The organism is Methanococcus vannielii SB, from assembly GCF_000017165.1.
Taxonomy (GTDB): domain Archaea; phylum AGJL01; class Methanococci; order Methanococcales; family Methanococcaceae; genus Methanococcus; species Methanococcus vannielii.
Window position 1 is genome coordinate 1,498,071 of sequence record NC_009634.1, and the last position, 115,343, is coordinate 1,613,413.

The window sequence follows — 115,343 nt, forward strand, 5'->3', positions numbered from 1 at the left end:
TAAATTCTTTGCCATATCTGCCATATCATTTGCTACGTTTTTTAAATATTCAGTAGCTCCCGGATGCGACATTTCAGTTACAACTATTACTTTTTTATTTTTTTTCCTTGCAATGTTTAAAATTGCAGAAACGCTATCTTTACCAACAAAACCCTGACATATTATCCCGTCAGCGTAATTTAGAGTCAATTCTGCTATTTTTTCATTTGTTGAAGGAATATCCGCAACTTTAAAATCGCAGATTACTTCTTTACCTGTAAGATTTTTTATTTTTTCAATAATTTTTAAATCAGTACCTAAAACTAATGGATACCCTATTTTTATTGAATCGATATATTCACAAGTTTCTTCTGCAATTTTTAATGCGTTTTTTTCATCTAATACATCGAGTGCGAGCATTAACTTTATCAAATTACCACCGCCATAATTAAGTATATAAATGATTAATACGTCATTACTATAAAAAGATTTAAATTCAAAAACGAATTTTCGTTTTACGTTTTTCTTTTGATTTATTAATATTTTATCAACTAGTTTTTCAAAATTATCAAAAATAGGTGAGAGCTATGCAAGAACAAGAAGTAACTCAAACAAGAGTAAGAGTGCCAAGAGAGTCAGATAATGAAATTTTAGGCGTAATTGAACAAATGCTTGGTGCAAGTAGGGTTAGAGTAAGATGTATGGATGGGCATCTTAGAATGGGAAGAATTCCTGGAAAATTAAAGAGAAAAATCTGGGTAAGGGAAGACGATGTTGTAATTGTAACCCCTTGGGAAGTTCAAAGTGACGAAAAATGTGACATTATATGGAGATATACAAAAGGACAGGTTGATTGGTTAGCTAAGAAAGGGTACCTTGACTTCATGCGTTAGGGATAAAATATGAAAGACGTCCTTAAAATGGATTTAGCTAAACGAGAAAAACAGCTCGACCAAGAATTTCAAAAAAAGATTGTAGAACGGAAAAAAAAGTTTTTAGAATCTTTGAAAACTGAAAATGAAGTTTTTGATCAGAGAACTCTCCTAAATATGTATAATTTACTGGTTGGAAAACACGTGGATGAAATTTCAGGGGTAGTTAATTCTGGAAAGGAAGCAGTAGTATTTTCTGCCCATAAAGACGATGAATATTTCGCTTTAAAAGTATATAGGGTTTCTACATGTGATTTTAAAACTATGTGGAAATATATTCAGGGGGACCCAAGATTTCACTTAAGGAGAAGCAGTACTCGGCAGATTGTTACCGCATGGGTTGAAAAGGAATACCGAAACCTTTTAAGGGCGGGAGACTATATAACAACGCCTGAAGCAATTTTAAAGCGAGAAAATATACTTTTAATGGAATTAGTACATGAAGATGGAATTCCTTCTCCAAGATTAAAGGATGTTGAAGTAGATTTTAAAGAATTTTATGAAATGATTCGGGAAGATATGAAAATACTTTACCAAGAAGCAAATCTTGTACATGGCGACCTTTCAGAGTATAACATACTGGTAAATGACGATGAACCAGTATATATCGACTTTTCGCAAGGCGTTGTATCACAGCATCCTTTATCTAAAACACTTCTTATTAGGGACGTTAAAAATGTATGCGGTTTCTTTAAACGCAAAGGAATTAAAACCGACTATAAAGAATTTTATAAATTCGTTTCAGGAGAAGAATTAGACTTAATTGATGAAGAAATGGCCAAGTCATATTAAGGGACTAATTAATGGAATATATAAATTACATTTAACCATATATTTTTAATAGCAGTTTAATATTTTTTTAATAACTACAAAATCCTAATTTACAAGTTTGGTGAGACTTTATGTATGAGAACGTGGAAGTAGTGAAGATTCCAAAAGAGAGAACAGGGGCACTTATCGGAACTCACGGCGAAGTACGGAAAAAAATCGAGGCCGACCTTGGAGTTGAACTTGAAATTGACTCTGAAGGAGAAGTTACGATATATTCAACAGAAGAACAAAAAGATGCACTTGCACTCTGGAAAGCAAGGGATATTGTAAAGGCAGTTGGTAGGGGTTTTAGTCCCGAAAAAGCTTTAAAACTGCTTTCTGATGAACATTCCTTTGAAACTATTGACATTACAGAATATGCAAGTTCTGATAAAGCTCTACAAAGGTTAAAGGGTAGAATTATAGGGAGTTCTGGAAAATCAAGACGTTACATTGAGGAACTTACTGGAACACACGTTTCAGTTTACGGGAAAACAGTTTCAATTCTTGGGGAAATAGAACCAGTTCAAATTGCAAAAGATGCAATAGAAATGCTTTTAAGGGGAACATCACACTCAAAAATGTACAAATTCCTTGAAAGGCATAGGCAAGATGTTAAAAGAAGTGAATTACGACTTTGGAAATAATTAATTTTATTTTTTTATTCTTTTTTATTTTGAAATTTATTTATTTGAATTTTTAACAACTTTGTTTTCTTTAAATTTTAAAAATATTGGTTTTAAAAATATTAGATTTTAAGGGCAATTAATCTTTTTTAGCCCTCAATTGTTTTATTTTTTTAATAATCATACCTGTATCTTCATCTGAAATATTTTTACGAAGACTTAAGGCGGATTCTTCTCGTTTCAATTCGTCTTGCGGCTTTAAAAGTTTTACAATGTCTGACTTTGATTTCATGTTAAATTTTTTACCATTATAGTGCTTTGCAATTACGTAAACTTCCGCACTTTCTTCCCTTGAAGCCCTCGGTTTTGTTGTAAATGCTTTATCAAAGTATTCTGAAACTAATTCTACATATTTATAGAATAAATCACCTTGAAAAACCTTAACTACAAAATTTCCCCCTTTTTTAAGCATTTTTGTAGCCGTCATCAGTGCCATTGTTGTAAGTTCAAGAGACCTTGTATGGTCAACATCCCATACTCCACTAATATTTGGTGATGCATCGCATATAATGACATCAGGCTTTTCAGGAAGTATGTCTTGAATCTTTTTTAAAGTTTCTTCATCAGTCATATCGCCTTTAACTGCAATAACATTTTCATAAGGAAGGGGTTTGATCTGCTGTAAATCAATTCCAACAATAAATCCTTCTTCACCCGTCATGTCTCTTGCTGCTTGGAGCCAACCTCCGGGCGCACAGCCTAAATCTACCACGACATTTTTTTCTTTAATTATATTAAATTTTTCATTTAACTGGAATAACTTATATGTTGCTCTTGAACGGTAATTTTTCCGCTTAGCTAAATTATAATAAGGGTCTTTTTTTCTTTGAAGAACCCATCTTTTATCCTTTTTTCCCATTTTATCTCCTTAAACTAAATATCTAATTAATTTAAATTTCTTCATAATTTGTAAGATTTGAGTAATCCATTGATTTGTGCAGCGTTTTTACTTCAATGGGTATACCAAGGCTGTTCACGTTTGAAAAAGGATTAACTCCTCCAATTGTTGTAATTCCAAACATGCATTTTTCAACCCTTACGCCACAAATGTCATTATTTGGCCTCCCAATTTCAATAACTGAGTTCCAATTAAGTTTTTCAGTAATTGCTCTAAACTGTTCATTTGCAGAAAGTGGAACTTTACTTATGCCTGCTAAAATGTATTTTTTACCGTCACCTTTATTAAAAAATACTTCATGAGGATTAAGTGATGTACCTTCATATGCGATTGCTTCAATAAATCGATTTTTATCCGGTTTTATCTCTAAAACTCCACCATAATATGGAATTACAGGAATTTTGTTTTTCAAAAATACTCCATTAACTGTAAGGGAGCATATTGTATAAATATTCATGAATTCACTATCATATTCTATTTTTAAAACGTTGGAAATTGCAAGCTTTTTTTCATAACTTTCTTTCAATGCATTAATTGTTTCTTCCCGATACCTTATTGGAACCTTTGCACCGTTTACTATAACGTTTCCACTATGACTTTCCATATCGTAATTTACAACTTGCATTAAAGATAGCATTTTTGATAATACGGGAGTTACGCTGTAATTTCCCTTCTTATTTTTTGGAGTTAAGTATCCTTTTGCCCGAGTATCAAGAGTAGACATATCTTTAATAGTAGTTGCTTCGGCAATATGCATCGGATACCCTAATTCATAAGGTATGCAAAGCGGAGTTAGTCCTCCAACCAATACGACCCCTATTTCATCCTGATTTAAGCCCATACCAAGAACATTTTCAGTATCATATGCTAAAACTGAATTTAACATGTTATTTTTTACAATTCTTTCAAATTTTTCCTCGCATGATTTGGGAATTGCCCTAAAATTTGCAGGAACAAATCCTTCTCCGTTTTCAATTACTCCTAAAACATTGGTTTTTTTCTGGGTGATAAACGCAACTAAAGGGTCAATTGATGAACTTCTAAAGTCTATTATTCCTTCAAAGTTTACTGGCTCATAATCTTCAAATTTTACAATTCCCCCATATTTTGGAAGTGATATTATACCGTTTTTAAGAAGAAAATTGTCAAAGTTAACACTGCATAGGGTTTCTACAGATGTGGAATCTCCTTTTTTCTTAATTGTAAGGTAGTCCCCAACACAGTAGCCTGCTTCAAAAGATTTATAAATTAATTCTTTTATTTTTTTATATTCTCCTTGGTACGTTGCAGTGTTTATTATAACTTTTGATGGAAAATCTGAAATGTAAATCATATCAAGAACGTGAGAAAATGTTGAACCGATTCTATACGAAATATTCGCTTTTTCAAGCTCCTCAATTCCTTTTTCAGTAATTTCTCTTCCAGAATAGCCTAATCTAATAGTAAGGTTATTTTCATCGAGTGTTTGCAGGTGGTAACGGACTGCACGTTCGCCTATATCGTAACCTCTCTGTTTGAGCATGTTTGCAATTATTTTTGCCCCAACAGGTTCAGATGATTCTGAAAGAATAGTTAATATTTCAATATCAATATCTTTGTCCATAACGCCACCTTTAACTTAAAAATCGCCATAAAGACTGCAAAAATTTATTTTTAGCTATATTAAATCGTTAAAATTATTGGATTTACTCGTTAAATTTTATTTTTAAGGTTTCTATATCCTGAAGAAATTAAAGCAGCCCCAACAGCACCAATGTATTGCGAATACTTTGGAACTATTATTGTTTTTCCTAAAATTTCTTCTAGTGCCATTACCATTCCTTTTAAAAGACTACTTCCACCAACTAGTATTAAAGGGTCTCTTACATCGACTTCTTGAAGTTGTTGTTCGTAAATTTGTTCGGCAACAGAGTGTGCAGCAGCTGCTGCAACGTCGTTTGGAGTCGCCCCTCCAGCAAGGCCTGTTACTAAATCCTGAATACCGAATACGATACAGTAACTATTCATCATCACGTTTCTCCAGTTCCCTTCAGCTGCAATATCTCCTAATTCCTGTATTGTTACACCAAGCCTTTTTGCAGTTATTTCGAAAAATCTACCGCTAGCTCCAGCACAAATTCCGCCCATTGTAAAGCCGTCAGGTATTGCATTATTTAATGAAATTGCCTTGTTATCCATTCCGCCAATATCAATTACGGTTGCTTCCCCATTTTGAGTGCCGGCTAAAAATGCAGCTCCTTTTGAGTTTACCGTTAATTCTTCCTGAATTAAATCCGCATTAAAGTGATTTCCAAGGGTTCTTCTACCGTAACCAGTAGTACCTATTGTTTCAATATCTTCCATTTTTAGTCCAGATTCTTTTAAAGCATTGTCAAGAGCTTCCTGGGCTGATGAAATAACGTCTTTAGTATATACCCAACCAGTTCCAACTATTTCGTTATCTCTCATTATAATGGCTTTTGTAGTGGTTGAACCACTATCAAGTCCAAGGCTTATTCCCTCCTGTTTTTTTCTTGCAAGAAGTGCTTTTTTGTCAACAATAGTAACAAGAGCTTCCATTCTTGTAAGAAGTTCGGATGCCTTTGTTCTTTCAGTAAATGAGTACATTACAACAGGTAAATCTGTATTTTGCTGTAGCAATCTTCTTACTTCATTTCTTACAAGGGCCCCTTCTGCACACCTAAAACATGTTGCAATAAAAACCGCTTCAGCATCAGTATTTCCTTCTATAATCGACATGGCTCGTGCAAACATTAATTTTAAATTAGCAGATGCAACTTCAAAACCTAAATAGTCGTTTACTTTGTCAATATATTCTAAATCGACTTCTGGAAATACTATTTCTCCACCGACCTGCTTTGCAGCTTTTTCAATTTCGGCCTGCACACCACTATACTCTGCCCCACATGTAAGCTCTGCAATTTTAACAGCCATGCGTATCACCAAGGTAAATCAAAATCCTAAATTATAATTTATCAAAAAAATACCGTTATTACTCTATTTATACGATTTTCCAGTATTTATTAATAGTGATTGATATTTAAAAAACAGGCAATCTAAAAATTTTTATAACTATGTTTTTCTTATATTTTCTTATAATTACGTTTTTTAAATATTTTAAAGTTTAAGGATTTTAAAGTAATTTTAGATTTTTCGTTACTTTTGAAATCTTATCTTCTTTTTCAGGGCCAATTCCAACAGCAGTCAGGCTTCCCGGTTCAATCTGGGTCTTTCCAGCATCCCTTATCAAACTGCAGGGTAATCCATCTATATTTACATCCCTAAATATTTCTAGGAGTTCTTTTTCAGAATTTACTTTTAGCACTACTTTTTTTTGCCCTTCATTCATCCAATACATAACTGCACTCGGGCTTATTTTTTGAGCATGTAAATATGCTTGAATAGATGCATGACAGGCCTGTGCCGCCATTTTTCCCTTTCCCATCTTCAAGTCATTTCTTATAACAATAGCCTGTTCATACATAATTCTGCCATCCAAAAATATTTTAATCAGAATCTCTTTTTATATTTGTAATACTAGTAAATGCTTATTGCTATTTTAATATTATTGTCACTTCAAATTATCGATTTAAATACGGGTTTTATTGACTCTAATTTTAAGTAAATTAATGAAAAAATCATTGAAGTTATTAATCCGGGTGAGAAAATGTTTGAGATAAAGGCTAGAGATGCAATGGGGCGACTTGGACTCATAAAAATTAACGGGAAAAAAATTGAAACTCCTACAATAATGCCAGTAGTCCACCCAAATCCTAAAAAACAAACAGTATCAATTGATTTGATAAATAAACTTTCAGATGTAATTATAACGAACTCTTATATTACTTATACAACGCCCGAACTAAGAGAAATTGCTGAAAATAAGGGAATTCATCATTTAACTGGTTTTAAAAACGTTGTTGTAACAGATAGCGGTTCATTTCAGCTAAGTGTTTATGGAAATGTTAACGTTGAACCAATGGAAATAATCGATTTTCAGGAAAAAATTGGCGTAGATGTTGGAACAATTTTAGACATTCCAACTGCACCTGATGTATCAAGAGAAAAAGCTGAAAAGGAACTTTTAGAAACATTTAAACGTGCAGAAGATTCAATTCAAAGAAGAAACGATAGAAATTACAAATTAGCTTTAAATGGGACTGTTCAAGGGTCAACGCACCTTGATTTAAGACGTAAAAGTGCAGAAGTAATGGGAAAAATGGACTTTGAAATTTACCCAATAGGTGCGGTAGTCCCTTTAATGGAGGATTATCGATATAGGGAAGTTTCCGAAATTATAATAAACTCAAAAATGCACCTTCCAACAAATAAGCCAGTACATTTATTTGGTTGCGGACACCCGATGTTATTTGCGCTTTCAGTTGCACTTGGCTGTGATTTATTTGATAGTGCTGCATACGCACTTTATGCCAAAAATGGTAGGTATTTAACGGAAAATGGAACTCTCCACCTTGATGAACTAAAGGATTTGAAAAATTTCCCATGTTCCTGTAAGGTTTGTAGTGAATACACTCCAAAACAGCTTCAAAATATGAAAGAAAAAGAAAGAGAACGTTTACTTGCAGAACACAATCTTTACGTTACATTTGAAGAAATTGATAGGATTAAAAATGCTATAAAAGATGGAAATCTTTGGGAACTTGTTGAAGAGCGATGTAGGAGCCATCCTAAACTTTTAAACGGTTTAAGGGTAATTTCAAAATATATGGACTTTATTGAAAAATATGATCCAGTATCTAAAAAGTCAGGATTTTTTTATACAGGATACGAAAGTATGGCAAGACCTGAAATTTATCGGCATAAACAGAGATTAAATCGGTTAAAATTTGATAAAATATACGTTACAAGTATTTCTGAAAAAATAAACACTCCATATAGTGAAAATTTAAATAATATCCCTTGCGATGTTGATGTACTTATAAAAGATAGTGTATTTGGGTTAGTTCCGTTAAATATTGATACTATGTATCCATTATCCCAAAATGAAATCCCTGATCTTTATGACTTTGAAAAAAATTACAATAATGACTTTATTTCGGAATTTTTAGAAAATAATGCGGAAAAAGTTCTCGATATTTCAACATATAATTACTATATAAGTCATTATAATTCAAAAAAAGAATGCGAAAAAATAAATCCTGATCTTTTAAGGATTTCAAGAATGCTTGAATACCAGTATGGTGCAAAAATAATTGATAATGATTTTGAAAAACTTTCAGTTCGGAGGAGCAAAACAAGTGGTAGGATTAGAAACGTTCTTTTAGATAAGGAAGTTGTTTTCACGGTTCGTGCAAGCGATAACTTTTTAATCCCTGCAAAACTTGGTGCAGAAATGCTCCATAAAAAGCTTGAATTTCCAAAATATAGAGTAATTGTGGATAAAAGTGTTGAAGAATTTGCAAGAGCTGGAAAATCAGTATACTCTAAATTCGTAATAAACTGCGATAAAGAATTAAGGCCCTTTGAAGAAGTTCTGGTTGTAAATGAAAACGATGATTTGTTAGCATACGGAACAAACTTATTAAATAGTCAAGAATTAATGGAATTTGACTATGGGGTTGCAGTAAATATAAGGGGCGGCTTAAAGCTTGAATAATTAGAAAAGTAAATAATAAATAAGCTCTAAATAATTTACTTAACTTTAACTTGGATTTTCTAATCTGTTCGTTTAAACTTACTGGGTGATGATTTTTTGCTTAGAATGCTTTATAATGGCAGTATAATTTATATTGATGAAAAAAATGAAATATGGGCATCCCCCTGTTCATCGTCTACATACGTGGAAACAAAAAAGCATAAAATCGTCATTGATACCTCGAAAAAGGAAAAAATGAAGGTTATAATCTCTAATTTAAATAAGTTAGATGTAAGGTTAAAAGATATTGATTACGTAATAAATACCCACAATCACATAAGCCATACTGAAAATAACGACATCTTTAAAAATGCAGATATTTTAAAGTATTCTGACGGTTCACTAGATAATTTTAACGATTCAGAAATAGAAGTCTTATTAACGCCCGGACACACTTTTGACAGCATTTCTTTGATATATGACGATTATGTAATAGCCCCTGCTGCTGTAAACTCTAAAAGAAACATAATTGATGAAAAAATTGTAATTTCTGCAATAGACGATGAACTTGCAAGAAAATCAATTTTAAAAATAAAAAGCTTAAAAAAGCATATAGTAACTGCACACGAGGGTATACTTTATAATTATGAATACATTAAGCCCTAAATTTTCAGCTACCATTTTTTTATAACTTCATATTTTGGCCCATTAGGCGTTAAAATGCTTTTCATTAATGAAATAGAGTTTATTTCAATTTTTCCAAAATCAACGTAACTATTTTTATTAATTATTTCTCTTAAATTTTCTTTTAAATCATTTTCAAGATATTTAACTCTTCCAATAGTGATATGCGGTTCATAAGTTTTCTCCTTTTTAAAACCTAAATTAAAAAGCTTGTTATCAATATTACTCATGGTTTTTTGAAGATTTGTTGAACCAACCCATATAACTTTTACATATTCACTATTTGGAAAAGTCCCAATTCCTTTTATTTCTGAAAAAACTTTATTAATGCTTAAATCTGAATTAATTACCTTTTCAAGGGTTTTATCGTCAATATCTCCTAAAAATTTAACAGTTATATGTAAATTTTCAGTTTCAACGAGTTTTATACCTTTAAAATTGAAATTACTTTTTAAACCGTTTAACTTTTCTTTTAACTCATTTGGAAGTTCAAATGCTAAAAAACACCGCATAATTTTCCCTATTCTTCTAAAAATACCAAAATGTTATTTTCAACTTTATAATTTTTTTTACATACCTTACAGGTAATTTTTTTAATCCCTATTTCAAAATTACCTCCGCAAATCGGACATTTTAATATATCTTTTAATTTTTCAATCCATTCCATAACTTACACCTAAATCGTTTATTATTTATAATATTTTAATTATACGTATTTTCGTTTAATACAGGTGATTACTATGAACATATTTGTAAAATTTTTAATGGTAATAATGGTGTTATTTTCAGGATGTATTGATACGAACGATAATTCTGTTTTGGAAGTTAATTCAGAACAATTTTCAGATGTTTTATATCAGGTATCTACGATAAATGCGTTGATGGAAGGCCTTTATGATGGATTTATTCCTGTAAGTGATCTTTTAACCCATGGAGATTTTGGAATAGGGACTTTTGATAAACTCGACGGAGAAATGGTTGTTTTAGATGGAATATGTTACCAAATTAAGGCAGATGGTGTAGCGTACACTGTTGAAAATGTAACAACTCCTTTTGCGGTAGTTACCTGGTTTGAAAACGATGAAACGTATTATTTAAATGATATGAATATTTCAGAGTTTGAATCATACTTTGAATCTAAATTCCCTTCAAAAAACATGATTTATGCAGTGAAATTAACAGGAAATTTCTCAAAAATAAAAACAAGAAGTGTTTCACCCCAAGAAAAAACTTACGAAAAACTTGCAGATGTTGTAAAAAATCAGTCAATATTTGAATTTGAAAATGTTTCTGGAACTTGTGTTGGGTTTTGGATTCCCGATTTCATGTCTGGTTTAAATGTTCCTTTGTACCACTTACATTTCATAACTGATGATAGGACTGCAGGAGGTCACATTCTTGATTTTGAAATAAATTCTGTTGAAGCTTCATTTGATATAACACCAGAATTTTATGTGATATTGCCAACTTCTGAAGAATATTATGGCATGGAATTTTCAGATAATCTTGAAAATGATATAAAAATCGTAGAAAAACAATAAATCTTTTTTAAACCTTTTTTAGTAAATTCAGGTAAACATGCAAAAATATATCATTTCTCAAAATCATAAAATTAAACATGGATATTTTTGAGGGTGAGATATTGAAAGTAGTTGCATTTAATGGCAGTCCAAGATTGGACGGAAATACTTCAATTTTAATTGAAAAAGTTCTAAAGGAACTTAAAAATGAGGGAATTAAAACAGAGCACGTACACGTTGCAAGAGAAAAAATGCGAGGATGTACGGCATGTTATAAATGTTTTGAAACAAAAGATAACAAATGTGTCATACTTGGAGATATTTTAAACAGTTTTATTGAAAAAATGGTTGAATCAGATGGAATAATCCTTGGCTCCCCAACTTATTTTACGGATGTCACTACTGAAATGAAGGCATTAATTGATAGGGCAGGATTTGTTGCAAAAGCAAATGGAGATATATTAAAAAGAAAAATTGGTGCCGCAGTTGTTTCTTTTAGGCGAGCAGGTTCTATTCATACATTTGATACTTTAAACCACTTTTTTTCAATAAATCAAATGATAACGGTTAATTCAAGCTATTGGAATGTTGGAATGGGCCTTAAAAAGGGCGAAGTAAATAACGATTCTGAAGGACTTCACACGATGGAAGTATTGGGACAAAATATGGCGTGGGTTTTGAATAAACTTAAATAACGTTTAAAATAACATTGAATTTGAAAATCTAAAAATTTATATTTACTGAACTACTTTTATTTTTAAATTCATTTAAAATTTAAACATTTTTAGAAAAGCAGGAAAATATATCTACCTTTGGAAAACCCAGTTTTCATAGATTCCGAACGGATACTCAAAAAGGCCGCCTTGTAGGTAGAACTGCTAAATACAGTATCATTAAAATCAACTGCAAAATAAATTAGTCTTGTTATTATATATAGTTATTTTAACCTAAATTTCCAGTAAATTCCCTAGTTACAATCGTTGCATAATTTCCCCGCTCTAATTTAAAGCTTAAAGTAAGCACTTTTTCCTTAAATTCGCTTTTAAAGTCGTAAACTGGGGTAATTAATTTTCGTCTTGTCCCATAGAAATTTCCAAAATCTTCTATTTTAAATTTTTTTAAGTCAATGTTTTCACGATTAAATATTTCTTTTTCAATTTCGCCCTGAATTCCTTTACCAAATTCTGTATTGTAACCAATTAATGCCCCAGTTGGTATATTATCTTCTAAAATATCTCCCGTAAGTGGTTCAAATCCAAAGTTATACCTTTCATTTACCATTTCATTAAAAAGATATGCTTGGTAAGCATTTACAAACATACTATTTAATTGCGGAGGAAGTGCGGTAAACGCCATTTTAAAGTCCTTATATTTAAAATACTGTTGAATTAATCTTTTTTCATATTCATTTCCTTTGGAAAATAGTTTTAATGCGCCCTTAAAATTTCCTGAATCAACAAGTTCCCGTGCCTCCTTTTCATCACCCGTTTCACTTATTGGGGTTCCGCAGTATGTGTAAAATGCACTTTCAAAATCTCTCTCATATATAAATTTTCCAACTATATGGGTAATAGGCCTTTTAAGCCCAAAACGCTGTATTCCAAAATAATTTAAAACATGGTCAAGTTTAAGATCTGAAAGGTTTTCTAATTCCATATATTTTTTTTCAATATCTCTTATGTTTATCGTAAACCGGTTTCCAAAGAGGTCCCCCATTCTAAGCTTTTTATTAGACTTTTGAATATCTTTTATTATTATTTCAGGAATTTTAACGCTTTCAAGCTGTTCTTTTTTAAGCCCAAAACATCCCATTCTCTGAGTAGTTACTGCAAATTTGTCTTTTGTTCCAGCAAATCCAAAATTTTTCCGTTTAGTTTTAGTCGCCCTTACAATTGCACTTAATGCATCCATAGTGTTCCAATTTCGTTTTTCAAGGGTAAAATGGATAAATGAACCGTTCCAAGGAGTTTCATCTAAAAAATCAATTTCTTTTCCAACTTCTAAAACTGTTCCATCAGGCATTATTTCTTCTACAATAAAGTCTTCAGGATATTTTTTTAAAGTTCCCCCAAATCTATTCGTTTTAAGTATATATTTTTCAATATTTAACGGCATTTCTTTTAGTTTACCATCTATTTTATTTTTTCTAAATTTTAAGGATATATTTTTTCTAAAATCCGACATAATATCATTAGTTTCTTTTTTTCTTGCTTCCTGAATAAATTTAAAGTTCATGCTACTTCCCCGTTTAAAATTAGTTTTATATAACTTGATTACTATGTTTACATAAAAAAGTATTTAGTAATGCCTCTATTTTACTATGTCCTACCGATTTTAAGTGATAATTATGTACATTGGAATTGATGATACAGATAGCCTAGAAAACTACTGCACAACATATATTGGAACAATATTGATGGAAGAACTTCAAAAAAACTATGTATTGGATATCCCTAAATTAATACGAATGAACCCGATGGTAAAATATAAAACAAGGGGAAATGGAGGGATTTCCTTACACATAGTTGAAAAAAATAATGAACTTTCAGATTCTGATATTAATATAATAAAAAAAACAGTTGTAAAAACAGTTGAAAAATTTAGTGATTTTAAATGCGACAATACAAATCCTGGAATCGTATTTTTAAGTGAAGAAAGTTATAGTAAAAATGAAAAAAAACTTGAAAACTATTATAAATCTGTTTTATACGATATTTTATCAGTAGATTATACCGAAAAGCTTTTAAATGAAATAAATGCGGAATTTATTAAATATAAGAACGGATATGGAATTATTGGGGCCCTTGGTGCAATTTCTTCAAAACCGCCGTTTACATATGAACTTCTAACTTATCGTGAAGAATCCGTTTGGGGAACAAAGCGAGAAATAGACGATTTTTCAGTAGTCAATATGAATGAAAAAACTTTTCCATATACTTTTAACAATTTAGATGGAAAAAAACCAATTATTACCCCCCATACGCCATGTCCGGTATTATATGGAATTAGGGGAATTTCTAAAACTGTATTAAATAACGCTAAAAATATAATAAAATCCGAAAGAATTTTAAAATCTCAAATATTTGTCACAAATCAGGGAACTGATGCCCATTTGCGTTTTATGAAAATAAAAGATATGTACCCAGATACGGGCGTGATTTCTTACGGCCAAGTAGTCCAAAAACCAATTGAAATTACTGGTGGCCATGTTTTATTTAAAATAAAGGACGATACTGGGGAAATTAACTGTATTTCTTATGAGCCTACGAAAGAATTTAGGAATATTATTCGAAAACTTGATATTGGGGATTTAGTTGGTGTTTACGGAACTGTTCGAAAAAATCCCTTTGAAATAAATATCGAAAAATTAAAAATAGTTTCACTTAAAAAACAATACGATAAAAATAAAAAGTGCGAATGCGGCGGAACATTAAAATCAAAAGGTTTAAAAAGCGGTTACAAGTGTAATTTATGTAGTAGAAAAATTGATTATGATAAAATATCTACTTTTGAGATAAAAAGGGATATTTTTGAAGGGTTTTACGAAGTAATTCCTTCTGCAAGAAGACACCTTAGTAAACCAGTTCAACTGTACGATTTTGACTTGCAAGTAATTGATAAGTACGATTAAAAACAAATGTTTGGAAGAAATAGGTACTCCATAAACAGTTAAAAATAATTAGTAATAGCAATATTAATTGCTAACTAAAAATAATTAATAAATACATTAAAATTTTATTTTAAGTTTAAGTTTAAGTGATTTTATGCTTGAAGAAATTTTAAATGGTAACATCGAAAAAAAGACCATAACTCAAATTTACGGGCCCCCGGGCGTTGGAAAAACTAATATATGTATAATTTCAATGATAAAAACAATAGAGCAGGGTAAAAAGGTAGTTTATATTGATACTGAAGGAGGTTTATCTATTGAACGGGTAAAACAAATATTTAAAGAAGATTTTAACACACTACTTAAAAATATCCTACTCTATGAGCCTTCAACATTTGAAGAACAGACAAAAGTGCTTGAAAAGATACTGCTTCTTGAAAATATCGGACTTATAATTATTGACGGCATTGTTTCACTTTACAGGCTAGAACTTTGTGACGATATAGTCGAAAACACGAAATTAAATCGTATTCTTGGAAAACAGATATCCACGCTTTTAAAAATTTCAAGAAAAAAAGATTCAGGAATATTAATTACAAATCAAGTAAAAGATTCATTATCTGGATTTGAACCTGCGGGAGGAAGACTTTTAGAATATTGGAGTAAATCAATTATTCGTGCTGAAAAAAAGGACACGTATAGAAAACTCACGCTTGAAAAACACCGATGTTTTAAAGAAGGAGAAATTTTGAAATTCATAATTATTGAAAATGGAATTGAAATATTAAAAAATTAGTACTAGTATTATTTTAAAGGATTTTTAAAGGATTTTATATTTTATATCGTTTTTTAACCCATTTTAAAAAAATTATATATACCATGTTTTACACATATGTGTAAGTAGATTATTAACGGGGGATTTTATGAAAATATTGTTAAAGCTGTTTGTAGAAAGCCAAAACCTTGGAAAAGCGATAAATGCATTATCTGAGGGGGGAATATCTGGATTTTATTTAAAAGAGTATCAGGGAATGTCTCCAAAAGATTGGAGGGGTTTTTTGCTTGCAGAAGAACCTGAAATGGCAATAAAGATTGTAAACGAATTGTCCCAAGATACTGTAGTTATAAATTCGATAGTGGGTATTGAGGGCCTTGTTAAAATAAAAGAAATGATTCGAAAGAAGCTTGAAAATGAGAAATACACATTAATAGAACTTCCCGTCTTAGGTATGGAAGTAAATTCACCTGAATAAGTGATTTTATGCAATTTAGAAAAGGAAGGCCCAAAATACTTCGACTAATATCTGAAGAGCCAAAATTTAATATTTTTAAACCTGTAGGAATTCCAAAAAACGAGCTTGAATCAGTTGTTTTAACTTTAGAGGAGTTAGAGTCATTAAGGCTTGTTGATTATGTTGGACAGTCTCATGAAGATGCTGCAGACTCCATGGGAATTTCAAGAAGGGTATTTTGGAATATATTAAAATCTGCTCGAAAAAAAGTATCAGATGCCCTGATAAATGGAAAAATGATAGATATTGGTGGCGGATACTACCAGATAAGAAAATGCAATGAACAAGAGTGTCAAGGAATGCCGTGTAGATTTGGATTATCAAACTGTTTTAAAAATAAAAATAAAGATAACGAATTGTAATTATGTATCCCTTAGGTGATAGCAATGCTGCTTTTAGAAGTTAAAAATGTTTCAAAAAAGTTTGGAGATACAACTGTATTAAAAAATATAAACTTTAATTTAAATGAGGGGGAAGTTTTAGGAGTTCTTGGAAGAAGCGGTGCTGGTAAATCCGTATTACTCCATATGTTAAGAGGCATGGAAGGATATGAACCTACAACTGGCCAGATAATTTACCACGTTTCGGTATGCCCTAGATGTGACCATGTTGATGTCCCATCAATGGTTGGAAAAAAATGTAACTGCGGAAAAGAATATATCTTAAAATCAGTAGACTTTTGGAATCAAAATGAATTTATATACCCTTTAAAGAAAAAAATTGCAATAATGCTTCAGAGAACCTTTGCACTATACGGTGAAAGGACTGTTGGGGAAAATATAATGGAATCACTTACTTCTGCAGGGTATGATGGAAAAGAAGCAACGGAATCTGCGTTAAGTCTTATAAAAATGGTAAAATTGGAGCATAGGGTTGCACATATTTCAAGAGATTTAAGTGGCGGGGAAAAACAAAGGGTAGTATTGGCAAGACAAATTGCAAAAAATCCTGTTATATTTCTTGCTGATGAACCCACTGGAACGCTTGACCCAAAAACTGCAAAATTTGTACATTCAGCACTTACTGAAACAGTAATTAAGCATAAAATAGCAATGATAATAACTTCACACTGGCATGAAGTTATAGAAGAACTTTCTCAAAAAGCATTATGGCTTGAAAGTGGCGAAGTAAAAATGTTTGGTGAAAGTAAAGAAGTAGTTTCTGAGTTTGTAAAAACTATTGATTCTATGAGAAAATTTGAAGATGTGGAATTAAAAGATGAAATTTTAAAAATAGAAAATGTTGAAAAAAGATATGTTTCAGTAGACCGTGGAATTGTTAAAGCAGTTGATGGAATCGATATTTCTGTAAAAGAAAAGGAAATTTTTGGACTTGTTGGAATTAGTGGTGCGGGAAAAACAACGCTTTCAAAAATTATTGCAGCCGTATTGCCTTCATCAAAAGGAACTTATGAATTTAGGCTAGGTGATGAATGGATAGATATGACTAAAGTTGGCCCAGCATTTAGGGGTCGTGCAAAAAGGTATGTTGGAATGTTATTTCAAGAGTACAGTCTTTACCCCCATCGTACAATACTTTACAATCTTACAGAATCAATCGGTCTTGAAATGCCTGGCGAATTTGCTAAAATGAAGGCAGAGCACACTCTCGTTTCCGTAGGTTTTGGTGAAAAAGAAGCCGAAAATATGCTCGAAAAGTATCCTAATGAGCTTAGTGTTGGTGAAAAGCATAGGGTTGCACTTGCACAAGTTTTGATACGTGAACCTCACCTTGTACTTTTGGACGAGCCTACTGGAACAATGGATCCCATAACAAGAAATCAAGTTGCAGAATCTATTCAAAAATCAAGAAGCGAATTGGAGCAGACTTATATTATTGTTTCACATGACATGGACTTTGTTTTAAATGTTTGTGACAGAGCCGCACTTATGAGGGGCGGAAAAATCGTAAAAATGGGAAAACCTGATGAAATCATAAAAATTCTTTCACAAGAAGAAAAAGAGGAAATGCTTTCAAACTAAATTTTTTTAGTTTCAAATAAATCTTCTTAAGGAATTATTCTAACATTTTTTCAATATACGATACTTCATTAACTAAAATTTCAATTTTTTCAAATTTAGATAAAGTTTTTTTATAAATTAAATCGTTTAATTCAAGATTTAACACTCCATTATATTTATATTTGTATAAAAGATCGTTTAATGGCTTTGAAAAATCTATTTTTGAACTGGATATAGGGTAGTGGTCTTTTCCATTAACTCCTGAAATATGTACATTTTTTATGTACTTATAAAGCACTTTAACAAAATCCGTTGAATCTCCCCTTGCATGTGCAAAATCAAGGGTTAAGTTTAGATTTTTAAAATTTTCAAGTGTTTTTTCCATCTCACATACTAAATAGCAGATATGGTTTACTTTTTTTGTAGAATTTTCAAGGCATAGCGATATATCGTTTATTAAAGCATATTCTTCACACTTTTTTAAATATTCATAAAAATTTACGTATTCTTCAAGGGTTGGCACTCTTTTTGTTGGCCGTTTGCCTGCATGAATTGTAACGAACTTTGAATTTAGGAGTTTTGAAAGCTCAATTGCCCAAAGTGTTTCTTTAAGCGTTATTTCTCTTATATTTTCATTATTTGATGAAGGATTTAATTCAATATATGGGGAATGAACCGTAATATTTAACTTTGAAAGAATCTTTTTTACGTTTAAAACATAATCTAAATCATTTCGTTTTTTCCAAAATGCCGGATTTTCTGGAACAAATTCCATGTACTTTAGCCCGATATCATTATAAATATCAACTATTTCATCAAACTCATATTCCCAAAAAAACAATGAAGAGCAACCTATCTTTACCATGCTTTTTAATATTTTTATTTACATATAAAAAATTGAGGGATAAAATGGACAAAATGTTAGAAAAATTTCAAGGAAGTATTTTTGGACTTGCAATTGGCGATGCACTTGGAATGCCTTCAGAATGGCTCACAAGTGAAGAAATTAAGGAAAAATATGGCGTTATTGACGACTTTTTAGAACCAAGGAATAAATTTGAGGGTATTTTAAAAGCAGGCACCTATACTGACGATACTGACCAAATGATAGCAATTTTAAAATCATTTGATGATTCAGGATTTAACAATGAGATATTTATTCAGGAATTGATTAAGTGGTATAAACGAAATCCAATTGGCATTGGTTCAACAAGTAAAAAAGCAATTCAAAAGTTAATTGAGGGCGATAAAACTGGCTGTAATTCTAGTTCTTCAGGTTCTGCAATGCGAGTTGGCCCTCTTGGTCTTTACTATTATGATAACTATGGTAAATTAAAAGAAACAACGATTGAAGCAACAAAACTTACCCATAATAGCCCCGAAGCAATAGCTGCTGCACTTTCAGTTGCATTTTTTGTTGCAGAATCGATTAACGGTGAAAAATCTGAAAAATCAGTTGAAAAATGTTCAAAATTTATTGAAGATATTTCATTGACATTTTCTGAAAAAATAATGTCGATAGCAAATTTAAGTTCGCCAAAAGAAGCATATGACTTTTTTAAAACAGGACTTGATGCAACAGAATGTGTTCCGTCAGCAATTTCAGGCTTTGTTCTTACAAATAGTTTTAAAGAAGGGATGATTAGTGTAGTAAACGCAGGAGGGGATACAGATAGCATGGGTAGTATGTATGGCGCAATTTCTGGAGCTTATTATGGAATTAAAGATATTCCAAATAATTGGACTTTTAGAATAAAGGATAAAGAGCTTTTTTATGAGCTTTCAAAAAAATTGCACCATTTAAAGTTTGAAAAATAATATAATGTTGAATCAAATAAGAAAATATATAATCAAAGCGTTAAATAATATATATAAAAATCATGGTGAAAAAATGTCAGAATATGATTTTGAAATAATATGTAAACCTTCATATTCCCTTTTAAAATTTAAATTAAATAACCAAGAAATAATGACTGAAACAGGGTCAATGGTTTATATGGATCCTAAAATAAGCATCGAAACATCTGCAAAAGGCGGCGTTTTAGGCGTTTTAAAAAGAGCAGTTGTTGGCGAAAGTGTATTTATGAATAAGTTAAAAGGAAATGGGGTGTTAGCACTTGCTCCAGCATGTTCTGGGGATATAGCGCATCATGAACTTAATGGTACATTATATGCAAGTAGCGGAGCTTACTTAGCATCATCACCTCATCTTTCAATAGACACAAAATTTGGTGGCACTAAAACATTTTTTGGCGGTCAAGGCTTATTTTTAATGAAAATTGAAGGAAAAGGAGATGTTTTTTTATCCGCATATGGGGCACTTGAAGAAATCGAGTTAAATAATGAATCAATAATTGTTGATAATGGCCACTTAGTTGCATTTACCAGTGGGCTTGAATACTCCTTAGGAAAACTTGGCGGCCTTAAATCAGCATTACTCGGTGGAGAAGGTTTAGTATATACGTTTAAAGGTACTGGTAAAGTTTATATTCAAACAAGAAACATTCAAAGTTTTGTTGGATTTATAAGTCCGTATTTGCCAAAAACTAGTCAATAATCGTTATTTTTAAATATCAGTAATTTTTAATTTTTATTATATCTATAGGGGTAAAATTATGGTAAAACTAACAGAAGAAATGAAAAGTGCATTAACAGGCCTCTTATTTTTAGCAACCTCTTCAAAAGATGGCATTCCAAACGTTGCTCCAATGGGGGCAAACCAGTTTGTCGGCGATAAATTGGTAATTTCGGATAATTTCATGAAAAAAACACTTGAAAATGTAAAAGAAAATCCCGTTGTTGCAATTAACCTTTTAAATTGTAGGGAACATCCTTATCAATATAAGGGAAAAGCAGAAATTGTAACGAGTGGAGAATACTTTGAAAAAGCAAAAGAATTAAATGCAGTAAAAATTCCAGGTATAAATGCAAAAGGGGCCCTCGTAATAACAATTACAAGTATATACAGTATAAAACCCGGAGCTGAAGCTGGAAACTTAATTGAAACAGATGATTAATTGAAATTTTGAGCTTTAATTCTTTTAATCATTTAATCTTTTAAAATTTAATACTTAGATGTTATTTTTTAAATTAAATTTAAAATTATAACTTAAACAACTTAAAAAAGAATAAAAAGAGCAGATGCTAAATTCAGCACCTGAATTTTTGGAGTTATAATAAGCCTGCCGCATCTAAGGATAACTTAACCTCTTCTGTTGAAGCTCCTTTTTCTAATTCGACTTTTTTGTCAGTTGGTTCAACGTGTTTTACGTTGCATCTTCTTCTTTTAACGTTACCGTCTACAACTATGTAGTTTTTGTCTAATACTTCAACTATAACGCAGACGTTTCCTGCTTCTCTACCTAAGGTTTTGATGCAAACTCTTCCTACTTCAATTGCTGCCATAATTACTACCTCGTCTTATTTTTTGTTAATGTGATTGTCGCCAATCGCACGTCATTCTTCAAACAGAGAGATTTACTATCATCAGTAATCTATTTTATTGCCTTTTCGATGATATTAAATACCCCAGTTGCGCCCCATTTTGAGGACTCGATTACTAAATCGTATATTGATAAATCATCAATTTCAATATTATATATTTCTTTGTATCTTTTCTTTTCACTGGCTTCTCGTAAAAGCATTTTTTCAAGTGCTAAATCAACGTTTTCGTGTTCACGTTCGCTGATTCTTTTACATCTTACCATTGGATCTGCTTTAAGCCAAATGCTTAAGTCGGGCACCATGTCATTCTTTTTCAGTATCCATCCGGCAAGTCTACCTTCAAGAATTAAATTTCCAGATTTTGCAGCCTCAACCTGACGCCGGTCGATTTCATTATCTACTCCTGAATTTTTTTCAGCATAATTGCTAAATTCCTGAAGAGTCATGTTATTTTCTTTAGCCATATCTCTAAAGATGAATCCGGCGCAAACATGGCTTAGACCGTATTTTTCTGAAAGCAATTTTGAAATTGTTGTAGTTCCGGTTCCAGGTAAACCACCAATGGTAATTATCATTTTAGCACCTTAGTAGTTTCTAGCTTTTACAACCATCATTTTTTTAACACATTTTGGGCACAATGCGCCACCAAATGCTCTTTCCGGTCTTCTCTGTGTTTTAGACAATTTTGAAACCTGAACTGTCCTTAAACTTGGCACTCCATTTAATAAAGCACCGCAAGCACCGCATTTTGCACTTGACTGTTTTTTTCTTCTAATGTGTAAAACTCTTCTGTTTCCAGGAGCTCTCTTATACACTTTTTTAGCTGAACCTGACTTGTATCTTGGGGCAGGCATATTATTACCTCCACATGGTTTTCCATGATGTATTCTATTTAAAACTATATAAATCTTAGGTACATTAGGGTATTTTTTGACATGGCTTCAACCGATATTTTTGAACCAGTTAATTTAAAAATAACTTTTCTCTGCATGTTTAATTTTTTAAAAAAGTTGCAAAGAATAGTAAAATTTAGGTAATGTCCAAATTATCTCTGTACCATATCTCTCTTAATTGTCCTGACGGTATATATATTTTTTCCAAAAAAAGTATCTAAAAAAATAGGAAAGGATATATTGCCCTTAAAAATATATAATATGGGGTGAAAATATGAAACTTAGTGTACGAAATCAATTTAAAGGAAAAATTGTTGATATTTCAGAAGGAGATGTAGTTGTAAAGGTTACCGTCGATATTGGGGGCGGAAATAAAATAGTTTCAGTAATTACAAAAGATGCTGAAAATGACCTAGGATTAAAAGTAGGGGATAGCGTCACAGCATTAGTTAAATCAACATCCGTAATGATTGAAAAATAACCAACATTATATATCATTACTTTTTTTAATAGGGGATATTAGTGATTAATAGTACTTTACTATATATAGTGTGAGTGATAACATGGTTTCAAGGTCACTGTTTTTATATAACTATTTACCTAAAATCAAAATTCTAATTTAAAATTAAATAATTCATACGGTGTAAATATGAAAACTATTGAAGATATAGATAAAAAACTTATTGGAAATATTTCTTCGCTTCTTTCAAGCGAAGTTAGGGCTAAAATTTACATGTTTTTGAGAAAATATCCAAACAGTACCGTTGACGAAATTGCTGATGGAACAGGAATATATCCTTCAACAATCCGTGAGTCAATTTTTGAAATGTACAACGAAAATTACGTGCTAAGGAAAAAAATGGAAAGAGAAGGTCTTGGTAAAAAACCATACCTTTATTCAGCAATAGCGCCTTCTGAAATGGTAAAAATTATTTCAGACGCCATACTTGTAAAATTAAATGATTTAGCGTTATTAGATGAGAAAATTAACGGTGAAGATGTCACCGAAGTTTCAAAAGTATCTATCGAGCTAAAATCAAACTAATTTTTTTCTTTTTTTAAACTATATTTATTTTAACTGGGTATCTGTAATATGCTTTTCTTTAAATGGGAAATTTTTTTCAAAAATAGTTAATTCTTCTTCTAAAATTTTAAATGAAGAACTTTCATGGAATTTTCCAGAAATTTTTTCTAAAGAATCTTGATTCAAACATAAAACCATGAATTCTTCAAAATTCATTCCATTAGATGTAGTTATGCCGTATTTTTGGGCATTTTCAAAGCCAAAATTATGATAGTATTTTGGATTACCAAATGTGACTATACAAGAATAGTTTAACATTTTAGCAGCATTTATTGAATGATTTAAAAGCAATGAACCGATTCCTTTACATTGGTAATTCGGAACTACTGAAATTGGCCCCATGCAAAGAACTTCATGTTCAATATTGTTATTGATTACTTTTGCTTTTGAATATATTATATGTCCCAATATATTGTTTCCATCTACTGCAACAAAGCTTAATTCTTTTATAAATTCGCTACTCTGCCTTAGTTTATGAAGAATTAAATGTTCATCGCAACCGGGCTTATAAACGTCCCAAAATGCTTCTCTAGTAATATTTTCAACTTCATTATAATCGTTTTGATTTTCTACCCTAACTGATATATTCATTGATTATCCCCTTATGACTATAATAATTGATTTAATAAGTCATTTAATTATTAATCAATGATTTAAAAGTTATTATTTAATTTTTTAAATTTTATTAAACGTTAGAAGAATTACTTGGTAATTTTAAAATTTTTAAAGTTTAAAATTCTTGAAAAAAAGTTCAACAGTCATTTTAAATTATAGGCAACTATGCACTTTCCATTGTTATTTTATATGCCTTATCTGCCCAAAAGTCCATAACTAATTTTACTTTTCTTTTTCCAGACTTTTTAGCAGCCATTTTTTTTAACTGAATAATAGTTTCATGCATTTCGCTTTTATCCATTAACGGTGCGTTTATTAAAAGTTCAATTGCCATTTTATCCAAGTTTGAATTAATCTTCATAAAAATCACCTTTGAAATTAGTTTTACGAATTAATATCTAAATAGCGCTTCAATAATGTATATAACATTTTATCTACGGTTAACATTTTATTTCCTATACTGCATATCATTTCCACAACAGCCATTTTTATTAGGGCAGTTTGAACACGATGATTTTATTATTGACTTTGAAAGTTTTTCAAGTAATTTTCCAACTAATGAGTTATTTTTTTTGATAGTACCACCTTCAAATTTAATACTACTTATTTAACAGATTTTTTTCTAAAATGTACATCAAATTATTTTGCCATACTGACTCTAAATTTTTATTTAACAAGGTTAAAATATTTAATCTAAATTAAACTACTCTATTTGGTAAATTTTTTTAAAAATTAATTTTAAAACTTTATATCTAATGCAATTTTTTAATGTTTAAATAATGGAAATTTGGTATTTGATTTTTAATATTTGCATTTAATTTTAGAAATTTTATTTAAATAAATCTCATTCTAAATCCAAATTTTGATATAACTAAGTTATTCATCAAAACACCCTTCTAAGTACATTTTGTAGAATGAATAGCCCTTTTTTTTATTTCCACTAATTCCGTTTTTTGATCCCATAACACTCACCTTTTTGTTTTAACATTTACCTAATAACATATTTACTTAAGCATTCTTAAAATATTTAAGTATGCTTAAATATTATAAATACATTTAAAATATATAAATCTTTCTGTATGGTTCATTCATACTTTACCAAAACTATCTTAAAAAAATAAAATAAAATAAAATAAAATAAAATAAAAATTAAATTTTAGTAATTAATTCTCTGATTGCGTCTTCCACGTTTTTAGCCCTTACAATTCCCGATGCAAGTAAAACACCGTTTGTTCCAAGTTCGATTGCAGCTTTTAAATCTTCACCTTTAGATATTCCTGCACCACAAAGAATTTCAACGCTTTTATTTATGCTCCGAACTTCTAAAACAGTACCTGATACTATTTCGGGGTTTGCTTTTGAAACAGGAATTCCGCTCCCAATTAATTCTGGAGGTTCAACTGCAATTGAAGTTGGATTTAATGCAGAAACAGCTTTTGAAACAGGGATATTATTTGTACATACAACCGTTTTTAAATCAAGTTTATTTGAAATTTCTATACACTTTTCAATGTCAAAAAGTTGCATTCTTTTTTCAGAATGGTTTAAAAGGGTTCCAAAAACACCGGCATCTTTTAATGATTCTGAGGATATATGTCCAGTACTACTTCCAGAAACTACTGGATCCATGTGTTGAGCATATACTGGAATACTTACTTCGTTTAAAATCGTTTTTAAATCTAAAAACTGAGGTGCTACAGCAATAGTGATTCCAGATTCATCTGATACTTTTTCTGCAGCTTTTGCAATTTTTAAGCCGTTTTTTCCAGTGCTTTCAGAATATGTTTTATAATTTATTATAATATTTGGATTGATAGTACCACCGCCCTTTTAATTATTATCAATATGTAACTTTTAAAAAAATAATATTTATAAATAACCTTAAAAAAGAAACGGGAAAGTTATTAAATTTTTATTTCATTTAAAGCTTCTTTTACTTCTACATCTTCATGAACTATTTTACAAATTGCACTAGTTATTCCCCTAACATCCTTATGTTGGAATACGTTTCTTCCTGATGCCACACCTGCACTACCTGCATGCATTGCATCTTTTACCATCTGTAAAAACTCTTCATCAGTGTTTGTTTTTGGGCCTCCTGCAATAACGATTGGTGCAGGGCATCCTTTTACAACGTCTTTAAACGAATCAATATCTCCCGTATAGTTTGTTTTGATAATATCCGCACCAAGTTCTGCACCAAGCCTTGCTGCATGAGCTACAACTTCAGGATCTCTTTCATCTTTAATTTTCGGGCCTCTTGGGTACATCATGGCAATTAATGGCATTCCCCAGTATTCACAAGTTTCTGAAATTAGCCCTAAATCTCGGTACATCTCAAAATCAGTTTCTGCACCTACATTAACATGCAGAGAAACTGCATCAGCACCCATTCTTAGGGCATCTTCAACCGTCGTTACAATTACCTTTTTATTCGGATCTGGCGAAATCGAAGTTCCAGCTGACATGTGAACAATTAAACCGATATCTCTTCCGTAACCCCTGTGTCCGTGTCTTACAAGGCCTTTATGCCCCAAAACTGCATTTGCACCCCCATCTGCAACAGCATTTGTGGCAATTCGCATGTCTTTTATTCCCTCCAACGGTCCAGATGAAACACCGTGATCCATTGGTATAATAACCGTTTTTTCACTTTTTTTATCGAATATTCGTTCAAGTCTTATTAATTTTCCCACATTTTTAATATTATCAAACATTTTCATAAAACTCACCTAAATGGATAATAGAATTATATTTATTATATTAGAGTATTTGTTTATACTCCATAATATTGACAAATAACTTATAAAATACTATAAAATACCGCTTCGTAAACTTATATTACGAATAAACAGTAACAGGTTAAACTCTAAACTAATCTCAGCAGTTAATAATACCACTGGTATGAAAAAAACAAACTAAACCCTAATACGCCACATAATTTATTTACATTGCATAAACTTTCCGAAATAGACATGGACTCTATCATACGAGTATCCCTCTTTTTTCAATTTTTTTATATTACAAATTTTCATCTGGATATCGCAGTATATATATTTTTCGAAATATGATTCAAATTAGTGGTTAAAAAAGTTGGTTAAAAATAGTATATTGTGGTAAAATCTATTATTCTATCCGATAAATATCTACTGGGATATTTAATGCGTTTTTTTTGTGGAATTCATAAATTGCAGGTATCCTAAAATTTGCTTGAAAAATATTTGTAATTTTACGGTTTTTTCGTTGTATATAATTGGTTAAGAAGTCCCTAGTTGCAGTATTGTGAATCGTGTATACCACATCCCCAACTTCAAGAGCTTTATCTAAAAATATTCTATCAGCATACTTTTTTTGAGCTCCAAACGGCGGATTTTGAATAATTACTTTCTTGGAATTTTTAAAGTATTCATACCTTTCTTCAAAAAAGTTTGAATTAACGTCTTTTATGTCTAATTTAAAAAAATCAACACTTGTATTAAGACTTTCTGCATTTTTTTTCGCAGTTTCAACAGTTTCAAAGTCAATGTCAATCCCTACTGCAAATTTTGCACCCAATAATTTGGCCCCAATTGAAAATCGGCCTGTACCACACCCGAAATCTATTAAAAAACTATTTTTGATATCTGGTTCTGCAAATAATAAAAGTTCACTTGCAAGATTTCCTTCAGTAGAATACTGTTCAAGATGGGCTTTTGGATTTGGATGAGGTTTTAATTCGTCTAGGAGTATTTCAAGATGCCTTTTTTTCATAAAAAATCACTAAAAAAATTGTAAACTTTAAGTTTAATAACCCTTAATTTTAAAATTTTAGATAGGTAATTTTATGATTTATTATAATTTTTTATAGACTTTATAACGTTACTATTTAAAAAAGAATGTTCCAATATAAAAAAATAAAAATAAAAATAAAAAAGACTTTTAACAAATTTAAAATTATAAATTACTTAGATTTAATTTTAAGCATTTTAAAATACTTAATTTAAAATTAGTTTTAATTATTCAATATCAATTCCAGTTCTAAGGGACTTTTCAGTCTTTGGAAGAGCTATAGTTAGTATTCCATTTTCAAATTTTGCAGAGGACTTACCTTCCTTAACGTGTGCAGGTAATTTTATTGTTTTATATATTTCTTCATCTTCCGCAACTTCTGAATATATAATTTTTTCAGACTCCATTATTGCAAGAGGGGCTTTTTTAGCCCTTAATTCAAGAGTGTCGCCAACGGCATTTATCACAATGTCTGATTTATTTACTCCTGGAATTAATGCAATTATTTTTATTGATTCGTCTCCTTCAATTATTGTTAGTGGCATGTATCCTTTTCCACTTATCTCCAAACCTGCGGTACCCATTTGAAACATGGTTCTCGTCATTGGGCCTCCAAATCCTTCCATTGGAAAACTCATTCCAAACATTTTAAATATTTCTGAAAAAGGATCTTTTGGATCTCTACCTATCATATGTATCACCCCGTTTCTAATTAAAATTACTTTGAAATTCTATATATACTTTTCTACCGTGTTTTTATATGAATAGATAATTAAATATGATGAACGTTATAAATTTATTAAATTTGGCAACAATATTTTTGAGGTTTTAATAAAAATTTGGATCTATCAGTAATATTAAATATGCTATCTGAATATGATTTTGATAATTTAGACGATTAAATAGTTACTCATGGACCTGTTAATTGCAATTTAGGTGTAAAATAATGTTTGGAAGCTTAAAAGATAAGTTAAATAAGACCATTTCAAAATTAACGGAAAAAATATATTCAAAAGGTGATTCAATTGAATCAACCCAACTAAATAGTGAAATAAACAATGAAAACATTCTATCTGAAAAAATATCTGAAAAAAAAGAAGAAAAAACTAACGAAACTGAAAAACATGATTCATTGATACATGAAAGCATGAAAGAAAGCGGTTCTGAAGAACTAATGATTGAAAATTTCGAAAAAAAAGAAAAATTAGGATTTTTCGATAAATTATCTATTGCAAAAAGTATTAAAAAAGTACTTGGAAAAGATGTGATTTTAACAGATGACGATATAGAAGAAGTTCTTTTAGAAATGGAGGTTGAACTTTTAGAAGCTGATGTGGCCTATGAAGTTGTTGAAAAAATTATTGAATCTTTAAAAAACCAGCTTGTAGGGATTAAAATTTCTTCAAAAGACAATCCTGAAGAAATTACGTTTAAAGCACTTAAAAAATCAATTAAAGAAATACTTTCTCAAGATAAAATTGATGTATTTAAAATTATTGACGAAAAAAAGGCAAAAAAAGAACCTGCTGTACTTCTCTTTGTAGGGATAAATGGTACTGGAAAAACAACGTCAATATCAAAACTTGGATATATATTGAAAGAAAAGGGTTATTCCGCAGTAATGGCTGCAGGAGATACATTTAGGGCAGGTGCAATTGAACAACTAGATGAACACGGTAAAAATACCGGAATACGGGTTATAAAGCACCAAAAAGGAGCAGATAGTGCTGCAGTAATTTATGATGCAATAGAACACGCTAAAGCAAGGGGTATAAATGTAGTTTTAGCAGATACTGCTGGAAGGCAGACTACAAATATAAACTTAATGGACGAGATAAAAAAAGTTGTAAGGGTTACAAAGCCGGATTTAGTAATTTTCGTTGGTGATTCGCTCGCTGGAAACGATGCAATTTCTCAAGCTATGGAATTTAACGATGCAGTAAATATTAATGGGGCAATACTTACAAAAACAGATGCAGATGCAAAAGGTGGGGCTGCTCTTTCGATTGCATATTCAATTAAAAAACCAATATTATTCATGGGGGTTGGCCAAAAATATTCGGATTTACAGAAATTTGATGTCGAATGGATGATTAAAAAGTTATTTTCAGAAGACGAACCTGAAAAATCCTTTGGCCGTCAATTTTAAGGTATATTTATTATTATTTTTATTTTTTAACGGATTTAATTCAAAAATTATATATCGTTAGAATACGTAATTTTTTTGGATTAATTAACTGGTGATATTAATTGTCTAAAAAATTAACTTACTTTGTAGCTGTTTTTGGAATATTATTAAATATTTTAGGGGGCATTGTTTCTAAATTTTATAATTTACCCGTATTTTTAGATAATTTTGGCACAATTCTAAGTGCTTTTTTATTGGGCCCTGCTGGAGGGGTAATTACTGGTCTTTTCACCAATTTAATTTTAGGTGTTACTATTGACCCAATATATATTCCATTTACAATAGTAAATGTTGTAATCGGGTTTGTTTTTGGATATGTTGCAATAAAACACGGTAGAAACTTTACTTCAATGATAATTCACTCATTTTTAATAACAATAATTGCACTTTCATTAATCGTCCCAATTAAGATTTATTTTTTCGGAGGCCCTATAGATCCAGTAATAAGTCTCATAGCTTTAACTTATGTTGATAATCGGGGAATTGATTTATTTTTAGCGACATATATTGCTGAATTTCCATTAATTCTTGCAGAAATAATGCTTTCAGCACTATGGGGGTATTTAATTTTGATGATACTTCCAAAAAAGATGCTTAAAGCTTTAAAGGTAGACACTGATGAAATTTAACTGATTTAGCAGTTTCAAAAAACTTATTTTTATTTTTAACGTTTTATTTTTATTTTTATTTTTAAATGTGGTAATCATAAAGTATGAAAAACTAAGTATGTACTTTAGATAACCTTAACTGACTTAAATAACACCCCATACAAAGTAGGGCAACTAAAAATATGATTATAGCAGTAATTCGTACGTAAATACCTCCATTTATTAAATATTTAATCAAAACAGAATATCCAAGTAAAGTTACTAATTTGCATAGTTTAAGATGCAATTTAGGACAGTGTATCATTTTTACCGCCAAGGTTTATTGTGTTAATTATCTAAATCCTTAATTGTGTTAATTATCTAAATCCTTAAAGTCATTAAATTGAGACCTTATTAATATAATTTAAGTTTCAGTATTATAAATATTTATAATAGTATTATATTTATTTTTGAATAATTCCTTTTAAATCGCATTTATATAATATCCTTAAAATAACTAATAACGAATATACTGTTAAACTTTTGTTTTTAGATTTTTCAAATATCGGAGGACTGACACTATGAAAAGAATAGTATTGGGTTTTCAACATGTTTTGGCCATGTTTGGTGCTACTGTAACAGTTCCACTGGTTGTTGGGTATGCAATAGGGCTTCAATTTTCAGAAATTGCGTTTTTGATTCAGGCAGTATTACTTGCAATGGGTATTGCTACATTATTACAGACATTTATCGGTTCAAAACTACCGATTGTTCAAGGTTCGAGTTTTGCATTTATTCCTGGATTAATTGCAATAGGTTCGAGTTTGGGCCTTGCAGCAGTTCAGGGTGCTTTAATTATTGGAGGACTTTTAGAGGCATTTATGGGGTCTTTTGGGCTTATTGGGCGACTAAAAAAGCTATTTTCACCGATAGTTACTGGCGTTACAATAATGCTTATTGGTTTTAGCCTTGCAAACGTTGCAGTAAAATATTCTTTCAACTTCTTCAACGACCCGACAGGTTCTTCAATTTTAACATCTGCAATTGTAGCATTTTTAACGTTTCTTACAACAATTTTAATTGCGTTAAATGCAAAGGGAACATTAAAAGCAATGCCTGTTGTAATTGGTGCGGTTGTCGGTTACGTTTTAAGTATTTTTTTAGGGCTTGTTGATTTTTCAATGATTACTAGCCTTCCAATGTTTAGTATTCCAAAATTAATGCCCTGGGGCACACCGATATTTGATACGAATGCAATAGCAATATTATTATTTGCATTTATGGTAAGTATTATTGAAAGTGTTGGTGACTACCATGCAATTTCAACTATTGCCGATTTACCTATTGATAACAATAAGATAAATAGGGGTATTGCTTCAGAAGGATTTTCATGCACATTAGCAGGTCTTTTAGGTGCATGCGGTACTACAAGTTACTCTGAAAACATCGGTTTAGTTGCACTTACAAAAGTTTCAAGTGTTCAGGTTGTTCAAATTGGGGCAGTAATTTTAATACTTCTTTCCTTAATCCCGAAATTTGCGGGAGTTTTAGCATCAATCCCAGCTCCAGTTTTGGGCGGCCTTACAACAGCACTTTATGGTATGATAAGTATTACCGGACTTAAGTTGGTAAAAGATAAGGTTGAATTAAATGATAGAAACACACTGATACTTGCAAGTTCATTAATATTGGGGCTTGGTGCACCGCAACTTCCAGCTGAATTTTTGCAAATTTTCCCAAAAATCATTGCAAGTATTTTAGAATCTGGAATGGCAGTTGGTGCAATTACTGCAATATTGATGGATCAGATATTAAAAAAATAACTAAAAAAACATATTTATTAAACTATTAAGTCATTATTTAAATATTATAATTTATTTTTATGGAGGCTATTTTTATGATCAGAGATGAACGCTGGTTTGGAGTTTATTCTTTTGAAGATACTCCGTTTTTAATGGAAACTTTAACCGATTTACGTAATATTAATACAGACAATATCTCATTTAGGAAAGGCCTAGTACGACTTGGCCGCTACATGGGGTACGAGTTAACAAAAACCATGGAATTTGAAAAAATCAACATAACTACGCCTTTAGAAAAAACTGAAGGAATTATTTCAAAAGACCGGAAAAATGTTGTAATTATTACAATATTAAGAGCAGCATTTCCTTTAATGGAAGGATTAATTAAAACGCTAGAATCTGCAAAAGTAGGAATAATTTCTGCATCAAGGGGACACGCACCAAAATTTAATATCGAAATGAATTATGTAAAAGTACCAAGAGTTACTGAAAACGACACAATAATAATAGCTGATCCAATGATAGCAACCGGTTCAACCCTTATAAATGTGCTTACCGAACTTAAAAAGTCTGAAAAATCTAAAAGAATAGTTATTCTTGGTGTTTTAGCAGCTCCAGAGGGAATTGATTCCATAAAAAAAGCTTTTCCAGACGTTGAAATATTCGTAACCAAAATTGATAGGGAACTAAATAAAGATGGGTATATTGTACCAGGTTTAGGGGATGCAGGAGATCGGGCATTTGGGGAGCCTTTTAAAGTATCATTACTACCACAGATGCATAATTTGGAATAATCCTTATATAATTTTCTATTTCTTCTTTTAAGTAATTTATATATAGGATTTGCAAGTAATATATTAAAATAGGCGTTTTGGAGGTATTATTATGGATTTTGGGGCGTTATCATTACTACCACCGATTGTAGCAATTGGACTTGCACTTCTTACAAAAAGGGTGTATACGTCTCTTTTTTTAGGCATTTTAACAGGTTCTCTGATATATAATAATGGAAGTATTGTTTCAACTGTTTTTCACATAATCAATACAGTACTAGACAGCATCGAGCTAACTGCAATTACTGGAATTTCTTCATTTACTGAAGCTGGAAACCTATGGAATTTATTAATTTTACTGTTCTTGGTAATTTTAGGCATTTTAATTGCAATGATTACTAGGGCCGGCGGCGCTTTAGCGTATGGTAACTTGGCAACTAACAAAATTAAGTCAAAAGAAGGAGCATGTCTTTCAACGTCTTTACTTGGCTTACTGTTATTCGTTGATGATTATTTTAACTGTTTAACTGTTGGAACAGTAATGCGTCCAATTACTGATAAATTTAAAGTTTCAAGGGCAAAACTTGCTTACATTATTGATTCTACTGCAGCTCCTGTATGTATATTAATGCCGGTTTCAAGCTGGTTTGCAGCGGTCGTTGGAAATTTAAGTGAATCAGGAATTGGAAGCGATTCTTTATCATCAATGAGCCCGTCAGATGTATTTATTTCTTCAATTTTATACAATTCCTATGCTTTAATTGCTTTATTCATGGTTTTAGTGATAATATCATTTAAAAAATGGGATTTTGGCCCGATGAAAGTCCATGAAAAAGTTGCAGAAGAAACAGGAGACCTTTTTAATGGAAATATGGGTTCTTCATCATTAGAATCAGAAATTAAGCCGTTAAATACGGGAAAAATATCGTATCTAGTACTTCCACTTGTACTTTTAATAACTGCAATAATATCTGCATTTTTGATTTCGGGAGGATTATTAGGTGGCGTAGGAATTATCGAAGCATTTCAGGCAATGGATGCATCATGGGGGCTTTTCTGGGGTGGGCTAATAACACTAGTCATTACAACATTATATTTTATAATTTCAAAAGCTATTTTGGTAAGCGATATTCCTAAAATGATTACAAAGGGAACTAAACTTATGATTCCTGCAATTTCAATATTAATACTTGCATGGTCTCTTGGCTCAATTATTAAAGGAGACCTTGGAACTGGTTCATACCTTGCAGGCCTTATCCAAAATAATTTACCAGTTCAACTGCTGCCCGCAATATTATTTGCACTTTCAGGATTCATGGCGTTTGCAACGGGAACTTCATGGGGTACTTTTGGAATAATGCTTCCAATTGCAATTCCACTCGCAGTTGCGTTAGGAATGCCTGAATTTGTAGTTCCATTTGTTGCAGCAGTTTTAGGTGGTGCAATATATGGGGATCACTCATCCCCAATATCTGATACAACAATTATGAGTTCAACTGGAGCGGGAGTAAAACATATAGACCACGTACAGACACAGCTTCCATATACCACCTTAATCGGAGTTATGGCATTTATCGGGTATATTTTGGTAGGTTACACGATAAACTTTGGCTACTGGGTAAGTGGAATACTAAATTTATTATTTGTTGGCTTATCAGTATTTTTTATATCAAGTTTTATTTCTAAAAAAATGTGTTTAAAATGCGCTTCAAATTAATTAATTAATTAATTAATTAAGTATTAATAAAAAAACTTTTTTATTTATTTTAAGTAAATTTGAAGTTTAAAAAATATTTTATTTAAAAATTTTTAAATTTAATTAAATATCCTTTGATTTCTTTCTTTTTTCTATAAAATCAATTAAATCTACAGTATCGCCCATTTTTTCAAGTTCCCTTATACTCATACTCATTATCTTCTTATCTTCATTTTTCCTAGTTTCAAGAATTAATAACGAGTGACTGTTAAATATCTTTGAAATTTCGTCAACAATTATTGCTTTTTTTCTTATTTCTTCATTTTCAGTCTCCTGAATATTGGTAAAAAGCACGTTATGTACTTCATCGCCTTTATTCTTAGACTCCTCTGCAACGGCATCAAAAGGAGCTTTTGTAGTTTCAAGTAGGTTAAATCCCATGTCACCAAGTATCTCTATAACTTTTACTTTGAAGTCTTCTCCTTCCTTTAATATTTTTTCAAAAGCTTCTTCACGGCTTTTAGGTAAGTTTACTCCTTCAAAATAATCAGTTATATTTATTCCCTTAATTAATGGAACATCAAGATACTCTTCAATTTTAATTGCAACTTCTGCTGAAGGATTGGCTTCATTTTGTTCATATTTATATATTGTTTTTCTTGAAACCCTCGAAAACTCTGCAAGTTCACCAACAGAGATATTTAATTTTTCACGAGTTTCTTTTAAGGCTTTTCCATCGATATTTACAAAAAAACCGCCACGGTTTGCGTAAACAACTGGGGGTATTCCACGTACTTGTTCTTGAAATGTCAAAAAAGTAACTGCTTTTATTCCAAATCTTTCGTAAACGGCTCCTTCTTCCATTACTGAATTTCTAGTTCGTGATCCAATAATTAAGGGTACGGCTTGAAGAATCCTTGCAATATTTAAAAGTTCTTCGGACTGTTCAGTACTTAAACTATCGATATTTTTTAAAATCTTAATTAATAATTTTAAATCTGCTTTTTTTGCAATTAAATCAAAACATGACCTTCCGAAAGGCTTTGATATTACAAAATTTGATTCATAAAGCAGATTCATGCATTCAGAAAGCATTACTTCTCTCATATTTTACCAGATTTTACAATTTATATATTCTAAGTCTAATCCGCCAAATATATATTTCTTACGGAAAAGTATTAATATGTACAAAAATAGTTTAAGGTAAGGGTGATTTAATGAAAAAAATAGCGGAAGATAAAGGAATTTCTTTTCAATTAAGGCAATTTAAAAGTCTAGTTTTAGAATTTAAATCTGATAACATACTTTATACTGGTTCAAAAGGAGTATGTATGCCTTTTGCACTTTTAAATGCATATGCTGTTAGAAACGTTTCAAACCAGTATTTTTGTGCAGATGCAAAACTTGAAGAAATATCGAAATTAGAACAGGGTTCTTTAGGTTACACGTATAATTTAGTGAAATATGACTTTATATTAAACCCGGACTTACTTGTTTTATTTGGCGGAATTGCAATGCATCATTCTAAGGTAACAACAAAAGATGTTAATACTCTTATAGGTGAGTTAAACCCTAAAAAAATAGTAGGAGTATGTTTTTCAAGCATATTTCAAAAAATGAATTGGGATAAAGAAATAAGTTTTGATATGATAATTGATAGCCAGTTAGAGCCTGTAGAAATATATGAAAAGATATAATATGAAAAGATATAATATGAAAAGATATAATTTGGATTAGTTTAGGCAGATATTATAAGAACCTACGTTTTGTATTGATACAAAAGAAATACTAAAAAGCGAAATTAAGCAGGTTTTAAATGAATTAAACAGGCTTAATATTTACGGGGGCATTTTATATAGAATTATTTTAAAATTAAGAACAGTGTTTTTTTTACTTTTAAATGATGAATCAAATAATTTAGAATTGAAAAATATATTTTGAAATGGTTAATGAACTTACAATAAATGCGCTAAAATTGGTAATAAATCAAAATGGAATTTTAGGCAGAACTACACGGTAATTTGTAAACTATTCTGTCGGGAAATTAATTATTATCTCATTTAAAAATTTTTATTATTTTAAATTCCCTACAGTATTTTTCTCTTATTTTACAGTTGTAAATATTTATATATGTAAAGTTTTAGTAACATTATATATAATTATAATTACATAATGTAAAATTTTATGAACAAGGTGTGTTAAATATGGATTTAAAAACATACAAGAAATATATTAAAATGTTAGTTATAATAATCGCAATTTTAGTAAGCATTGCGGTATCCACGGGAAATGGCTATTTTGCAGTTTTAGTAGTTACATTTGGAATTTTAGCCAAAATAAACCTTAGAAAAAAAATTGATGACGTTTTTGAGGACGAACTTGTTTTAAAAGTCGCTGAAAAAGCATCATACATGACAATACAAGTTGTATGCTTACTTTTTGCACTTTTAAGCGTGTTTTTAACAACTTTTGGAGAATACATGTTAGTTGGAAACTTACTTGCTTATTCAACGTTATTTATACTATTGGTAAATATCTTATTTAGGTACATGTACAGCAGAAAATACGGATTAATGTAAGTTAGGGGAGTATTATGAAAAATAGGATAAAAATACTTCGTGCAGTGCATAATCTAACACAAGAGATGCTTGCAAAAAAATTAAACGTAACAAGACAAACTATAATTGCAATAGAGCGGGAAAAATACGACCCTTCATTGGAACTGGCATTTAAAATAGCAGAGGTTTTTAACGTAAAAATTGAGGATATTTTTATATATGAAAACACGAATTTTACAAGTTTTAAGGAAAAATAATTTTAAATCAATATGTATAACTTATATTATCTTAAAACTTTACATTAAACGCCAATCTTAAACCTTTATTTTACGCTTTTTTAATTTTTTAAATCACTTTTTAATTGTTATTTTTTAAAAATAAGATAAAATGCCTTTAAAACCATATAATTTTGAGTTTTAGATAATATTTACTTAAAATTGAGGATATTTATTTGATAAAGTTAATATCAGGTTATAATTATAGAATAATTTAGAAAATGAGGATTAAAATCATTATTTACTTAAGGGGGCGTAAATGATGAAATTGTTTATAATATACTTAGTTGTATCTTCCTTTTTACTAACGGTGCCTTTAATGGAAGATTCAACAAACTATGTTGAAATTGCAGATAGATACTATATGCAAAAAGACTATGAAAATGCAGTTTTATATTATAATGCAGCAATAAATCAGAATCCTAACAATGCAAATGCTTATGATGGTATTGCAATAATTTTTTTAGAACAGGGATTTTACGAAAATGCAACAGAATTCTTTGAAAAAAGCTTATTACTAGATGATTCAGTTGGTAGCACGTGGTTTTATAATGGTAAGTGTTTAAAAGAAATTGGTGATTATGATGGCGCATTTAAATGTTTTGATCATGCTACTGGGGATTATTACGAAATAGTTTCATCTTGGAATGAATTAGGTTATTTATATTTCGATGAAGGCGATTATGAGAAAGCACTTAAGTGTTTTGAAAAAGCATTGACGTTAAACAAAAATTTTGAGTACGCGTGGAATGGTAAGGGGCTTTGTTATGAAAAAAAAGGTAAAAACGATTTAGCATTTAAGTGTTTTGAAAAAGCAACTTTTATAAATCCAGAATATTTTGATGCATGGTATAATATGGGGATATTGTCATATATTGATCAAAATTACGTGTTTTCACTACACTGTTTTGAAAAAGCAATAACTATAGACGATAATAATTCTAAAAACTATTTTTACGCAGCAGAATCATTAACTAGTTTGGGTAAATATCGAGAAGCAGTTTTTTACTTTGAAAAAGCAGTTGAATTAGAACCTAATAATAGTACTTTTTGGAATAGTAAGGGTTATACTCATGCATCTTTGAAAGAATATTCTACTGCAAAATTATGTTATGAAAAATCAGTGGGGATATCTCCAAAAGATGATATTTCATGGAGTAATTTAGGGTATATGAATAATAATCTTGAACAATGTGAAGAAGCTGTCGAATGTTTTAAAAAATCTTTGGAATTAAATGTAAATAATAAAAATGCATGGAATGGTCTTGGAAATTCTTATGCCCTACTAAATAATTCCGAAAAAGCTTTAAAATGTTATGATAATGCCATAAAACTTGATTCATTATATGAAGAACCTAAAAAAAGCAAAATGATACTTTTAGATTAAATATTAATGAAGTGTCATTCACTCGACTTTGTTTCAGACTTTAAAAACTCAAGGAATTTCACTTGCTCTGTAATAAATTCATTATAAGGGGTTTTTACCCCCAATTTTTTCCCATTTGAAACTACTGCACCGTTTAAAAAATCTATCTCAGTCATTTTTCCTTTTAAAATATCTTGTAACATTGAAGAATGATGTGCAGCAGTATTTGGCAATTGAAATTCCGTTAAATATTTTAAATATTCTTTTGGAGTCTTCCAAGGAAGAATTACTCCTTTTTTAGACGTTATTTCAAAAATTTCAGATACTATATTTTCAATAATATTTAAAGAATGATTATTTGAAAGTTTTCCATAATTAACATTCATAATCGCACCAAGTGGATTTAATGCACAATTATAAATTGTTTTTGACCAGATTGCACCCTGAATATTTTTTGATTCAGTAATTGGTATTCCTGAACTTTTTATTAACTTTACAAAGTCAATTACTTCTTCATCTGTTCCATCAGGGTATCTTCCAACGGTCATTGGGCCACCTTCTACTGAAACATGGACTTCTGCATTACCTTTCCATTCAAAACCAGTAATTATTGTTCCACCAATTACCTTATCAGTATACTTTGAAATTATTTCCTCGTTTCCAACACCGTTTTGAATGCTTACAACGTTTTTATTCTTTATATCATCTTTAAATTGTTTACAGATTGATTCGGTTGAAATCCCTTTTGAAGCAATAATGATATAATCAAAATCTATTTTTGGAACCTCTTCAGAAGCTCCAAATTTAAAAATTCCGTTTCCCCAAATTCCTGTCATTTTAAAGCCGGATTCACGAATTATTTTGGCATTTTTTTCCCTAGTTACTGCAAAAACGTTACAAACACGTGATAATTTGGCTGCTAAACATAATCCAACAGCTCCTGCGCCTATAATTAATACATTCATTTAAAAACCCCTTTTTAAGATAATATTCAAATTAGCTATAAATATTTAGTTAATTCACTTTAAAATTTCTTGAACTCTTCCAACGCTTCCATCTTCAAGTCGTACTTTAATCCCGTGTGGGTGATAGCTTGAATTTGTAAGAATATCTTTTACAATACCGTAAGTTAGTTTACCTGTTTTTTGGTCTTTTTTTAGAATTATGTTAACCTTTAAGCCTGCCAAAATATTGATTCTACTTTTACCATTCATTTTACCACTTTAAGCTTTTAATTTTAGTTTGTTGCCCTTTTCAGCTATATATATGCCCATTAATACCATAATGGCACCAAATATTGAATAAATATTTGGAATATTCTTTAAAATTAAAGAATCAGCAATAATTGAAACAATAGGGATATAATAAATTCCATTTGTTACAGTTTTTGGGCCTGAAAGCCTTATTGCTTTATTCCAAAATAAATATGCGATTGCTGAAGAAAATACCGCAAGATAAAGTATTGATGTAATTGCAAAAACATTTAACAATGTTTCATTATATACTTTACCGAAATTTAAAATTATTTCAAGCAATACAAACGGGATAAACATTAAAGTTCCAAATAATATGATATCTCGTGATACAACCATGTTATCGTACTTTTCAAGTCTTTGTATCGTAAATGTATAAAAAACCCACGAAATAACAGCGCCAAACATTAAAATATCTCCAAGCGGGTTTAATTTTAGAATAAATTTACCGTTTAATATCAATATTGAAACACCGGTAAGTCCTAAAATCGACCCAAAATAGTTTAACTTATTTGATACTTTTTTTGAAGTGAAATCAAAAAATATTAAATAGAATATTGGAACAGTTGCTGCAATTAATGATGCATTCGTTGCTGTAGTATATATTAAAGCCACATTTTCAAATATAAAATATGAAGTAATTCCTAAAAATGCAGTAAGCAGTATATATAGAATATCTTTTTTCTCATATTTTATAAATTTTCTTATAAAAAGCGACATTACTAATGAAGCAATTAAAAACCGGATAAATCCAAGGGCAATTGGTGGCACATATTCTAAAGCAATTTTTATTGCTACAAAAGAAATACCTCATATTATAACCGTAATATACATAAGAATAAGTCCTTTGGATTTATCCTCCATGTTAAGCCACCCGATTAAACAATAAAAGAAAAGCAATTGGTACGTTTAATATTTCAAAAATAAATTAGAAATAAAAGAAAAATTATTGTTTTTCTTCCCCTTCAACAGCTTCTTGAGCTTCAGGAGTTACTTCAAGAACAGCTTTTCCAAATTCTAAAACTTCAGATTTGAAAATTTCTACTCTTTTTAATGGGAACATTTTCTTACATTCGCTGTAAATTTTTGAGCCTACTCCGCCCATTACCATAGCATGTACGAATTCTGCAAATGCTGTTTCGTTTGCCATTTCTTTAATGATTTGTTCCATTTTAACTCTTATTTCTGTTTTATGGTAGTCTCTTGCCCTTACAGCAGTTAAAACTAAAGCTTTAACTCTTACTTTGAAACCATCTTTTGTTCTTACATCGATGATAACGTTGATTTTACTTCTTCTTCTTCTTATTTGGGATTTTAAGTATTCTCTTGTAGTATCGTGACCTACAAACTGGGTTATTGCATTGTTACCGCTTACGCCATCAACTTTAAAGTACATTCTGGTCATGTGCTTTGAATGTTCGTTTGTTAAGTCCCTTAAACTAATTTCTGAAATTCTGCCCATTAACGCAGAAGGGTCATTTGCAGGAGTTTGCCCAATTACATCGCCACCAAATGATTGTGGTGTGTAGATATTGTACCATACTTTTGATTTCCAGGTATCTTTGGCTACTCTTTTTCCTTTAGCAGATCTTGCTTTCATTCTTGCCATTTTTACACCTCATTATAACATATATTCAGTTAAATCTTCATAGTCCCTAAGTGGTTTTACAGGTTCTGCATATATTCTTTTAACTTTACGGGCGAGTTCCCTCGTAAAATTGCCTTTTTCTGTTTTAATATGCTTTATCCTAAAGAAGTTTGGGCCAGCCCGATATACCTTCTTTTCTTCAAACACGTAATTTTGTGGAACAAGTATATGGAAAGAATATGTACTTTCTCTCGAATTTATAGATATGCCTACTTTTTTAGGTACATCAACTGATTTTGCCCATACCATTTTTACGTTTTCTATTAGAGACTCTGAAACTCTTCTTGAGTCTTCTGTTTCGATACTGGTGACTTCAACGGATTCATCATTTGCCAAAATTATGTCTTCAAGTTTTATGGACTCCCCAACTGCAAGTGGAATGACAATCTGCTCTGATTCATCGTATCTACTAATAACTATTTTTACATTCTTTAATTTGAAACTTTTTTCAATTGTTTGAATGTTTCCGCACTCTAAACACTTTACTGTAAGTTTCAAATGTTTTTTGGATTCCACTTCCTTTACAACTTCGTGCAAAGTTACGTCATCGCAAACCAGACATTCGAGATATAAGTCGTCCATTTAAATCACGTATTTTGTTTTAAGAAATGTAATTATCTTCTTTGGAACCTTCTTTGAGGCCTTCCTCTCTGATTTTGCTGAGGCATTTTTACTTTTGCACCCATTGCCTTTTCAAGGAAATCGTCATAGCTGAAAGGAACTTCTTCCCCAATTATGCCTCTGTTCTTTAAATATTCCCTTGCAATAAGGAAGTACATCAGTGATACTGATTTTCTACCTTTGTTATTTGTTGGAATAATAAAGTCAAGGTGTGCAGTTAAGTGTTCAGTATCGCACATACTTACAATAGGTATTCCAATTTCGATAGCTTCCTTTAAAGCCTGTTTGTCAACTCTAGGGTCACTTAAAAACATTACTTCAGGTTCAGCGAATTTTTTAGCAGCAGGGTTTGTTAAAGTCCCAGGCACAAATCTTCCAGCAACCGTGTTTATTCCTGTAGTTTCACCGAATTTTTTCAAAGGGCCTACTGAGTAAACTCTTCTTGTAACTGCCATAATGTCTTGTGGCTCGTAGTTTGATAGGAATTTTGCTGCGAGTCTTAATCTTTCGTCAGTTTTTCTAACGTCTAAAACGTATAAACCATCAGATCTTACTCTGTAGATGAATCTTTTCATGTCTTCGGTTTTTTGCTGTGTACCTATGTGGATACCTGATGCGAGATATGTGTCCAAACTGGTCAATAGGTTCTCGTCTGACATTTTTCTTCTCCTCCAAAAAAGTGGTTTCTTGGCTTTTTCCAAAAATAAAGCCCTTTCGTAGTATTTTATTCGTATTCGTTTTTCGATATTTTTAAAATTTTATTGATATTCTTTTTGCAAAAAGTTTTTGCGTTTATAAATCATGAAAAATTCAGTGATTTACGATTTATATTAAAAATTTAAACAGTATATTGATGGGTAATTTAATATATATACTTTTCTTAAAGCTAAATTCCTTAAAAAAAGATATATTTATCTAAAGAATTATTTATCTAACGGATTTAAATTTTTAGAATGTAAAAAATAGTAACTAAATTATTATTTTTAACAGGTCTTATTTTAACGGACCTATTTATTTAAAATTAATGCAAGAACATTTAAATAAAATATGGTATCAATTAAAATAACTTAAAATTCCAATGAAAGTTCTCAATCTATGAACTATAATTTACTAATATGAAAAAACTCTCCCATTCTAGAATTTTTTAAAACTGGTGGAATAGATGGAATTCAAGATAATAGCCGGAGTTCTTGGTGGACTCGCATTATTTATATACGGTATGAACTTAATGGGTAATGGCCTTCAAAAAGTAGCTGGAGATGGGTTAAAACGATTAATAGAAGTTTTAACGAAAAATAAATATCTTGGAGTCCTTGTTGGAACAATCGTTACAATGTTAATCCAGAGCAGTAGTGCTACAACGGTAATGGTGGTTGGATTCGTTAATGCATCACTAATGAACCTTAATCAAGCAATAGGGGTTATAATGGGTGCAAATATCGGTACCACAATTACTGCACAATTGGTTGCATTTAAATTAACGGATATTGCACCATTGATAGTTGCATTAGGGGTATTTTTACACTTAATTTCTAAAAAAAGAAAACATTCCGACGTTGCAGAGGTTTTAATTGGTTTTGGTATACTATTTATTGGAATGCAGACAATGTCAAGTGTTATGCGTCCACTTGCAAGCGAGCCTTTTTTTGCGGAAATGTTAATGGGGCTTGAAAATCCCGTAATTGGAATTATTGCAGGAATTTTAATAACGCTTGTTGTTCAAAGTAGTAGTGCTACAATAGGCCTTTTAATTGCAGTTGCATCAACTGGAGCACTTAGTCTTACACTTGCGTTTCCAATATTATTTGGGGACAATATTGGAACATGTGTTACAGCACTTTTATCTAGTATTGGTGCAAATAGGACTGCAAAAAGGGCGGCACTCATGCACCTTCTTTTTAACATTTTTGGAACAATAATTTTCATGGTATTATTGTATACAACGCCACTAATATCCTTAATTCAAAATTTAAGTTCTGGAGACATTGCAAGGCAGATTGCAAATGCACACACGATTTTTAACGTGACAAATACGCTTATAATGCTTCCGTTTGCAGGTTTCTTCGTATACGCTGTTGAAAAACTAATACCCATAAAAGACTATGAAAAAGAGTTTAAACCGGTAAAACATTTGGATTCAAGGATTATCGAGGAAATGCCTTCAATTGCAATTGGATTAGGTATAAATGAAGTTGTTGACATGGGTAAAATTGTAAGGGAAAATTTAAGGATTTCAAAAGAAGCATTTATAAATAAAAATATCAATTTAATGAAAGAAGTGCATGAAAAAGAGACAATTATAGATAGACTTGCACATGAAATCACTGCACACTTAATTGAACTTTCAAATCAAGAACTTTCAGATAGCCAAAAGTTAAAAATTACAAGTTTAATAAGTAATGTTACAAGTCTTGAAAGAATTGGCGATCTTGCAGAAGATATTGTTGAACATGCAGAAAATGTTGTTGAAGAAGGAATAGAGTTTACCGAAAATGCAATAGAAGAACTTAACTTCATGTTTGACGCAGTTTCAAAATCACTTGAAATGGCTTTAGAAGCTTTTGAAAAAGAAGATGAAGTATTAATTGAACGTGTGACGTTTCTTGAAGATGAAGTAGACAACATGGAAAAAACATTTAGGAAACAACACATTCAAAGATTAAATGCAAGAGAATGTACTCCAAAAGCAAGTATCGTATTTTTAGACGTTATTGGATATTTAGAAAGAATATCTGACCACGCTGTAAAAATTGCGACAGGCCTTGAAGAAGAAGAGTTTGATGCATAAATTATTTTAGTAGTTTACTACTTTTAAAATTTTAATCTTCTAAGTTTGGCTATTTAAATCGATTTTATGTCTTCACAGATACAAAATTCACACAAAGAGAGCCCATTAGATTGTGAGTCTTTTATTGGACAATAATATTTGCCGTCTTTTAAAATTATTTTTTTTCCGCCTGGAAATCTCGTTGTTACTGCATGAAGAGGTTTTTTATCTATGAAAATAAGATAGCTTAAAACAGTTTTTACAAGTTTTTTAAAGTAAATTTCCCCAGATTTTTTAGAACCTACTTTAAATATCCTTGAATTAACAGTTTCAATACTTTCATTAGGTATTTCAAAATTTTCAATTTCAAGTTCGTTTTTTTTCTTAATTTCCAATAGTATTTTTGGAAAATATGTAAAAAAGTCTTCAATATATTTATCTTTATAATCCAACGGTACATAAAGCATATCTTTTTCTAAATAGATTTTTGCATTCATAATGTCAAAAATGCTTATTTCAAAACATTCTTCCTTTAATTTTCTAAAAAACTTACGACTGTTCATATTTTAACCTTTAAGATAGGTAAACTCCACGTGTTAACTTTAATATTTCGATTTAGTTAAAAATATTTATGCAAAAAACCTTTCAATTCCAAAACATATTATTGTAACAATAATTCCTCCTAAAACCATTTTTAATCCTGAAATAGCCAGATTTTCTCTTGAAAGTTTACCAATAAATATGCCCAAGCCAAGAAGTATCATAAGAGTAGAAGCAACTGCAAAAATAAGCGCAATTTTTTGTTCAAAAATGAAAAAGGGCAGTACTGGAATCACTGCCCCAATAGTTGTTGAAATTCCATCATAAGTTCCACTATAAAGGGTTTTATTTATTTTATATTTGTATTCATGACTTGACTTTAAATTGCCGTTCATTATCAAAAGACTTTTTTCTTTTCTTTCACGGTCTTCTTCAATCATTGCTCTTTCAGCAGTTAATGCACCTAAAACATTTGAAATTCCATTCGCAATTCCACCGCCAATCCCCGCTGCAACAATAGTTGATGTTTCACCGCCGCTTGCTCCAATTACAACACCAAGAGTTGACAGTGAACCATCTATCAGTCCCCTTATAACATAACGGGTATCGAACTCCTGCTTAAAATTCCCTAATGTACCTTTAATATTATTTAATGTTTCCTTAATATTCACTAAAAATCCCCTTCTATTTTTAAGACTTACTTATTCTAAAATCATTTTATTTTTAATATTATTTATTTTTAAGTTAGTTATCATAATACGTAATTAATTAGAAGTAGATTACTTTTTAAGATTAAAAACTTGCTCTACAAGTTCATAATTTACAAAAAAGTCGTCAAGTATATTTTTTAAAGAGCCGGTGCTATTTGTAATTATATTTAAATTAATACAGTCGTCCCGATACTCTGTTTTAATAATGAGCCCATCATTTACATCATCAACATTTAAACTTTTGATTACTTCCTTTTCCGATTTAAATTTCATTGAGTAGTTTACTTTCATAAGTTGCACTTCCAAGTTATTCTAATTCTTTTAAATTAAGACCTCTTTTTTTTAATTCCTCATAAACGTCATCTGAAAATTCAGGACATTTTAATGCACTTTTGGCTTTTTCTTTATCCATTAACCCATAACGAATCATTGCACATATTCTGTCAAATTCAAAACTAAATCCGTGTTTTTTTCTAAATTCCCTTAAAGCAGGTGCTAAAACAAGACAATTTGTAGTGTAACCTCCAAGTTCAGGGTTTTTCCAAGGAAGTTCTTTTAATATTTCGTAGCGGTCTTCTTCGGTTAACTGGTATACTGAAAGTAATCTCAACATTTTAATGTTTTTTTTCATTTCACGAATTGCAGTTGTCCCAAAAGGTAATTCATGTCCAGTTACTATGGTATTTATATTAGTCTGTCTTGCAAACTGCCAGATTTCATGCATATTCATACTAGAACATATCCTGCATGGGGATTCTCCTTTAGAAATTGTTTCTTTAAAAAATTTAGTGAAATCTTTATTAATGACGAGCCAATCAACTCCGAAATGTTTTGTAATGTTTTTACAGTTTAAAATGGCTTCTTCTGCTAAATATCCATTATCTATAGTTACGCATAACGGTCTTATTCTAAGTTTATTTACCAATAGATATAATGCTACAACACTATCTTTTCCACCAGAAAATCCCAAAATACAGTTATATTTATTATTTTTAATCCTTAGTTCGTCTAAATATTCAGTTACTTCTTTTTCCATTTCTTCAAAGTTTCTTGGAAATTTTAAAGCATTCATACATTCAATGCAGATGATTTTTTTTCCTGCATGTTTGAACATCGGGCGTGTTTTGCTGTTGTGGAGACATATTTCGCATTCTACAATTTCTTTTCCATTAGGTATTTTTTTTATACTTTGCATAATTTCTCTACCTGAATTACATATTAATTATTTAAATATTTAGCCCAATAAAAATGAACCCTACAAAAATTATTTTCAAAATTATAGATTGATTTTCTTTTTAAAGTATATTTCCGATTACACCGCAAATGAAATATATTGTCTTTTACAAAAGAATATTCATTTAATGTTAAATACATATTCGAGGGTTTTTAATGGAAAATAAGTACTATCCTCCAGAATTTGAAAAAAAGAACTTAACTGTCCATTCTGTGGCGTTTATGTTCATCAAGGATGGCATAATGTTAATTAAAATCCATTCGACAAACTCAAAAATGTTAGGATATTTAACTGTAATTGATGTAGAAACATCCTATATTGGTTAGTGGGAACTTAATTTATCCTGATAAATCTGGAATTCCGGATCCAAATCCAGATTTACCTTAAAATATTAAAAAAGATTATATGAAAGCTGCTTCGATAATAAATAAATCCCAAGAGCTTCCGCAGCTTTATTAAGATTAGCAGTCCAAAAACTATGTAAAGAACTGGGTGAATCGGGAAATAATTAATAATGATATTGCAAACTTAGTTAAAAAGGCCTTCCTGTTGAAATACAACAATCTTTAGATATATTGAGGGTTATTGGAAATGAATCTGTTCATCCTGGTCAGATTGACTTAAATGGAAAGGATGAGTGTGTTGCAAAATCATATTTAATCTAATAAATATAATTGCAGAAAGAATGATCACCAACCCTAAAAAAATTAATGAATTTTACGGATCATTGCCCGAAGATAAATTGGATGCAATAAAAAAAGGGATAAAAAATAATTTTAACAGGTACATACATTTTTAAATTTTTAAAAAATCCAATTATTTTTAAATAAAAAGAATATTTTTAATTTTCACGTCCATTTTATAACTTTAACCATTTAAAGAAAATACCTTAATATATAAATAAAAAACATGCAAATAGTATATACGTTTAAATAGGATATTTTAAAAATCCTAAATTTGTGCCGTAACAAAATTACAAGAATTTTATCTTCTGTTTATACGAGTATGACCCGGTGAATACAATGGATTTAAGAAAAAAGATAAGAATCATAGACGATTTCCCGAAAAAAGGAATAAGTTTTAAAGATGTAACTCCAATTTTAAAAGACCCTAAATCAATGAAGCACACTACAAAAGAGATTACAAAATACCTCGAAGATAAAAATATCGACGTTATAGTTGGACCTGAAGCACGTGGTTTTTTATTTGGAATTTTGGTTGCACAAGAATTAGATTTGGGATTTGTTCCAGTTAGAAAACCTGGAAAACTCCCATTTAAAACATTTTCTGTGGATTATGCTCTTGAATATGGACTTGATAGGCTTGAAATCCATAGTGATAGTATAGAAAAAGGTCAAAATGTTGCAGTAGTTGATGACCTCCTTGCAACCGGAGGAACTGTTTTAGGAGTTACAAAACTTGTTGAAAAAATAGGTGGGAATGTTTCAGCACTTAGTTTCGTAATTGAGCTTACGAATTTGAATGGAAGAGATAAATTAAAAGGATATAATGTACAATCGCTTGTAAAATATGATGATTTGTAATATTTATATTAGTATATATATGGCTACTTGGTGGATACTTTATGGTAGAATTATTATCTCCTGCAAGAGATTTAACTGGACTAATTACTGCATTTAATAATGGTGCGGATTCAGTTTATTGCGGGTTAAAAGAAATGAGCATGCGTAAAACTGCAAAAAATTTTGATAGGAATGAACTAATTGAAGGAATTAAATTTGCACATTCTAAAAACAAACGAGTATATCTTTGTACTAATACTGTAGTCTACGAAAATGATGTTTCAAAATTAACGGAAATACTTGAATTTGCAAAATCATCAGAAGTTGATGCAGTAATTGTAAATGATATTGGGGCAATGATTTTGGCAGGTGAAATGGGTATTGAAGTTCATGCAAGCGTTCAAAATAATATTACAAATTCTAATACTGCTAAATTTTATTCAAAATTTGCTAAAAGGGCCGTTTTATCTAGGGAACTTACATTAACGCAGATAAAAGAGATTAAAAAAAATTTAAAGTCAAAAAATATCGATTTAGAGTTAGAAGGTTTTATTCACGGGGCATTATGTACCGCAATAAGCGGAAGGTGCTTTTTAAGCTCTTATTTATTTAATAAAAATGCAAACTGTGGAGACTGTTTACAACCTTGTAGGAGAAATTGGAAGTTAATAAATGAGCATTCCGATGGAACTCATGAATTATTATGTAATGGGAAATATCTCTTATCTCCAAAAGATCTTTCAATGATTGAATACGTTCCGGAACTGATTGAAGTTTTTGACTGCTTTAAAATTGAAGGACGGGCAAAAAACCTCGATTATGTTATGAGGGCGACTAAAATTTACCGTGAAGCAATTGATTCTATCTTTGATGGATCATATTTTGAAAAAATCCCCAAATTTAAGGCAGAATTAGAAAAAGTATATAATCGAGGTTACGATACAGGTTTTTATTTTAGGGGAACTTCATGTAATTCTGATATTCAGTATGAATTTGAAGGGAATATTTCAAGGTACAAAAAAGTCGAAGTTGGAATCGCTTTAAATTACTATAAAAAAGCAGGAGTTTTAGAAGTATTTCTTACTAATGATTTGAAAATAGGCGATGAAATTTTAATAATTGGAAACACTACAGGATGTATCGAAGAAAAAGTAACCTCAATTCAGATTGACGGGAAAAACATAGAATGCGCAAAAAAGGGGCAAAATGTGGGAATTAAAATTAGTAGTTTAGCAAGAGAAAACGACAAAGTTTATTATCTAAAAAATAAATAATTCATTTCTAAAATTAATTCCGGTCAAATATAATATATAAATACTTAAATATATGTATAGATTGATATATAATATAATAATTATTTAAAGTGTGGTGATTATAATGAAAGAGGACAAAATGTCAAAATTTGCACACATTACAAGCGTACATCCTTGTTACAATGAAAAACTACATCATAAAGTAGGAAGGGTGCATTTACCAGTAGCCCCAAAATGTAACATTGCGTGCAGGTTTTGTAAACGAAGCATTGGTGCTGAATCAGTATGTGAAGACAGACCTGGTGTTTCAAATCACATAATGAAGCCATCAGAAGTTGAAAACTACCTTACTGATCTTTTAGAACGGATGCCAAATATTCAAGTTGCAGGAATTGCAGGGCCGGGAGATAGCCTTTTTAATGAAGAAACTTTTGAAACATTAGAAATATTAAAAGAAAAATTTCCAAAAATGGTTCGATGTCTCTCTACAAATGGATTACTGCTTCCAAAATATGCAGAAAGACTTGCGGAACTTGGTATAAAAACAGTAACAGTAACTGTTAATGCGGTTGACCCTAAAATTCAGGCAAAAATTGTTGATTGGGTTTATTTTGAAGGAAAAATTTATCGAGGGGAAGAGGGTGCTAAATTACTAATCAAAAACCAAATTGAAGGAGTTAAAATGCTTTCTGAACGCGATGTTGCAGTAAAAATAAATACGGTACTGATTCCCGAAATAAATGGGGAACACGTAATAGATATTGCAAAAACATTTGAAAAAGATGCGTTCGTCCAAAACATAATTCCACTAATTCCGATGTACAAAATGGATAATTTAAGAAGGCCAACCTGCGAAGAAATAAGCAATATTCGTGACACGGCTGAAGAATACGTTCACCAGTTTAGAGCATGTCAACAATGTAGGGCTGATGCTGCAGGACTTTTGTCAGAGCAAAAACACCTTTCAGAAAAAGGCAAAAAACTTGATATTTATGATTTAAAACACTTTTCGCACTAATTCTTTTTTTAATTTTATATTTAACCACAAGGTATAAATGATACTTTAAAAGATAGACTTAAAAATAAACATTAATTGTTACAGGTGTTATTGAATGGAAAACGTTGTAATTACTGTTGTTGGTGTAGATAAGCCCGGAATTGTTGCAGGGGTTACGAAAGTTCTTGCGGAACATGAAGCAAACATTGTAGATATCCGGCAAACTATTATGGAAGAATTATTTACCATGATAATGATGGCAGATATTTCGAATTTAAAAGGCGATATTTCGAATTTAAAACAGGATCTTGAACGATTAGGGGCTGAAATAGGAGTTAAAATAAACGTACAACACGAAAATATTTTTAAATACATGCACAGAATTTAATTGTTAAATTACATTGGCTATTTAAACCTGCATAATACAATTTAAGACTGTTCAATTTAAATAGTTTAAAATAAATATTTTTCTTTGTGGGGAATTAACCTTACGGAGTGGGAATATTAAATCCATTTTAGAAAGCTGTATTGATAAGTTATCTAACTTTGAATGTAGTGGAAACCTTGAAAATGTGTATATTAGGTGGTCTAAACTCGACATTGAAATATATAAATATATTGGGGACCCTTATTATATAACCACAAGTTCAAAATGGATAAGTAAAGTACTAAACTCCGAAAAATTAGATAATACTAAAATTGAAGAAATTATAGGGATTAAAAAACTTATAAATAAAATTAATGAATAATACTTTAAAAATAACAATTTTACATAACTTAATGCTTTTTTGAATTTGAAAGTACTTTTAAATTGGGATTTAAATGCTAAAAATTTTCAGAGCTAAATTGAGCTAAAAACTATAAAACACGTAAAAAAGATACTTTTAAGTTACTGACTACATATAAAGATTTTTTAGTTAGGATATTATTATAAATTTAATTTGTACATCTTACTACTAAACTGTATTTTACACTAGCTAGTATTTACTTAATTATTTATTTCTTTTTTTACCGCTAATTCCACTTCTCGAGTTCATTTAACTCACCTCTTGCTTATACTATTCGATAAATTTACGTAATTTTTAAGCACTCTTAATATTTTTAATAATGCTTAAATATATTAATTATAATTAAACTATATAAATATTTCTACTACTTAAATAGCATTTAAAATCGTATTAAACTTATTAAAACGACTTTAAACCCTTTAAAGGAAAAAATAAACTAAATACTATGGTTTTTAAATATTAAAAATTCTCAATTTTAATTGTAAAACTATAAATTAAACTTTATAGGTGGTAGCGATTTAAAATAATTTTTAAATCTAATTTGGGGATTATGCAGTTAAAAAAGATTTTACTAATATATATGGTTTAATACTATTAATATCAATTACTACAAGCACTTAGTAGTCTTAAAAAAGATTTATGGCCAAAAATGGTGGAAATCCTGTTGAACATTTTACTAGATATATTGAAGAATACCTTACATGGTATTCTAACCAGTATGATGGGCATTCCCTTAATGGCTCTGCACACCTGGTTTGAATTACTTTTTATAGCAATTATCCTAATTAACGGGGCCAATAAATCATTTAAATTGTTCAAGCTCCTTTTGGAGGTTTAAAGCTTCTTTTTCCCAATGTTCTTCAATTGGTTTTTCAGATGCAACCATCACTATTGAAGTTCCACGAAATGTTTTTCTAACTCTCATTCCTTCTGGAAAAACCCGGTTCATGAAGTCTAAAACCCTTTCAACAAAGTCTTCCTTTGCATCATGAATTATCATATCCGAATCTATTTTTGAATCCGTTATGATTTCAAATCTTGAAGGCTGATCTATCACGTTTATTTTCTCTAAAAGTTCTGTAGCATACGTTTCATCATCTATTTTTAACTTGTAGACTACTTTCCCATTTTCTTCAACTGTCTCCTCAACGGTTACAACATCTCTTAACCTTATTAATTTCGAGGTTGATTTTGGCAGTATTCCAATTATAAAGTATGGAATATCCTGCCTACAAATCATCTTTGATTTTACAATCGCTTTTCCTAAAACTAAATCTTCTAACGATGTCTGTATAACTTTTTCGTAGATTTCTTTGCCTTTAATATCGTTACAGTCAATATCAATATAAGCCATTAAAACACCTTTATACAGAGTTAAATAATGTAAATTGGATAATATAGATTATACAAATAGTAACTATATTTCTGGAAAAAAATGTTATATTAAATATTTCACTTTGAAACTTATCCTCCCGAAACTATAGGGACGAGTCTTAAAGTTTCATTTTCATATATTAAATCATCGTCTGACAAAATTTCGCCGTTTCTTACGACCAAAACATCTTTTATTTTCAAAAGATTCAAAATATCGTTTATAGTTATATCTTTTGAAAATTCAAGTTCAAAAGAGTTTTCACCAATTTTTGCGAAAATTTTCAAAAAAATCCCCCTAAAAAAGTAAATAAATAGATAAAAAATAAAAATTATTCGTCTTTTTCAAGACCACACATTTTTCTTAACTTTGAACCGACTTCTTCAATTTGCAATTCGCCTTCAAGTCTCCTCATTGCTTTTAAATGTGCCATTTTAGCTTGATTTTCAAGAACAAATTCTTTTGTAAATCTTCCATCTTGAATCTCTTTTAAAATTTCTTTCATCGCAGCTTTTGAGTCAGCAGTAACGATTCTGCTTCTTCTTGTAAGTCCACCATATTCTGCAGTATTACTTACATCATGCCACATGTTTTTGAATCCTTTTTGGTAAATTAAGTCAACAATTAATTTTAACTCGTGGCATGTTTCAAAATACGCCATTTCAGGTGAATATCCTGCTTCAACGAGTGTTTCAAATCCTGCTTTAATTAATTCAGTAACTCCGCCGCACAATACTGCCTGTTCACCAAAAAGATCGGTTTCAGTTTCCTCCCTAAATGTTGTCTGGATAACGCCTGCTCTTGAGAGGCCGATCCCCTTTGCCATTGCTGAAACAGTCTCAAATGCAGTATTTGTAGCATCTACTTCTATACAGATTAATCCCGGAACACCAAATCCTTCTTCGTATGTTTTTCTAACCATTTTACCGGGTGACTTTGGTGCAACTAAAACCACGTTAACTCCTTTTGGCGGAATAATAAACCCATAATGGATATTAAAGCCGTGTGAGAAGCTTAATGTTTTTCCTTCTGTAAGGTATGGTTTTATCTGGCTTTCGTAAACTTCAGCCTGTAATTCATCAGGGATTAATATATGAATTATGTCTGCTTTTTTTGAAGCTTCTTCAATCGTTAATACTTCATGACCATCGTTTTTAGCGTTTTCCCATGAAGCACCGTTTTTCCTTAAACCAACTACAACGTTTAAACCGCTGTCTTTCATGTTTAAAGACTGGGCTCTACCCTGACTTCCGTAACCAATAACTGCAATTGTTTTACTTTTTAAAGCGTCTAATTTTATGTCTGCATCGTAGAATACCTTCATAGTCTTCACCTCTAATCTCACAATCCATTATCACATAATCATATATAATGTTAACATATATGCCACATATATTCTTATTTAGATCTATAAATTTATCGATTAATTAAAATAAAATCATTATATTTATAGCTTTTTTATAGAATAATTACAAATATTATTGACTAAATATACTTTAATGTTTAAATATTTCTGGATTAAAAATATAATCTATAAAATATGAAAATAAATAAAATAATCCTTTTTATATTTATATCTTTTTATCGGGCTCAATTAAAAAAATAGATATCCTTTAATTAAAAAATTTTATTTATTAGATAAAATTTTGTTTATTCGTTAGTTGAGGGATACCTTTGAAGAATGAAATAAATACCAACCCTAAAATAAAAATATTACAAAAAATGGAAGAAATTTTAAAATTGATAAACGAAAATAAAAGTTCACTTGATGGTTTACATGATTTAAAAGGTATTTTGGAAGCTAGATTAGATTTAATTTCTGAAAAAAAGGACGAATTCCATATTTTAAACTCTGAAAATGCATTTTTCCAAATTAAAAAAAATTTAAATGATATTGAAAAAGAACTGTTTGAAAAAGAAATTGAAAAAGATAACGAAAACATTAAAAATGAGATTATTCAAATTTACCAAGTTTACATTCAACTAATAGAGTATTCTGTTAATTTAGAACAGGAAGGGTATTTTAACGATTTTAAAGTTATAAGGCCAGTTTTAGAATCAGTTATATCGTTTAATAAACTTAATGAACGAGTTATTACTGTACTTTTCGATAAATTATCAAATAATGACAAAAATAGCATTTTTAAAGTAATTAAAAATGGGTACCTCAAAATATGGGATATCCGCCCAATACGTCTTAAAAAATTTACTGACGTACAATCTGAACTTATAACTGGTATTAAACATTTTTTAAATTCTATAACTAAAGACAGCGAGTTTTTTAAAGGAACTAAGCGGTTATTGATTGAAATTTTAAAAAAATATAATTATTATTCTAAAAAGGGATATTAATAGTTTATTTCCTTTTAAATGGTTTTTCAAACATTTTAAAGATATTTTGGATAATTTATGTTAATTTTTAAATTATGATTAAAAAACATTTATATTTGATTTATATGCTGAAAATAATAAATTAATAATAACCAAAAAATAATTTGGAAAATTTAATAAAACTAAAACTTAAACTTTTCCATTGGTGGTAACTATGACTAACGAACCTATCGGACTATGGCGAATAATTTGGAAATTTACAAAATTTTCAGAGAATTATTTTGCAGTATTGGTAGTTTTAGGTTCGATTGCTGGTTTTTTGCATCCTCCAATATTCTCTTGGGCAATGCCCTACATAAGTCTTTTTTTAGGGATTATCATGTTTGGAATGGGAATGACACTTAAAGTTAGTGATTTTGAAGCTATTTTAGAAAGGCCAATTGACGTAGTGTTTGGTACGCTACTCCAATTTACATTAATGCCCATTTTAGCGTTAGTAGTCTCTTATCTATTAAGTTTACCTCCTGAAATTGCAATAGGAGTAATTCTCCTTGGTGCATGTCCCGGTGGAACTGCTTCAAACGTTATAACTTATTTGGCAAAAGGGGACGTTGCACTTTCAGTTGCAATAACTAGTTTTTCAACCCTTATTGCCCCACTTTTAACACCACTAATTGTACTATGGTCGGCGGGACATTGGATAAACGTATCTACAATATCCATTTTCGTTTCAATCGTTCAAATAGTTGCTATTCCGGTATTCATGGGAATTTTTATAAATAACCTCCTTGGAAAAAAAATCGACCATATTAGGCAGATTTTACCTTTAATTTCCGTTTTTGCAATTGTAATAATAGTGGGGGCCATAATTGGTGCAAATGCTGAAAAAATAGTTTTTTCAGGAATAGTTGTGATTTTGGCAGTTATTATTCACAATATACTTGGCCTTTTACTAGGGTATACAATATCAAAAATGGCTAAAATTGACGAAAAAAAGGTTAGAGCAATTTCAATAGAAGTGGGAGTTCAAAATTCGGGATTAGCCGTAGCTCTTGCAACAATTCATTTTTCACCACTTGCAGCGGTTCCGGGTGCATTATTTAGCGTCTGGCACAATATTACTGGGCCAATTTTAGCTAATTACTGGTCAAAAAAAGATAAAAAGGATAAGTATGTTTAATATCTACATTTGTTTAATCTACGTTTTAAGTTACTTTAAGCCATATACTGTAATGTAGTAATATTTAAATATTAAATAATGAGTTATGCCTTATTTGATTTTAATATTTTAGAACCCCTCATAAGTGCCGTTAAACCTGTTCTTGCAATTTCTTTTATGCCCATTGGCCTTACAAGGTCTAAAAATGCGTTTACTTTTTGTTCATCCCCTGTGATTTCAACAGTAAGTGTTTCAGTACTTAAATCAATAATTTTTCCACGAAATATATTTACATACTGGATTACTTGGGATTTACTGTCTTCGGTTGGCGCATAAACTTTTACAAGGCAGAGTTCTCTTTGAACAGATTTACTACTGTTTACTACGTTTTAAGTTACTTTAAGCCATATACTGTAATGTAGTAATATTTAAATATTAAATAATGAGTTATGCCTTATTTGATTTTAATATTTTAGAACCCCTCATAAGTGCCGTTAAACCTGTTCTTGCAATTTCTTTTATGCCCATTGGCCTTACAAGGTCTAAAAATGCGTTTACTTTTTGTTCATCCCCTGTGATTTCAACAGTAAGTGTTTCAGTACTTAAATCAATAATTTTTCCACGAAATATATTTACATACTGGATTACTTGGGATTTACTGTCTTCGGTTGGCGCATAAACTTTTACAAGGCAGAGTTCTCTTTGAACAGATTTACTACTGTTTAAATCAGTTACTTTTACAACTTCAACAAGTTTATTCAACTGTTTTATTACCTGTTCAAGTACATTATCGTCTCCATTTACTACGATAGTCATTCTTGCAATTTCTGGATTTTCAGTGCTTCCAACAGTAATGCTTGATATATTAAACCATCTTCTTGTAAATAATCCTGAAATTCTTTGGAGTACTCCTGGCCTATGTAGTACTAAGACCGAAATAATATGTTTGTGTTCCATTGGAAATCACCTGATTAGACCTTTAAATTAAGAATTTTTTTCATGTCATTAAAGCAAGTGGGCTTTGGAGTAGGTTCCTGTCTTTCAGGGAATAATATGTTTGTCATGGTTCCTCCTGGTGGCACCATGTGGAGAGCTTCTGTTGGATCAATAATAATATCTAATAAATAAGGTTTTCCGCTTTTTAAGGCAGTTTTAAATGATTCTTTAATATCTTCAGGACTTTCGATTCTTAATGCATCAACACCATAGCTTTCTGCAAGTTTTACAAAGTCAGGAGTATTTCCTAAATGAACTGCACACTGTCTTTTCCCATAGTATAGATTTTGCCACTGATAAACCATTCCAAGGGTTCTGTTATCAAATATCGCTATAACAATCGGGATTTGGTATTCTGAAATAGTTGCAAGTTCTTGTGAATTCATTAAAAATCCACCATCTCCGGTAACTGAAATAACACTTGCATCAGGCCTAGCTATTTTTGCACCAATTGCTGAAGGAAAACCAAAACCCATTGTACCCTGCCCACCTGACGATATAAACGATTTTGGAGCACTTGACTGGAAGTAATGTGCCATCCACATCTGGTTCTGCCCAACATCTGTTGTAATAATCGTATTTTTTAATGAAGGGTCTAATTCCCTTAATGCAAGCATCATTTCTTTAATGAGTCTTTGCGGTTTTACGGGCTTATTATCAAAGTCCATGATTGGAAGGGATTCTTTTTGAAGTTTTTTAACGTTTTCCATCCATTCATTTTTATTTATTGGCTGTTTTTTCAATATATGGGTTAAAATATCTTTTAAAATTGCTTTTGCATCCCCTACGATTGGGATATCCACTCTTACGTTTTTTCCAATTTCTGCAGGGTCTATATCTATATGTATTATTTTTGCATGGGGTGCAAAAGAGGATAAGTCTCCAGTAATCCGGTCTGAAAATCTACAGCCAATTGCAATTAAAACGTCACTTTCATAGACTGAATAGTTTGATGCTTTTGTCCCATGCATTCCAACTAATCCAAGCGCTAAAGGATGTTCTTCAGGAAACGCCCCTTTACCCATTAATGTCGTACATACGGGAATTTTTACAAATTCGGATAATTTTATAAGTTCTAAGCTTGCATTAGCAATTTGAACTCCCCCTCCAGCAATAATTACTGGCCTTTTAGAATTCTGAATTATTTCAACTGCTTTTTTAATCTGCAAAGGATGTCCAAAAGTTGTTGGTTTATATCCTTGTAAATTTATGTCTGCAGGAATAGGGTATTTTTCTAAATCCAACTCACTATCCTGTACATCTTTTGGTAAGTCGATATGAACCGCACCTGGTCGCCCAGTTTTTGCAATTTCAAAAGCCTTCCTAAATATCTTAGGAATTTCGCTAGTATCTTGAATCTGAAAGTTATGCTTTGTAATTTGCATAAAAATTCCAAGTGCATCAATTTCCTGAAATGCATCATTTCCTATTAATCTGGTCGGAACTTGCCCGGTTAATGCGACAACTGGTGAAGAATCTGCATGGGCCGTTGCAACTCCTGTAACAAGGTTTGTAGCTCCAGGTCCCGATGTAGCCACACATACTCCAACGTCACCACTCGCTCTTGCATATCCATCGGCTGCATGGGCTGCGGCCTGTTCATGTCTTGTTAAAATATGTACAAAATCTGTGTGGTATAGTGCATCATAAAAGGGAAGTAACTGACCTCCTGGATATCCAAAGAGGACTTTTACATTTTCCGCTTTTAGGGCTTTCATCATAGCCTCTGCTCCTTTCATGGGATCACCAAATTAACATGTCATGATTATAAAATTAAATGCTTTTTATTTTATTAAATCTAAATATTATATAAATATTATTAAACTATGACTTTAAAAAAGGTGTTTAAATTATTTTTACTTTTACATTTATTTTTACGTTTATTTCATTTATGCAAAATAAAAATGTGAAACTATGATACTTGGCGTTTTTGATGGGCACAATGCAAGTTCTTCGATTATATCTAAAAAAGAAATAATTCAAGCTTCAAGTGAGGAAAGATTTACAAGAAAAAAAAATTTTAGGGGATTTCCTCTAAATTCTATTCGACAATCATTGGAAAAATTTGAATATGAAGAATATGAAGAGTATGAAAAACTAGAAGCAATAACTGTTGGAGGAATTTTTAGAAAGGGTGAACGGTTAAAAAACATAAAAGAACTCCAAAAAAGGTTAGAAATCCCGATTTATTATTATAACCACCATCTATGCCATACTGCACTTTATAAACTTTCTGGTTTTAAAGAATGTTTAATTTTAACAATGGACGGCGGAGGAGATGGATTTTCATCAACAGTTTCAATTGGAAAAAAAAATAAAGTTGATATTATTTCTCAAAGTGATTTAATTGATTCAATAGGGGATTTTTATGCATCAGTTACTGAATTACTTGGATTTAAGCCAATGGAAGATGAAGGAAAGGTGATGAGCCTTTCAAGTTATGATTTTTCAGAATGTTTACCAACTCAGAAAATTATTGACTATAATTGTAAAATAAAAACTTTTAAAAATTATCTCGGAGTTATTGGGCACGAATCAACAAAAACCTTACAAAAAATATTTTTAACATCAAAAAATCTTGAATGGGATAAAAAATATGAAATTTCAAGATATGCACAAAATGAACTCGAAAAATCTGTTTTAAAACTTCTTAAACAGTTTGTATTTGAAACAGGTATCCAAAACATTGTATTTAGTGGAGGAGTATCTCAAAATGTAAAATTAAACAAAAAAATAATTGAGCAGGAGTTTATAACTGACCTTTATGTTCCGCCATTTTCAGGTGATGAAGGTTTAGCTATTGGTTCATCATTAATACACTCTAAAAATAATATTTTTGAACTAAAAAATACATATTTAGGGTATGAAATTAAAAATAATAATGTTAATGATATTTTAAAACATTTGGAATCAAATTTTAGTGTAGAATATATTGAAGACAAGGAAATTCCTAACTATATTGGAAACTTAATATCTTCAAATAATATAGTATGTGTAGCACGGGGAAAAATGGAATTTGGGCCAAGAGCACTTGGAAATAGAAGTATTTTGGCACTTCCAACAAAGAAAAATGCATTAAAAATTTCAAAAGCACTAAAAAGGGATTCATTCATGCCCTATGCACCAACCATACTTGATGAATGTATGAGTGATTATTTGATAAATTCAAGACATAGCCCCTTTATGACGACATTATTTGACGTTTTTGAAGATAAAAAATCAAAAATTGAAGGAACAATTCACGTTGATGGAACTACAAGGGCTCAAACTATAAATAAAGAATTTAATAAAGTTTATTATGAAATTGTATCTACGGTAAATGATATAACTACTATTCCGGCAGTATTAAACACTAGTTTTAATCTACACGGGGAACCTATAGTATGTACCGAAAAAGATGCACTATTATCTTTTAACTCTATTGGGGATGCACTTTTACTTGGAAATTACTTAATTACAAAAATTTAACTGGATTTAGGGGATTTTATGATATTGATTGATGGGAGCTATCTTGAAGGTGGTGGGCAAATTGTAAGGACTGCAATTTCACTTTCAGCGGTTTTAAACATACCTATAAAAATAATAAATATTCGAAAAAATAGAAAAAATCCAGGTCTTTCAAATCAGCACGTTTCATGCGTGCTTGCGGTCTCAAAGCTCTGTAATGGGAAAACAGAAGGTCTTTTTAAGGGCTCAGATACTCTTTTATTCTACCCTGGAGAAATTTTAGAAGAGGATTTTACAATTGATATTAAAAGTGCAGGCAGTATTTCCCTTGTAATCCAGTCATTAATTCCTTTATCTCTTTTAATTAAAAAAACCGTTGAAATTACAATAATTGGCGGAACTAACGTTGAATTTTCACCACCCATTGATTATATGGAACAAATCACGTTAAAATTTTTAAAAAATATTGGGATAAATTTTAAAATAGAAAAAATTAACAGGGGATTTTTTCCAGAAGGAAAAGGAAGCGTAAAACTGAAATTAATGCCCTCAAAAGTTAAAAATCTTGAATTAATTGAAAATACTTCAAAAAAAATTAACGGAATTATATTTAACCAAAATATTGATGAATCAGTATCTAATCGAATTAAAAAGTCTGCTTTTGACGAATTAATGAAATATGGTTACGATTCAAGAATTAATATTGAGAACACGACTGGAAAAAGTACCGGCGTTGGAATATTTTTATGGAATAATTTTTTAGGTTCAGATTTTCTTGGAAAAAAGGGCATAAGTTCAGAAAAAGTTGGAAAAAGAGCAGTAGATCAGTTAATTAGGGAAATAGATACTAAAATGGCTATTGATAATCATTTAACTGACCAAATAATTCCATTTATGCCCTTTTCAGAGATTAAAATAGGCGTTTCAGGAATAACAAACCACACGCTTACAAACATTTATGTTGTTGAACGCTTTTTTAACGTCAAATTTATTATTGAAGACTATTTAAAAAATGAATGTAATGGCTATTTGATAAAAACAGAAAAACGGTGTTAAATGATGTATACGTACTTTGAAACAATGGCAGATATCGGAATTATTGCGGTTGGAACAAATTTGGAAGAATCATTTCAAAATTCAGCAAAAGGCCTATTTAATTTGATGGTGGATGTACACAAAATTCAAAAATTTGAAAAGCGCTATTTTGAATTGGAATCAGATGACTTGGAAGGGTTGTTATATGACTTTCTAACAGAACTTTTAATACTTCACGATTCTGAAGCACTCGTGTTTTCAGAATTTGATATTGAAATAATTAAAAAAAATGAAGGCTACTTTTTAAAATGTTCTTCAAATGGGGATTTTTTTACAATAGATAAATATGAACCAAAAGAGGAAGTAAAAGCGATAACATATCACAGGATGAACATTTCAAATGAAAATGAAGTCTGGAAAGTTGAATTTATCGTTGATTTATAGTACATTTATTAAAATTTAATAGTAAATTTAATAAAACTTAAAATAATCTAAAAAATGAAGTTAGCATTTCATTGATATTGAATAGGCTTTATCTGCCCATAAGTCCATTACATACCGGATATTTCGTTTTCCAGATTTTTTTGCAGCCATCTGTCTTAAATTATTTATTGTAATATCTAACTCATCTTTTGACATTAATGGGGCTTTTAACAGTATTTCAACTGCTTTTTTGTCCACTTCAGTATCTAGTTTTATTGCCATAGTATCCCTTTTGTTTTTAAATTTTACTGCCCTTTTACATTTTAATAATATTAATTTTTATAAAGTATCGCTAACATAATACTATTTTATTATATTGTAATACATTATATAAATGTTATGCTAATATTTTAAAATTTTTAGTTAGATATATATCTTTTATATATGTTTTAAATGTAATATTTTTTCTGAGTTTTCTAAAGGTGAGATTAATGGATATAGCAATAATTGGAGCTTCCGGAAAAATTGGAAGTGCATTATCTTTATTGTTATCTAAAGAACCATATATAAAACACATTAAGTTAATAGGGCGAGATAATTCAATAAATAAATTAAAAGGACTTAAAATGGATTTATATGATTCAATGGCTGCATCAGGCCAAGATACCGATATTCAAGTTTTTTCAGATAGCGAAATGTCATGTGTTAATGGTTCGGATATTACAGTAATTACTTCAGGAATTTCAAGAAATGGCGAGATTTCAAGGCTTGACCTTGCAAAAGAGAATGCTAAGATAGTTAAAAAATACGTGAAAGATATTTCAAAGTGCTGTGATACTAAATTATTCATGATAACAAACCCTGTTGATGTCATGACTTATAAGGCATATATTGAGAGCGGATACGAAAAAAATCAGGTATTTGGGCTTGGTACGCACCTTGATTCCATGAGATTTAAAGTTGCAGTTGCAAAATATTTCAAAGTCCATATTGATGATGTAAGGACGAGAATTGTTGGTGAACACGGCGACAGCATGGTTCCACTTATGAGTGCAACCTCAATTGGAGGAATTCCTGCTAGAAGACTTCCAGGATATGAAAATTTCCCATACTATGAAACGCTTGAAAGAATCAGAGGTTATGGAAAAGAAATAATCGATTTAAAAAATGGTTCTGAATATGGGCCTGCATCCGCAATTTTAAATATTATTCGATGTATATCCCAAGACGAAAAAAGGCTTTTAACTCTTTCTGCATACGTTGAAGATGAAATAGAAGGAATTTCTGGCGGTTCATGCATTGGAGTTCCTGTTAAAGTCGGTAAAAATGGTATTGAAGAAGTAATTCACATGAAAATGAAGCAAGGGGAATTTGAACTATTTAGGGAGTCCTTTGAGATAGTTAAAAAATATTGTAAGGAGATAGAAACGATTTAAGTATAGGGACTGATAATTTGGATAATTTAAAACGAATTGAAATTGGAAATAAAATTTCAAAAACCACGATATTTGTAAATGCTGGTTTATCAGTAATTAAAATACTAGCAGGGATTTTTGGAAGGAGCGGTGCATTAATTGCTGATGGAATTCATTCTTTTTCGGATATTTTAACAACTGTATGCGTAATGTATGGTTTAAAAATCTCTGGAAAACCTGCAGATAAAAATCACCCTTATGGCCATGAAAGGATGGAGCCGGCAATTACAAACATTTTAGCAATAGTTTTACTTATAACCTCAATTTCGATTTTTTACTGTGGAATAAACACGATAATTGGTGGAAAATATACGATTCCAGATAATATTGCAATTTATGCAGCTTTAATTTCAATTGTTGTTAAAGAATGGATGTATGGGTATACGCTAAACGCTGCTAAAAAAATTGAAAGTTCTATAATGCATGCAGATGCATGGCACCACCGCTCTGATGCATTTTCCTCAGTAGGTACCTTAATCGGAGTAGTTGGGGCTAAATTAGGGTATCCCATATTAGATCCTATAGCTTCAATTTTAATATCTTTTTTTATTTTAAAAATGGCTGTCGAAATATACCAAAATGCATTAAACCAGCTACTTGACTGTTCAGCAAGTCCTGAAACAATTAAAAAAATAGAATCAATAGTTATTTCAGTAGATGGTGTTTTATCTATTGATAAATTAAAAACAAGAATACATGCAAATAAAATTTATGTTGACGTTGAAATATCAGTTAATAAGGAATTATCCATTGTTAAAGCACATGAAATATCCGAAAATGTCCACAATGAACTTGAATGCAATTTAAAAGAGATAAAACACTGCATGGTTCATGTAAATCCTTCTTCTTAAGTTATTTTCATTTAAACGTTAATTAACCAATATATTCAGTAACCCTTTCAAACATTAATCCGGTAGGGTCTTCTAAAGCTATGTTATTATTTCTTTTTCCAATATTTTCTAAAACATAATTCATTATTTCATCAATTTCTCTTGTATGTATCATCCTTTCTTTTTCCATTAAGTATGTATCAACACCCAAAAGCTTTTCAGGATAGCAAGAAATTGTTGGAACTCCTAAAACTGCAGCTTCCCTATTCATTGTTCCTCCAGCACCAATCATTGCGTCAGAACAGTATAGTAATGAAATAGCATCGATTGTTTTTGGAACAATAATTCCTAATGAAACGTATTTTTCTCTTTGTACTTCATCCCTAGGAAATGCAACAATGTTGCAGTCCATCTCTTTTATTAAATTTTCAATAATTTCTGGAACAATGTCTTTTTTACCGTTGCAATATGAAGAATTAGGTCTTGGCCTTAATACCACAGTGGGAATGGACTTATTTGCACCGATTTTTTCTAAAATATGTTCATCAATTGAAAAATTTGATGAAAGCCTTGAATTCACGTTTGAAACTTCACAGGTTCCTTCAAAAGATGTTATATCGCTTCCAAAAGAATTTCCATTAAATGCTTTTTTAGTGCCTTCTGGGGATATGATATTAGTTACAAGAGGTATTGTTAATCTATTTTGGGCACTTGCATGCTCGTTATCAACAACAAATATTGAAGGAATATTCATTCCAAAAGCGACCCTTGGAAGTTCTACTGAGTGTTTTGCAATTGCAACTTTGGGATTTAGTTTTTTTACAATTTTTGTAAGCTCTACTATTCTTTTAGATGAATTTATAAGCTTTTCATCAAGTGAATAAGCATGGTCACCTACTGAAAAGTAATCATACCCATAAATATCTATTAATTCTTCTAAATTTTGAAATTTCCTTGCTGTAATATAATATTCAATTCCTTTACGATTAAACTTGTCTATAAGTTGTGAAAAGTAATGAATATGCGGGGAGTTTGTCAGGTCAACCCATACGTCCATCAAATCACCAATAACAATTGGATCACTAAAGTAATATTAGCGGCGGGTAGTAAATACAAAAGTTCTTAACAAAATAGTACCATTTTATATATAATTATTTGCATGTTAACATTATTATCATTTATAGGGATATTATGATTGTTGTAGGGATAGATCACGGTACATCGGGAATTACATCATGTATAATGGAAAATGGGCTGATAAAATCAATTTTTAAGATTCGAAGAACTGAATTTGAAAAGCTATCTTTTTTAGATGAGTTGAAAAAACATATAAATCTGTCAGAAATCGATTTAATAGGAGTTTGTTATTCAATGGGGGATGGAATTAATAAAATTACAGATATTTCAAGGGTTAAAAATAGGGGAGTACGTAATCTTGAAGGAATCGGGAAAAAAATTGGTGGCGGAACCAAAGTTTATGATGAAATAAAAGAATCTAAAATTCCTGCAGTGGTAATTCCTGGACTTCATAAAGGAATAGATTGCATGGATAAACGATTTAACGCACTTTTTTCACATACTGCATCTCCTGAAAAGATTTCAATATGTTATAATGCATATAAAACGTTTAATCTTGAAAATTTTATACTTTCAGACATTTCTTCAAACACCGTAACTCTTTTGATACGAAACGGGAAAATATTCGGTGGATTTGATGCATGTATTGGGGCAGTTGGAATTTTACACGGTCCAATAGACTTAGAATTAATCAAAAAAATTGATTTAAGGGAAATTACTGCAAACGAAGCATTTTCAAAAGCAGGGGCCGTAAAAATCACTGATTCATATAAAGGCGTTGAAGACACAAAATCAGAAATTATTGAAAAGTATGAAAAAGATGAAAAGTGTAAACTTGCAGTTGATTCTCTTGTTTTAAGCGTTTCAATGGAAATAAATTCTTTAATGTTTTTAAATCCTGAAAATAATGTAGTTATTGCCGGTTCTGTTGGAGTATGTAAAAATCCAGATATTTCTAAAATGATAAAAGAAAATACTAATGGCAATTTCTTTGTTTTAGATGGCGAAAGTGGAGCAATAGGTAGTGCAATGATTGCAAATGATATACTTTATGGAAAAAAGGATATTTTGGGGATTTCTGTAGATTTCAATATTGAATAATACAAAAACAAATCAAAATTAAATCAAAATTAAATCAAAAAATTTAAGTCATATTATTTCCATATTAGGTTACGAGTATGTAATTAAAAAATATTATAATAACTAAAGCTAAAAAAATGATTAGTATGGAAGTAGTTAATATATTAAGTAGGGTAGAAAAATTTATAGCAATAGTCATAATTGTTGTTTCGTTTATACTGTTTATTTTATCCATTTATACTCTAACCTTAGATGTATTATACTCAGAATTAACTGGGGAATATATTTACGTTTTTTTCAGTCAATTTTTACAAAATGTCCTTCTTTTTATAATTGGACTTGAACTTGCGCTTACGTTGACAAAACACAGCTTCAGTAATATTATCGAACTCTTATTATTTGCACTTGTTAGAAAAATATTAATTTCAACAGAGCCGTCTAGGGATATAGCACTTATAATTTTTAGCATAATCGCATTAATCGCTGTCAAACAGTTTATAACGCGAGAAAAAATGAGTGAAGATCTTTAAGAATTATATTTACTACCCTTAATGTTTTTATGGGCCATAATTTTTAATAATAATGCTATGTTAATTTTCAAAACCCAAAACTGTTATAAAACCAAAACTGTTATATATGGCTTTACGATATAGACTATCTGCCAACTCTTTTAATACCATGATGATATGAGTGGGCGCCATCCGGATAAAAAAATTCTTTTAAGTAATGAAGGAGGTCATAATATGGCTATATATGTTAAATTTGATATACCACAAGAGCTTGAAGAGAAAACTGCTGAAGTAGTGGCTAACGCTGAAAAAATTAAAAAAGGCGCAAACGAAGTTACAAAAGCAGTTGAAAAAGGAATTGCAAAATTAGTTGTAGTTGCAAAAGATGTACAACCTGAAGAAATCGTTGCACACATTCCTGTAATCTGTGAAGAAAAAGGAATTGCATACTCATACTGTTCAACAAAAGAAGCTTTAGGAAAAGCAGCAGGTTTAGAAGTACCTACATCAGCTATTGCAGTTGTTGCTGAAGGCAGCGCTGAACAATTAAAAGACTTAGTTGAAAAATTAAACGGTTTAAAAGCATAATTTAGCAGCTAATTATTTAGTTAAAATCAGGTGATTTAAATGGCTGATGATATGGTATACCAGGAAGCAGTAGCTGCTGAAGTTATCCAAGTTTCAGGAAGAACAGGAGTTACTGGAGAAATTTTCCAGGTAAGATGTAAAATCTTAGGTGGAAAAGACACAGGAAGAATTTTAACAAGAAACGTTAAAGGTCCTGTTAAAGTAGGAGATCTCATAATGTTGAGAGAAACCGAAAGAGAAGCAAAACAACTCGGTAAGAGAAGAAAATAATCTTTCCCGCTAGGTGATTAAAAATGGAATGGAAAACATGCAGTTTTTGTGAAGGCAAAATTGAACCTGGATGCGGAAAAAAATACGTTAAAAAAGACGGTTCAGTAATGCAATTCTGCTCATCAAAGTGTGAAAAGAACTTCAAACTTGGAAGAGTTGGAAGAAAATTAAAATGGACAAACATGTTCAAAAGAATGAACAAGGGCCAATAATCCCTTATTATCTTTTTTAGAATTACCTTTATAAAACATTCGTACTCTTTTAATAGTTTATCTTAAGCTTAATTTAATTTAATAGCTTTTAAAACTAGTAGCTACTCTAGTATCAGATGCCCAATTTAATCCCTGTAATGTCTTAAATTGGTATATGCATTAATTTATTAATTCATTTATTTGATTATTTATATATTTAAGGCTTTTTTGGTGATTTACGGATTTTCTGACCGCAAATATCCAAAAATATATAAATTAAATCGATAAACACTATATTGGAATTTTTTGCAGTCGCCATATAAAAACAAAACATGGAGTGGAGTATTAATGACATATATTCAAGAAATTTTGGAAACCGTAAAACGGAAAAATCCTGGAGAGTTGGAGTTCCACCAAGCAGTACAGGAAGTACTTGAATCGCTAGAGCCCGTAATTGAAAAACACCCCGAATATAAAAAGGCAAAAATATTGGAAAGAATAGTTGAGCCTGAAAGGGCAATTACATTTAGGGTTGCATGGATGGATGATAAAGGGGAAGTTCAGGTAAACCGAGGTTACAGGGTTCAATTTAACAGTGCAATTGGCCCTTATAAAGGAGGTTTAAGATTCCACCCTTCCGTTAACTTCGGAGTTTTGAAGTTCTTGGCATTTGAACAGATATTTAAAAATTCACTTACTACTCTACCGATTGGCGGTGGAAAAGGCGGTTCTGACTTTGACCCTAAGGGAAAGTCAGATGCTGAAATTATGAGGTTTTGCCAATCATTCATGACTGAATTGTCTAAATATATCGGGCCAGATACGGATGTACCTGCAGGAGATATTGGAGTGGGTGCAAGAGAAATTGGCTATTTATTTGGCCAGTACAAAAGACTTAAAAATGAATATACTGGAGTTTTAACTGGAAAAGGACTTAAATGGGGCGGCTCATTAATAAGGCCAGAAGCTACTGGTTACGGGTGCGTTTATTTTGCACAAGAAATGCTTGCAACAAGGTATGAAACATTTGAAGGAAAAATTTGTGTAGTTTCAGGTTCAGGAAACGTTGCACAGTATACCGTTGAAAAATTAAATGAACTAGGTGCTAAAGTAGTTACTTTATCTGATTCAAACGGTTATATCTACGACCCTGAAGGGATAGGGCCTGAAAAATTAGAATTTGTCAAAGAATTGAAAAACGTTAGAAGAGGAAGAATATCAGAATATGCTGAAAAATACGGTGTAGGGTACTTTGAAGGTCAGAAACCTTGGAATGTAAAATGTGATTGTGCATTCCCATCCGCTACCCAAAATGAACTAGGTTCTGAAGACGCACAAGCATTAGTCAATAATGGTTGCATGCTTGTATCTGAAGGGGCAAACATGCCTACCGTTCCAGAGGGCGTTGACATATTCTTAAACGCAAAAATACTATATGGGCCAGGAAAAGCTGCAAATGCGGGGGGAGTTGCAACTTCCGCATTGGAAATGTCGCAAAATTCAATGAGGCTTTCATGGACAAGAGAAGAAGTTGACGAAAAATTAAAGCAAATAATGAAATCAATACACAAATCAGCTTATGAAGCATCTAAAGAATACGGGCACCCTGGAAACTATGTTTTAGGTGCAAATATTGCAGGATTTAAAAAAGTAGCAGATGCAATGATTGAACAAGGGCTAATTTAATAAAATTATACTTAATTAATTTTTAATAAACTTTAATACTTTTTAATAATTTTTAGTTTTAAAATATATTTTTAATAGCCGTTACTTTAGTAATTTAAACTATCCTTTCCAAATGTACAAATAGTAAAAACTCCAACTTCCAGCGTAAGTTTCCAAAAATTCAATATTTAATATTAAATCATATCCGGGCTTTTCAGAAATTAATTCTGAAGATTTAATTGAATTTACTGAATTATTTGATGATATTGTTAATTTTTCGTCATTTAATAGTTTTTCTCGATATATTTCAAAACCTTCTTCACCAATTACCGTTAGGGATACATCCATATATCTAGAATCAGTGTAGTTTATGGCTTTAAGGATTTTTGAGGTTCCATTTAATTCGATAATATCTCCTTTTTTATAGAACTTATGAAGAGCATCCCACATAAAATTTAATTGAACACCATTTACTACTTTTTTTATCGTCTAAAATTCTCCACGATGAAAGGGTTATATTTTCAGATAGATGACTATCCAAACTTGTGTAATCTACCGTGTAAGACGTTGAATTATCAAAATAATTTTTTGAACTACCTAAAGTTAGCGGATTATTTTTTACAATATAAAAGCTTTTAAAATAGCGGTTATCTGGCGTATCAAGTTCGCTTCTAAGTAAATACCATCCGGGAGTAATATTCTTAGAATCAGGTTCAATTACATCGATATATTCTAAAATATATCCTAATGTAGTAATAATTAAAAAAACTACCAAAATTAGATTTAATTTCAAGATACTCGCCCCCTTTTTTTTATATTTTATTTGAAAGGGAACAGTATTTATAAATTATAGAAAAAATTTAAAAAAAATTAATTATTCTATATTTATTACATATGTTTTTTTAGATATTGATGAGTCAATTCCTTCAAAAGGGCGATAATAGTCAAATTTAATTGTAACAATACCCTTTTCAAGAGTTTCAAAAGTCCACGTATGGATTCCACCACTTCCTACTATTTCTTTATTATCGTTTTGAACGTATGTATCCGTTAATATATTTATATTACTCCAATCTTCTACCTCATAACTCCAAGAATATCCTGTTGAAGGATTTTCTTCAAGAGTTATCGTTATATTTTCCCCTAATTTAACTTTTTTTTCAACTACTTCGCTATCTATTACTGACTCTTGATAAATGGGTTCATAAGGTCTAGGGTAGTATGGATAATCGTATTTTGGTAAATTAATCGTATTTACAGTTTTCCAAGTTTTTTGGTCAATTACATGTATTTCATAATTTGAAAACGTGTAAAGGTAATCATTTATGTATATCGCCCTTAAAACACCGTAATCCTTATGTACTTCATCTTTTAGCATTTTAATTCCATTTTCAGTAACTTCTAAGACAAATGCATGGTTTCCAGCGGGCAGTACAAGTACCTCTTTTTCAGAATCCCAAAGGAATGCATGATGATTATATAATGCTTCTGACCAGTACTCGTTTAAAGAATACTTTGAAATTTCTTTTGGACTACTAACATCTTTAACGTCAAATAATGAAACTTTTAGTCTATTTTGTTCGTCTTTTCCAATACCTATTATTTTATTATTTCCAATTGGGTGTAAGTACGTTGAATATCCTGGAATTTTTAGTTCCCCTAGGACTTTCGGATTTTTAGGGTCTTTTAAATCAATAACAAAGAATGGGTCTATTTCACGGAATGTTACAAGATATGCAGTATCCCCCATGAATCTTGCACTGTATATTCGTTCCCCTTCTTCAAGACCAGTTAATTTTCCAGTAATTTTCATGTCTTTGTCTAATACATATATGTTATTTGTTTGAAAATCTCTAAATCTCCAGCTGTTTCCAATTGTTGTTGCAACCCTTAAATTTCCATTGTATTCGTCCATTGAAAAGCTGTTTAAAAGAGTCCCAGGCACTTTTCCACTTGTTACTTTAAATGTATCAAGTTCTATTTTTGCAATTCCCGTACCTTCAAGGTCTTCTAAATTTTCTTTTAAGAATGACTCATAATCAGCTTCAATTTTATTCATTAGATTATTTCTTTCTTCAGAAGAAATTGTCTTTAAGTATTTTTCAAGTATTTCCGTTATTTGGACGTATTTTGCTTCATCCCCAAAGTCTTCGTTACTTTCTATTCTATTTAACTTATTTGTAATGTCCTTTGGGAAATATCTATTTCCATTTTCTGAGATAAATCGAAGCATTAATTTATTTTCATCGTAGTTTAGGGAATATGCAAAGTATATGTTTTCCCCTGAAACGTAGACTGTAGTACTATATGAACCAACTAGTGCAACAGTATCTTTAATGCTTCCATTTTCAGCATTTATTGAAGATATTATATATGTTGATTCAAAATTTGGTCGCATTATACTTGGAATCCTTGGAATATAGACGTCTTTATAGTCAAGCCTAATATTGTTCCATATAATTGGCCCATTAAAACTGTATTCTTGAACTATTAAATATAAATTTCCGTCAATTAATCTTGAATCAACATATGATCCGTCTAACTCTCTTGACCACTTTAATTCTGGTGAGTTAGGGTTAGAAATATTATAGCTAGTTATCTTGTCGTAATCGATTATTAAAAGGGTATCGTCCATAAGGTATAGGTTTCCCCCTTTTGAAATATTTCCAATGATTTTTGAAGTTTCTCCCGGTAACGCATCGATTAAATAGGTATTTGTTTGCCAGTTGGAACTTATCCATATTGGGGTTTGTGTTGAATAAAATATAAGTTTTCCATTGGTTTTTACAATATCTGCTTCATCAACGCCCAGTACTTGAACATTTGTTTCAGAATATCTAACGCTACCATCTAAAGATATTCTACTTTCCATAGATGATTTGGTTACTGCTAAATCATTAACTCCGTAACTTCTGCCGTAATGACTTGAGCTTGAAGCCTTTGCTAAAAACATGTTAAAATTTTCTTCTGAGCCTACTGGAATCAGTTCAAAATCTCCATTAAAATCGAAGTTTAAACTCATTTCCTTTTGATTGAGGCTTAGAAAAGCACCTGACGCTACCAGCAGTATGCCGATAACTAACATGATACCCTTATTCATTGAAAATCACCAAAATAATTTTTCTATAAAATTAGTTTGTTAAGGGTACCTTAAAATAGTTTTTAAATTGTTCGGTGAATCTAAAACGTATGGATAATAAAAAAATGAAAAAATTAAATTTTCTTTACTTTAACGTTTAAAATCAAGTGGTACATAATAAGAAGGCTTAGCAATATAAGTCCTGTTCCAATTACTAAATTTAAATCATGATAGCTATTTAAATAAATGCTATCAATTGATCTATATGTGGAAGCACTTTCAAAAACTGCCGTATCTAACGATGTAGTTTTTAAAACTCCCCTGTAACTTTCAATTTTCTTGAATTCAAGAAACATTATACTGTATATTCCACTTAAAAATACTAATACGGACAATGGGAACATCACTATCATTTTTTCAATGTCTTTATGGACTAAATACTTTCCTTTATCTGTTAATCCGTAGTATACCCATTTTCTACCGTCTTCATTTTTTATTACGAGTTCCCCGTCTACAAGTATTGATAAATGTTCATGAACTGTTGATTTGGATAAATTTAATGTCTTAGATAGTTCTGTTACAGTATGGTTTTTACCGCCTAGCGTTTTTAAGATGGATATCCTTGAACGTGAGGATAATGCTTTTAAAAATTTTTTATTCAGCTCTAAACTTTTCATAGTGGCACACTTTAAATATATAATTTGTCAAAAGAATAAGGAATATATAAAGTTATTCGTCTTCATCAAGGTTCCTATTTTTCTTTTTCCACCTTTTATATATTAGGTATACAACAACCAAAACTAACGCAAATAATCCAAATATCATGTAGTTTGGCCCTTCTGATACGAATTGACTGTTTTTTGGATCCAATTCAAAATTTTGTATAATTACATACTCATTCCTATAATCATCAAAATATGTTAGTTTTGCAGTCAAATTTACCTTCGAATCTCCAAATACATATAATTCATAAATTCCAGAGTCAGAATCGTCTTCATCTAAATCTCCAAGATATCTTATGTAATTATCGTTTAATTCAGTTACTCCGTCTATTTCTAAAACAGAATGTCTTAATTTCGAGGTTCCACGATTTGCTATTGCAACAGTAACTTCTTGACCTCCTGAAATTCTTTTTATGCCATCTAAATACATGAATGGTTGAGTATCAAATACAGTAGTCTTTACTTTTAAATTTATTGGAATATCTGAATTATACTCTAAACCGTCTTCTCCAATCCATGAAATTTCCGCATTTAAGGAATATATTCCATCGGGAGTATTTGGAATTACGTATGCATCAACATTTATTGACTTTTGAGTTTTTGCCCTTAAAGATTCAAGGTAAAACGTTGTAGGCCCAACTACTCCAAGACTATCTGAACCTTTTAAATTTACAGTTAGATATTTTGCAGTACCCGTACCTTGATTTTTAAAAATTATGTCTAAATTTTCTGATTCCGATGGATTTATTGGATTATTGCTATTTAAATCAATTTCGAACTTTGCAATTCCATATATTGGAAGATAAAACACTTTGGTTATTTCCTTTGTTTTTTCTTTTAAATCCCCCTTTGATTCATATTCAGTTGCGATTACTTTAACATCTATTCTGTAATCGTTAGATTGTGCATCTTCTTTTACATAAAGTTTAAAGTATACTATATCTGATTCACCTTCATTAAGGTGGGAAATTTCAGCAGTACCTATTTTTGGATTTACCTGCTTTAATTCAAATGGATAATGCGGATTTATTTCTACCCGGATGTCTTTTAATTGTTTATCATAATCATCATTAGTAATTTTTATCCAGATATTTACATAATCTCCAGGATGTATTATCTGCGGATTTGTATCCCCAAGTTTTGCATTGTCTATTGCATACTGCGGATTATCGATAGCCAGTGCAAAAGAATTTGTAATTATTGTAATTAGTAGCAATAGTAGCCCTGACTTAACTAACATTTTCATATTATCACTTTTTTTATTTTTGGAACAAATTTAAAGAATTAATTTATAGAAAATTAATAAATTATAACTTTAATCACATGGTCTCACCAACCAATATATATTTGGATTTATTCATGCTTTTTACAGAAATTTTGGTATTTTTTAAGTAGTTCCGGCATTTCAATTTCTAAAAATTCGTACATTTTATCCATTTCACCAATTCTATTTGACAATTCCGGAGTTTTGTTTTCAAGTAACGCCTTACCTTCCTTTAAAATTATACGTAAATTGGAAACTGTATCAAACTGCGTTAATAATAGAGTTTCAAAACATTTTTCCTCGATATAGTAATAACGCTCCCTTTGCCCTGGAAAATTCATCTGCTTTACAAGTTTGGCTCGTGTAAGGAGAGTAATCATGTTACTCACGGAACTTTTAGATATATTGAGCCTTTCAACTAACTGCTTTGAGTTTTGGTACGGGGGGTCACATATTAAAAGATACGCAAGAATTCGACCTGCAATCCGTGGAACTGAACCATTTGATTCAAAAAAGTTCCCAAACTGCTCGATAAATGCATCTTCTTCTTTCAAATATCTTTTTACCATTTTTGCACCAATTTTTGGGTATTTTCGTTTTTAAATTCTTCGGTACCCACCACTTCCCCATTTTCAATTTTTTCAATCCTTAAAATTTCCCCGTCTTTCATTCTAATGATTTTTGTAGCGTATTTTATCATGTATTCGTCATGTGTAACCATTATTATTGTCATTCCATCTTTATGGAGTTTTTTTAATATTTCCATGACCTGTTTTCCGCTTTTACTATCAAGATTTCCAGTAGGTTCGTCTGCAAAGAGAATTTTTGGGTTATTTGATAGTGACCTTGCAATTGCGACTCTTTGTTGCTGTCCGCCTGAAAGTTGAGAGGGCCTATAATCTTCTCTTTCAGTTAAATCTACCATTTTTAATAGCTCTTTAGCCCTTTTTCTACGTTTTAATTCATTTTTACCATCAAGAACCATCGGTAATTCCACATTACCAAGTGCTGTCAGCGTATTTATCAGGTGAAATTGCTGGAATATAAAACCACTAATTTTTCTACGGTAAACTGCTCTTTCACTTTCATTCATCTTCGTAGTTTTTTTGTCTTTAATAAAAATATCTCCTTTTGTTGGAACGTCTAAAAGGCCCAATATGTTCATGAATGTGGATTTACCGCAACCACTCGGCCCCATTATCATTACAAATTCTCCTTCTTCTATTTTTAAATTTATACCTTTTAAAACGGTAGATTTGGCCTCACCGGTTCCGTAAATTTTTATTATTTTTTTAGTTTCAATTAAGGCCATTTATTCACCCCTTAAAGTATCAACTGGATTTAATTTAGCTCCACTTCTTGCAGGGAAGTATCCACTTAATATTCCTACAACAAATGAGAATATTAATACACCAAATATTAATTCTGGAGAAATCCATGCTCTAATAAGCCCATATCCTGCAATCTTTGCAAAATATTCTATTGCTTTTGCAATTAAAATTCCAAAAACCGTTCCTATAATTCCACCAAATAATCCTAAAAATCCAGCTTCTATAACAAATATTGAAAGAATTGTATTATTTTCAGCACCAAGAGCTTTTAAAATTCCAATATCTTTTCTTCGTTCTAAAATACTCATATGCATGGTATTTGATATTCCAACTGCACCAACTAATAATGAAATTCCAGCAACGCCTACTAAAAATAGTGTTAAAACTGAGAATATACTGTTAATTGATTCTGCAAGCTGTTCTGAAGTTAAAACTGAAAAGTTTTCATCTCCTCGTGACTTTTCAATTTCTTTTTTAATATCTTCTGAAATTTTTATTACATCAGTATTTGGCCTTACAAGTGCAGCCATAAAATTATATTCTTTATTTACTTCAAAAAGTTCTTCTCCAGCTTCATAAGGGATTACTACTGCATTATCGTCGTTAGGGTTACCAACTTGTGCTAAAATTCCGACCACTTTATATTTTCTATCGCCTATTTCAATTCGATCCCCAATTCTGATTTCTCGATTAAAAGCGGTTTTTGAAAGGCTGTAACCTATTACACAGGAATATTTATCATTATCATTCATCCACCTACCGCTTTCAAGACCGTAACCATACGCACCAGTATAAAATTCTTGATATGTTGAAGGTTTTGTAGCAAACACGTAAGAATATGACTCTTGATCTCGATATTTAACAATTGAAGCTCCTGACCAACCATATAATACACTTTCAATACCCCTTACTTTTTCTACGGCCTTTAAATCCCTTTCATTAAAGTTTTTGGCTGATGACATACTACCAAAGTCTTTTGAAGGAAGAATCGTGATTACATTTGCACCGGCAGTTGAAATTTCTTCAGTAATATAATTTTGAACGCCGTAACCAAGAGATATTAAACTTACAATTGCTAAAATCCCGATAACAATTCCAACTATTGTTAAAAGACTTTGTGTCTTTTTTTGGGTTATATTTTTACCTGCAAACGAAATAATATCTTTTAGATTCATTAATTTCACCAGAAAGTGCAGATTTCCTGTACTCTTTATATTATTTTTATAAGGCATGCCTTTTATTTTACATAATTTAGTATTTACTAAACTAGCTGAACTAATAGTATAAATATATTTCTAACATTTTAAAGCCATTTATAAACTATTAAAACGTTAAATAACGTTTAAAAATTAAAAAAGCGGGTTAATAAATAAATAAATAAATAAATTAGTATTCTTCACATTGTTTTTCAAAGTATGCTGTTGGGTGCCCGCATGATGGACATTCTACAGGTGCATCAGTACCAACTGCCCTATATCCACACTTTCTACATCCCCAAAAAATTTCTTCATGTTTTTTAAACATTGTTCCTTTTTCCAACTGCTCTATTAATTTTAAATATCTCTCTTCATGGTGTTTTTCAGCAGCAGCAATTGCTTTTAACCTTTTTGAAATATCTAAAAATCCTTCTTTTTCAGCTATATCTGCAAATTCCGGGTACATTTCAGTGTATTCGTGATTTTCACCACTAGCTGCGGATTTTAAATTTTCAAGTGTGTTTCCAAGTACTGTTGGAACCTCTGCACCATCAATTATTAAGTCAGCTTCATAATTTTCATTCTTTTTTAATTGAGTAATTAGTCTAAAAAGCCACTTTGCATGTTCCCTTTCTTGTTCTGCAGTTATTGTAAATACTTCGGATATTTTTTCATACCCTTCCTTTTGTGCAATTTTTGCATATATTGTATATCTATTTCTTGCTTGACTCTCCCCAATAAATGCCTTTGCTAAATTTTCTAGAGTTTTTTTCAAAAACCATCACCTCTTATACGCATTACCAAATATGATTTTACCCATATTTATTGATTATCAATTAAATCTTTTTAGGGGCAATTGTGCTATCCTTTTTAATATCATTGAATTTTAATTTTTGTTAATTTTCTGTTTAATATATGTTTAGTTAAATAATTTAAAAATTAAATAATTGACAAAATACCCTTAATAATTTCAGTATTTGCAATTTCAATGCTTGATGACATTGCAAGCTCTTTAAACTTATCTTTTAAAGACGGTTCAATTAAAATTGCTTCTCTTAATAACTCTTGAATTTCTAAAACGTTTGATGAATCAACTTTTTTTGAAAGTAAATAAACGTAAGAAATGGCTTCAACAGGTTTTTTATCATTTCTTAATTCTTCAGCGATATTTAATAAACCTTGTTCAAGTAAATTTAAACTGGAATTATTTTTCGATAATTTTCGACTCAAAGCATCTCCGTCAATAACTTCAGTTTGCAATAATTCTTTTTTAGGGCTTTTTTCGAAGTTTTCGAGTCTTTTTTTAGACACAAATGAGTCGCTATCTATAAAGTCTATTTTTCTGACTTTTATACTTTTTTTTGAAATTTCAGACGTTAAATCTTCTGAATTTTGTAGTTTTTCCACTTTAATCATCATTTTTTTAAGTTTTAAATCAATTCCCCTTACAAAATGGCTAAAAATACTTTGATTGAATTTTTTAATGATTTCTTCAGCCTTTCCAGAAATTTTATATTCTGAATTAACAAACTCTGAAATTTTAATTTTTCCAGAATTTATTTCGTTTAAAAATCGATATAGTATGGATATTTTTTCGTCTTCGTCTAGGGGAAGCGCATTTGAATGAACTTTTGAATTTAATAAACTATCATACCACTTTTCAAAATCCCTTTCAGCATTACATAACCTAAAAATAACCATGTCTAAAACTTCATTTTTTTTACAATAATTTAAAAAATCAGATAGAGATTTTGAATAATTCTCATATGACGCGTTAGATACTTCATCAGAATATATTTTAAATGTTCTATACGCTTTTTCAATTTCTTCACGAATAAATACTGGATTTTCAAAAAATTCAATTCCTTTTTGAGATAATTTTATATTGTATCCTTTAACTTCAGGATTTTTGCCCTTCAAAATCAATTTTTTTTCAAAAAGAGAATCAATATTTCGATAAAGTTCGCCCCCCTCTAAATTAAATTCCGTTTTAAACACTTCTAACGATAAAAAAGCGTCGGAATCCCGACTATTTATTTTATAAAGATGTTTTAAGATGTTTTTTTCAATTTCTTCATCATTATTTCTTTCAGACATTCGATGCACCTTAGTAAAACAGTCTAACCGTATTAAAATAAAAAGAGGATACTAAATCAAATATGCCTTCAAACAATATTTAATCGTTATGATTTTGTTTTTAAAATTTAGACATTGTAAAAAAGTATATTGGTATTTTAAAACTAGTTTAAAATTATTTTAAGCTTATTTTAAATTTATATTTTCGCCGTGCGGACACTTTTCAGGCTTATCTATAAATTCATACAATTTTTCAATAGTTTTATCGGAAACCACGTGTTCTATTTTGCAAGCTTCATCTTTTGCGAAATCTAAATCCAGATTTAAAAATTCTGTAAGAAAATATTCAATGATACGGTGTTTTCTAAGCGTGTTTTTTGCAATTTCTTCGCCATCTTCATCAAGATATATTCCAACGTATGGCTCATAATGAATTAATCCATCATGACTTAATTTTTTAGCCATGCTAGTTACCGCAGCAGGCTGTACATTCATTAGTCTTGCAAGTTCTGTTGTTTTAACTGGTCTTTTTTTCTCCTTTATGAATAAAAAAATAGTTTCAAGATAATCTTCAATATTTTGAGATACCAAATTACCACCAAAAGAAAAATATAAATAGCATGGAATGCACATAGATGTATTTAATCTTATTTAAATTGTTTAATATGTATTAAATATAGTATATGGCTTATTATTATATATAGCTGGTGGTTTTATGGAGAGCATTTTACAAAAAAACCCAGGGTCTTACATGGTTTTAAAGGTTGAAGGAAGCTGTAGAAAGTTTTACGAGCTTGGAATTATCCCCGGTTCTAAAATAACGATAATATCAAAAAATAATCAAGGCCCAATTCTTATCCGGGTTGGAAATTCCAAAATTGCTATCGGTAGAGGAATGGCGAGATCCATATTTGTAGAATAACTTAAACGTACTTAAATGTCTTAAATTCTGATTATTTAAACCACGTTAGAATAATTCAACGTTTAACCGTAATTAGACAGGTAAGAAAATGGAAAAACCAAATAATCAAAAAGAAGGATTTTTTGAAAAAATACTTGTACGGATATCAAAGGCAGTATTAAATAAAACATGTTCGTGCTGTTCAAATAGTTCCTGTAAAAAATCCCAAAAATGCGACAACTACGGTGAAGAGGATGAATGAAGAAAAAAATATTGCCCTAATCGGTCAACCAAATGTTGGCAAAACTACTCTATTTAATCAGTTAACTGGAATGAAACAACGAATTGGAAATTGGCCGGGAGTTACGGTAGAAAAAAAAGAAGGATTTTTTAAACTAAATGATAAGAATTACAATGTAGTTGATTTACCTGGAATTTACTCATTAATGTCTGATTCACTAGATCAAAAAATTGCAAGAGATTATTTAATTGAAAATCCCGGTGCAACAGTTATTGATGTAATTGATACGCCAAATATTAACAGAAACTTATATTTAACGCTACAACTAATTGAACTTGGAATTTCTCCAATAATATGCCTTAACTTAATTGATGAAGCGGAAAAATTTGGTATACATATAAATGACCAGAAATTAAGCGAAAAGTTGGGTTTAAAAGTAATTAGGACTTCTGGAAGGCATAAAATAGGAATTGATTCATTGAAAGATTCAGTATATACCAGTGAATATCGGGCAAATCCTGTAACTTATTCAAAACTGTTGGAAAATGCAATCCATAAAATAGATAAAAAGCTTGAAGAAGGAAATTATAAAATTTCTAGCACTTACCAAAAACTTCCAAAAAGATGGCTTTCAATATCTCTTTTAGAAAGTGACCCTGATGTATTAAAGGAATTTTCAAAGAATTTAGAATTAATGGAATTTATAAATAACTTGAAAGCTGAAGTAGAAAATGAAATAAAGCACGATGTTGAAAGTTATATTGTAGAGCAGAGATATAAAAAATGTGATGAAATTTTAGCCGGAGTTATGGTAAACAGTGAACTTTATGAAGATATCGATACAATAGTGGTTCATCCAGTATATGGACTCGTTATATTTGCGGCAGTATTATATTTAATGTATAATTTCGTATTTGGTGTTGGAGAATTATTTTCAGGGATCATTGGGGAATTTTTTGAAATATTGGGTGAATATTTATTAATTATACTTTCTGAATCCTATTCGGGAATTATCGTTGATGGACTTTTAGCTGGAGTTGGGGCAGTTTTGGAATTTTTCCCGATGATATTTTTGATAATGTTTTCTCTTTCAACACTGGAAGATACGGGCTATTTATCAAGAGTTACTGCTTTAACACACAATATAATGTCAAAAATGGGATTAAGCGGAAAATCATTTATTCCATTAATAACCGCATTTGGATGTAGTGTTCCAGCATTAATGGGGACGAGATTCATTTCAAGCCATAAGGAACGACTTATAACTTTACTTATAACTCCACTTATTCCCTGTTCTGCGAGATTTATAATTATTGGATTTTTTGCATCGGCGTTTTTTATTGAAAGTGCAGTATTATTTACAATGGCAATACTTGGAATTACATTCGGGCTTTTATTTTTAGTTTCATATGTACTGAGCAAATTTATAAAGGGAGATTCTGAAGAATATATTTTTGAACTTCCACCTTACAGGATCCCCGACTGGAAAAATATTTTTAAAATGACATGGGAAAAAAGTAAAGAGTTTTTGAAAAAAGCAGGAACAATAATTGCATTAGGTTCGCTTTTGTTTTATGGGCTTATAACTTATCCAAGTCCGGATTCAAATTATGCGATGGTACTTGGAAATATTCTTGAAATTGTAACTAAATACATGGGCCTTGATTGGAGGGGCGCAGTTTCACTCGTATTTGGTATATTTGCAAAAGAATTAGTTGTTTCAAGTTTGAGTATACTTTATCCAGGAAATATCTCGGACTTCATAAGCCCTTTACAAGCATTTGTACTTACACTCGTTTCAGTACTTTATATACCTTGTATTGCAACAATTGCGGCATTCTATCTTGAAACAAGAAGTATTAAATGGACTGCATTTAGTATTTCTTATAATATCTTACTCGCAACGTTTGTTGGGATTATGGCATATAATATTGGAAAGTTGATTGGATTTTAAGCCCGATCACTAACTTTTTTAAGATAAATACTTTTAATAAATATAAATTTTTTATGTAATTTATTATTCAATTTTCACTTCAACATTTAAAAATACGGGCCCCCTTACATCGATAACTTTATTTTTACTCATGATCTGTTTTAATGCGATTTCTTCTATTTTTAAGTTAATGTCGCTCAAACTTCTAACAATTGGAACTTTTAATTTAAATTCACTAGTATTTGAAACAAATGCTTCTTCTACTTTAGATGTAATTTTAAAGCACAATGCATCAATGTATCGAATACCGGTAGTTACTCCTTCAACTTTTCCTTTTTCTAAAAATTCTTTAAATTCTTCCTTTACCCCTTCAAAAGTTTCTGGAATGCCGATAATATTTCCATCATAAACGTAAATCTCGTTTAAAATTGAAGGGCCAAGTAATTTTTTGTTTTCTTCTTTTTCAAATACAATGATTTTAACATTTTTCTTTGTTTTTCCAAAAATAAACGTTTTTTCTAATTTAAGGTTACAAGGCGATGTTATATCTTTGTTTTTAACGCATAAATCAATTAATTCTTTCGTTAAATCGTAAATTTCGTCCAGTACTGGGACTTTATCGAATTTTACCATTGATGAAATAGCTCTATCAGATAAGCTCTGCTCGTAAAACTGGGGATATACCATTTCACGTACATCTTCGAAATTTCCAGATATCATTGAAAGTCGTTCAACACCAAGCCCCAAATTCATTACCGGAACATCTATTCCATATTTACTAAGTGCAACTGGTGAATATACTCCAAAAGTTGCAACTTCAAGCCATTCTTTTAATTTTGGATGGTATGCATAAACTTCAGTCTGAGTTTCTGGAGTATAATACTTACTCTTTTTTTCATCAGGAATGAATTTAAAGTTTGTAAATCCAAACTGTGACAAAAGTCCTTCTGCAACTGCCTTTCCATCGTTAATATCTACATCTTTTCCAGCAATTACGCACGATGCAGAGTGATAAGTCATTAAATGACTTTTATCTTCTTTTTGTTCCCTTCTAAAGCACCTGTCGATTGAAAATAGCTTAAAAGGAAGCGGTTTTTTACCATTAAGTTCTGAAAGAGTTATAAACCAACCTGAAGTCATATGGCTTCTTAAAGTTAATTTTGAAGAAACCGCAATTAAATCTTTAAATTCTGGGAAAACTTCTTCTAAAATTTTTAAACCCATTTCACTTGAAATTTCAAGAGCTTTTGAAATCTCTAAAACTAAATCATCGCCATCAAGAGTTCCTTTTTTATATCCATGAAGTATTTTTTGCAAGCTTTCCTTGTGGCAAGATACATTAATTCCAAGTTTTTCAATTTGGGAAATTTTTTCATCACTTAATCCAACGTCTGGCCTTGGGAGGCCTGCTAGGTAAAAGCACCTATCTAACACTGCCATAGCTTCTGGGCCAAACTGTTTATAAATATCCCTTTCATCAACAATTACTGGATTTATGTATTCTTCAAACCCCATTCTAAGATATGCTTGCCTTAAATTTTCAATAGTATCGTTTACAGGGTGTGTCTTTCCGAAAATTGGTTTAATTCTCGGATAACTTTCATTTACTCGTTTAGACTTTATGAGGCCTTTAGTTTCTATCCAAGCCTTTTCAAAGTCCTTATTTGCCATTTCGATGATTTCTTCTCGTTTAAACATTATTATCACTGAAATCCTGAATTTATATAGGTAGTAATGTGTAATGTAATCTTTATATCATAATAAATGCCAATATTATATATTAATTAATCGGGGTGACGTTATGTCAAAGTTTGTTGAAAAGTACTTTAACTTTGAAGAGCACAATACAAACTTCAAAGTAGAAACCATGGCTGGAATTACTACATTTATGACCATGTCGTACATTATATTTGTAAATCCCCAAATATTAAGTCTTGCAGGAATGGATTTTGGGGCAGTAATGGCTGCAACCTGTATTTCTGCAGCAATAGGCACATTTATTATGGGGGTTTATGCTAAATACCCATTTGCACTTGCACCAGGTATGGGCTTGAATGCATTTTTTACGTTTTATATTGTTAATGGTTTAGGGCTTAGCTGGCAAGTTGCACTTGGTGCTGTTTTTATTTCGGGCATACTGTTTACAATATTGACTATAACTAAAATAAGGACGTGGATATTTGATGCAATACCAAATGCATTGAAATATGGTACTGCTGTGGGTATAGGTTTATTTATTGCGTTTATTGGCCTAAAATCTGCCAATGTAATCATTGCAAACGATGCCACCCTTGTTGGGTTAGGAAATATATTATCTCCCGCAACATTTTTAGCACTGTTTGGATTGTTCGTAACAGCTTCTTTAATGGCAAGAAAAGTAACTGGTGCAATTCTTTGGGGAATAATTCTTACAGCACTAATTGGAATGGGTTTAGGCGTTTCTGCACTTCCTTCTGGACTCATTGCAATGCCACCTTCTCTTGCACCAACGTTCATGCAGATGGACATCATGGGTGCGCTTAATATTGGCCTTGTAAACATAATCTTAGCTTTATTCTTGGTTGATTTATTAGACACCCTTGGAACGCTTGGTGCATTGAGTTCACAAGGAGGATATCTAAAAGATGGAAAACTTCCAAGGTCTGAAAAAGCATTAATGTCAGATTCAATTGCAACTGCTGTCGGGGCAACATTGGGTACTTCAACAGTTACAAGTTATATTGAATCAGCTTCGGGAATTGGACTTGGTGGAAAAACCGGTTTTGTGTCAGTAGTAGTTGCTGCACTATTTTTACTTTCGATGTTCTTTCACCCATTTGTTGCAGCAATACCCGGGTATGCAACAGCACCTGCTTTGATTATTGTTGGTGCGTTGATGATATCCGCAATAAGAAAAATTGACTTGGAAGATATTACTGAATCAGTTCCTGCATTCATTACATTAATTACGATTCCACTAACCTACAGTATTGCAACAGGGCTTCAATTAGGATTTATATTCTATCCGCTAATTAAAATAATTGCAGGACGTGCAAAAGAAGTTCATCCAATAGTTTATTTACTTGCAATTCTCTTTGCATTGAAATTTGTTGTACTGCCTTAAATTTTTTTATTTTAAATTTTTATTTTTTTTAAAAATAGATAATTTTGAATACTTTTTTAAAAAACTTTTAACTTAAACGGAAAAAATAAAAAATAAATTTTAAAGTAATAGCTAAAAAAATAATTTTAATTAATTTTAAGTAATTTCAATTACCTAAGCCTTATAGAATCAAGATTCATTGGTGAACGGGTTTCTTTTTTAAAGAGTTTATATGCAGTACTTGCAAGATCAATACACTTTGAAGCTTCACCGTGAACCGTTAATATACGGTCTGGAATTGGTTTTAACTTTCTTAAGTATTTTATCAACTGCTTTCTATCACTATGCCCTGAAAACCCTTCTAAGGTATGAACTGAAAGGTTTACCTTTACAGCTTTACTCCTTCCGTTCTTACCCATTAGGGGAATCTCTTTAAATCCTCTCTGGATTTTTCTACCCAATGTTCCTTCAGATTGATACCCTACAAACACGATTGCGTTCTTTTCATCTTCTGCAAGATTCTTAAAGTATTCAACACTCGGGCCACCACTAAGCATGCCTGAAGTTGTAAGAATGATACAAGCTTCATCTCCATCCATGATGTTTCTCCTGTCGTTTGTATTCTTAACTTTTTTGAATACTTCTGAAAGGAATGGATTATCTCCTTCATGGAATATCCTGTTTCTCATCGCTTTAGATAAATATTCTGGATAAGCGGTGTGAATTGCAGTAGCTTCCCATATCATACCATCAAGGTAAACTGGAGCATTGAATATACCTTGATTATATCCTTCTTCTAAAACAAGCATTAGTTCTTGGGCTCTTCCAATACCAAATACGGGAATGATTACTTTTCCGCCCCTAGAGGTGGTCTCCAACATTACATTTAAGAACTCTTTTTCAGTTTCATCTCTTTCTGGAAGTACGTCATCGTACCCCCCATACGTGGATTCAATAATGAGTGTTTCAAGTCTTGGGAATTGGCATGTTGCAGGTTCTAATAATCTTGAAGCTTCAAATTTAATATCTCCTGTGTATGCAACGTTATAGAGTCCATCTCCAACGTGACAGTGTGAAATTGCGGAACCCAAGATATGCCCTGCATTATGTAATGTTAATTTAATTGCAGGTGCAATATCTGTGGTAACGCCATAATCAAGAGGTATTGTATGCTTTATTGCGTTTTTAATATCTTTTGAGGAATATGGAACATTCTTTCCTTCTTTTTCGCTAATTTCAACGTAGTCTTTTTGTAGAAGGGTCATCAAATCTCTAGTTGGTTTTGTACAATATACTGGCCCATCATAGCCATACCTAAATAATCCTGGAATAAATCCACAATGGTCAAGGTGGGCATGAGTTACAACAACAGCATCGATTTCATCAATTGAAAATTCCGGCGCATCAAAATGTGGAAAAGCTTTTTCGTCATCTACTGCAATGTTAATACCGCAATCCACTAAAATTCTACTTTCCGGAGTTTGGTGGTAGATACATGTTCTTCCAACTTCCCTACTCCCGCCTAAAAAAGAAGTTCTAATCCATGAATCGTCTCTCAATCGTACATCCCTATGTATTCTTCTTCCAATTCTCCTTAAAATATCTTTTACATCCGTTCTTTCACGATACATTGTAGCCCTAATGGCTTTAATAGTATCTGATGGAATTGGTGGAGTCCTAACTGGTTTTGGGGCCCATTGAATTGCTTTTTTAATATCTTCAAGGGTTGAGCCTTCTTTTCCAATTACAAGTCCCGGTTTTTTTGATTCGATAATTACTTCGCCAGTATTTGCATCAAACACGCAGTTTGTAACTTCAGCATCTTCAGGAACTATCTTTAAAATCTGCTCTTTTGCGACTTCAGGTTCGACTAAAACAGAAGGATCAGGCCTTATTGCAAGCCTTTTTCTAAAATCCCTTGCAAATTCTTTTATAATACTGTTTGAAAAAAGTTCTGGATTTTTTGCATAAATTACTACTTCTGAACCTTCAAATTCGACATCCGTAATTACCGCATTTCCTGGGGCTTTGCGTATAACTTCAGCCTTTATCTCGTTTAATATATCTTCCGCTGACAAAATAGTCCCTCCTATGTAGTATTGTGTTTAAATTCGGAAAACGCCTATAAAATTGTTTGATGTTTTAAAATCATAAAAAAAATTTGAAAAGAATCCTTTTCAATAATTGTAATTGATATTGTACTATAAAAATAGTACGTTTAAGTAGTTATTTCTTTTTAGTTACTTTTTTTACCAAGTTTTCAATTTCTTCATCAGAATATAATGTTACTCCAGTTTTATCTATCTTTGCTAACGAAATTCCGTTTCCAGAGTATGCATCTCTTTGCATTGCGGATATAAGGGCTTTTACTGCAATAAGTAAGCCTTTTTCAATGTTGATTTCGGATTTATACTCTGCTTCAAGTACTCCGTAAGCAGTAGGTGAACCTGAACCTGTGGCCGTAAATGAAGATTCTTCATTAATGCCTCCAACAGGGTCGAGTGAAAACAATTTTGGTCCATTGATAAGGTCGTATCCACCAATTATTAATTGTGTTAAAAGAGGATAATGCCTGTTACCATGTAAGACATTACTTGTTAACGTAGTACAGGAAAGTGGAGTCATGTTATTTCCAGTTCTCATCTTGTATATTTTAGCTTCCGCAGAAAGCAACCTGATGAGTGATTGGGCATCCCCTACACTTCCAGCTATAGTCATTGCTATGTAGTCATCAATCTTATATAACTTTTTCGCTTCTTTGTCAGCAATGAGGTTACCCATTGTAGCTCTTTTGTCAGTAGCTAAAACAACGCCATCTTCACAAATTAATCCTACGGTAGTTGTTCCTTTCATGTATTCCTTATGGTATTCGCTGCCTGATATCATCGTATCACCATTTAATATAAATCAATTTATAATATATTCTTTATATAGTCTACGGTTTTAAAAATAAAAGAAATAGTAGTATTTAGAAAACAATGAATTTAATTTAAAAACATTTAGTAAGTTCTTGCAATTGAGATGTACTCTTTACCATTGTAAGTAGTTAATCCAAGTACGGATGCATCAATTAACCCTTCAAATTCCTCATTATAGATTGATTCAATGTATGGGACGAGTATAATGCCTTTACTTTCAGAAAGAGCAAATTTTACCTTTTCTGAAAGTAATAAAAGGTCTTTTTTATCGTTTTCTATTACGGTTATGTATTTTTCAAGTTTTTCAGTCGCTTTTTGTAATAAACTAGCCTTATAATCTTCAAAGGTTTTTTCTACTTCGTTTAAAATGTTAAAAGCTTCAACCGTCATTTTTTGGCCATTATCTCTTCTAACAATAACTGCCTTTCCTTCTTCAATATCTCGTGGGCCAATTTCAATCCTTAAAGGAACTCCTTTTATCTCCCAGTCGTTATATTTTCGGCCTGGGCGAATGTCTCTATCATCAACATGAACTCGGTATTTTGTTTTTAAAATTTTACTTAATTCTTTAATTTTTTCAATTACAATTTCTTCTTTTCCTTTAAATAGTAATGGAATAAGTACAATCTGAATTGGTGCAACATCTATTGGAATTACAAGTCCTTTTTCATCCCCATGAATTGCAATTAATGATGCAATCGCCCTATCAGATATTCCATAGCAGGTTTGGTAGGCATAGTCTTTATTTCCGTCAGGAGTTTCAAATTCGAGTTCAAACGTCTTTGCAAAATTTTGGCCCAAATTATGAACCGTTCCAATCTGCATCGTTTTTCCATCTGGGAAAATTGTATCAAACGCCATTGTGTAGTCTGCACCGGGAAACTTATCCCATTCGGGTCTTTTTGAAATAATGACTGGGATACATATTTCATCAAAAAATTTGCCATATATTTCAATAGCTTCTTTTATCTGCTTGTTACAGTCGTCCTGGGTTGAATGGGCTGTATGGGCCTCTTTAAAACTCATTATTTCTCTTAATCTAATTAATGGTCGAGTATGTTTTGTTTCATATCTAAAAGTGTTCACAACTTGATATAGTTTCATTGGAAGATCAGTATGAACTTTAATCCACTGTTTCATCATGTAGTACATCGTAGTTTCAGAAGTTGGCCTTAAAGCGAGTTTTATTTCTAAAGGGCTTTTTCCACCATGGGTTACCCAGTATACTTCATCTTCAAACCCTTTAATATGTTCTCCTTCTTTTGCAAGCAAGTTTTCAGGAATTAGCATTGGAAATAGTGTTTCATCATGGTTCGTGTCATCTAACAACTTTCTTAGAATTTCAAATGAATAACGTCTGATTTTGAAACCATAAGGTAAATAAACACCGCATCCTTTTATAGGGTACCTCAAATCGTAAATTCCAGCCTTTTCTAAAATTTCGCTGTACCATTCTGAAAATTCCATTTTTTCACCATAAATAGTATATAAGTACATAATTAATACATAATGAACGCACATGCCGATTCAAAGGATATTTGTAGTTTTGTAGATTATTGATTATAATATTACTTATAACCTCTAAAAAGATAAAATAACTGTTAAAATAATTTCGCATGTTAACCATGAGTTTATTTATAAAATATATTTATATAATTTGTGAAAATATTAGCTAAATTGATATTGTTTGGCACATTTGATTTTGAAAGTATAATTGAAATATCTCTATTCCCAATCTTAACTATTATTCTAGTAGTATTTATTGACGAGTCAATAACTAGCAGAGATATTTAGTAATATCACACATATTGGCAAAATAGACTTATCGCATAATTGTAATATACATTTGATATCGTTATGATATTGTTATTAAAAAATCCTATTAAACGGGCGTTTTAAATTATGGGAGTGAAATTATGGTTGAAAACATGGAAACTTCTTTTAAATCAATTGATTTAATCCAAATAATGGATAAATGGCAAAGAAAATGGGATGAATCAAAAATTTTTGAAACAAAACATGATAATCGTGAAAAATTCTTTATTTCTGCAGCATTTCCTTATCTTAATGGGGTTTTACATGCAGGACATTTAAGAACATTTACAATCCCTGAAACCATTGCAAGGTACCAGAGAATGAAAAATAAAAATGTTCTATGGACTTTTGGGTTTCATGTTACTGGAACTCCAATTTTAGGGTTAGCAAACCAGATAAAAGAAAAAAAAGAGGATATAATCTGGGCATATACTAATTTACACAATATTCCAATGGATGAACTTTTAAAACTAGATACTCCTGAAGCAATTGTTGAATGTTTTTCAAAAAAAGCAACAGATGCATTTAAAAAAATGGGATTTTCTCTTGATTGGAGAAGAAATTTTAAAACTGATGATAAGGTATTTAGTAAATTCATAGAGTGGCAGTTTTATAAGTTAAAAGACCTTGGACTTATTAAAAAAGGCTCTCACCCTGTAAGGTACTGTCCAAAATGTGAAAATCCAGTAGAGGATCATGATTTACTTCACGGCGAAGAATCAACAACAGTTGAATACAATTTAATTAAATTTACATCTACGTTTGATGAAAAAGATGTAATTATTCCAATGGCAACATTAAGGCCAGAAACCGTATTTGGGGTAACCAATGCATGGGTAAATCCAGATGAAATTTATGTTTTAGCGGAAGTTTATGATGAAATCCAAAAATTAGACAGTGAAGATGTAGATTTAAAGTACAACGGGTTATGGATTGTTGGAAAAGAATGTGCAGATAAATTAAAAGAACAAGACAAAAACATTAAAATTTTAAAAGAATTTAAGGGAAGCGAATTAATTGGCTTAAAAATTAAAAATCCAGTTACAAACTTAAAAGTTCCAATTTTTCCAGCAGAATTCGTTGAAATGAATATTGGAACAGGTTGTGTAATGAGTGTTCCAGCTCATGCACCATACGATTACGTTGCATTAAGGGATTTAGAAAAAGTTGAAGAAGTAGGGCTTATTTCATTAATCGAAATTGAAGGATACGGTAAATACCCTGCAAAAGAAATTGTAGAAAAGATGAATATAAAAAATCAAAAAGATGAGGCCCTGTTAGAGGAAGCAACAAGTAAAATCTATAAGGATGAATTTCACAAGGGTAAATTGAACGAAAACTGTCCAGAATACAAAGGAACTTCTGTAAAGGATATTAAAGAAAAATTAATAAAGGATTACATGAATTTCGGCATTTCTGAAATAATGTACGAATTTTCAGAACCAAAAGTTGTATGTAGATGCGGTGAAAAGTGCATTATAAAAACTGTTAAAGGACAGTGGTTTATTACTTATTCTGACGAAAATTGGAAAAGACTTGCACATGAGTGCATTGATAGCATGGAATTTGCACCTGAAAATTTACGGCATGAATTTCACAACAAAATCGACTGGATGAAGGATAAGGCCTGTGCAAGGAGAAAAGGACTTGGAACCAAGTTACCATTTGATACAAACTGGATGATTGAGTCATTATCTGACAGTACAATCTACATGGCATATTATACAATTGCAAGATTTATAAATGCGGGAATAAATGAAAATCAACTTACCTCTGAATTATTTGAATACGTCTTCTCAGGAAATGGAAATTTAGCTGAAATTTCTAATGTATCAGAAGTTTCAATCGAAATAATTGAAGAAATGAGAAAAGAATTCTTATATTTCTACCCTCTTGATTGGAGATGTTCTGCAAAAGATTTAATTCCAAATCACCTATCATTTATGATATTTAACCATGTAGCACTATTTAAAAAGGAACACTGGCCAAGAGGGATTGAAATAAATGGCTATGTTACAATTGAAGGCAAAAAACTTTCAAAGTCAAAGGGGCCAGTTTTGCCCGTTTTAGAAGTTTCTGAAACTTTTGGGGCAGATGTAGCAAGATTTTATATTACAACATGTGCCGAACTTCCGCAGGATGCAGATGTTAAATTTAAAGAAATGGAAAAGGCAAGAGATAATTTAATAAAACTTTATGAACTTGCAGTTTTAGTAACTAAAGAAGGGATTATCGAAAAAGAACTTTCAATAATTGATAAATGGTTATTACATAAAACCCATTCTTCAATTAATTTTGCAGAAAAAGCTTATGAAGAGTTCCATTTAAGAAAAATCGGACTCATGTTTTACGAGTTAATAAATGATTTAAGATGGTACAAAAGAAGAGGTGGGGATAACAATGGCGTTTTAAAAGAAGTCGTTGAAATATGGACTAAGTTACTTTCTCCTGTAACGCCCCACCTTTGCGAAGAAATATGGGAACTATTGGGACATAATGGATTTATTTCGAAAGAAATATTCCCAAATGTTAAAATAGAATATATTAATGAAGAGTTGGAATTAGGGGAGGAATTTATCCGGTTTACAATGGAAGATATACGAAATATCAAAAATGTTGCAAAAATAAATCCTGAAAAAATGTATTTATATACTGCAGACGATTGGAAATATGAACTTCTTGAATTTATGAATAAAAACAGTGAAAAAAACGTTAAAGAGTTAATCCCCATCGTAATGAAAGAAGAAAGGTTTAAAAGACATGGAAAAGACGTCATGAAATTAATTAACGATTTAATGAAAGTTGGCGTTAAGAAAGCAATAGCTGAAGTAGAAATACTTGAAAATGCTAAAACATTTATTGAAAAGGAATTTGAATGCAATGTAATTATTGGCGGGGAAGACTTTAATGGCAAAAAGAAATTTGCAATTCCCTATAAGCCTGCAATATACATGGAATAATTTATTTTTTGGTGAAATACATGTCATGCATCGACAATTATAGTCACGAAACTCTCTTAAAAGGTTCTTTTAAGGAATGCAGTGATTATATAAAACAGCACTATAAAAATATCCGTGAATTTAATCCTGGTGATGAAATTTTAGAAGGAGTAATGCTAATTGGAGTCCCTCCAATTCCAGTTGGTTATGAAGAAGATTTTATAATTTTTCCATATACAAAACCCTGCTATGGAACACACGTATTAAAGGTTCCAATGAATCAGTATATTGATTCTCATGAGAAAACTAAAAAAGAAGGGGAAAAAAAAGGTATCCTTTCAAAATTAAAATTCTGGTAATTTTTTAAAAATTAAAATGAAAGGTTTAGCATTTTTCTATCAATATATATGAGCCCTACTGAAAGTAAAAACCCTAAAAAGTCGCCTAACGGTATTGCGAGCCATATTCCATTTAACCCGATATACATTGGAAGAATAATCATTGGGGGAATTAAAAATAAAGTCTGCCTTGCACAGGAAAGAACAAATGCAGGTAATGCTTTTCCAAGTGATTGATATAATCCGCTAATTACCATTTGGGCCCCTATTAAGAATGAAAATCCGAAAAATATCCTTATTGGGAGTATTCCCTTTGAGATTACCTCACTATCTGTTATGAATATCCTGATAAATTGCTCTGGAAATGCTATTATGAAGATAAAGCCCAAGAAACAAAGACTTGTAGTCGAGATTAACGCAAGTTTCACTGCTTCACTAACTCTTTTTAAATTTCCTTTCCCATAGTTATATCCAACAATAGGCTGAAGTCCTTGAACTATCCCGTGTACTGGCATAAATAAAAGCATTGCAATTCGATTTACTACGCCAAAGATTGCAATTGCAATGTCCCCGCCATAAAATCCAAGTAAATTGTTTCCAAGTACTAAAAGAACGCTACTCATGATAGTTCTTGCAAATTCGGATGCACCTATAAGTATTATCTCTACGCATGTTTTTATATCAATTAAAAAATCATTAACCTTGTATTTAATACTAGTATGCTTCCCAAGCTGGTAATACGTAAGATAAATTACGCCGACAACTTGTGAAATCACGGTTGCAATTGCAGCCCCTTTTACACCCATGTTTAATCCGATAATAAAAAGTACATCAAGCATTGTGTTTAAAACCGCTGGAAAAACCATTCCAAACATTGCAATTTTTGCCAATCCTTCTGCGCGAACAAGGTTGTTTGCAACAATTAAGTAGCTATTAAATATTGTCCCATAGAGAATTATTAAATAATAATCTTTAGCGTAAGGAAATACCTCAACAGAAGCCCCTAAAAGATTTAAAATTGGAACTGCAAATAAAATTCCTAGTGTTGTTATTAATAACGATAAAATTAACACCATACTGATTGAATTTCCAGCAGCTTTTTTTGCAATTTTTAAATTGCCTTCACCAAGTTTTCTTGATAAAATTGATGCACCCCCAATTCCGAAAGTAATTCCAAAAGCAAGTACTACCATTTGAAATGGGAATATTAATGAAACTCCTGTAAATGCAAGTGTTCCAACCCATCTACCTATAAAAAACCCGTCAACTACGTTATAAAGTGCCATAATAAGCATACCAATTATAGCTGGAATGGATAATTTTATAAGTAACGTCTTTACGGGCTCAATTCCTAAAAATTCACTTTTATAAACCATATTTATCACAATAATATATTTTACATTAATTTATTGTCATATTCTAATTTTTTTTTAAATTCTATAGCAAATTCTTTTTCCAAATTTAGGTGCATTAAACTCCTTTTTGGAAGCTCTAATATATAATTGGGGAGATTTTCAGATTCAATTCGTTTTTTAACGTCGTTAAATGTAGAAATACTGTTTTCAACTGAAATAATATATTTTTCAAAAGTTTCAATGGCCTCTTCACGAGATAACATCCAAAGATTACTTAGTCCAAGGTCAAAACCTGAAATTAGTTTTTCATTATTAGAAAGGAGGGATTTTACTTTATTTTTCATTACTAAATGACCCAAATCCGTCGAGTAATAAATTTTTCTTGTTCTGCCGTTTTTGCTTGTAGTTTTACTTTCAACAAGTTTTTTTTCTTCTAACTTTTTTAGGACGTAGTATATTGAAGAAAATGCAACTTCTGTCCATTGTCTCATATTTCGTTCGTCAATTTTTTTTTCAATTTCATAACCGTACATCGGTTTTTCAATTAATAGGCCTAAGATTGCAGATTCCATGTTTGAAATTTCGGTTTCAGGATCCATAGTTCCTCTCGTTTTTAAGTGCGAATCATTAAACTATATTTTATTGTAAAAGTATATCCCATATTTATAATATTATACGTATATAATAATATATAAACTAATTTAAAAATAATTTAAAAATATGCTAAAATATAATAGTTAAAAATATTTGCCTAAAAAAATCGGAAAATATTAATATCCTTCACCCGTAAATGTAGATTACCGTAATATGTTTTGGTGGTACTTTTGAAAATAATGATAATTTTAGGATGTCCTGAGCCCCCAGTTTTAATTCCTTCATTTATGAACCTTTTAAGCCTTTTAAAAAACAAAGGACATGAAATAGTAGTTTCTGCAAATCCTGCGGCCTTAAAACTTATCGAATCAGCAGATCCTGAAAAATACTACCTTAAAGGAGTGGGTTTTCAATCAATTGATGAAGGATTGAAAGAAAAAATCCCCGTAGACTATATTTTTGGTTTTGCACATAATGATGCAGCAGTTAATTACATTATAACATATAAAATGGTCTATAATATTGATGCATCTGCAATAGTATTTGGAAAAGATTTTGAGAATGAACTAGTTAAAATATTGTCAGATAATGGTGTAAAGGCAGAAATGGCGAAAGCATTTCACAATCCAACGCCCTTAAATGTTAAAATAAAAAAAATAATTTCAGAAATTTAAACTATTTAATAGTGACTAAATTACATTTGTGGTGTTAATATGAAAATGGGAATAATTTCCGAAGAACGAGACTGGGTTACTGATGAATTAAAAAGCAAGATGGAAAAAAATGATATTGACCCAGTTTTTATTCAGCCCTCAAAGATAGTTTCATCGATTGCGTCTGACGTAAAATTTGAACATAATAACCGAAACATTACTGATTTAGAGTGTGCATTTATTAGGAATATCGGTGACGGCGTAGAGATGTTTCACAGGTTTGACACGCTAAAATATCTTGAAAATTACGTTCCAATAATAAATCCAATGGACGGTATTGAAAATGCAGGAAATAAATTTAGAACTTCTTTTTTAATGGAGGTAAATAAGATACCCCATCCAAAAACGATTATTTCTGAAGACGTAAATAAAGCGTTAATTGCTGCTGAAAAATTTGAAGATGTTGTACTAAAACCTCTTTTTGGAAGTCAGGGACGAGGACTTGTACGGGTTAAGGGTAGGTCTACCGTTGCTAAATTAAAAGCTTTAAACACCTTTAAAAGTAATAATGGGGTAATTTATCTTCAGGAATTTGTAACAAATCCAAATAATGTTTATAGGGATATAAGGGCATTTGCTGTTGGAGATAAAGTAGTTTCAGCAATGTATCGAAAGTCAGACAGCTGGATTACCAATATTCATCAAAACGGGGTTGCAGAAAAGTGTGAAGTATCTGAAGAATTAAGTAAACTCGTTTTAGCTGCAAAAGATGCACTTGGACTCGTTTATGCAGGAGTTGATGTTATGGAAAGTTCTGACGGTTTAAAAGTAATTGAAGTAAATGCATGCCCTTCATGGGAAGGACTTTCAAGAGTTTCCGATACAAACATTACTCAGTATATTATTGATGCTGCAATTGAATATTCTAAACGATGTTAAAATCCTAAAAATATGCACTTTTCATTTTTTTAATAATTTCTGATGAATTATTTCCATATTCTTGAATTTTTAAAAGTTTTTCATCTATTTTTCCAAGCTTTATCTTTTTTGTAGTATAATATTTATCTCCAAGCTTGTTTTTTAATTCTTCACGCTTTATTTCCCTATTTTCAATGATTTTTTCGGAAGTTAAGTCCAAATTTTTATCTGAATATGGAATTCCCACAGTTGATAATGCAATTAATCTTTCATCTGAATCGGGAATTCTTACTAATGTAGATATCTGTTTTTTATCTGGATTTTTATATGCAATTGTTGCCCCTCTTTTCCTTCCGATTGAAGGGCCTTCTGAAATTATAAAGCCTGATTCAACAAGTGCACTTCTAAACGGAATTGAGGACGAATATGATATTAAAACACCTGAATCATTCATTATGTTATATATTAACTTTAAAAAGTCAACAGTATATAAAACAGGGTCTTTTAATGGTGAAAATGCATCATGAAATACAACGTCATAAGTTTTAAGAGATGTTCTTTTTAAAGTAACCCTTGCATCTTCATTAAAAATTCTTATTTTTCCCCCCGTTTTTCCCTTAAAAAAATTTAAAATTGATTCTTTAATAAGTTCATGCTCTTTAATTGGGATATATAGTGCAAGTGATAAAAATAACATTTCTTTACTAAATTCAACCATATCTACGTTTGAATCAATATTTTTATGAAGTGCGGAAACTGCATTATATCCGATTCCACTACATAAATCGAGGATATTTGGGCTTTTTATCTCCTTTAAATTTGAAGGAATTACAAATTTTGAAATACTTTCAACAAGTGCGCCAACTTTAGAGTGCATCAGTTCATCTGGGTCTTCTGAACGAATAGTAAATGTTTCATCATCCGTTTTTACGAGTAAATCTTTTTTAATAAGTTCATCAATTAAGCTTGAAAAATTTTCTAAACTATACTCTTTTTCCATGTAAATTTTGATTAAATCAATAGCTTTTTTGTTTGGAAGCATTAAAACACCAATTTTAATAACTATTTTTTATTCAATAATACTTTTAAAAAATTTAAAAAGAAGATTTAATTATTTTCTAATTATTTCTTCGGTATTCTTTCAAGGACTTGCCCAACAACTTTTTTGAATTCTTCTGAAGCCTTACAGTCTAATGTAACCATTGGAATCCCCCTATCTGATGCAACTCTTGCTTTTACATCAAGCGGGATTCTTCCAAGGAAGTAAACGTCTAATTCTTTTGCAGCTTTTTCTCCACCGCCTTTTCCAAATACATCAATTACTTTATCGCATTCTGGACATACAAAACCGCCCATGTTTTCAATAAGCCCAATTATTGGAATTTCAAGAGTATTTGCAGTAGATACTGATTTTCTAGCATCAAGAACAGAAACTTCTTCTGGGGTAGTAACTATTATAATCCCGTCAATATCTGGAATCGACTGTAATGTAGTCAATTGAATATCTCCAGACCCTGGGGGGGTATCTATTAATAAAAAATCAAGATCGCCCCAATTAACATCACTTAAAAACTGTCTAACGGCACCACTTGCTTTTGGGCCCCTCCATATTATTGGAGTATTTACATCGGGTAGGAAGTACCCTATCGACATTGTTCTGATTCCTTGTGGTGATAATACGGGATAAATTCCATTTTCATCAGCTAAGGGTTGAATTTCAGAAACTCCCAGCATTTGCGGAATATTGGGGCCGTGAATATCTCCATCCAGTACTCCAACGGATTTTCCCATCATATTAAGGGTTGCAGCAAGGTTTACAGTAACTGTTGATTTACCAACGCCCCCTTTTCCGCTAATTACTGCTATTTTATACTTAATTTTGGACATTTTTTCCCTTATTTCTGCGTTTTGCTGTTCCATCATTTTCTTTGTATCCGAACATGACGAAGTAGATTCACAAGAGTCACATTTTCCAGAGCATTCATCTGACATGCTTTTCACCATCTGGCTTTATTAAATTTCATCAATATGTAAATTAACATAATATATAAAATAATTTACCCATATGGGCAAATCATTATTATATTTTTATTTATTTAAAAGTATCTCAATAATTTTTTCTCCAGAATTCCCTTTTCCAAACGGATTTTCCCAAGTATTATTGTTATTTAGCATAAAATCAATGGAATTAAGGATTTTTTCAGGTTCACATCCTGAAAGGATGTTTGAGTTTACCAAAATAGTTTCTGGCCGTTCAGTATTTTCCCTTAAAGTTACACAGGGAACATTTAAAATACAAGCTTCTTCTTGAACGCCACCACTATCTGTAATTATTAAACGAGCATTTTTTTCAAGCATTAAAAATTCAAGGTATCCTATAGGTTCAATCACTTTTACCAAGTTATTTTTTGATAAATCGTTAAAAAGTCCAAACTCAATTAATTTTTTTTTCGTCCTAGGATGCACTGGAAAAATAATTTGTTTTTGATATTTTTTAACGATTTGAGTTATTGCAAATACAAGTTTTGATAGATTTTCAACACTATCTGTATTTTCTGCCCGATGTAATGTTAATAAAAAATATTCATTATTTCCTGTTAAATTTGATAAAAAAGTGCAAATATCTTTATTTTGTTCCGCAATTTTTAAGTTTTGAACAGTTGCATCAACAATGGTATTTCCAACAACAAATATATTTTTTTCAAGTATTCCTTCTCTTAAAATATTTTTTTTTGCAATTTCAGTTGGTGCAAATAGATAGTGTGAAATATGGTCTGTCAAAACACGATTAGTCTCTTCAGGCATTTTTCTATCAAAACTTCTAAGTCCTGCTTCAATATGTGCTATTTTTATATTTAATTTAGAAGCTGCAAGGGCTCCCGCTAAAACCGTGTTTGTGTCACCTTGGACAAGTACTATATCGGGTTTTTCGTTTAGTAAAACCTTTTCAATTTCAACTAACATCCTTCCGGTCTGATTTCCATGACTACTTGACCCTATATTTAAATTATAATCCGGTCTTTTTAAATTTAATTCTTCAAAAAAGATTTTATCCATATTTTCAGAATAATGTTGATTCGTATGAATTAAAAAAGAATTTTTATTTTGTAGTCCCCGAATTAAGGGGGACATTTTAATTATCTCGGGTCGAGTTCCAAGGATTATCCCTATTTTTAACATTTAGTCACCAAGCCCCATTACCGAGCAGTTTTATTTTAAATCCTGCTTTTTTCCAAAGGTTATGATTTAATATATTCTTAGTGTCAATTATGAGCTTATTTTTAAGTTTTTTAGATATTTCATCTATTTCTTCCTTTTTAAAGCTTTTAAATTCATTATGGTCAGTTAATACTACAATACAGTCTGAATTAACAATGCTATCTTCAAGGGAGTGTAGTTCGTATTCAAAAGAATTCGCATGAGGGTCATAAGTTGAAACTGGAATATTTTTTTCAGCAAGTGCATCTATAACTTTTTTTGAGGGACTTTCTCTAGTATCTTCAACATTTCCCTTGTATGTTGCACCAAATACGGTAACTTTTGGTTTTTCAATGTTTAAATTCTTTAATTCGGATATTATCATATTACACACGTAATAAGGCATTTTGTCATTCAATTCCCTTGCTGATCGAATAAATTTTGCATTATTGGTTTTTTCAACAATAAACCATGGGTCAATACTTATGCAATGCCCTCCAACCCCCGGGCCAGGGTTTAAAATATTTACTCTAGGGTGCTTATTTGCAATTTTTATCGCATCCCATACATTTACACCTATTTCATCGCAGATTTTTGCAAATTCATTTGCAAGAGCGATATTAATATCTCGATACGTATTTTCCATTAATTTTACCATTTCCGCAGTATTTGAATCAGTTATGTAAATTTTCCCTTCTACAAAAGATTTATAAATTTCTTTTGCCATTTCCGCAGATTTTTTATTAATTCCACCGATTATCCGGTCATTTTCAACGAGTTCTTTTAATATTTTTCCGGGAAGAACTCTTTCAGGGCAGTGGGCAACATATACTTTTTTATCAATGATATCATAAATTTTTTGAGTTGTTTCAGGTGGGATTGTGCTTTCAATTACAATCAGGTTTCCTTCATCAATATATGGTAAGATTGAATTAACAGCATCTAAAACATAGCTTAAATCGCATTTTTTTGAACCGTCATCGCAACCTATTGCAGGGGTTGGAACGCAAATAATAAATGCATCGGCTTTTTCTGCTTTAGTTTTTACATTTAGATTTTTTGAATTAATTGCTCCTTTTAAAAGAGTTAAGAGCCCTGGTTCTTCAATTTTAAAGTCCCCATTTTTAATTTCGTTTACTCTTTTTTCACTAATATCTACCCCAATTACTTCGTAACCGTGGTTTGCAAGCATTGATGCAGTTGGAAGTCCTATATATCCAAGCCCTATCACACAAATTTTCTTAATTTTTTGCTTTTCGTGTTTATCCATGAAATCACCAAATTATTTAAAAAGTTTGTTTGCTAATGGGTATGCCCACGAAGCCTCAACTACGACACTTAAAAATATTGTAAGGAACGTTGCAACAAGTATTGACCCTGCAATCGTTTCTGGAGGCATGTAATTTGAAACAGACACAGGTATTGCATCTGGATTAGCCATTATTTCTGAATAGATCATTGCAGCCAGTGCTGCTGGAACAACGCCCCTAGGCCCTTCGAGTGCAAAATATATTCTTTCTTTTAAGGAATTTACAGGGGGAATTGCAGTTGCTATAAATACGCCTAAAGGTCGTGCAATAAATACTGAACCGACTGCACATAAAAGCCCAAATAGTCCAAAACCCTTTAAAAGGGACATACTGATACTTGCACCTAAAAATACAAATATCAAAATTCTTGTAAGGGAGGATAAATCAGTACAGAATTCTGCCATTTTATGCATTTCTTTAGACTTATTAGGTTTTTTTGTAAGGACGTTTCCAATATATATACCCATTATTGCAATTGCCATGTAGCCACTTAAACCATGGCCAAAAAACGTTGGAAAGATTTCTTCCCCGATATACCATATTGCCATTGCAGCCCCTACGCCAAACGGTGCAATATACTCACCAAATTCTTCTTTTGAAACAATAATTTCAAATAACTTTCCTCCAAAAAGCCCTAAAAGAATCCCTCCAAAAGATAACGTTATAAAATCAATAAACGGATTTAAACTTTTTGAAAGTCCAAGTGTAGAAAGACTAAGAGACGTTGCAACAATACCTAACGGGTCGTTAAATACACTTTCAGCTTCCAAAGTTACTGCAATTTTTGGGTCTATGTCTGAATTTGAAAATACGGGAATTAGTGTTGCAGGATCAGTAGAGCAGTTTACGGCACCAAAAACATACCCTATCGGGCAAACAAATGGAATTCCATAAACTAAGTTGAATATAAATCCCGAAACTAACAATGAAATAACTAGTGCGACGGTATCCAGTTTTAAAACAGTACTTAAAACCCTTTTTAAAACAATCCATCTCATTTCAAAAGCTCCAACTAATAAAACAATTATAAGTCCAATCGTTCCAACAAACGAAAAGAGCAGTTGGGCATAATTGGTAGGAATTATGCCAAATACTGGACCGATAATTAAACCAGTTAGTAAAAGTAGGGGAATATCCGGAATGCCGATACGCTCTGCTATTTTGGCGATAAATGATCCGATTATAAATAATAGGGATATATACCCTATTGCAAGGGGGACTTCCATCTTAACACCTGATTAAATGCATTCTCGGGGGCCCGTAACTTTATTTTTAAATTATTTTTAAATTAAATTTTTAGAAGTAATATATTGCATACAAATACGGCATACAAATCGTTAAATTTTTATACATTAAATAATTTTGGATAATATAAACCAGATACAATAAATAAGAATACATATTTATAACCTTAGGTTAGGCATTTTGAAATAATTGGGTGAAATTGTGATATTATTGGTAAGTCCTAAAGATGTAGCTGAAGCTTATGAAGCAATAAATGGTGGTGCAGACATTATCGACGTTAAAAATCCGCCTGAAGGCTCCCTTGGTGCAAATTTTCCATGGGTAATTAAAGAAATAAGAAGTGCAACACCTAACGGTATGTTGGTAAGTGCAGCAATCGGGGATGTACATTATAAGCCCGGAACAGTTACGCTTGCAGCATTGGGTGCAACTATAAGTGGGGCAGATTACATAAAAATAGGGCTTTACGGTACAAGGTCTTACCAAGAAGCAGTAGACGTCATGAAAAACGTTTCAAATGCAGTGAAATCCGAAGACCCTAAAAAAATTGTTGTAGCTGCAGGATATGCTGATGCCTATCGGGTTGGTGCAGTAGACCCTTTAATTATTCCAAAAATTGCAAGAGACTCCGGATGCGATGTAGCAATGCTTGACACTGCGGTAAAAGATGGTAAAACTCTTTTTGATCACTTAAGTATTGATTTATTGAAGGAATTTGTCGAAGAAACTCATAAATATGGAATGAAATGTGCCTTGGCAGGTTCCATTAAAAAAGAAGAAATTCCAATGTTAAAAGAAATTGGATGCGATATTGTCGGAATTCGTGGTGCTGCATGCACTAAAGGAGATAGAAACGAAGGGAAAATTCAAAAAGACCTTGTAAAAGAAATAGTTAAAATTTGTAAGGAGTAATTTTACTTAGCATCAAATTTTACTTTTAAATAAGTTTATTTTTAAATTTAACTATTTTAATCTATTACTTTAATCCTTGGAGTAACTAACAGGAAATAAAGTTTTAGGCAGGTAAGAACCAAAAACTATTAATATTGATAATATCTTTAGTATAAAAGGGTTATTTTAAGAAATAACCCATATTATAAAAAAATGCCCTCATGGGGTAGTTAGGATATCCTCGCGGACTGCGGATCCGTGGACTCGGGTTCAAATCCCGATGAGGGCGCATTTTTTAAGATTTAGTGCAGAAATACTTTTTATGTTATAATTCTTTCATTTTTTTAGAATATTATTTTAATAATAAATGATAAAATTTACTTTATATTTTACGTTTATATTTTTGCGTTAAATTTGCTAGGCGGGCTAAATGGTTTTTGTAGTGTCTTTTGTTGAGGGAGAATGTTTTTACGAGGTAACTTTTAAATATAATCTTTTAATATTGTTGCTACCAGAAAAAGAACATAATGAAAACTATTTTGGCGTTGTAGTTCATGAAAATCCGGATTATGGGTTAGTAACTTTATTTTTAGAAAAAACTTTACCTGATATTAATATGGAATTTTTTTCAAATATCACCTGAATAGTGTTAAAACTTAAAAAAATTCAAGATAAAGATTTATATTTTACAAATGAGGTTATTTTTGAAAAACCTTATTATAAACGGTTAAATGGAAATTTTACTGTTAATTCTTTTTTTAATTAGTTAAAAAACGTTTTCAAAACATTTAAATGCACTATTTTACAAATTTTAATCTATTAGGTTTAACTGATATTACTGTTAAATTTGAAATTTAATTGAAATTTTATGGGGAGATTTTGAAAAGAGTTACTAAACAATATTCTAAAAAAGTTGGTACGCCACCTGGTGAATTGATATATACTGGAGAAGTAAGGCCTAAAGAATCTGAAATAGTACTTGTAAGTTTTGATAAAGGTTCATTTAGTAAAAATACAGTTTTAAACATTGATGAACTTAAAAATTTGGACAAAAATCGAGTAAATTGGATAATTTTCTACGGATTTCACGAACCAGAAGGTTTAAAGACATTGGGGAATATTTTTGAAATTCATAAGCTTACACTTGAAGATATATTAAATACGTCTCAAAGGACAAAATTTGAAGTATATGAAAAATACAAGTATTTTGTAACAAGTCTCGTTGAACAAAACAAATTTACAAAAAATATCGATTCTGAACAGCTTAGTGTAGTATTAAAAGAAAATGTTTTGATAACATTCTTTGAAAATGATACCAAGCTAGCAAATAGGTTAATAGAACGTATTGAGAATAAAAAAGGGTCAATCTGGGCAAAAAAGATGGATTATCTATTTTACGGGTTACTGGATTCTATTATTGACCGGTATTTTGAGATAATTTCGTATATCGAAGATGAAATTGAAAAATGTGACGAAAAAGTTTTTTCTGAAATTGACCCAAAAGAAATCGTGAGAATACGGCGATTAAGGCAGATTTTGGTAATTTTAAGAAAGCAAGTAGGGCCTTTAAGAGAAATATTTCATAAATTTAGTAGGGATGATTTTGAGTTTATAGAAAAGGGTACTTTAATATATATACGTGACCTTTACGACCACACGGTACATTTAATTGAAACAATAGATGTTTTAAAGGATAACACTTCAAGCATTGCAGAAATACATCTTTCTGTAATGAGTAACAATATGAACGAAGTAATGAAGGTTTTAACAATAATTTCGACGATATTCATACCTTTATCATTTGTCGCAGGATTATACGGCATGAATTTTGAAAACATGCCGGAATTAAAATTACCCTTTGGATACTACTACATTTTAATTTTAATGGCTTTAATGATATCCGTAATGTTATTATTTTTCAGGCGAAAAAAATGGATATAATTTAAAAATACAATATGCATAAATAACAGTCATACTATATCCATCTAAGAAAATAATGTTATTGACCAAACCTGTAACATTATATTGCTATTTTTACGTCAAAACACCTGATTAGGTAAATAATCCTCCGAGGTTGAACATGAAAAAGTTAATGCTTGGAAATGAGGCAGTAGCAAGGGGTGCTTATGAAGCAGGCGTTTTAGTGGCAACTGCGTACCCTGGAACCCCGAGTACTGAGGTTACTGAATATATTGCAAATTATAGCGATATAAAATCTCAATGGTCAGTAAATGAAAAAGTTGCTCTTGAAGTGGGAATTGGTTCTGCAATTGCCGGGGCAAGAACTGTAGTTTCAATGAAACACGTTGGATTAAACGTTGCAGCAGACCCTTTAATGACAGTATCATATACTGGAATTAATGCAGGACTTTTAATTGTTGTTGCAGATGACCCTAGTATGCATAGCTCTCAGAACGAGCAGGATACTAGATATTATGGAATTTTTGCAAAAATCCCCGTATTAGAACCTTCAAACAGTCAAGAATGCAAGGATTATGTAAAATTAGGTCTTGAAATTAGTGAAAAATATGATACTCCCGTAATCTTAAGATTGGGTACGCGGGTATCTCATTCACAAAGCCTCGTGGAGTTAAAAGAAAGAAATGAAGTTGGTTTAAAATCTTATGATTATAATCCCTCTAAATATATTTCTGCACCCATAAATATGCGAAAAAGAAGAGTATTGGTAGATGAAAGGCTTTTAAATCTTGAAAAAGAGGCTGAATCTATATCTATCAACGAAATTGAATATAATAGTAAAAAAATAGGAATTATTACAAGCGGTGTCGCGTATAACTATGCAAAAGATGTTGTTTTAGATGCATCATTTTTAAAACTTGGAATGACTTATCCTTTACCAACTAATAAAATAGCCGAGTTTATTAATTCTTGCGATACAGTATATGTTTTTGAAGAACTTGAACCTATAACTGAACAAAAAATCAGGTCAATGGGTTACAATGTAATCGGAAAAGAAGTATTTCCAATTAGTGGCGAATTAAGCTGTGAAATATTGAGAAAAGTCCTTTTAAATGAAATAAAAGAAGTTTTACCTCCATTTGAAGGCCTTCCTCAAAGACCTCCTGTTTTATGCCCCGGATGTCACCATAGGGGGCCATTTTATATTCTAAAAAAATTGAAACTACATGTTGCAGGCGATATAGGCTGTTACACGTTAGGTGGCTTTGCACCATTAAATGCAATCGATACAACGATTTGTATGGGTGCAAGTGTCGGTATGGCACACGGGTTTGAACAAGCACGAGGAATAGATTTTGCTAAAAAATCAGTTGCAGTTATCGGAGATTCAACATTTTGGCATTCAGGAGTTTCTGGATTAATTGATATAGTATATAATAAAGGACATAGCACGGTTATAATATTGGATAATTCCGTAACTGCAATGACTGGACATCAAGAAAACCCTTCAACAGGAAAAACCCTTTCAGGAGAAGATACGCCGGTAATTGATTTTGAAGCACTTGGAAAATCAATAGGCATTAGGCGAACAAGGGTAGTTGACGCATACGACTTAATGGAACTTGAAAAAGTAATAAAAGAAGAAACAAATGCAGAAGAACCATCTTTAATAATTACAAAAAGGCCTTGTATACTTAAAAAGGGAATAAAGTTTGATTTTAAAACTTATGTTATAGACGAAAATAATTGCAATGGCTGTAAACTATGTTTAAAAATTGGATGTCCTGCAATTTCATTTGATGGAAAAATTGCAAGAATTAATACCGCACTATGTGTTGGCTGTGGACTTTGTAAGGATGTATGTAAGTTTTCAGCAATAGATATCGAGGTAAAACAATGAATATCGTTATTGCAGCAGTTGGAGGGCAAGGTGCAGTTTTAACGTCTAAAATATTGGGCACACTTGCACAAAATATCGGAAAAGACGTAAAAGTTTCAGAAGTTCATGGAATGTCACAACGTGGTGGAAGCGTTATTGCATACGTTAGGTTTGGGGATAATGTTTATTCACCAGTCGTTGAAAAAGGAACTGCGGATATTCTTTTAGCATTTGAAATGCTTGAAGGTGCTAGATATATTGAATATCTAAAAGAAAACGGCACCTTAATTGTAAATACTCAAAGAATTAATCCAATGCCTGTAATTACTGGCGAAATGATGTATCCTGATGATTTAGATGATAAATTTAAAAATTTAAGTATTAATTACATTCCAGTTGACGCCCTTTCTATTGCAAAAAGTGCAGGAACCATTAAAGCCGTAAATGTTGCATTAATAGGGGTTCTTGCAAAAAATAGCAGTATTGAAAAAGATGAATGGATAAAAGCAATTAAAGATACCGTTCCTGAAAAATTTTTGGAATTGAATTTAAATGCTTTTGAAATGGGATACCGCTTAAAATAAGGGGATAAGATGATTTGGAATGAAACGATTGAATGTATGGATAGGGAAGAATTAAAGGAACTTCAAAGTAAACGTCTTATTGATACGGTAAATCGAATTTACCATAATGTTCCATTTTACAGGAAAAAAATGCAGGAATTATCTATTTACCCTGAAGACATTAGTGGAATTGATGACCTTTCAAAGCTCCCATTTACTACAAAACAAGATTTAAGAGATAATTATCCATTTGGAATATTTGCAGTTCCAATGAGTGAAATAATAAGAGTTCATGCATCATCCGGAACAACTGGAAAACCAACTGTTGTAGGTTACACTAGAAGAGACATTTCAATGTGGGCAGAGGTTGTTGCACGGTCTATGAGTGCAGCAGGGGTTTCAAAAAATGATTTTATACAAATTGCTTACGGTTACGGCCTTTTTACCGGTGGACTCGGCCTTCATTATGGCAGTGAAAACTTAGGTGCTACCGTACTTCCAATTTCAGGCGGAAACACTCAAAAACAAATTCAATTAATGTGCGACTTTAAAACATCTGTTTTAGCATGTACACCTTCTTACGCACTTTATTTGGCTGAAGCTCTTGAAGAATCTAAAATTTCATTAGATGACATTAATTTAAGGGTTGGAATTTTCGGTGCTGAACCATGGACTGAAAACATGAGAAAGGAAATAGAAAAAAAATTGGGGCTAAAAGCAATTGATATTTACGGTTTAAGCGAAATAATGGGGCCTGGTGTTGCATGTGAATGTGAATTTCAAGCAGGACTCCATGTAAACGAAGACCACTTTATTCCTGAAATTGTAGATCCGCTTACACTAAAAACTCTTTCCAGAGGCAATGTTGGAGAACTGGTATTTACTACAGTTACAAAAGAAGGAATGCCTCTTTTAAGATACCGAACAAGAGATTTAACTTCATTAAACTATGAAAAGTGCAATTGCGGACGTACTCTTGTTAGGATGAATAAATGTACTGGAAGAAGCGATGATATGTTAATTATTCGGGGCGTAAATGTGTTCCCCTCCCAAATTGAAAGTGTGCTTTTAGAACTGAGCGAAACAAAGCCTCACTACTTATTAATAGTAGATAGGATAAATAATTTAGACGTTCTTGAAGTATGGGTTGAAGTGGAAGGCCAGTTCTTTTCAGATAAAATAAGCATGTTAGAACAGCTTTCAAAAAAAATAAAGCACAAAATTGAGAGTACACTTGGTATTGGCGTAAGTATCAAATTGGTAGAACCAAAAACAATTGAAAGAACTGAAGGAAAATCTAAAAGGGTAATTGACAAAAGAAAAATTTAAGGAGGGGTTTTAATGATTATAAAACAATTATCTGTGTTTTTGGAAAACAAATCTGGAAGATTAAAGGAAGTAACTGAGATTTTGGATAAAGAAGGGATAAATATATCTGCATTAAGTATTGCGGATACTTCAGACTACGGAATTTTAAGAATGGTTGTTTCAAACCCTGACGATGCATTAACTGCTTTAAAAGAAAGCATGTTTTCGGTAAGTCTGACTGACGTTATATGCATATGTATCCCAAATAAAGTAGGTGCACTATCAAAAACCCTTGATATGCTTTCAAAAGAAGATATAAGTATCGATTATGTCTATGCATTTTCAATGGGCGATAAAGCACTTGCAATTTTAAGAACTGAAAATATTGAAAAAGGAATTAAAGTTTTAAAAGATCACGATACTGAAGTATTAGATGCCGATGAGATATATGGCATTTAATTTTTATCTATTAAATTTAATATCAGTAATTATCCCTTATTTTAAACTTTTTTGAAACATATGTTCTTTTTTCTCATTTAAAAAAAGATTGATATTGAACATATCTATTTCCAAATGCGTTTTTCCAGTTATTATGATGTAATTATCATGTAGTACATACTTTAAACAGTTTCCAAAAGTATCTATTACTGATTTTATTAATTTTAAGTGATTACGTATTTGGTATGTTGCATTAAACTTTAGTATGACCATATTTTTTCTTTCGTAAACAATACATCCATCATGATGTTCCATAACCTTCTTTATTACATTTAAGCAGTGATTTTTTTCATGTAAGATTCTTTCATCGTCGTCACATATGAAGTAGTACGGATTTGTAAGAAAATAGATAGTGCTGTTTTTAGGCCCCTTTACTTTTCCAATTAATTTTTTATGAATTAAAGAATTCAATGTTTTTGAAATGCTCCTAATACTTTCCTCCTTTGGTATTTTAGAAATTTTCTTTAATTCATCAGTTGAAAGTATTCCATCATTATTGTAAAATTCATAGAGGATGTCGTCTTGGGATGCCATTTTTTTCTTTCCAAATTATTGAATCTATGTAAAATTTAAATAATGTTTATTTCCTATGTAATTCTTTAGTCAGTTTCTAATCCGAAGAATTATGTTACTAGTACATTATATAGTTTTTTCATTTTTTTAAAACCGGATTTAAAATTAAAGTTAATATTTACTAAATTTTAATTATATAATTTTTACGATTAGTTAATAAATTATCGTAAAAATCATAAACTGTATAGTTATTTACTAAAAATATTAATTTATACCGCATTTTTTTCGATATGTTTAAATTAAAGTGTTTACAATATAGTAGTTTATCCTTTTGGGAGGGGTACCAATGGATAATGGATTTGATATTAATTCAGAAATGGAAGATTTTTCAAATTTGATAAAACCAGGATCAGAAGTAATAAACGTTTCAAGATATGCAAAACGAAGAGGATTTATAGAGCCGGTTTTCATAACTAAAAACGTTTATAATGAAATATTACCTGACGAGAATGATTCTGTAACATATTTTAAAAGACTTTATTCCATACTAAAACAGATGAGGGCTGAAGTAACTGAAAATAAACGCCCGTTTATAGTATTTGACCATAAAATGAGCATCAAAGATAAAAAAACCGAATTCTGTGCTGTAAGATATAGCGAAAATGGCGAAAAATCATGGTATTTACTTATTCCTCGATAAAACCGTTTAACTAAATATCTAACTAAAAAATAATACGTAAAATACTACTATTTTTAATAACCTAATTATTTTGGTGAAATAATGGTTAATGTAGAAAGGGTAAGCCTTTCTTTTCCAAAATTTTTATTAAATGAACTTGATAATATTGTAAAATCCAAAAATTATTCTAGTAGGAGTGAATTAATTAGGGATGCCGTTAGAAAATACGTACTTGAAAATAATTCTTTAAAGTCTGAAGGTAAAGTAAATGGACTTATTACTGTAGTTTATGAACCCTCAAAAGAAATAATGGAAGAAATGAGTAATATATATTTTGAGTATAACGAAGTAATAAAATCAATGAATCACTCTTACGTTAAAACAGCATGTAATAAGAATAAAAAACTAGAAAGTTTTGTTGTTGAAGGGGATTCAAAGTTAATTTCGAGTTTTTATGTAAGGGTTCAAAATATCAGCGGAAAAATTTACGACAATATACTTATTTTTTAACTATTTTTAATAACCCAATATTTATTTTTAATTATTTATTTTTGACCATTTTTTAATATTTTTAATTATTTTTTAATATCTTTTTAGCATTTTTTAATAAAAATTATATCAAAAGCTGTTAAAAAGTGGTCAAAAATTTATATATATTCAAAATAACACAGAATTAATTGTCAGTTTTTAAAATGCTTCTAAATAAAATACTTCTAAAAATACACTAAGTAATTAGAAATATCGTAATATGGCCATTAATATTTAGGATGCGGAAATCTAAAAAAGGTGAGTTTTATTCAAAGGTCTACAAAAATGTTATGCCACCAATGTCAGGAAACGATCAAAGGTACTGGATGTACTCAAATGGGAGTATGTGGAAAAAAGGATAATACTGCAAACCTTCAAGATGTACTAATATACACTTTAAAAGGAATTGCATACGTTTCAAATAAAACCGGAATAACAAACAATGAAATAGATAGCCATATAGTAGATTCACTATTTGCCACAATTACAAACGTTAATTTCGACGATAAGTATATAATTGAAAGAATTAAAAAAGGTTTAAAACTTAAAAATGATTTAAGGACAAAATGTGGCTGTACCCCTGAAAAATGTGGGGAATTGCCTGATTTTGTAACTTGGGATGCAAAAAATGATTTAGAGATATTAGAAAAAGCAAAATCAAAAGAAATTTCACTAGAAATTCCCGAAAACGAAGATATGCGATCCCTTCGGAAAATTACATTATATGGTATAAAGGGGCTTTGTGCATATTTACACCATGCAAATGTTTTAGGATATAACGATGAAGAAATACAGAAATTTATAAAAAAAGCCCTAATTGATATTTCAGATGATTTAAAATCTCCTGAAGAACTAACTGCTCTTGTTTTAGAAACTGGAAAGTACGTTGTAGATACTATGGCGCTACTTGATAAAGCAAATACTGAATCATATGGAAATCCAGAAATTACTGAAGTAAATATTGGCGTTAAAAATAATCATGGAATTCTTATAAGTGGCCACGATTTAAAGGATTTAGAACAACTTTTGAACCAGACAAAAGGAACTGGGATTGATGTATATACTCATAGTGAAATGCTTCCGGCACATTATTACCCTGCATTTAAAAAATACGATAATTTTGTAGGAAATTATGGCGGTTCATGGTATTTACAAAAGACCGAGTTTGATTCTTTTAACGGGCCAATTGTAATGACTACAAACTGTTTAGTGCCTCCTGCAGACGAATATAAAAATAGGGTTTATGTAACAGGGGTTGTTGGATATCCTGATGTTAAAACCATACCTGTAAATGAAGACGGTACAAAAGACTTTTCAAAAGTCATAGAACATGCAAAATTATGTAAACCTCCAAAGGAGCTTGAAACCGGAAAAATTGTAGGGGGGTTTGCACATAATCAGGTTTTGGCATTGGCAGATAAGGTTATAGATGCGGTAAAGTCTGGAGCAATAAAAAAATTTGTAGTAATGGCAGGTTGTGATGGAAGACACAAGACTAGAGAATATTATACTGATTTTGCAAAAAAATTACCAAAAGATGCGGTTATATTGACAGCAGGATGTGCAAAATACCGGTATAATAAGCTTGATTTAGGCGATATTGGCGGAATTCCAAGAATACTTGATGCAGGACAGTGCAATGACTGTTATTCTTTAGCAGTAATTGCTCTTAAGTTAAAAGAAGCATTTGGTTTAAACGACGTAAATGAACTCCCAATTGTATATAATATTGCATGGTACGAGCAAAAGGCGGTAGCAGTGTTACTTGCACTCCTTTACTTAGGCATACAGAATATTCATTTGGGCCCTACACTACCTGACTTTATTTCGCCAAACGTTGCAAAGTTACTAGTTGAAAAATTCAAATTAAACGGAATAACGACTGTAAATGAAGACATGAATCTCTTATTAGAATAATTCCTTTAAATTCTAATTTTTTAAAGTTACTATATAATTGACTCTATTGATTCAACATTTAAGATTTTTGGTGATTATTTTGGGAAACTTTAAAATTGATATCGATATTGAAAAATGTCTTGGATTTAAAGAATGTGGATTATGTATTTCTGCTTGTGAAGAGAGCATAATTATCCCTGATGAAAAAACGGGTAAAGTTATAGTGGATAAAACTCGTGAAATACACTGTGATGGACTTGGGGCCTGTTTAGACGTATGTCCTGTTGATGCATTAAAAGTAACTGGAAAGGAAAATACCCATAAGGGCTGTAAAGGACATGGAATGTCATGCCCAAGTGCGTCTGAAATAAGTTTCAAACGGCCAGAAAAACGTATGGAAACATTTAATAATAAAGAAACAGAATCTGAACTTTTGAACTGGCCAATTCAGCTTCATCTTTTAAGTCCAAATGCTTCGTATTTTAAAAATGCGGATTTAATAATTTCAGCAGATTGCGTACCGTTTTCGTACCCTTATTTTCATGAAAACCTCTTAAAAGGGAAAGTTCTTATAATAGCCTGTCCAAAACTCGATGAAACTGATGAATACGCATCAAAAATAAGGCAAATCGTTGAAAAAAACAATATAACGAACGTAACTGTTGCAATAATGTCAGTGCCCTGTTGTAATTCGCTATATACTCTCGTAACACAGGCACTATCTGGTTTAGATGTAAACATTACTAAAAAAATTATTTCAA

At 31.0% G+C, this 115,343-nt stretch carries 122 protein-coding genes, 1 tRNA gene and 1 pseudogene (2 of these 124 cut by a window edge); 64 read left to right on the top strand and 60 right to left on the bottom strand.

The genetic code is table 11. The features are described from left to right. Window positions 1–411 carry the 5' portion of an orotidine-5'-phosphate decarboxylase gene (gene pyrF / locus MEVAN_RS07595; RefSeq protein ID WP_048059177.1) on the bottom strand. It extends 237 nt beyond the left edge of the window, so only the first 411 of its 648 coding nucleotides appear in the window; it begins with the start codon at window positions 409–411; its stop codon lies off the left edge, out of view. Between the two features lie 155 nt (window positions 412–566). On the opposite strand from pyrF, the gene eif1A reads away from it, so the two are divergent. The 3 genes from eif1A (at window position 567) to MEVAN_RS07610 (ending at window position 2,368) form a co-directional block, all read left to right on the top strand. Then, the gene (gene eif1A / locus MEVAN_RS07600; protein ID WP_012066283.1) at window positions 567–872 is read left to right on the top strand and encodes a translation initiation factor eIF-1A; all 306 of its coding nucleotides are present in this window, start codon (window positions 567–569) and stop codon (window positions 870–872) included. Window positions 873–881: 9 nt separating this feature from the next. Beyond that, window positions 882–1,703, top strand: a complete 822-nt coding sequence (locus MEVAN_RS07605) for a serine protein kinase RIO (RefSeq protein WP_012066284.1) — start codon at window positions 882–884, stop codon at window positions 1,701–1,703. 110 nt (window positions 1,704–1,813) lie between these two features. Beyond that, window positions 1,814–2,368 (top strand): KH domain-containing protein, encoded by a 555-nt coding sequence (locus tag MEVAN_RS07610; protein ID WP_012066285.1) that lies wholly within the window; start codon window positions 1,814–1,816, stop codon window positions 2,366–2,368. A 118-nt stretch (window positions 2,369–2,486) separates the two neighbouring features. On the opposite strand, the gene MEVAN_RS07615 is transcribed toward MEVAN_RS07610, so the two are convergent. From MEVAN_RS07615 to pth2, 4 genes are all read right to left on the bottom strand, one after another. Further along, on the bottom strand, window positions 2,487–3,266 hold the full coding sequence (locus tag MEVAN_RS07615) for an RlmE family RNA methyltransferase (RefSeq protein WP_012066286.1): 780 nt from the start codon (window positions 3,264–3,266) through the stop codon (window positions 2,487–2,489). Window positions 3,267–3,297: 31 nt separating this feature from the next. Next, window positions 3,298–4,908, bottom strand: coding sequence for a DUF128 domain-containing protein (locus tag MEVAN_RS07620; RefSeq protein ID WP_012066287.1), 1,611 nt, complete (start codon window positions 4,906–4,908; stop codon window positions 3,298–3,300). 89 nt (window positions 4,909–4,997) lie between these two features. After that, entirely contained in the window at window positions 4,998–6,239 is a 1,242-nt protein-coding gene (locus tag MEVAN_RS07625) for a methanogenesis marker 15 protein (RefSeq protein ID WP_012066288.1), read from the bottom strand. 199 nt (window positions 6,240–6,438) lie between these two features. Continuing rightward, complete coding sequence (gene pth2, locus MEVAN_RS07630) at window positions 6,439–6,789, bottom strand: peptidyl-tRNA hydrolase Pth2 (protein ID WP_012066289.1); 351 nt, start codon at window positions 6,787–6,789, stop codon at window positions 6,439–6,441. A 183-nt stretch (window positions 6,790–6,972) separates the two neighbouring features. Here pth2 and tgtA point away from each other — a divergent pair, with 183 nt between their 5' ends. Both tgtA and MEVAN_RS07640 read left to right on the top strand, forming a co-directional pair. Continuing rightward, complete coding sequence (gene tgtA, locus MEVAN_RS07635) at window positions 6,973–8,922, top strand: tRNA guanosine(15) transglycosylase TgtA (protein ID WP_012066290.1); 1,950 nt, start codon at window positions 6,973–6,975, stop codon at window positions 8,920–8,922. Between the two features lie 105 nt (window positions 8,923–9,027). Further along, entirely contained in the window at window positions 9,028–9,567 is a 540-nt protein-coding gene (locus MEVAN_RS07640; protein ID WP_232179340.1) for an MBL fold metallo-hydrolase, read from the top strand. An 8-nt stretch (window positions 9,568–9,575) separates the two neighbouring features. Here MEVAN_RS07640 and thpR read toward each other — a convergent pair whose 3' ends face one another. Then, on the bottom strand, window positions 9,576–10,097 hold the full coding sequence (gene thpR, locus MEVAN_RS07645; RefSeq protein WP_012066292.1) for an RNA 2',3'-cyclic phosphodiesterase: 522 nt from the start codon (window positions 10,095–10,097) through the stop codon (window positions 9,576–9,578). A gap of 8 nt (window positions 10,098–10,105) precedes the next feature. After that, the gene (locus MEVAN_RS08945; RefSeq protein ID WP_012066293.1) at window positions 10,106–10,252 is read right to left on the bottom strand and encodes a hypothetical protein; all 147 of its coding nucleotides are present in this window, start codon (window positions 10,250–10,252) and stop codon (window positions 10,106–10,108) included. A gap of 73 nt (window positions 10,253–10,325) precedes the next feature. Between MEVAN_RS08945 and budA the strand changes: the two genes are divergently transcribed. Together budA and MEVAN_RS07655 are read left to right on the top strand one after the other, a co-directional pair. Then, window positions 10,326–11,126, top strand: coding sequence for an acetolactate decarboxylase (budA, locus tag MEVAN_RS07650; RefSeq protein ID WP_012066294.1), 801 nt, complete (start codon window positions 10,326–10,328; stop codon window positions 11,124–11,126). A gap of 101 nt (window positions 11,127–11,227) precedes the next feature. Next, window positions 11,228–11,800: a flavodoxin family protein gene (locus MEVAN_RS07655; RefSeq protein ID WP_048059178.1), complete on the top strand. Its 573-nt coding sequence runs from the start codon at window positions 11,228–11,230 to the stop codon at window positions 11,798–11,800. A 247-nt stretch (window positions 11,801–12,047) separates the two neighbouring features. On the opposite strand, the gene truD is transcribed toward MEVAN_RS07655, so the two are convergent. Continuing rightward, a complete protein-coding gene (gene truD, locus MEVAN_RS07660; RefSeq protein ID WP_048059179.1) occupies window positions 12,048–13,340 on the bottom strand; it encodes a tRNA pseudouridine(13) synthase TruD in 1,293 nt (430 codons plus the stop codon). Window positions 13,341–13,452: 112 nt separating this feature from the next. Between truD and MEVAN_RS07665 the strand changes: the two genes are divergently transcribed. The 5 genes from MEVAN_RS07665 (at window position 13,453) to atwA (ending at window position 17,989) form a co-directional block, all read left to right on the top strand. Further along, window positions 13,453–14,736 carry a tRNA(Ile)(2)-agmatinylcytidine synthase gene (locus tag MEVAN_RS07665; protein WP_012066297.1) on the top strand — a complete coding sequence of 428 codons (1,284 nt, stop codon included), beginning with the start codon at window positions 13,453–13,455 and terminating at the stop codon, window positions 14,734–14,736. Between the two features lie 133 nt (window positions 14,737–14,869). Continuing rightward, window positions 14,870–15,511: a DNA repair and recombination protein RadB gene (gene radB / locus MEVAN_RS07670; protein WP_012066298.1), complete on the top strand. Its 642-nt coding sequence runs from the start codon at window positions 14,870–14,872 to the stop codon at window positions 15,509–15,511. Between the two features lie 127 nt (window positions 15,512–15,638). Further along, entirely contained in the window at window positions 15,639–15,968 is a 330-nt protein-coding gene (locus MEVAN_RS07675; RefSeq protein WP_012066299.1) for an MJ1244 family protein, read from the top strand. 8 nt (window positions 15,969–15,976) lie between these two features. After that, window positions 15,977–16,369, top strand: coding sequence for a DUF134 domain-containing protein (locus tag MEVAN_RS07680; protein ID WP_012066300.1), 393 nt, complete (start codon window positions 15,977–15,979; stop codon window positions 16,367–16,369). 24 nt (window positions 16,370–16,393) lie between these two features. Then, window positions 16,394–17,989: a methyl coenzyme M reductase system, component A2 gene (gene atwA / locus MEVAN_RS07685; protein ID WP_012066301.1), complete on the top strand. Its 1,596-nt coding sequence runs from the start codon at window positions 16,394–16,396 to the stop codon at window positions 17,987–17,989. A gap of 34 nt (window positions 17,990–18,023) precedes the next feature. Here the strand turns inward: atwA and MEVAN_RS07690 are convergent, their stop codons facing one another. Beyond that, window positions 18,024–18,833 (bottom strand): sugar phosphate isomerase/epimerase family protein, encoded by an 810-nt coding sequence (locus MEVAN_RS07690; RefSeq protein ID WP_012066302.1) that lies wholly within the window; start codon window positions 18,831–18,833, stop codon window positions 18,024–18,026. A 44-nt stretch (window positions 18,834–18,877) separates the two neighbouring features. Between MEVAN_RS07690 and MEVAN_RS07695 the strand changes: the two genes are divergently transcribed. From MEVAN_RS07695 to MEVAN_RS07705, 3 genes are all read left to right on the top strand, one after another. Continuing rightward, a complete protein-coding gene (locus MEVAN_RS07695; protein WP_012066303.1) occupies window positions 18,878–19,786 on the top strand; it encodes an ADP-ribosylglycohydrolase family protein in 909 nt (302 codons plus the stop codon). 73 nt (window positions 19,787–19,859) lie between these two features. Then, window positions 19,860–20,525: a TIGR00266 family protein gene (locus tag MEVAN_RS07700; RefSeq protein WP_012066304.1), complete on the top strand. Its 666-nt coding sequence runs from the start codon at window positions 19,860–19,862 to the stop codon at window positions 20,523–20,525. 58 nt (window positions 20,526–20,583) lie between these two features. After that, on the top strand, window positions 20,584–20,985 hold the full coding sequence (locus tag MEVAN_RS07705; protein WP_012066305.1) for a pyridoxamine 5'-phosphate oxidase family protein: 402 nt from the start codon (window positions 20,584–20,586) through the stop codon (window positions 20,983–20,985). Between the two features lie 154 nt (window positions 20,986–21,139). Here MEVAN_RS07705 and MEVAN_RS07710 read toward each other — a convergent pair whose 3' ends face one another. The 3 genes from MEVAN_RS07710 to MEVAN_RS07720 form a co-directional block, all read right to left on the bottom strand. Continuing rightward, window positions 21,140–21,373: a 50S ribosomal protein L14e gene (locus MEVAN_RS07710; RefSeq protein WP_012066306.1), complete on the bottom strand. Its 234-nt coding sequence runs from the start codon at window positions 21,371–21,373 to the stop codon at window positions 21,140–21,142. An 89-nt stretch (window positions 21,374–21,462) separates the two neighbouring features. Then, on the bottom strand, window positions 21,463–21,987 hold the full coding sequence (gene cmk, locus MEVAN_RS07715) for a (d)CMP kinase (RefSeq protein ID WP_012066307.1): 525 nt from the start codon (window positions 21,985–21,987) through the stop codon (window positions 21,463–21,465). A gap of 9 nt (window positions 21,988–21,996) precedes the next feature. Beyond that, window positions 21,997–22,266, bottom strand: a complete 270-nt coding sequence (locus tag MEVAN_RS07720; protein WP_012066308.1) for a 50S ribosomal protein L34e — start codon at window positions 22,264–22,266, stop codon at window positions 21,997–21,999. A 313-nt stretch (window positions 22,267–22,579) separates the two neighbouring features. Here MEVAN_RS07720 and MEVAN_RS07725 point away from each other — a divergent pair, with 313 nt between their 5' ends. Together MEVAN_RS07725 and MEVAN_RS07730 are read left to right on the top strand one after the other, a co-directional pair. Continuing rightward, window positions 22,580–22,786: a TOBE domain-containing protein gene (locus MEVAN_RS07725; protein WP_012066309.1), complete on the top strand. Its 207-nt coding sequence runs from the start codon at window positions 22,580–22,582 to the stop codon at window positions 22,784–22,786. Between the two features lie 168 nt (window positions 22,787–22,954). Next, on the top strand, window positions 22,955–23,350 hold the full coding sequence (locus MEVAN_RS07730) for a winged helix-turn-helix domain-containing protein (protein ID WP_012066310.1): 396 nt from the start codon (window positions 22,955–22,957) through the stop codon (window positions 23,348–23,350). A 24-nt stretch (window positions 23,351–23,374) separates the two neighbouring features. Here the strand turns inward: MEVAN_RS07730 and MEVAN_RS07735 are convergent, their stop codons facing one another. The 6 genes from MEVAN_RS07735 to MEVAN_RS07760 all read right to left on the bottom strand — a co-directional run bounded on the left by MEVAN_RS07735 (window position 23,375) and on the right by MEVAN_RS07760 (window position 28,464). Beyond that, window positions 23,375–23,980: a GNAT family N-acetyltransferase gene (locus MEVAN_RS07735; RefSeq protein WP_012066311.1), complete on the bottom strand. Its 606-nt coding sequence runs from the start codon at window positions 23,978–23,980 to the stop codon at window positions 23,375–23,377. A 187-nt stretch (window positions 23,981–24,167) separates the two neighbouring features. After that, on the bottom strand, window positions 24,168–24,365 hold the full coding sequence (locus tag MEVAN_RS07740; protein WP_012066312.1) for a hypothetical protein: 198 nt from the start codon (window positions 24,363–24,365) through the stop codon (window positions 24,168–24,170). A gap of 788 nt (window positions 24,366–25,153) precedes the next feature. After that, the gene (gene tpiA, locus MEVAN_RS07745) at window positions 25,154–25,807 is read right to left on the bottom strand and encodes a triose-phosphate isomerase (RefSeq protein WP_012066313.1); all 654 of its coding nucleotides are present in this window, start codon (window positions 25,805–25,807) and stop codon (window positions 25,154–25,156) included. Window positions 25,808–25,908: 101 nt separating this feature from the next. Next, a complete protein-coding gene (locus tag MEVAN_RS07750; protein WP_012066314.1) occupies window positions 25,909–26,727 on the bottom strand; it encodes a 2-amino-3,7-dideoxy-D-threo-hept-6-ulosonate synthase in 819 nt (272 codons plus the stop codon). A gap of 403 nt (window positions 26,728–27,130) precedes the next feature. Beyond that, the gene (locus tag MEVAN_RS07755) at window positions 27,131–27,754 is read right to left on the bottom strand and encodes an METTL5 family protein (RefSeq protein WP_012066315.1); all 624 of its coding nucleotides are present in this window, start codon (window positions 27,752–27,754) and stop codon (window positions 27,131–27,133) included. Between the two features lie 245 nt (window positions 27,755–27,999). Further along, window positions 28,000–28,464, bottom strand: coding sequence for an Hsp20/alpha crystallin family protein (locus MEVAN_RS07760; protein ID WP_012066316.1), 465 nt, complete (start codon window positions 28,462–28,464; stop codon window positions 28,000–28,002). Between the two features lie 254 nt (window positions 28,465–28,718). On the opposite strand from MEVAN_RS07760, the gene ftsY reads away from it, so the two are divergent. From ftsY to MEVAN_RS07785, 5 genes are all read left to right on the top strand, one after another. Beyond that, on the top strand, window positions 28,719–29,921 hold the full coding sequence (gene ftsY, locus MEVAN_RS07765) for a signal recognition particle-docking protein FtsY (protein ID WP_012066317.1): 1,203 nt from the start codon (window positions 28,719–28,721) through the stop codon (window positions 29,919–29,921). A 101-nt stretch (window positions 29,922–30,022) separates the two neighbouring features. Then, on the top strand, window positions 30,023–30,589 hold the full coding sequence (locus tag MEVAN_RS07770; protein WP_012066318.1) for a hypothetical protein: 567 nt from the start codon (window positions 30,023–30,025) through the stop codon (window positions 30,587–30,589). Window positions 30,590–31,128: 539 nt separating this feature from the next. Next, window positions 31,129–32,370: a uracil-xanthine permease family protein gene (locus tag MEVAN_RS07775; RefSeq protein WP_012066319.1), complete on the top strand. Its 1,242-nt coding sequence runs from the start codon at window positions 31,129–31,131 to the stop codon at window positions 32,368–32,370. 74 nt (window positions 32,371–32,444) lie between these two features. Then, on the top strand, window positions 32,445–33,143 hold the full coding sequence (upp, locus tag MEVAN_RS07780; protein WP_012066320.1) for a uracil phosphoribosyltransferase: 699 nt from the start codon (window positions 32,445–32,447) through the stop codon (window positions 33,141–33,143). 91 nt (window positions 33,144–33,234) lie between these two features. Beyond that, on the top strand, window positions 33,235–34,839 hold the full coding sequence (locus tag MEVAN_RS07785; protein WP_012066321.1) for a Na+/H+ antiporter NhaC family protein: 1,605 nt from the start codon (window positions 33,235–33,237) through the stop codon (window positions 34,837–34,839). Window positions 34,840–34,941: 102 nt separating this feature from the next. On the opposite strand, the gene MEVAN_RS07790 is transcribed toward MEVAN_RS07785, so the two are convergent. Then, window positions 34,942–35,925: a transcriptional regulator gene (locus MEVAN_RS07790; protein WP_012066322.1), complete on the bottom strand. Its 984-nt coding sequence runs from the start codon at window positions 35,923–35,925 to the stop codon at window positions 34,942–34,944. Between the two features lie 110 nt (window positions 35,926–36,035). Between MEVAN_RS07790 and MEVAN_RS07795 the strand changes: the two genes are divergently transcribed. The 4 genes from MEVAN_RS07795 to MEVAN_RS07810 all read left to right on the top strand — a co-directional run bounded on the left by MEVAN_RS07795 (window position 36,036) and on the right by MEVAN_RS07810 (window position 39,038). Then, window positions 36,036–36,515 carry a DUF2124 family protein gene (locus MEVAN_RS07795; protein ID WP_012066323.1) on the top strand — a complete coding sequence of 160 codons (480 nt, stop codon included), beginning with the start codon at window positions 36,036–36,038 and terminating at the stop codon, window positions 36,513–36,515. 507 nt (window positions 36,516–37,022) lie between these two features. Continuing rightward, complete coding sequence (locus MEVAN_RS07800) at window positions 37,023–37,397, top strand: DUF2178 domain-containing protein (RefSeq protein WP_012066324.1); 375 nt, start codon at window positions 37,023–37,025, stop codon at window positions 37,395–37,397. A gap of 14 nt (window positions 37,398–37,411) precedes the next feature. Next, window positions 37,412–37,633, top strand: a complete 222-nt coding sequence (locus tag MEVAN_RS07805) for a helix-turn-helix transcriptional regulator (protein ID WP_012066325.1) — start codon at window positions 37,412–37,414, stop codon at window positions 37,631–37,633. Between the two features lie 277 nt (window positions 37,634–37,910). Further along, window positions 37,911–39,038, top strand: a complete 1,128-nt coding sequence (locus MEVAN_RS07810; RefSeq protein WP_012066326.1) for a tetratricopeptide repeat protein — start codon at window positions 37,911–37,913, stop codon at window positions 39,036–39,038. 14 nt (window positions 39,039–39,052) lie between these two features. Here the strand turns inward: MEVAN_RS07810 and MEVAN_RS07815 are convergent, their stop codons facing one another. The 6 genes from MEVAN_RS07815 to rpsB form a co-directional block, all read right to left on the bottom strand. Then, window positions 39,053–39,982, bottom strand: coding sequence for a ketopantoate reductase family protein (locus MEVAN_RS07815; RefSeq protein WP_012066327.1), 930 nt, complete (start codon window positions 39,980–39,982; stop codon window positions 39,053–39,055). Between the two features lie 54 nt (window positions 39,983–40,036). Then, complete coding sequence (locus MEVAN_RS07820) at window positions 40,037–40,231, bottom strand: YwbE family protein (protein ID WP_012066328.1); 195 nt, start codon at window positions 40,229–40,231, stop codon at window positions 40,037–40,039. A gap of 9 nt (window positions 40,232–40,240) precedes the next feature. Continuing rightward, window positions 40,241–41,077 (bottom strand): DMT family transporter, encoded by an 837-nt coding sequence (locus MEVAN_RS07825; protein ID WP_269479014.1) that lies wholly within the window; start codon window positions 41,075–41,077, stop codon window positions 40,241–40,243. A gap of 139 nt (window positions 41,078–41,216) precedes the next feature. Then, window positions 41,217–41,879 carry a 30S ribosomal protein S3ae gene (locus tag MEVAN_RS07830; RefSeq protein WP_012066330.1) on the bottom strand — a complete coding sequence of 221 codons (663 nt, stop codon included), beginning with the start codon at window positions 41,877–41,879 and terminating at the stop codon, window positions 41,217–41,219. Window positions 41,880–41,891: 12 nt separating this feature from the next. Further along, window positions 41,892–42,500, bottom strand: coding sequence for an HVO_0476 family zinc finger protein (locus MEVAN_RS07835; protein WP_012066331.1), 609 nt, complete (start codon window positions 42,498–42,500; stop codon window positions 41,892–41,894). 32 nt (window positions 42,501–42,532) lie between these two features. Then, window positions 42,533–43,198: a 30S ribosomal protein S2 gene (gene rpsB / locus MEVAN_RS07840; protein ID WP_012066332.1), complete on the bottom strand. Its 666-nt coding sequence runs from the start codon at window positions 43,196–43,198 to the stop codon at window positions 42,533–42,535. 503 nt (window positions 43,199–43,701) lie between these two features. Here rpsB and MEVAN_RS07845 point away from each other — a divergent pair. Next, window positions 43,702–45,327: a Na/Pi cotransporter family protein gene (locus MEVAN_RS07845; protein ID WP_012066333.1), complete on the top strand. Its 1,626-nt coding sequence runs from the start codon at window positions 43,702–43,704 to the stop codon at window positions 45,325–45,327. Window positions 45,328–45,380: 53 nt separating this feature from the next. Here the strand turns inward: MEVAN_RS07845 and MEVAN_RS07850 are convergent, their stop codons facing one another. From MEVAN_RS07850 to MEVAN_RS07865, 4 genes are all read right to left on the bottom strand, one after another. Further along, on the bottom strand, window positions 45,381–45,869 hold the full coding sequence (locus MEVAN_RS07850; RefSeq protein WP_012066334.1) for a DUF2115 domain-containing protein: 489 nt from the start codon (window positions 45,867–45,869) through the stop codon (window positions 45,381–45,383). A gap of 66 nt (window positions 45,870–45,935) precedes the next feature. After that, a complete protein-coding gene (locus MEVAN_RS07855; protein ID WP_012066335.1) occupies window positions 45,936–46,517 on the bottom strand; it encodes a TIGR00267 family protein in 582 nt (193 codons plus the stop codon). Between the two features lie 108 nt (window positions 46,518–46,625). Then, window positions 46,626–46,847, bottom strand: a complete 222-nt coding sequence (locus tag MEVAN_RS07860; protein WP_012066336.1) for a KEOPS complex subunit Pcc1 — start codon at window positions 46,845–46,847, stop codon at window positions 46,626–46,628. A 16-nt stretch (window positions 46,848–46,863) separates the two neighbouring features. Further along, window positions 46,864–47,751, bottom strand: coding sequence for a phosphoadenosine phosphosulfate reductase domain-containing protein (locus MEVAN_RS07865; RefSeq protein ID WP_012066337.1), 888 nt, complete (start codon window positions 47,749–47,751; stop codon window positions 46,864–46,866). A gap of 1,061 nt (window positions 47,752–48,812) precedes the next feature. Between MEVAN_RS07865 and MEVAN_RS07870 the strand changes: the two genes are divergently transcribed. The 4 genes from MEVAN_RS07870 to MEVAN_RS07885 all read left to right on the top strand — a co-directional run bounded on the left by MEVAN_RS07870 (window position 48,813) and on the right by MEVAN_RS07885 (window position 51,951). Beyond that, on the top strand, window positions 48,813–49,334 hold the full coding sequence (locus MEVAN_RS07870) for an adenine phosphoribosyltransferase (RefSeq protein ID WP_012066338.1): 522 nt from the start codon (window positions 48,813–48,815) through the stop codon (window positions 49,332–49,334). A 41-nt stretch (window positions 49,335–49,375) separates the two neighbouring features. Beyond that, window positions 49,376–50,587, top strand: a complete 1,212-nt coding sequence (locus MEVAN_RS07875; RefSeq protein WP_012066339.1) for a U32 family peptidase — start codon at window positions 49,376–49,378, stop codon at window positions 50,585–50,587. 103 nt (window positions 50,588–50,690) lie between these two features. After that, window positions 50,691–51,584: a radical SAM protein gene (locus MEVAN_RS07880; protein ID WP_012066340.1), complete on the top strand. Its 894-nt coding sequence runs from the start codon at window positions 50,691–50,693 to the stop codon at window positions 51,582–51,584. A 94-nt stretch (window positions 51,585–51,678) separates the two neighbouring features. Continuing rightward, window positions 51,679–51,951, top strand: coding sequence for an ACT domain-containing protein (locus MEVAN_RS07885; RefSeq protein WP_012066341.1), 273 nt, complete (start codon window positions 51,679–51,681; stop codon window positions 51,949–51,951). A 1,202-nt stretch (window positions 51,952–53,153) separates the two neighbouring features. Here MEVAN_RS07885 and MEVAN_RS07890 read toward each other — a convergent pair. The 3 genes from MEVAN_RS07890 to ilvC form a co-directional block, all read right to left on the bottom strand. After that, window positions 53,154–53,705: a methanogenesis marker 17 protein gene (locus MEVAN_RS07890; RefSeq protein ID WP_012066343.1), complete on the bottom strand. Its 552-nt coding sequence runs from the start codon at window positions 53,703–53,705 to the stop codon at window positions 53,154–53,156. A 110-nt stretch (window positions 53,706–53,815) separates the two neighbouring features. Then, window positions 53,816–54,010 (bottom strand): MoaD/ThiS family protein, encoded by a 195-nt coding sequence (locus MEVAN_RS07895; protein WP_012066344.1) that lies wholly within the window; start codon window positions 54,008–54,010, stop codon window positions 53,816–53,818. Window positions 54,011–54,054: 44 nt separating this feature from the next. Continuing rightward, window positions 54,055–55,047: a ketol-acid reductoisomerase gene (gene ilvC, locus MEVAN_RS07900; protein ID WP_012066345.1), complete on the bottom strand. Its 993-nt coding sequence runs from the start codon at window positions 55,045–55,047 to the stop codon at window positions 54,055–54,057. 350 nt (window positions 55,048–55,397) lie between these two features. Between ilvC and MEVAN_RS07905 the strand changes: the two genes are divergently transcribed. After that, a complete protein-coding gene (locus MEVAN_RS07905; RefSeq protein WP_012066346.1) occupies window positions 55,398–56,075 on the top strand; it encodes a hypothetical protein in 678 nt (225 codons plus the stop codon). Between the two features lie 193 nt (window positions 56,076–56,268). After that, window positions 56,269–57,234 carry a bile acid:sodium symporter family protein gene (locus MEVAN_RS07910; RefSeq protein ID WP_012066347.1) on the top strand — a complete coding sequence of 322 codons (966 nt, stop codon included), beginning with the start codon at window positions 56,269–56,271 and terminating at the stop codon, window positions 57,232–57,234. 83 nt (window positions 57,235–57,317) lie between these two features. Here the strand turns inward: MEVAN_RS07910 and ilvN (MEVAN_RS08855) are convergent. The 3 genes and pseudogenes from ilvN (MEVAN_RS08855) to MEVAN_RS07925 all read right to left on the bottom strand — a co-directional run. Next, window positions 57,318–57,596: pseudogene (gene ilvN / locus MEVAN_RS08855) on the bottom strand (acetolactate synthase small subunit); the annotation flags it as partial. A gap of 64 nt (window positions 57,597–57,660) precedes the next feature. After that, window positions 57,661–58,170: an acetolactate synthase small subunit gene (gene ilvN, locus MEVAN_RS07920; protein WP_012066348.1), complete on the bottom strand. Its 510-nt coding sequence runs from the start codon at window positions 58,168–58,170 to the stop codon at window positions 57,661–57,663. Between the two features lie 14 nt (window positions 58,171–58,184). Further along, the gene (locus MEVAN_RS07925) at window positions 58,185–59,948 is read right to left on the bottom strand and encodes an acetolactate synthase large subunit (RefSeq protein WP_012066349.1); all 1,764 of its coding nucleotides are present in this window, start codon (window positions 59,946–59,948) and stop codon (window positions 58,185–58,187) included. A gap of 175 nt (window positions 59,949–60,123) precedes the next feature. Here MEVAN_RS07925 and MEVAN_RS07930 point away from each other — a divergent pair, with 175 nt between their 5' ends. Genes MEVAN_RS07930 through MEVAN_RS07940 form a run of 3 tightly spaced genes read left to right on the top strand, consistent with a single transcriptional unit; the run spans window position 60,124 to window position 63,135 of the window. Continuing rightward, entirely contained in the window at window positions 60,124–61,677 is a 1,554-nt protein-coding gene (locus MEVAN_RS07930) for a carbamoyltransferase C-terminal domain-containing protein (protein ID WP_012066350.1), read from the top strand. A gap of 18 nt (window positions 61,678–61,695) precedes the next feature. Continuing rightward, window positions 61,696–62,712, top strand: a complete 1,017-nt coding sequence (gene rtcA, locus MEVAN_RS07935) for an RNA 3'-terminal phosphate cyclase (RefSeq protein ID WP_012066351.1) — start codon at window positions 61,696–61,698, stop codon at window positions 62,710–62,712. A gap of 3 nt (window positions 62,713–62,715) precedes the next feature. Further along, the gene (locus tag MEVAN_RS07940; protein ID WP_048059258.1) at window positions 62,716–63,135 is read left to right on the top strand and encodes an archease; all 420 of its coding nucleotides are present in this window, start codon (window positions 62,716–62,718) and stop codon (window positions 63,133–63,135) included. Window positions 63,136–63,195: 60 nt separating this feature from the next. Here MEVAN_RS07940 and MEVAN_RS07945 read toward each other — a convergent pair whose 3' ends face one another. Continuing rightward, window positions 63,196–63,396, bottom strand: coding sequence for a hypothetical protein (locus MEVAN_RS07945; RefSeq protein ID WP_012066353.1), 201 nt, complete (start codon window positions 63,394–63,396; stop codon window positions 63,196–63,198). Window positions 63,397–63,605: 209 nt separating this feature from the next. On the opposite strand from MEVAN_RS07945, the gene MEVAN_RS07950 reads away from it, so the two are divergent. Beyond that, complete coding sequence (locus MEVAN_RS07950; RefSeq protein ID WP_012066354.1) at window positions 63,606–64,550, top strand: malate dehydrogenase; 945 nt, start codon at window positions 63,606–63,608, stop codon at window positions 64,548–64,550. A gap of 17 nt (window positions 64,551–64,567) precedes the next feature. Continuing rightward, window positions 64,568–65,440 carry a cation diffusion facilitator family transporter gene (locus MEVAN_RS07955; RefSeq protein WP_012066355.1) on the top strand — a complete coding sequence of 291 codons (873 nt, stop codon included), beginning with the start codon at window positions 64,568–64,570 and terminating at the stop codon, window positions 65,438–65,440. A 22-nt stretch (window positions 65,441–65,462) separates the two neighbouring features. On the opposite strand, the gene MEVAN_RS07960 is transcribed toward MEVAN_RS07955, so the two are convergent. Further along, a complete protein-coding gene (locus tag MEVAN_RS07960) occupies window positions 65,463–66,476 on the bottom strand; it encodes a DUF354 domain-containing protein (protein WP_012066356.1) in 1,014 nt (337 codons plus the stop codon). A 134-nt stretch (window positions 66,477–66,610) separates the two neighbouring features. Here MEVAN_RS07960 and MEVAN_RS07965 point away from each other — a divergent pair, with 134 nt between their 5' ends. The 6 genes from MEVAN_RS07965 to gdhA all read left to right on the top strand — a co-directional run bounded on the left by MEVAN_RS07965 (window position 66,611) and on the right by gdhA (window position 70,820). Then, the gene (locus tag MEVAN_RS07965) at window positions 66,611–67,597 is read left to right on the top strand and encodes a methanogenesis marker 12 protein (protein ID WP_012066357.1); all 987 of its coding nucleotides are present in this window, start codon (window positions 66,611–66,613) and stop codon (window positions 67,595–67,597) included. Between the two features lie 125 nt (window positions 67,598–67,722). Beyond that, entirely contained in the window at window positions 67,723–68,106 is a 384-nt protein-coding gene (locus MEVAN_RS07970) for a hypothetical protein (protein ID WP_048059182.1), read from the top strand. Between the two features lie 213 nt (window positions 68,107–68,319). Beyond that, entirely contained in the window at window positions 68,320–68,673 is a 354-nt protein-coding gene (gene rpl7ae / locus MEVAN_RS07975; RefSeq protein ID WP_048059183.1) for a 50S ribosomal protein L7Ae, read from the top strand. Window positions 68,674–68,712: 39 nt separating this feature from the next. Next, window positions 68,713–68,943 (top strand): 30S ribosomal protein S28e, encoded by a 231-nt coding sequence (locus tag MEVAN_RS07980; protein WP_012066360.1) that lies wholly within the window; start codon window positions 68,713–68,715, stop codon window positions 68,941–68,943. A gap of 23 nt (window positions 68,944–68,966) precedes the next feature. Continuing rightward, a complete protein-coding gene (locus tag MEVAN_RS07985) occupies window positions 68,967–69,155 on the top strand; it encodes a 50S ribosomal protein L24e (RefSeq protein ID WP_012066361.1) in 189 nt (62 codons plus the stop codon). 327 nt (window positions 69,156–69,482) lie between these two features. Next, window positions 69,483–70,820 carry an NADP-specific glutamate dehydrogenase gene (gene gdhA, locus MEVAN_RS07990; protein WP_012066362.1) on the top strand — a complete coding sequence of 446 codons (1,338 nt, stop codon included), beginning with the start codon at window positions 69,483–69,485 and terminating at the stop codon, window positions 70,818–70,820. A 99-nt stretch (window positions 70,821–70,919) separates the two neighbouring features. Here the strand turns inward: gdhA and MEVAN_RS07995 are convergent, their stop codons facing one another. From MEVAN_RS07995 to MEVAN_RS08045, 11 genes are all read right to left on the bottom strand, one after another. Further along, window positions 70,920–71,249 (bottom strand): hypothetical protein, encoded by a 330-nt coding sequence (locus tag MEVAN_RS07995; protein WP_012066363.1) that lies wholly within the window; start codon window positions 71,247–71,249, stop codon window positions 70,920–70,922. Further along, a complete protein-coding gene (locus tag MEVAN_RS08000; protein WP_012066364.1) occupies window positions 71,230–71,592 on the bottom strand; it encodes a hypothetical protein in 363 nt (120 codons plus the stop codon). Before MEVAN_RS08000 ends, MEVAN_RS07995 begins: the two co-directional genes overlap by 20 nt. Before the next feature lie 81 nt (window positions 71,593–71,673). Next, window positions 71,674–73,899, bottom strand: a complete 2,226-nt coding sequence (locus tag MEVAN_RS08005; RefSeq protein ID WP_012066365.1) for a beta-propeller domain-containing protein — start codon at window positions 73,897–73,899, stop codon at window positions 71,674–71,676. Between the two features lie 113 nt (window positions 73,900–74,012). Continuing rightward, entirely contained in the window at window positions 74,013–74,555 is a 543-nt protein-coding gene (locus MEVAN_RS08010; RefSeq protein ID WP_012066366.1) for a winged helix-turn-helix domain-containing protein, read from the bottom strand. 52 nt (window positions 74,556–74,607) lie between these two features. Beyond that, the gene (locus tag MEVAN_RS08015; protein ID WP_012066367.1) at window positions 74,608–75,846 is read right to left on the bottom strand and encodes a COG1361 S-layer family protein; all 1,239 of its coding nucleotides are present in this window, start codon (window positions 75,844–75,846) and stop codon (window positions 74,608–74,610) included. Between the two features lie 107 nt (window positions 75,847–75,953). After that, entirely contained in the window at window positions 75,954–76,433 is a 480-nt protein-coding gene (locus MEVAN_RS08020; protein WP_012066368.1) for a GbsR/MarR family transcriptional regulator, read from the bottom strand. Further along, a complete protein-coding gene (locus MEVAN_RS08025; RefSeq protein WP_012066369.1) occupies window positions 76,427–77,176 on the bottom strand; it encodes an ABC transporter ATP-binding protein in 750 nt (249 codons plus the stop codon). The genes MEVAN_RS08020 and MEVAN_RS08025 overlap by 7 nt, the downstream gene beginning before the upstream one ends. Then, window positions 77,177–78,370 (bottom strand): ABC transporter permease, encoded by a 1,194-nt coding sequence (locus MEVAN_RS08030; RefSeq protein WP_012066370.1) that lies wholly within the window; start codon window positions 78,368–78,370, stop codon window positions 77,177–77,179. A 211-nt stretch (window positions 78,371–78,581) separates the two neighbouring features. Next, window positions 78,582–79,166, bottom strand: a complete 585-nt coding sequence (rbr, locus tag MEVAN_RS08035) for a rubrerythrin (protein ID WP_012066371.1) — start codon at window positions 79,164–79,166, stop codon at window positions 78,582–78,584. A gap of 164 nt (window positions 79,167–79,330) precedes the next feature. Continuing rightward, window positions 79,331–80,488 carry a hypothetical protein gene (locus tag MEVAN_RS08040; protein ID WP_012066372.1) on the bottom strand — a complete coding sequence of 386 codons (1,158 nt, stop codon included), beginning with the start codon at window positions 80,486–80,488 and terminating at the stop codon, window positions 79,331–79,333. Between the two features lie 165 nt (window positions 80,489–80,653). Beyond that, the gene (locus tag MEVAN_RS08045; protein ID WP_048059184.1) at window positions 80,654–81,058 is read right to left on the bottom strand and encodes a metal-dependent transcriptional regulator; all 405 of its coding nucleotides are present in this window, start codon (window positions 81,056–81,058) and stop codon (window positions 80,654–80,656) included. 124 nt (window positions 81,059–81,182) lie between these two features. Here MEVAN_RS08045 and MEVAN_RS08050 point away from each other — a divergent pair, with 124 nt between their 5' ends. The 3 genes from MEVAN_RS08050 (at window position 81,183) to feoB (ending at window position 83,563) form a co-directional block, all read left to right on the top strand. Further along, the gene (locus MEVAN_RS08050) at window positions 81,183–81,389 is read left to right on the top strand and encodes a FeoA family protein (RefSeq protein WP_012066374.1); all 207 of its coding nucleotides are present in this window, start codon (window positions 81,183–81,185) and stop codon (window positions 81,387–81,389) included. 88 nt (window positions 81,390–81,477) lie between these two features. Further along, a complete protein-coding gene (locus tag MEVAN_RS08950) occupies window positions 81,478–81,630 on the top strand; it encodes a hypothetical protein (protein WP_156769210.1) in 153 nt (50 codons plus the stop codon). After that, entirely contained in the window at window positions 81,623–83,563 is a 1,941-nt protein-coding gene (gene feoB / locus MEVAN_RS08055) for a ferrous iron transport protein B (RefSeq protein WP_012066375.1), read from the top strand. The genes MEVAN_RS08950 and feoB overlap by 8 nt, the downstream gene beginning before the upstream one ends. Before the next feature lie 63 nt (window positions 83,564–83,626). On the opposite strand, the gene sepS is transcribed toward feoB, so the two are convergent. Continuing rightward, entirely contained in the window at window positions 83,627–85,240 is a 1,614-nt protein-coding gene (sepS, locus tag MEVAN_RS08060; RefSeq protein WP_012066376.1) for an O-phosphoserine--tRNA ligase, read from the bottom strand. Between the two features lie 103 nt (window positions 85,241–85,343). Here sepS and MEVAN_RS08065 point away from each other — a divergent pair, with 103 nt between their 5' ends. Further along, complete coding sequence (locus MEVAN_RS08065; RefSeq protein ID WP_012066377.1) at window positions 85,344–86,645, top strand: NCS2 family permease; 1,302 nt, start codon at window positions 85,344–85,346, stop codon at window positions 86,643–86,645. Between the two features lie 149 nt (window positions 86,646–86,794). On the opposite strand, the gene MEVAN_RS08070 is transcribed toward MEVAN_RS08065, so the two are convergent. The 3 genes from MEVAN_RS08070 to proS all read right to left on the bottom strand — a co-directional run bounded on the left by MEVAN_RS08070 (window position 86,795) and on the right by proS (window position 91,009). Further along, window positions 86,795–88,702: a beta-CASP ribonuclease aCPSF1 gene (locus MEVAN_RS08070; RefSeq protein ID WP_012066378.1), complete on the bottom strand. Its 1,908-nt coding sequence runs from the start codon at window positions 88,700–88,702 to the stop codon at window positions 86,795–86,797. Window positions 88,703–88,850: 148 nt separating this feature from the next. After that, window positions 88,851–89,510: an archaeal proteasome endopeptidase complex subunit beta gene (psmB, locus tag MEVAN_RS08075; RefSeq protein WP_012066379.1), complete on the bottom strand. Its 660-nt coding sequence runs from the start codon at window positions 89,508–89,510 to the stop codon at window positions 88,851–88,853. A gap of 113 nt (window positions 89,511–89,623) precedes the next feature. Further along, on the bottom strand, window positions 89,624–91,009 hold the full coding sequence (gene proS / locus MEVAN_RS08080; RefSeq protein WP_012066380.1) for a proline--tRNA ligase: 1,386 nt from the start codon (window positions 91,007–91,009) through the stop codon (window positions 89,624–89,626). A gap of 449 nt (window positions 91,010–91,458) precedes the next feature. Here proS and leuS point away from each other — a divergent pair, with 449 nt between their 5' ends. After that, window positions 91,459–94,317: a leucine--tRNA ligase gene (leuS, locus tag MEVAN_RS08085; protein WP_012066381.1), complete on the top strand. Its 2,859-nt coding sequence runs from the start codon at window positions 91,459–91,461 to the stop codon at window positions 94,315–94,317. 20 nt (window positions 94,318–94,337) lie between these two features. After that, a complete protein-coding gene (locus tag MEVAN_RS08090; RefSeq protein WP_012066382.1) occupies window positions 94,338–94,655 on the top strand; it encodes a DUF1894 domain-containing protein in 318 nt (105 codons plus the stop codon). Window positions 94,656–94,666: 11 nt separating this feature from the next. On the opposite strand, the gene MEVAN_RS08095 is transcribed toward MEVAN_RS08090, so the two are convergent. Next, the gene (locus tag MEVAN_RS08095) at window positions 94,667–96,010 is read right to left on the bottom strand and encodes an MATE family efflux transporter (protein ID WP_012066383.1); all 1,344 of its coding nucleotides are present in this window, start codon (window positions 96,008–96,010) and stop codon (window positions 94,667–94,669) included. A 20-nt stretch (window positions 96,011–96,030) separates the two neighbouring features. Next, entirely contained in the window at window positions 96,031–96,588 is a 558-nt protein-coding gene (locus MEVAN_RS08100) for a PadR family transcriptional regulator (protein ID WP_012066384.1), read from the bottom strand. A gap of 225 nt (window positions 96,589–96,813) precedes the next feature. On the opposite strand from MEVAN_RS08100, the gene MEVAN_RS08105 reads away from it, so the two are divergent. Together MEVAN_RS08105 and mptN are read left to right on the top strand one after the other, a co-directional pair. Next, window positions 96,814–97,257, top strand: coding sequence for a DUF1890 family protein (locus tag MEVAN_RS08105; protein ID WP_012066385.1), 444 nt, complete (start codon window positions 96,814–96,816; stop codon window positions 97,255–97,257). A gap of 39 nt (window positions 97,258–97,296) precedes the next feature. Continuing rightward, window positions 97,297–98,175: a tetrahydromethanopterin:alpha-L-glutamate ligase gene (mptN, locus tag MEVAN_RS08110; RefSeq protein ID WP_012066386.1), complete on the top strand. Its 879-nt coding sequence runs from the start codon at window positions 97,297–97,299 to the stop codon at window positions 98,173–98,175. A gap of 4 nt (window positions 98,176–98,179) precedes the next feature. Here mptN and MEVAN_RS08115 read toward each other — a convergent pair whose 3' ends face one another. From MEVAN_RS08115 to MEVAN_RS08135, 5 genes are all read right to left on the bottom strand, one after another. Further along, a complete protein-coding gene (locus MEVAN_RS08115) occupies window positions 98,180–99,196 on the bottom strand; it encodes an MnmC family methyltransferase (protein ID WP_012066387.1) in 1,017 nt (338 codons plus the stop codon). An 80-nt stretch (window positions 99,197–99,276) separates the two neighbouring features. Beyond that, window positions 99,277–100,146 (bottom strand): Mrp/NBP35 family ATP-binding protein, encoded by an 870-nt coding sequence (locus tag MEVAN_RS08120; protein ID WP_012066388.1) that lies wholly within the window; start codon window positions 100,144–100,146, stop codon window positions 99,277–99,279. 96 nt (window positions 100,147–100,242) lie between these two features. After that, on the bottom strand, window positions 100,243–101,334 hold the full coding sequence (gene wecB, locus MEVAN_RS08125) for a non-hydrolyzing UDP-N-acetylglucosamine 2-epimerase (protein ID WP_012066389.1): 1,092 nt from the start codon (window positions 101,332–101,334) through the stop codon (window positions 100,243–100,245). A gap of 4 nt (window positions 101,335–101,338) precedes the next feature. Next, window positions 101,339–102,622, bottom strand: a complete 1,284-nt coding sequence (locus tag MEVAN_RS08130; protein WP_012066390.1) for a nucleotide sugar dehydrogenase — start codon at window positions 102,620–102,622, stop codon at window positions 101,339–101,341. A gap of 12 nt (window positions 102,623–102,634) precedes the next feature. Then, on the bottom strand, window positions 102,635–103,888 hold the full coding sequence (locus MEVAN_RS08135; protein WP_012066391.1) for a cation:proton antiporter: 1,254 nt from the start codon (window positions 103,886–103,888) through the stop codon (window positions 102,635–102,637). Between the two features lie 220 nt (window positions 103,889–104,108). On the opposite strand from MEVAN_RS08135, the gene MEVAN_RS08140 reads away from it, so the two are divergent. The 8 genes from MEVAN_RS08140 (at window position 104,109) to MEVAN_RS08175 (ending at window position 110,927) form a co-directional block, all read left to right on the top strand. Further along, on the top strand, window positions 104,109–104,819 hold the full coding sequence (locus MEVAN_RS08140) for a (5-formylfuran-3-yl)methyl phosphate synthase (RefSeq protein WP_012066392.1): 711 nt from the start codon (window positions 104,109–104,111) through the stop codon (window positions 104,817–104,819). A gap of 194 nt (window positions 104,820–105,013) precedes the next feature. After that, window positions 105,014–105,087: transfer RNA gene (locus MEVAN_RS08145), tRNA-Arg, on the top strand. 141 nt (window positions 105,088–105,228) lie between these two features. Then, window positions 105,229–105,441: a hypothetical protein gene (locus tag MEVAN_RS08150; RefSeq protein WP_048059185.1), complete on the top strand. Its 213-nt coding sequence runs from the start codon at window positions 105,229–105,231 to the stop codon at window positions 105,439–105,441. 236 nt (window positions 105,442–105,677) lie between these two features. Continuing rightward, on the top strand, window positions 105,678–106,739 hold the full coding sequence (gene corA / locus MEVAN_RS08155; RefSeq protein WP_012066393.1) for a magnesium/cobalt transporter CorA: 1,062 nt from the start codon (window positions 105,678–105,680) through the stop codon (window positions 106,737–106,739). A 139-nt stretch (window positions 106,740–106,878) separates the two neighbouring features. Further along, a complete protein-coding gene (gene iorA / locus MEVAN_RS08160) occupies window positions 106,879–108,618 on the top strand; it encodes an indolepyruvate ferredoxin oxidoreductase subunit alpha (protein WP_012066394.1) in 1,740 nt (579 codons plus the stop codon). After that, window positions 108,615–109,181 carry an indolepyruvate oxidoreductase subunit beta gene (locus MEVAN_RS08165; protein WP_012066395.1) on the top strand — a complete coding sequence of 189 codons (567 nt, stop codon included), beginning with the start codon at window positions 108,615–108,617 and terminating at the stop codon, window positions 109,179–109,181. Before iorA ends, MEVAN_RS08165 begins: the two co-directional genes overlap by 4 nt. Before the next feature lie 9 nt (window positions 109,182–109,190). Further along, window positions 109,191–110,489 carry a phenylacetate--CoA ligase family protein gene (locus MEVAN_RS08170; protein WP_012066396.1) on the top strand — a complete coding sequence of 433 codons (1,299 nt, stop codon included), beginning with the start codon at window positions 109,191–109,193 and terminating at the stop codon, window positions 110,487–110,489. 12 nt (window positions 110,490–110,501) lie between these two features. Next, window positions 110,502–110,927, top strand: a complete 426-nt coding sequence (locus MEVAN_RS08175) for an ACT domain-containing protein (protein ID WP_012066397.1) — start codon at window positions 110,502–110,504, stop codon at window positions 110,925–110,927. A gap of 36 nt (window positions 110,928–110,963) precedes the next feature. On the opposite strand, the gene MEVAN_RS08180 is transcribed toward MEVAN_RS08175, so the two are convergent. Further along, window positions 110,964–111,500 carry a MarR family transcriptional regulator gene (locus MEVAN_RS08180; protein WP_012066398.1) on the bottom strand — a complete coding sequence of 179 codons (537 nt, stop codon included), beginning with the start codon at window positions 111,498–111,500 and terminating at the stop codon, window positions 110,964–110,966. A gap of 325 nt (window positions 111,501–111,825) precedes the next feature. Between MEVAN_RS08180 and MEVAN_RS08185 the strand changes: the two genes are divergently transcribed. The 4 genes from MEVAN_RS08185 to MEVAN_RS08200 all read left to right on the top strand — a co-directional run. Further along, complete coding sequence (locus tag MEVAN_RS08185) at window positions 111,826–112,179, top strand: hypothetical protein (RefSeq protein WP_012066399.1); 354 nt, start codon at window positions 111,826–111,828, stop codon at window positions 112,177–112,179. An 81-nt stretch (window positions 112,180–112,260) separates the two neighbouring features. Then, the gene (locus MEVAN_RS08190) at window positions 112,261–112,668 is read left to right on the top strand and encodes a CopG family ribbon-helix-helix protein (protein ID WP_012066400.1); all 408 of its coding nucleotides are present in this window, start codon (window positions 112,261–112,263) and stop codon (window positions 112,666–112,668) included. A 303-nt stretch (window positions 112,669–112,971) separates the two neighbouring features. Next, entirely contained in the window at window positions 112,972–114,603 is a 1,632-nt protein-coding gene (gene hcp, locus MEVAN_RS08195) for a hydroxylamine reductase (RefSeq protein WP_012066401.1), read from the top strand. Window positions 114,604–114,682: 79 nt separating this feature from the next. Beyond that, window positions 114,683–115,343 carry the 5' portion of an ATP-binding protein gene (locus MEVAN_RS08200; RefSeq protein WP_012066402.1) on the top strand. It continues 29 nt past the right edge of the window, so the window shows 661 of its 690 coding nt (coding positions 1–661); it begins with the start codon at window positions 114,683–114,685; its stop codon lies beyond the right edge, outside the window.

What these genes read in the sequence shown, in the direction of transcription:
- MEVAN_RS08040 (WP_012066372.1), bottom strand. Translation starts at nt 80,488, where the DNA reads ATGTCTGAAAGAAATAATGATGAAGAAATTGAAAAAAACATCTTAAAA.
- MEVAN_RS07845 (WP_012066333.1), top strand. Translation starts at nt 43,702, where the DNA reads ATGGAATTCAAGATAATAGCCGGAGTTCTTGGTGGACTCGCATTATTT.
- MEVAN_RS08100 (WP_012066384.1), bottom strand. Translation starts at nt 96,588, where the DNA reads ATGGATCCTGAAACCGAAATTTCAAACATGGAATCTGCAATCTTAGGC.
- MEVAN_RS07885 (WP_012066341.1), top strand. Translation starts at nt 51,679, where the DNA reads ATGGAAAACGTTGTAATTACTGTTGTTGGTGTAGATAAGCCCGGAATT.
- MEVAN_RS07930 (WP_012066350.1), top strand. Translation starts at nt 60,124, where the DNA reads ATGATACTTGGCGTTTTTGATGGGCACAATGCAAGTTCTTCGATTATA.
- MEVAN_RS08175 (WP_012066397.1), top strand. Translation starts at nt 110,502, where the DNA reads ATGATTATAAAACAATTATCTGTGTTTTTGGAAAACAAATCTGGAAGA.
- MEVAN_RS08165 (WP_012066395.1), top strand. Translation starts at nt 108,615, where the DNA reads ATGAATATCGTTATTGCAGCAGTTGGAGGGCAAGGTGCAGTTTTAACG.
- MEVAN_RS07830 (WP_012066330.1), bottom strand. Translation starts at nt 41,879, where the DNA reads ATGGCAAGAATGAAAGCAAGATCTGCTAAAGGAAAAAGAGTAGCCAAA.
- MEVAN_RS08090 (WP_012066382.1), top strand. Translation starts at nt 94,338, where the DNA reads ATGTCATGCATCGACAATTATAGTCACGAAACTCTCTTAAAAGGTTCT.
- truD (WP_048059179.1), bottom strand. Translation starts at nt 13,340, where the DNA reads ATGAACTTTAAATTTATTCAGGAAGCAAGAAAAAAAGAAACTAATGAT.
- MEVAN_RS08010 (WP_012066366.1), bottom strand. Translation starts at nt 74,555, where the DNA reads ATGAAAAGTTTAGAGCTGAATAAAAAATTTTTAAAAGCATTATCCTCA.
- MEVAN_RS07610 (WP_012066285.1), top strand. Translation starts at nt 1,814, where the DNA reads ATGTATGAGAACGTGGAAGTAGTGAAGATTCCAAAAGAGAGAACAGGG.
- MEVAN_RS07970 (WP_048059182.1), top strand. Translation starts at nt 67,723, where the DNA reads ATGGAAGTAGTTAATATATTAAGTAGGGTAGAAAAATTTATAGCAATA.
- MEVAN_RS08005 (WP_012066365.1), bottom strand. Translation starts at nt 73,899, where the DNA reads ATGAATAAGGGTATCATGTTAGTTATCGGCATACTGCTGGTAGCGTCA.
- MEVAN_RS07740 (WP_012066312.1), bottom strand. Translation starts at nt 24,365, where the DNA reads ATGAAGATTAATTCAAACTTGGATAAAATGGCAATTGAACTTTTAATA.
- MEVAN_RS07940 (WP_048059258.1), top strand. Translation starts at nt 62,716, where the DNA reads ATGTATACGTACTTTGAAACAATGGCAGATATCGGAATTATTGCGGTT.
- gdhA (WP_012066362.1), top strand. Translation starts at nt 69,483, where the DNA reads ATGACATATATTCAAGAAATTTTGGAAACCGTAAAACGGAAAAATCCT.
- MEVAN_RS07795 (WP_012066323.1), top strand. Translation starts at nt 36,036, where the DNA reads ATGAAAAAAATAGCGGAAGATAAAGGAATTTCTTTTCAATTAAGGCAA.
- MEVAN_RS07730 (WP_012066310.1), top strand. Translation starts at nt 22,955, where the DNA reads ATGAAAACTATTGAAGATATAGATAAAAAACTTATTGGAAATATTTCT.
- MEVAN_RS08050 (WP_012066374.1), top strand. Translation starts at nt 81,183, where the DNA reads ATGGAGAGCATTTTACAAAAAAACCCAGGGTCTTACATGGTTTTAAAG.
- MEVAN_RS08135 (WP_012066391.1), bottom strand. Translation starts at nt 103,888, where the DNA reads ATGGAAGTCCCCCTTGCAATAGGGTATATATCCCTATTATTTATAATC.
- psmB (WP_012066379.1), bottom strand. Translation starts at nt 89,510, where the DNA reads ATGATATCAGGCAGCGAATACCATAAGGAATACATGAAAGGAACAACT.
- thpR (WP_012066292.1), bottom strand. Translation starts at nt 10,097, where the DNA reads ATGCGGTGTTTTTTAGCATTTGAACTTCCAAATGAGTTAAAAGAAAAG.
- MEVAN_RS07820 (WP_012066328.1), bottom strand. Translation starts at nt 40,231, where the DNA reads ATGAATGGTAAAAGTAGAATCAATATTTTGGCAGGCTTAAAGGTTAAC.
- ilvN (WP_012066348.1), bottom strand. Translation starts at nt 58,170, where the DNA reads ATGGAACACAAACATATTATTTCGGTCTTAGTACTACATAGGCCAGGA.
- MEVAN_RS07775 (WP_012066319.1), top strand. Translation starts at nt 31,129, where the DNA reads ATGAAAAGAATAGTATTGGGTTTTCAACATGTTTTGGCCATGTTTGGT.
- MEVAN_RS08180 (WP_012066398.1), bottom strand. Translation starts at nt 111,500, where the DNA reads ATGGCATCCCAAGACGACATCCTCTATGAATTTTACAATAATGATGGA.
- MEVAN_RS08185 (WP_012066399.1), top strand. Translation starts at nt 111,826, where the DNA reads ATGGATAATGGATTTGATATTAATTCAGAAATGGAAGATTTTTCAAAT.
- MEVAN_RS07860 (WP_012066336.1), bottom strand. Translation starts at nt 46,847, where the DNA reads ATGAAAGTAAACTACTCAATGAAATTTAAATCGGAAAAGGAAGTAATC.
- MEVAN_RS07995 (WP_012066363.1), bottom strand. Translation starts at nt 71,249, where the DNA reads ATGTGGGATGCTCTTCATAAGTTCTATAAAAAAGGAGATATTATCGAA.
- MEVAN_RS07805 (WP_012066325.1), top strand. Translation starts at nt 37,412, where the DNA reads ATGAAAAATAGGATAAAAATACTTCGTGCAGTGCATAATCTAACACAA.
- MEVAN_RS08015 (WP_012066367.1), bottom strand. Translation starts at nt 75,846, where the DNA reads ATGAAAATGTTAGTTAAGTCAGGGCTACTATTGCTACTAATTACAATA.
- tgtA (WP_012066290.1), top strand. Translation starts at nt 6,973, where the DNA reads ATGTTTGAGATAAAGGCTAGAGATGCAATGGGGCGACTTGGACTCATA.
- MEVAN_RS07875 (WP_012066339.1), top strand. Translation starts at nt 49,376, where the DNA reads ATGGTAGAATTATTATCTCCTGCAAGAGATTTAACTGGACTAATTACT.
- MEVAN_RS08170 (WP_012066396.1), top strand. Translation starts at nt 109,191, where the DNA reads ATGATTTGGAATGAAACGATTGAATGTATGGATAGGGAAGAATTAAAG.
- MEVAN_RS07700 (WP_012066304.1), top strand. Translation starts at nt 19,860, where the DNA reads ATGTCAGAATATGATTTTGAAATAATATGTAAACCTTCATATTCCCTT.
- MEVAN_RS07850 (WP_012066334.1), bottom strand. Translation starts at nt 45,869, where the DNA reads ATGAACAGTCGTAAGTTTTTTAGAAAATTAAAGGAAGAATGTTTTGAA.
- MEVAN_RS08190 (WP_012066400.1), top strand. Translation starts at nt 112,261, where the DNA reads ATGGTTAATGTAGAAAGGGTAAGCCTTTCTTTTCCAAAATTTTTATTA.
- MEVAN_RS07980 (WP_012066360.1), top strand. Translation starts at nt 68,713, where the DNA reads ATGGCTGATGATATGGTATACCAGGAAGCAGTAGCTGCTGAAGTTATC.
- MEVAN_RS07695 (WP_012066303.1), top strand. Translation starts at nt 18,878, where the DNA reads ATGGACAAAATGTTAGAAAAATTTCAAGGAAGTATTTTTGGACTTGCA.
- MEVAN_RS07615 (WP_012066286.1), bottom strand. Translation starts at nt 3,266, where the DNA reads ATGGGAAAAAAGGATAAAAGATGGGTTCTTCAAAGAAAAAAAGACCCT.
- atwA (WP_012066301.1), top strand. Translation starts at nt 16,394, where the DNA reads ATGCTGCTTTTAGAAGTTAAAAATGTTTCAAAAAAGTTTGGAGATACA.
- upp (WP_012066320.1), top strand. Translation starts at nt 32,445, where the DNA reads ATGATCAGAGATGAACGCTGGTTTGGAGTTTATTCTTTTGAAGATACT.
- MEVAN_RS07870 (WP_012066338.1), top strand. Translation starts at nt 48,813, where the DNA reads ATGGATTTAAGAAAAAAGATAAGAATCATAGACGATTTCCCGAAAAAA.
- MEVAN_RS08120 (WP_012066388.1), bottom strand. Translation starts at nt 100,146, where the DNA reads ATGTCAGATGAATGCTCTGGAAAATGTGACTCTTGTGAATCTACTTCG.
- MEVAN_RS07710 (WP_012066306.1), bottom strand. Translation starts at nt 21,373, where the DNA reads ATGGCAGCAATTGAAGTAGGAAGAGTTTGCATCAAAACCTTAGGTAGA.
- MEVAN_RS08025 (WP_012066369.1), bottom strand. Translation starts at nt 77,176, where the DNA reads ATGGCCTTAATTGAAACTAAAAAAATAATAAAAATTTACGGAACCGGT.
- MEVAN_RS07945 (WP_012066353.1), bottom strand. Translation starts at nt 63,396, where the DNA reads ATGGCAATAAAACTAGATACTGAAGTGGACAAAAAAGCAGTTGAAATA.
- proS (WP_012066380.1), bottom strand. Translation starts at nt 91,009, where the DNA reads ATGGAATTTTCAGAATGGTACAGCGAAATTTTAGAAAAGGCTGGAATT.
- MEVAN_RS07680 (WP_012066300.1), top strand. Translation starts at nt 15,977, where the DNA reads ATGCAATTTAGAAAAGGAAGGCCCAAAATACTTCGACTAATATCTGAA.
- MEVAN_RS07675 (WP_012066299.1), top strand. Translation starts at nt 15,639, where the DNA reads ATGAAAATATTGTTAAAGCTGTTTGTAGAAAGCCAAAACCTTGGAAAA.
- MEVAN_RS07760 (WP_012066316.1), bottom strand. Translation starts at nt 28,464, where the DNA reads ATGATAGGTAGAGATCCAAAAGATCCTTTTTCAGAAATATTTAAAATG.
- MEVAN_RS07800 (WP_012066324.1), top strand. Translation starts at nt 37,023, where the DNA reads ATGGATTTAAAAACATACAAGAAATATATTAAAATGTTAGTTATAATA.
- MEVAN_RS07725 (WP_012066309.1), top strand. Translation starts at nt 22,580, where the DNA reads ATGAAACTTAGTGTACGAAATCAATTTAAAGGAAAAATTGTTGATATT.
- cmk (WP_012066307.1), bottom strand. Translation starts at nt 21,987, where the DNA reads ATGATAATTACCATTGGTGGTTTACCTGGAACCGGAACTACAACAATT.
- MEVAN_RS08065 (WP_012066377.1), top strand. Translation starts at nt 85,344, where the DNA reads ATGTCAAAGTTTGTTGAAAAGTACTTTAACTTTGAAGAGCACAATACA.
- MEVAN_RS07810 (WP_012066326.1), top strand. Translation starts at nt 37,911, where the DNA reads ATGATGAAATTGTTTATAATATACTTAGTTGTATCTTCCTTTTTACTA.
- MEVAN_RS07865 (WP_012066337.1), bottom strand. Translation starts at nt 47,751, where the DNA reads ATGCAAAGTATAAAAAAAATACCTAATGGAAAAGAAATTGTAGAATGC.
- MEVAN_RS07815 (WP_012066327.1), bottom strand. Translation starts at nt 39,982, where the DNA reads ATGAATGTATTAATTATAGGCGCAGGAGCTGTTGGATTATGTTTAGCA.
- MEVAN_RS07965 (WP_012066357.1), top strand. Translation starts at nt 66,611, where the DNA reads ATGATTGTTGTAGGGATAGATCACGGTACATCGGGAATTACATCATGT.
- MEVAN_RS08945 (WP_012066293.1), bottom strand. Translation starts at nt 10,252, where the DNA reads ATGGAATGGATTGAAAAATTAAAAGATATATTAAAATGTCCGATTTGC.
- rtcA (WP_012066351.1), top strand. Translation starts at nt 61,696, where the DNA reads ATGATATTGATTGATGGGAGCTATCTTGAAGGTGGTGGGCAAATTGTA.
- MEVAN_RS07785 (WP_012066321.1), top strand. Translation starts at nt 33,235, where the DNA reads ATGGATTTTGGGGCGTTATCATTACTACCACCGATTGTAGCAATTGGA.
- MEVAN_RS08130 (WP_012066390.1), bottom strand. Translation starts at nt 102,622, where the DNA reads ATGGATAAACACGAAAAGCAAAAAATTAAGAAAATTTGTGTGATAGGG.
- MEVAN_RS07910 (WP_012066347.1), top strand. Translation starts at nt 56,269, where the DNA reads ATGACTAACGAACCTATCGGACTATGGCGAATAATTTGGAAATTTACA.
- iorA (WP_012066394.1), top strand. Translation starts at nt 106,879, where the DNA reads ATGAAAAAGTTAATGCTTGGAAATGAGGCAGTAGCAAGGGGTGCTTAT.
- mptN (WP_012066386.1), top strand. Translation starts at nt 97,297, where the DNA reads ATGAAAATGGGAATAATTTCCGAAGAACGAGACTGGGTTACTGATGAA.
- MEVAN_RS07720 (WP_012066308.1), bottom strand. Translation starts at nt 22,266, where the DNA reads ATGCCTGCCCCAAGATACAAGTCAGGTTCAGCTAAAAAAGTGTATAAG.
- MEVAN_RS07640 (WP_232179340.1), top strand. Translation starts at nt 9,028, where the DNA reads ATGCTTTATAATGGCAGTATAATTTATATTGATGAAAAAAATGAAATA.
- MEVAN_RS07790 (WP_012066322.1), bottom strand. Translation starts at nt 35,925, where the DNA reads ATGAGAGAAGTAATGCTTTCTGAATGCATGAATCTGCTTTATGAATCA.
- budA (WP_012066294.1), top strand. Translation starts at nt 10,326, where the DNA reads ATGAACATATTTGTAAAATTTTTAATGGTAATAATGGTGTTATTTTCA.
- MEVAN_RS07950 (WP_012066354.1), top strand. Translation starts at nt 63,606, where the DNA reads ATGGATATAGCAATAATTGGAGCTTCCGGAAAAATTGGAAGTGCATTA.
- MEVAN_RS08115 (WP_012066387.1), bottom strand. Translation starts at nt 99,196, where the DNA reads ATGCTTCCAAACAAAAAAGCTATTGATTTAATCAAAATTTACATGGAA.
- MEVAN_RS07835 (WP_012066331.1), bottom strand. Translation starts at nt 42,500, where the DNA reads ATGGACGACTTATATCTCGAATGTCTGGTTTGCGATGACGTAACTTTG.
- MEVAN_RS07985 (WP_012066361.1), top strand. Translation starts at nt 68,967, where the DNA reads ATGGAATGGAAAACATGCAGTTTTTGTGAAGGCAAAATTGAACCTGGA.
- MEVAN_RS07705 (WP_012066305.1), top strand. Translation starts at nt 20,584, where the DNA reads ATGGTAAAACTAACAGAAGAAATGAAAAGTGCATTAACAGGCCTCTTA.
- ilvC (WP_012066345.1), bottom strand. Translation starts at nt 55,047, where the DNA reads ATGAAGGTATTCTACGATGCAGACATAAAATTAGACGCTTTAAAAAGT.
- feoB (WP_012066375.1), top strand. Translation starts at nt 81,623, where the DNA reads ATGAATGAAGAAAAAAATATTGCCCTAATCGGTCAACCAAATGTTGGC.
- radB (WP_012066298.1), top strand. Translation starts at nt 14,870, where the DNA reads ATGCTTGAAGAAATTTTAAATGGTAACATCGAAAAAAAGACCATAACT.
- MEVAN_RS07690 (WP_012066302.1), bottom strand. Translation starts at nt 18,833, where the DNA reads ATGGTAAAGATAGGTTGCTCTTCATTGTTTTTTTGGGAATATGAGTTT.
- MEVAN_RS07605 (WP_012066284.1), top strand. Translation starts at nt 882, where the DNA reads ATGAAAGACGTCCTTAAAATGGATTTAGCTAAACGAGAAAAACAGCTC.
- leuS (WP_012066381.1), top strand. Translation starts at nt 91,459, where the DNA reads ATGGTTGAAAACATGGAAACTTCTTTTAAATCAATTGATTTAATCCAA.
- MEVAN_RS08950 (WP_156769210.1), top strand. Translation starts at nt 81,478, where the DNA reads ATGGAAAAACCAAATAATCAAAAAGAAGGATTTTTTGAAAAAATACTT.
- MEVAN_RS07620 (WP_012066287.1), bottom strand. Translation starts at nt 4,908, where the DNA reads ATGGACAAAGATATTGATATTGAAATATTAACTATTCTTTCAGAATCA.
- MEVAN_RS08020 (WP_012066368.1), bottom strand. Translation starts at nt 76,433, where the DNA reads ATGGTAAAAAGATATTTGAAAGAAGAAGATGCATTTATCGAGCAGTTT.
- MEVAN_RS08095 (WP_012066383.1), bottom strand. Translation starts at nt 96,010, where the DNA reads ATGGTTTATAAAAGTGAATTTTTAGGAATTGAGCCCGTAAAGACGTTA.
- MEVAN_RS07735 (WP_012066311.1), bottom strand. Translation starts at nt 23,980, where the DNA reads ATGAATATATCAGTTAGGGTAGAAAATCAAAACGATTATAATGAAGTT.
- rpl7ae (WP_048059183.1), top strand. Translation starts at nt 68,320, where the DNA reads ATGGCTATATATGTTAAATTTGATATACCACAAGAGCTTGAAGAGAAA.
- sepS (WP_012066376.1), bottom strand. Translation starts at nt 85,240, where the DNA reads ATGTTTAAACGAGAAGAAATCATCGAAATGGCAAATAAGGACTTTGAA.
- MEVAN_RS07960 (WP_012066356.1), bottom strand. Translation starts at nt 66,476, where the DNA reads ATGGACGTATGGGTTGACCTGACAAACTCCCCGCATATTCATTACTTT.
- MEVAN_RS07665 (WP_012066297.1), top strand. Translation starts at nt 13,453, where the DNA reads ATGTACATTGGAATTGATGATACAGATAGCCTAGAAAACTACTGCACA.
- MEVAN_RS08030 (WP_012066370.1), bottom strand. Translation starts at nt 78,370, where the DNA reads ATGAATCTAAAAGATATTATTTCGTTTGCAGGTAAAAATATAACCCAA.
- MEVAN_RS07880 (WP_012066340.1), top strand. Translation starts at nt 50,691, where the DNA reads ATGAAAGAGGACAAAATGTCAAAATTTGCACACATTACAAGCGTACAT.
- pth2 (WP_012066289.1), bottom strand. Translation starts at nt 6,789, where the DNA reads ATGTATGAACAGGCTATTGTTATAAGAAATGACTTGAAGATGGGAAAG.
- eif1A (WP_012066283.1), top strand. Translation starts at nt 567, where the DNA reads ATGCAAGAACAAGAAGTAACTCAAACAAGAGTAAGAGTGCCAAGAGAG.
- MEVAN_RS08150 (WP_048059185.1), top strand. Translation starts at nt 105,229, where the DNA reads ATGGTTTTTGTAGTGTCTTTTGTTGAGGGAGAATGTTTTTACGAGGTA.
- MEVAN_RS07925 (WP_012066349.1), bottom strand. Translation starts at nt 59,948, where the DNA reads ATGAAAGGAGCAGAGGCTATGATGAAAGCCCTAAAAGCGGAAAATGTA.
- wecB (WP_012066389.1), bottom strand. Translation starts at nt 101,334, where the DNA reads ATGTTAAAAATAGGGATAATCCTTGGAACTCGACCCGAGATAATTAAA.
- MEVAN_RS07750 (WP_012066314.1), bottom strand. Translation starts at nt 26,727, where the DNA reads ATGAAAATGTTTGATAATATTAAAAATGTGGGAAAATTAATAAGACTT.
- MEVAN_RS07625 (WP_012066288.1), bottom strand. Translation starts at nt 6,239, where the DNA reads ATGGCTGTTAAAATTGCAGAGCTTACATGTGGGGCAGAGTATAGTGGT.
- MEVAN_RS07755 (WP_012066315.1), bottom strand. Translation starts at nt 27,754, where the DNA reads ATGAAAAAAAGGCATCTTGAAATACTCCTAGACGAATTAAAACCTCAT.
- MEVAN_RS07890 (WP_012066343.1), bottom strand. Translation starts at nt 53,705, where the DNA reads ATGGCTTATATTGATATTGACTGTAACGATATTAAAGGCAAAGAAATC.
- ftsY (WP_012066317.1), top strand. Translation starts at nt 28,719, where the DNA reads ATGTTTGGAAGCTTAAAAGATAAGTTAAATAAGACCATTTCAAAATTA.
- hcp (WP_012066401.1), top strand. Translation starts at nt 112,972, where the DNA reads ATGTTATGCCACCAATGTCAGGAAACGATCAAAGGTACTGGATGTACT.
- rpsB (WP_012066332.1), bottom strand. Translation starts at nt 43,198, where the DNA reads ATGTCAGACGAGAACCTATTGACCAGTTTGGACACATATCTCGCATCA.